The 114,715-nt window shown below is 70.9% G+C and carries 97 protein-coding genes and 5 pseudogenes (1 of these 102 cut by a window edge); 57 read left to right on the top strand and 45 right to left on the bottom strand.

Annotation, left to right across the window (positions count from 1 at the left end):
- The 5 genes in view from RKD20_RS01060 to RKD20_RS01040 are tightly spaced (at most 56 nt apart) and all read right to left on the bottom strand, a layout consistent with a single transcriptional unit that may run on beyond the window.
- Positions 1-347, bottom strand: the 5' end (the start) of a protein-coding gene (locus RKD20_RS01060; protein ID WP_424875933.1) for a response regulator transcription factor. The gene continues 400 nt to the left of window position 1, outside the view; 347 of the gene's 747 nt are visible here — the first part of the coding sequence; it begins with the start codon at positions 345-347; its stop codon lies off the left edge, out of view.
- A gap of 56 nt (positions 348-403) precedes the next feature.
- Entirely contained in the window at positions 404-3,055 is a 2,652-nt protein-coding gene (locus RKD20_RS01055; protein WP_424875932.1) for an FtsX-like permease family protein, read from the bottom strand.
- Complete coding sequence (locus tag RKD20_RS01050) at positions 3,052-3,714, bottom strand: ABC transporter ATP-binding protein (RefSeq protein WP_424875931.1); 663 nt, start codon at positions 3,712-3,714, stop codon at positions 3,052-3,054. The genes RKD20_RS01055 and RKD20_RS01050 overlap by 4 nt, the downstream gene beginning before the upstream one ends.
- A complete protein-coding gene (locus RKD20_RS01045; protein ID WP_424875930.1) occupies positions 3,701-4,441 on the bottom strand; it encodes an ABC transporter ATP-binding protein in 741 nt (246 codons plus the stop codon). Before RKD20_RS01045 ends, RKD20_RS01050 begins: the two co-directional genes overlap by 14 nt.
- 5 nt (positions 4,442-4,446) lie before the next feature.
- Entirely contained in the window at positions 4,447-5,133 is a 687-nt protein-coding gene (locus RKD20_RS01040) for a hypothetical protein (protein WP_424875929.1), read from the bottom strand.
- A 156-nt stretch (positions 5,134-5,289) separates the two neighbouring features.
- On the opposite strand from RKD20_RS01040, the gene RKD20_RS01035 reads away from it, so the two are divergent.
- The 3 genes from RKD20_RS01035 (at position 5,290) to RKD20_RS01025 (ending at position 8,473) form a co-directional block, all read left to right on the top strand.
- Positions 5,290-5,445: a hypothetical protein gene (locus tag RKD20_RS01035; protein ID WP_424875928.1), complete on the top strand. Its 156-nt coding sequence runs from the start codon at positions 5,290-5,292 to the stop codon at positions 5,443-5,445.
- The gene (locus RKD20_RS01030; protein ID WP_424875927.1) at positions 5,442-6,608 is read left to right on the top strand and encodes a HAMP domain-containing sensor histidine kinase; all 1,167 of its coding nucleotides are present in this window, start codon (positions 5,442-5,444) and stop codon (positions 6,606-6,608) included. Before RKD20_RS01035 ends, RKD20_RS01030 begins: the two co-directional genes overlap by 4 nt.
- 275 nt (positions 6,609-6,883) lie before the next feature.
- Complete coding sequence (locus RKD20_RS01025) at positions 6,884-8,473, top strand: alkaline phosphatase family protein (RefSeq protein WP_424875926.1); 1,590 nt, start codon at positions 6,884-6,886, stop codon at positions 8,471-8,473.
- An 82-nt stretch (positions 8,474-8,555) separates the two neighbouring features.
- Here RKD20_RS01025 and RKD20_RS01020 read toward each other — a convergent pair whose 3' ends face one another.
- Complete coding sequence (locus tag RKD20_RS01020; protein WP_424875925.1) at positions 8,556-10,043, bottom strand: ABC transporter permease; 1,488 nt, start codon at positions 10,041-10,043, stop codon at positions 8,556-8,558.
- A 28-nt stretch (positions 10,044-10,071) separates the two neighbouring features.
- Here RKD20_RS01020 and RKD20_RS01015 point away from each other — a divergent pair, with 28 nt between their 5' ends.
- Positions 10,072-10,566, top strand: coding sequence for a sensor histidine kinase (locus tag RKD20_RS01015; protein WP_424875924.1), 495 nt, complete (start codon positions 10,072-10,074; stop codon positions 10,564-10,566).
- Between the two features lie 63 nt (positions 10,567-10,629).
- On the opposite strand, the gene RKD20_RS01010 is transcribed toward RKD20_RS01015, so the two are convergent.
- The 3 genes from RKD20_RS01010 to RKD20_RS01000 are packed head-to-tail and all read right to left on the bottom strand — an operon-like array spanning position 10,630 to position 13,511.
- The gene (locus RKD20_RS01010) at positions 10,630-11,718 is read right to left on the bottom strand and encodes an ABC transporter substrate-binding protein (RefSeq protein ID WP_424875923.1); all 1,089 of its coding nucleotides are present in this window, start codon (positions 11,716-11,718) and stop codon (positions 10,630-10,632) included.
- Positions 11,719-11,772: 54 nt separating this feature from the next.
- The gene (locus RKD20_RS01005) at positions 11,773-12,654 is read right to left on the bottom strand and encodes an ABC transporter permease (RefSeq protein ID WP_424875922.1); all 882 of its coding nucleotides are present in this window, start codon (positions 12,652-12,654) and stop codon (positions 11,773-11,775) included.
- Positions 12,651-13,511, bottom strand: coding sequence for an ABC transporter ATP-binding protein (locus RKD20_RS01000; RefSeq protein ID WP_424875921.1), 861 nt, complete (start codon positions 13,509-13,511; stop codon positions 12,651-12,653). Before RKD20_RS01000 ends, RKD20_RS01005 begins: the two co-directional genes overlap by 4 nt.
- Positions 13,512-13,747: 236 nt before the next feature.
- Here RKD20_RS01000 and RKD20_RS00995 point away from each other — a divergent pair, with 236 nt between their 5' ends.
- On the top strand, positions 13,748-15,412 hold the full coding sequence (locus RKD20_RS00995) for an ATP-binding protein (protein ID WP_424875920.1): 1,665 nt from the start codon (positions 13,748-13,750) through the stop codon (positions 15,410-15,412).
- Positions 15,409-16,098, top strand: a complete 690-nt coding sequence (locus RKD20_RS00990; protein ID WP_424875919.1) for a response regulator — start codon at positions 15,409-15,411, stop codon at positions 16,096-16,098. Before RKD20_RS00995 ends, RKD20_RS00990 begins: the two co-directional genes overlap by 4 nt.
- 106 nt (positions 16,099-16,204) lie before the next feature.
- Here RKD20_RS00990 and RKD20_RS00985 read toward each other — a convergent pair whose 3' ends face one another.
- Positions 16,205-17,281 carry a sodium-dependent transporter gene (locus RKD20_RS00985; RefSeq protein WP_424875918.1) on the bottom strand — a complete coding sequence of 359 codons (1,077 nt, stop codon included), beginning with the start codon at positions 17,279-17,281 and terminating at the stop codon, positions 16,205-16,207.
- A gap of 203 nt (positions 17,282-17,484) precedes the next feature.
- On the opposite strand from RKD20_RS00985, the pseudogene RKD20_RS00980 reads away from it, so the two are divergent.
- Positions 17,485-18,013, top strand: a pseudogene (locus tag RKD20_RS00980) (hypothetical protein); the annotation flags it as partial.
- Positions 18,014-18,316: 303 nt separating this feature from the next.
- A complete protein-coding gene (locus RKD20_RS00975) occupies positions 18,317-18,730 on the top strand; it encodes a hypothetical protein (RefSeq protein ID WP_424883109.1) in 414 nt (137 codons plus the stop codon).
- A gap of 7 nt (positions 18,731-18,737) precedes the next feature.
- Here RKD20_RS00975 and RKD20_RS00970 read toward each other — a convergent pair whose 3' ends face one another.
- From RKD20_RS00970 to RKD20_RS00950, 5 genes are read right to left on the bottom strand one after another with little or no spacing between them, the layout of a single operon-like run.
- Positions 18,738-20,114, bottom strand: coding sequence for a sensor histidine kinase (locus RKD20_RS00970; protein WP_424875917.1), 1,377 nt, complete (start codon positions 20,112-20,114; stop codon positions 18,738-18,740).
- Positions 20,111-20,773 carry a response regulator transcription factor gene (locus RKD20_RS00965; protein ID WP_424875916.1) on the bottom strand — a complete coding sequence of 221 codons (663 nt, stop codon included), beginning with the start codon at positions 20,771-20,773 and terminating at the stop codon, positions 20,111-20,113. The genes RKD20_RS00970 and RKD20_RS00965 overlap by 4 nt, the downstream gene beginning before the upstream one ends.
- Positions 20,727-21,458 carry a phosphatase PAP2 family protein gene (locus RKD20_RS00960; protein WP_424875915.1) on the bottom strand — a complete coding sequence of 244 codons (732 nt, stop codon included), beginning with the start codon at positions 21,456-21,458 and terminating at the stop codon, positions 20,727-20,729. The genes RKD20_RS00965 and RKD20_RS00960 overlap by 47 nt, the downstream gene beginning before the upstream one ends.
- Positions 21,455-22,060: a phosphatase PAP2 family protein gene (locus tag RKD20_RS00955; protein ID WP_424875914.1), complete on the bottom strand. Its 606-nt coding sequence runs from the start codon at positions 22,058-22,060 to the stop codon at positions 21,455-21,457. The genes RKD20_RS00960 and RKD20_RS00955 overlap by 4 nt, the downstream gene beginning before the upstream one ends.
- Positions 22,057-22,725: a DedA family protein gene (locus tag RKD20_RS00950; protein WP_424875913.1), complete on the bottom strand. Its 669-nt coding sequence runs from the start codon at positions 22,723-22,725 to the stop codon at positions 22,057-22,059. The genes RKD20_RS00955 and RKD20_RS00950 overlap by 4 nt, the downstream gene beginning before the upstream one ends.
- Before the next feature lie 177 nt (positions 22,726-22,902).
- Between RKD20_RS00950 and RKD20_RS00945 the strand changes: the two genes are divergently transcribed.
- The gene (locus tag RKD20_RS00945) at positions 22,903-24,675 is read left to right on the top strand and encodes a hypothetical protein (RefSeq protein WP_424875912.1); all 1,773 of its coding nucleotides are present in this window, start codon (positions 22,903-22,905) and stop codon (positions 24,673-24,675) included.
- Between the two features lie 25 nt (positions 24,676-24,700).
- On the opposite strand, the gene RKD20_RS00940 is transcribed toward RKD20_RS00945, so the two are convergent.
- On the bottom strand, positions 24,701-25,423 hold the full coding sequence (locus tag RKD20_RS00940) for a polysaccharide deacetylase family protein (protein ID WP_424875911.1): 723 nt from the start codon (positions 25,421-25,423) through the stop codon (positions 24,701-24,703).
- Positions 25,420-26,802 (bottom strand): glycosyltransferase, encoded by a 1,383-nt coding sequence (locus tag RKD20_RS00935; protein WP_424875910.1) that lies wholly within the window; start codon positions 26,800-26,802, stop codon positions 25,420-25,422. The genes RKD20_RS00940 and RKD20_RS00935 overlap by 4 nt, the downstream gene beginning before the upstream one ends.
- Positions 26,803-26,941: 139 nt before the next feature.
- On the opposite strand from RKD20_RS00935, the gene RKD20_RS00930 reads away from it, so the two are divergent.
- The 6 genes and pseudogenes from RKD20_RS00930 to RKD20_RS00905 all read left to right on the top strand — a co-directional run bounded on the left by RKD20_RS00930 (position 26,942) and on the right by RKD20_RS00905 (position 33,137).
- Positions 26,942-27,367, top strand: a complete 426-nt coding sequence (locus tag RKD20_RS00930; RefSeq protein ID WP_424875909.1) for a BlaI/MecI/CopY family transcriptional regulator — start codon at positions 26,942-26,944, stop codon at positions 27,365-27,367.
- Positions 27,368-27,371: 4 nt separating this feature from the next.
- Positions 27,372-28,379, top strand: a complete 1,008-nt coding sequence (locus RKD20_RS00925) for a M56 family metallopeptidase (RefSeq protein WP_424875908.1) — start codon at positions 27,372-27,374, stop codon at positions 28,377-28,379.
- Positions 28,380-28,511: 132 nt separating this feature from the next.
- Positions 28,512-28,652: pseudogene (locus RKD20_RS00920) on the top strand (IS5/IS1182 family transposase); the annotation flags it as partial.
- A 442-nt stretch (positions 28,653-29,094) separates the two neighbouring features.
- Positions 29,095-31,164, top strand: coding sequence for a putative Ig domain-containing protein (locus tag RKD20_RS00915; RefSeq protein ID WP_424875907.1), 2,070 nt, complete (start codon positions 29,095-29,097; stop codon positions 31,162-31,164).
- Positions 31,165-31,392: 228 nt separating this feature from the next.
- Positions 31,393-32,412 (top strand): permease, encoded by a 1,020-nt coding sequence (locus RKD20_RS00910; RefSeq protein ID WP_424875906.1) that lies wholly within the window; start codon positions 31,393-31,395, stop codon positions 32,410-32,412.
- Positions 32,409-33,137, top strand: a complete 729-nt coding sequence (locus tag RKD20_RS00905; RefSeq protein ID WP_424875905.1) for a TIGR03943 family putative permease subunit — start codon at positions 32,409-32,411, stop codon at positions 33,135-33,137. Before RKD20_RS00910 ends, RKD20_RS00905 begins: the two co-directional genes overlap by 4 nt.
- Positions 33,138-34,134: 997 nt before the next feature.
- On the opposite strand, the gene RKD20_RS00900 is transcribed toward RKD20_RS00905, so the two are convergent.
- Positions 34,135-35,343, bottom strand: coding sequence for a PP2C family protein-serine/threonine phosphatase (locus tag RKD20_RS00900; protein ID WP_424875904.1), 1,209 nt, complete (start codon positions 35,341-35,343; stop codon positions 34,135-34,137).
- A 352-nt stretch (positions 35,344-35,695) separates the two neighbouring features.
- Between RKD20_RS00900 and RKD20_RS00895 the strand changes: the two genes are divergently transcribed.
- Positions 35,696-35,899: a transposase family protein gene (locus RKD20_RS00895; protein WP_424875903.1), complete on the top strand. Its 204-nt coding sequence runs from the start codon at positions 35,696-35,698 to the stop codon at positions 35,897-35,899.
- On the opposite strand, the pseudogene RKD20_RS00890 reads toward RKD20_RS00895, so the two are convergent.
- A pseudogene (locus RKD20_RS00890) lies at positions 35,815-36,101 on the bottom strand (IS5 family transposase); the annotation flags it as partial. The gene RKD20_RS00895 and the pseudogene RKD20_RS00890 overlap by 85 nt on opposite strands.
- A gap of 192 nt (positions 36,102-36,293) precedes the next feature.
- Between RKD20_RS00890 and RKD20_RS00885 the strand changes: the two are divergent.
- Positions 36,294-37,454 (top strand): AI-2E family transporter, encoded by a 1,161-nt coding sequence (locus RKD20_RS00885; RefSeq protein ID WP_424875902.1) that lies wholly within the window; start codon positions 36,294-36,296, stop codon positions 37,452-37,454.
- A 1,022-nt stretch (positions 37,455-38,476) separates the two neighbouring features.
- On the opposite strand, the gene RKD20_RS00880 is transcribed toward RKD20_RS00885, so the two are convergent.
- The 5 genes from RKD20_RS00880 to RKD20_RS00860 all read right to left on the bottom strand — a co-directional run bounded on the left by RKD20_RS00880 (position 38,477) and on the right by RKD20_RS00860 (position 45,260).
- On the bottom strand, positions 38,477-39,571 hold the full coding sequence (locus RKD20_RS00880) for an ABC transporter permease (RefSeq protein WP_424875901.1): 1,095 nt from the start codon (positions 39,569-39,571) through the stop codon (positions 38,477-38,479).
- Positions 39,571-41,079: a sugar ABC transporter ATP-binding protein gene (locus tag RKD20_RS00875; protein WP_424875900.1), complete on the bottom strand. Its 1,509-nt coding sequence runs from the start codon at positions 41,077-41,079 to the stop codon at positions 39,571-39,573. Before RKD20_RS00875 ends, RKD20_RS00880 begins: the two co-directional genes overlap by 1 nt.
- 17 nt (positions 41,080-41,096) lie before the next feature.
- Entirely contained in the window at positions 41,097-42,749 is a 1,653-nt protein-coding gene (locus tag RKD20_RS00870) for a GMC family oxidoreductase (protein WP_424875899.1), read from the bottom strand.
- A gap of 201 nt (positions 42,750-42,950) precedes the next feature.
- Positions 42,951-44,099 carry a substrate-binding domain-containing protein gene (locus RKD20_RS00865; protein ID WP_424875898.1) on the bottom strand — a complete coding sequence of 383 codons (1,149 nt, stop codon included), beginning with the start codon at positions 44,097-44,099 and terminating at the stop codon, positions 42,951-42,953.
- 171 nt (positions 44,100-44,270) lie between these two features.
- Positions 44,271-45,260, bottom strand: coding sequence for an NAD(P)-dependent alcohol dehydrogenase (locus RKD20_RS00860; RefSeq protein ID WP_424875897.1), 990 nt, complete (start codon positions 45,258-45,260; stop codon positions 44,271-44,273).
- A 162-nt stretch (positions 45,261-45,422) separates the two neighbouring features.
- Between RKD20_RS00860 and RKD20_RS00855 the strand changes: the two genes are divergently transcribed.
- The 8 genes and pseudogenes from RKD20_RS00855 to RKD20_RS00820 all read left to right on the top strand — a co-directional run bounded on the left by RKD20_RS00855 (position 45,423) and on the right by RKD20_RS00820 (position 56,019).
- Positions 45,423-46,223, top strand: a complete 801-nt coding sequence (locus tag RKD20_RS00855; protein WP_424875896.1) for an SDR family NAD(P)-dependent oxidoreductase — start codon at positions 45,423-45,425, stop codon at positions 46,221-46,223.
- A gap of 182 nt (positions 46,224-46,405) precedes the next feature.
- The gene (locus RKD20_RS00850; protein ID WP_424875895.1) at positions 46,406-47,275 is read left to right on the top strand and encodes a branched-chain amino acid ABC transporter permease; all 870 of its coding nucleotides are present in this window, start codon (positions 46,406-46,408) and stop codon (positions 47,273-47,275) included.
- 11 nt (positions 47,276-47,286) lie between these two features.
- A complete protein-coding gene (locus tag RKD20_RS00845; protein WP_424875894.1) occupies positions 47,287-49,836 on the top strand; it encodes an ATP-binding cassette domain-containing protein in 2,550 nt (849 codons plus the stop codon).
- Positions 49,837-49,887: 51 nt separating this feature from the next.
- Positions 49,888-51,273, top strand: a complete 1,386-nt coding sequence (locus RKD20_RS00840) for an FAD-dependent oxidoreductase (protein WP_424875893.1) — start codon at positions 49,888-49,890, stop codon at positions 51,271-51,273.
- Positions 51,270-52,838 carry an aldehyde dehydrogenase gene (locus RKD20_RS00835; RefSeq protein WP_424875892.1) on the top strand — a complete coding sequence of 523 codons (1,569 nt, stop codon included), beginning with the start codon at positions 51,270-51,272 and terminating at the stop codon, positions 52,836-52,838. The genes RKD20_RS00840 and RKD20_RS00835 overlap by 4 nt, the downstream gene beginning before the upstream one ends.
- Before the next feature lie 59 nt (positions 52,839-52,897).
- Positions 52,898-53,221: pseudogene (locus tag RKD20_RS00830) on the top strand (acyl-CoA dehydrogenase family protein); the annotation flags it as partial.
- 367 nt (positions 53,222-53,588) lie between these two features.
- Positions 53,589-54,032 (top strand): acyl-CoA dehydrogenase family protein, encoded by a 444-nt coding sequence (locus RKD20_RS00825; RefSeq protein WP_424883108.1) that lies wholly within the window; start codon positions 53,589-53,591, stop codon positions 54,030-54,032.
- A gap of 16 nt (positions 54,033-54,048) precedes the next feature.
- Positions 54,049-56,019, top strand: a complete 1,971-nt coding sequence (locus RKD20_RS00820; protein WP_424875891.1) for an FAD-dependent oxidoreductase — start codon at positions 54,049-54,051, stop codon at positions 56,017-56,019.
- A 50-nt stretch (positions 56,020-56,069) separates the two neighbouring features.
- Here the strand turns inward: RKD20_RS00820 and RKD20_RS00815 are convergent, their stop codons facing one another.
- Positions 56,070-56,933 (bottom strand): 3-hydroxybutyryl-CoA dehydrogenase, encoded by an 864-nt coding sequence (locus tag RKD20_RS00815; protein WP_424875890.1) that lies wholly within the window; start codon positions 56,931-56,933, stop codon positions 56,070-56,072.
- 140 nt (positions 56,934-57,073) lie between these two features.
- On the opposite strand from RKD20_RS00815, the gene RKD20_RS00810 reads away from it, so the two are divergent.
- The 18 genes from RKD20_RS00810 (at position 57,074) to RKD20_RS00725 (ending at position 73,790) form a co-directional block, all read left to right on the top strand.
- Positions 57,074-58,129, top strand: a complete 1,056-nt coding sequence (locus tag RKD20_RS00810; RefSeq protein WP_424875889.1) for an alcohol dehydrogenase catalytic domain-containing protein — start codon at positions 57,074-57,076, stop codon at positions 58,127-58,129.
- A gap of 110 nt (positions 58,130-58,239) precedes the next feature.
- A complete protein-coding gene (locus tag RKD20_RS00805) occupies positions 58,240-59,028 on the top strand; it encodes an enoyl-CoA hydratase/isomerase family protein (protein ID WP_424875888.1) in 789 nt (262 codons plus the stop codon).
- A 5-nt stretch (positions 59,029-59,033) separates the two neighbouring features.
- Complete coding sequence (locus RKD20_RS00800; RefSeq protein ID WP_424875887.1) at positions 59,034-59,414, top strand: Zn-ribbon domain-containing OB-fold protein; 381 nt, start codon at positions 59,034-59,036, stop codon at positions 59,412-59,414.
- The gene (locus RKD20_RS00795; RefSeq protein WP_424875886.1) at positions 59,411-60,556 is read left to right on the top strand and encodes a thiolase family protein; all 1,146 of its coding nucleotides are present in this window, start codon (positions 59,411-59,413) and stop codon (positions 60,554-60,556) included. The genes RKD20_RS00800 and RKD20_RS00795 overlap by 4 nt, the downstream gene beginning before the upstream one ends.
- 46 nt (positions 60,557-60,602) lie before the next feature.
- Positions 60,603-61,805 (top strand): acyl-CoA dehydrogenase family protein, encoded by a 1,203-nt coding sequence (locus RKD20_RS00790; RefSeq protein ID WP_424875885.1) that lies wholly within the window; start codon positions 60,603-60,605, stop codon positions 61,803-61,805.
- A complete protein-coding gene (locus RKD20_RS00785; RefSeq protein WP_424875884.1) occupies positions 61,802-62,776 on the top strand; it encodes a phosphotransferase family protein in 975 nt (324 codons plus the stop codon). The genes RKD20_RS00790 and RKD20_RS00785 overlap by 4 nt, the downstream gene beginning before the upstream one ends.
- Positions 62,777-62,815: 39 nt before the next feature.
- Positions 62,816-64,099, top strand: coding sequence for an acyl-CoA dehydrogenase family protein (locus RKD20_RS00780; protein WP_424875883.1), 1,284 nt, complete (start codon positions 62,816-62,818; stop codon positions 64,097-64,099).
- Positions 64,096-64,872 (top strand): SDR family oxidoreductase, encoded by a 777-nt coding sequence (locus RKD20_RS00775; protein WP_424875882.1) that lies wholly within the window; start codon positions 64,096-64,098, stop codon positions 64,870-64,872. The genes RKD20_RS00780 and RKD20_RS00775 overlap by 4 nt, the downstream gene beginning before the upstream one ends.
- Positions 64,869-65,645: an SDR family NAD(P)-dependent oxidoreductase gene (locus tag RKD20_RS00770; RefSeq protein WP_424875881.1), complete on the top strand. Its 777-nt coding sequence runs from the start codon at positions 64,869-64,871 to the stop codon at positions 65,643-65,645. The genes RKD20_RS00775 and RKD20_RS00770 overlap by 4 nt, the downstream gene beginning before the upstream one ends.
- Positions 65,642-66,517, top strand: a complete 876-nt coding sequence (locus tag RKD20_RS00765; RefSeq protein WP_424875880.1) for an enoyl-CoA hydratase-related protein — start codon at positions 65,642-65,644, stop codon at positions 66,515-66,517. The genes RKD20_RS00770 and RKD20_RS00765 overlap by 4 nt, the downstream gene beginning before the upstream one ends.
- 48 nt (positions 66,518-66,565) lie before the next feature.
- The gene (locus RKD20_RS00760) at positions 66,566-67,714 is read left to right on the top strand and encodes an acetyl-CoA C-acetyltransferase (protein ID WP_424875879.1); all 1,149 of its coding nucleotides are present in this window, start codon (positions 66,566-66,568) and stop codon (positions 67,712-67,714) included.
- An 81-nt stretch (positions 67,715-67,795) separates the two neighbouring features.
- A complete protein-coding gene (locus tag RKD20_RS00755; RefSeq protein ID WP_424875878.1) occupies positions 67,796-68,416 on the top strand; it encodes a TetR family transcriptional regulator in 621 nt (206 codons plus the stop codon).
- Between the two features lie 160 nt (positions 68,417-68,576).
- The gene (locus RKD20_RS00750; protein WP_424875877.1) at positions 68,577-69,764 is read left to right on the top strand and encodes an ABC transporter substrate-binding protein; all 1,188 of its coding nucleotides are present in this window, start codon (positions 68,577-68,579) and stop codon (positions 69,762-69,764) included.
- 84 nt (positions 69,765-69,848) lie between these two features.
- Positions 69,849-70,208, top strand: coding sequence for a nuclear transport factor 2 family protein (locus RKD20_RS00745; RefSeq protein WP_424875876.1), 360 nt, complete (start codon positions 69,849-69,851; stop codon positions 70,206-70,208).
- A 45-nt stretch (positions 70,209-70,253) separates the two neighbouring features.
- Entirely contained in the window at positions 70,254-70,640 is a 387-nt protein-coding gene (locus RKD20_RS00740; RefSeq protein WP_266395054.1) for a hypothetical protein, read from the top strand.
- 67 nt (positions 70,641-70,707) lie between these two features.
- A complete protein-coding gene (locus RKD20_RS00735; RefSeq protein ID WP_424875875.1) occupies positions 70,708-71,028 on the top strand; it encodes an EthD domain-containing protein in 321 nt (106 codons plus the stop codon).
- 120 nt (positions 71,029-71,148) lie between these two features.
- Positions 71,149-72,648 carry a class I adenylate-forming enzyme family protein gene (locus tag RKD20_RS00730; RefSeq protein WP_424875874.1) on the top strand — a complete coding sequence of 500 codons (1,500 nt, stop codon included), beginning with the start codon at positions 71,149-71,151 and terminating at the stop codon, positions 72,646-72,648.
- Positions 72,649-72,749: 101 nt separating this feature from the next.
- Positions 72,750-73,790 (top strand): MBL fold metallo-hydrolase, encoded by a 1,041-nt coding sequence (locus tag RKD20_RS00725; RefSeq protein WP_424875873.1) that lies wholly within the window; start codon positions 72,750-72,752, stop codon positions 73,788-73,790.
- Positions 73,791-73,870: 80 nt separating this feature from the next.
- Here RKD20_RS00725 and RKD20_RS00720 read toward each other — a convergent pair whose 3' ends face one another.
- Genes RKD20_RS00720 through RKD20_RS00710 form a run of 3 tightly spaced genes read right to left on the bottom strand, consistent with a single transcriptional unit; the run spans position 73,871 to position 76,892 of the window.
- Positions 73,871-74,629 (bottom strand): SDR family NAD(P)-dependent oxidoreductase, encoded by a 759-nt coding sequence (locus RKD20_RS00720; protein WP_424875872.1) that lies wholly within the window; start codon positions 74,627-74,629, stop codon positions 73,871-73,873.
- Between the two features lie 35 nt (positions 74,630-74,664).
- The gene (locus RKD20_RS00715; protein WP_424875871.1) at positions 74,665-75,693 is read right to left on the bottom strand and encodes a phosphotransferase family protein; all 1,029 of its coding nucleotides are present in this window, start codon (positions 75,691-75,693) and stop codon (positions 74,665-74,667) included.
- Entirely contained in the window at positions 75,690-76,892 is a 1,203-nt protein-coding gene (locus tag RKD20_RS00710; RefSeq protein WP_424875870.1) for an acyl-CoA dehydrogenase family protein, read from the bottom strand. The genes RKD20_RS00715 and RKD20_RS00710 overlap by 4 nt, the downstream gene beginning before the upstream one ends.
- Before the next feature lie 132 nt (positions 76,893-77,024).
- On the opposite strand from RKD20_RS00710, the gene RKD20_RS00705 reads away from it, so the two are divergent.
- Positions 77,025-77,741, top strand: a complete 717-nt coding sequence (locus RKD20_RS00705; protein ID WP_424875869.1) for a TetR/AcrR family transcriptional regulator — start codon at positions 77,025-77,027, stop codon at positions 77,739-77,741.
- A gap of 51 nt (positions 77,742-77,792) precedes the next feature.
- On the opposite strand, the pseudogene RKD20_RS00700 reads toward RKD20_RS00705, so the two are convergent.
- Positions 77,793-78,290 (bottom strand): annotated as a pseudogene (locus RKD20_RS00700) (ATP-binding cassette domain-containing protein); the annotation flags it as partial.
- Between the two features lie 233 nt (positions 78,291-78,523).
- Between RKD20_RS00700 and RKD20_RS00695 the strand changes: the two are divergent.
- Positions 78,524-79,093 carry a hypothetical protein gene (locus tag RKD20_RS00695; protein WP_424875868.1) on the top strand — a complete coding sequence of 190 codons (570 nt, stop codon included), beginning with the start codon at positions 78,524-78,526 and terminating at the stop codon, positions 79,091-79,093.
- On the opposite strand, the gene RKD20_RS00690 is transcribed toward RKD20_RS00695, so the two are convergent.
- Together RKD20_RS00690 and RKD20_RS00685 are read right to left on the bottom strand one after the other, a co-directional pair.
- Positions 79,057-79,980, bottom strand: a complete 924-nt coding sequence (locus RKD20_RS00690; RefSeq protein ID WP_424875867.1) for an NADP-dependent oxidoreductase — start codon at positions 79,978-79,980, stop codon at positions 79,057-79,059. The two genes, RKD20_RS00695 and RKD20_RS00690, sit on opposite strands and share 37 nt — an antisense overlap.
- A gap of 273 nt (positions 79,981-80,253) precedes the next feature.
- Positions 80,254-80,433, bottom strand: a complete 180-nt coding sequence (locus RKD20_RS00685) for a hypothetical protein (protein ID WP_424883498.1) — start codon at positions 80,431-80,433, stop codon at positions 80,254-80,256.
- Between the two features lie 448 nt (positions 80,434-80,881).
- Here RKD20_RS00685 and RKD20_RS00680 point away from each other — a divergent pair, with 448 nt between their 5' ends.
- Positions 80,882-81,394 (top strand): lamin tail domain-containing protein, encoded by a 513-nt coding sequence (locus RKD20_RS00680; RefSeq protein WP_424875866.1) that lies wholly within the window; start codon positions 80,882-80,884, stop codon positions 81,392-81,394.
- A 705-nt stretch (positions 81,395-82,099) separates the two neighbouring features.
- Here the strand turns inward: RKD20_RS00680 and RKD20_RS00675 are convergent.
- Genes RKD20_RS00675 through RKD20_RS00650 form a run of 6 tightly spaced genes read right to left on the bottom strand, consistent with a single transcriptional unit; the run spans position 82,100 to position 89,899 of the window.
- Positions 82,100-85,330 (bottom strand): MFS transporter, encoded by a 3,231-nt coding sequence (locus tag RKD20_RS00675; RefSeq protein ID WP_424875865.1) that lies wholly within the window; start codon positions 85,328-85,330, stop codon positions 82,100-82,102.
- Complete coding sequence (locus RKD20_RS00670; RefSeq protein ID WP_424875864.1) at positions 85,327-85,968, bottom strand: prolyl hydroxylase family protein; 642 nt, start codon at positions 85,966-85,968, stop codon at positions 85,327-85,329. Before RKD20_RS00670 ends, RKD20_RS00675 begins: the two co-directional genes overlap by 4 nt.
- Positions 85,969-85,978: 10 nt before the next feature.
- Complete coding sequence (locus RKD20_RS00665) at positions 85,979-86,713, bottom strand: tyrosine-protein phosphatase (RefSeq protein WP_424875863.1); 735 nt, start codon at positions 86,711-86,713, stop codon at positions 85,979-85,981.
- Entirely contained in the window at positions 86,710-87,816 is a 1,107-nt protein-coding gene (locus RKD20_RS00660) for an aminotransferase class I/II-fold pyridoxal phosphate-dependent enzyme (protein ID WP_424875862.1), read from the bottom strand. The genes RKD20_RS00665 and RKD20_RS00660 overlap by 4 nt, the downstream gene beginning before the upstream one ends.
- A gap of 14 nt (positions 87,817-87,830) precedes the next feature.
- The gene (locus RKD20_RS00655; protein ID WP_424875861.1) at positions 87,831-89,195 is read right to left on the bottom strand and encodes a B12-binding domain-containing radical SAM protein; all 1,365 of its coding nucleotides are present in this window, start codon (positions 89,193-89,195) and stop codon (positions 87,831-87,833) included.
- 47 nt (positions 89,196-89,242) lie between these two features.
- Entirely contained in the window at positions 89,243-89,899 is a 657-nt protein-coding gene (locus RKD20_RS00650) for a 2OG-Fe(II) oxygenase (RefSeq protein WP_424875860.1), read from the bottom strand.
- Between the two features lie 236 nt (positions 89,900-90,135).
- Here RKD20_RS00650 and RKD20_RS00645 point away from each other — a divergent pair, with 236 nt between their 5' ends.
- Complete coding sequence (locus tag RKD20_RS00645; protein WP_424875859.1) at positions 90,136-90,765, top strand: hypothetical protein; 630 nt, start codon at positions 90,136-90,138, stop codon at positions 90,763-90,765.
- Between the two features lie 105 nt (positions 90,766-90,870).
- Here RKD20_RS00645 and RKD20_RS00640 read toward each other — a convergent pair whose 3' ends face one another.
- From RKD20_RS00640 to RKD20_RS00610, 7 genes are read right to left on the bottom strand one after another with little or no spacing between them, the layout of a single operon-like run.
- Positions 90,871-91,065, bottom strand: a complete 195-nt coding sequence (locus tag RKD20_RS00640; protein ID WP_424875858.1) for a ferredoxin — start codon at positions 91,063-91,065, stop codon at positions 90,871-90,873.
- Positions 91,066-91,081: 16 nt separating this feature from the next.
- Complete coding sequence (locus RKD20_RS00635; RefSeq protein ID WP_424875857.1) at positions 91,082-92,314, bottom strand: cytochrome P450; 1,233 nt, start codon at positions 92,312-92,314, stop codon at positions 91,082-91,084.
- On the bottom strand, positions 92,311-93,996 hold the full coding sequence (locus RKD20_RS00630) for an AMP-binding protein (protein WP_424875856.1): 1,686 nt from the start codon (positions 93,994-93,996) through the stop codon (positions 92,311-92,313). Before RKD20_RS00630 ends, RKD20_RS00635 begins: the two co-directional genes overlap by 4 nt.
- Before the next feature lie 30 nt (positions 93,997-94,026).
- Positions 94,027-95,196, bottom strand: coding sequence for an FAD-dependent oxidoreductase (locus tag RKD20_RS00625; protein ID WP_424875855.1), 1,170 nt, complete (start codon positions 95,194-95,196; stop codon positions 94,027-94,029).
- Positions 95,193-96,473, bottom strand: a complete 1,281-nt coding sequence (locus RKD20_RS00620; protein WP_424875854.1) for a DegT/DnrJ/EryC1/StrS family aminotransferase — start codon at positions 96,471-96,473, stop codon at positions 95,193-95,195. The genes RKD20_RS00625 and RKD20_RS00620 overlap by 4 nt, the downstream gene beginning before the upstream one ends.
- Complete coding sequence (gene dmpG, locus RKD20_RS00615; protein ID WP_424875853.1) at positions 96,467-97,522, bottom strand: 4-hydroxy-2-oxovalerate aldolase; 1,056 nt, start codon at positions 97,520-97,522, stop codon at positions 96,467-96,469. The genes RKD20_RS00620 and dmpG overlap by 7 nt, the downstream gene beginning before the upstream one ends.
- A complete protein-coding gene (locus RKD20_RS00610) occupies positions 97,519-98,409 on the bottom strand; it encodes an acetaldehyde dehydrogenase (acetylating) (RefSeq protein ID WP_424875852.1) in 891 nt (296 codons plus the stop codon). The genes dmpG and RKD20_RS00610 overlap by 4 nt, the downstream gene beginning before the upstream one ends.
- 279 nt (positions 98,410-98,688) lie before the next feature.
- On the opposite strand from RKD20_RS00610, the gene RKD20_RS00605 reads away from it, so the two are divergent.
- The 9 genes from RKD20_RS00605 (at position 98,689) to RKD20_RS00565 (ending at position 111,249) form a co-directional block, all read left to right on the top strand.
- The gene (locus RKD20_RS00605) at positions 98,689-100,722 is read left to right on the top strand and encodes an amino acid adenylation domain-containing protein (protein ID WP_424875851.1); all 2,034 of its coding nucleotides are present in this window, start codon (positions 98,689-98,691) and stop codon (positions 100,720-100,722) included.
- A gap of 6 nt (positions 100,723-100,728) precedes the next feature.
- Positions 100,729-101,550: a thioesterase II family protein gene (locus RKD20_RS00600; protein WP_424875850.1), complete on the top strand. Its 822-nt coding sequence runs from the start codon at positions 100,729-100,731 to the stop codon at positions 101,548-101,550.
- Positions 101,540-102,730 carry a cytochrome P450 gene (locus RKD20_RS00595; RefSeq protein ID WP_424875849.1) on the top strand — a complete coding sequence of 397 codons (1,191 nt, stop codon included), beginning with the start codon at positions 101,540-101,542 and terminating at the stop codon, positions 102,728-102,730. The genes RKD20_RS00600 and RKD20_RS00595 overlap by 11 nt, the downstream gene beginning before the upstream one ends.
- Positions 102,731-102,743: 13 nt before the next feature.
- Positions 102,744-103,424 (top strand): uracil phosphoribosyltransferase, encoded by a 681-nt coding sequence (upp, locus tag RKD20_RS00590; protein ID WP_424875848.1) that lies wholly within the window; start codon positions 102,744-102,746, stop codon positions 103,422-103,424.
- 68 nt (positions 103,425-103,492) lie between these two features.
- Entirely contained in the window at positions 103,493-104,767 is a 1,275-nt protein-coding gene (locus RKD20_RS00585) for an ATP-grasp domain-containing protein (protein ID WP_424875847.1), read from the top strand.
- Between the two features lie 27 nt (positions 104,768-104,794).
- On the top strand, positions 104,795-106,120 hold the full coding sequence (locus tag RKD20_RS00580) for a histidinol-phosphate transaminase (protein WP_424875846.1): 1,326 nt from the start codon (positions 104,795-104,797) through the stop codon (positions 106,118-106,120).
- 35 nt (positions 106,121-106,155) lie between these two features.
- The gene (locus RKD20_RS00575) at positions 106,156-106,584 is read left to right on the top strand and encodes a cobalamin B12-binding domain-containing protein (RefSeq protein ID WP_424875845.1); all 429 of its coding nucleotides are present in this window, start codon (positions 106,156-106,158) and stop codon (positions 106,582-106,584) included.
- Positions 106,584-107,891, top strand: a complete 1,308-nt coding sequence (locus RKD20_RS00570) for a methylaspartate mutase (RefSeq protein ID WP_424875844.1) — start codon at positions 106,584-106,586, stop codon at positions 107,889-107,891. The genes RKD20_RS00575 and RKD20_RS00570 overlap by 1 nt, the downstream gene beginning before the upstream one ends.
- Before the next feature lie 154 nt (positions 107,892-108,045).
- Positions 108,046-111,249, top strand: a complete 3,204-nt coding sequence (locus RKD20_RS00565) for a BTAD domain-containing putative transcriptional regulator (RefSeq protein WP_424875843.1) — start codon at positions 108,046-108,048, stop codon at positions 111,247-111,249.
- A 123-nt stretch (positions 111,250-111,372) separates the two neighbouring features.
- On the opposite strand, the gene RKD20_RS00560 is transcribed toward RKD20_RS00565, so the two are convergent.
- Positions 111,373-114,282 carry a BTAD domain-containing putative transcriptional regulator gene (locus RKD20_RS00560; protein WP_424875842.1) on the bottom strand — a complete coding sequence of 970 codons (2,910 nt, stop codon included), beginning with the start codon at positions 114,280-114,282 and terminating at the stop codon, positions 111,373-111,375.
- Positions 114,283-114,431: 149 nt separating this feature from the next.
- Between RKD20_RS00560 and RKD20_RS00555 the strand changes: the two genes are divergently transcribed.
- A complete protein-coding gene (locus tag RKD20_RS00555) occupies positions 114,432-114,701 on the top strand; it encodes a hypothetical protein (RefSeq protein WP_424875841.1) in 270 nt (89 codons plus the stop codon).
- Positions 114,702-114,715: the final 14 nt, after the last annotated feature.

The following is a 114,715-nucleotide window of genomic DNA, read 5'->3' as shown; positions in this document are numbered from 1 at the left end:
ATGCTGAACGGTTTGACGAGATAGTCGTCGGCCCCGGCATCCAGTCCCGCGATGACGTCGATGTCCTCGGTCCGCGCGGTCAGCACGACGATCAACAGATCGGGGAGGCGGCCCCGCAGATCCCGGGCCACGTCCAGGCCGTCCATGTCGGGCAGCCCCAGGTCCAGCAGCAGCACGTCGTACGGTGCCCGCGCGGCCTCGGCCAGCGCGCCCGCCCCCGTACGGCACCAGGTCGGCGCGTAGTCGTGGCCGCGCAGGCCGGCATCCAGATGGCGGCCGATGGTGTCGTCGTCCTCGACGACGAGTACACGATGGCGGTAGCGGTCCGGTGCGGCGGGCGTGCGCATGGACCACAGCCTAGGAGTGGACAGGGTGGGGAGCCCGTCCTGCGCGCGGGGAGTGTTTACAGGTCGCGGAGCTCCTCCACGGCGGGGCGCCGGGTGCTGCGGATGCCGTTGAGGGCCGCGGCGAGGATGGCGGCGACGGCGGCAGTGCCGGTGAGTGCGAGGTAGGCGCCGGGGACCGAGAGGCCGGCGGGTGGCGGATCGAAGACGCCGGTCAGGACCTTGACCAGCATCTGTGACAGGGCCCAGCCGATCAGGGCGCCTCCGGCGAGCCCGCCGGCGGCCAGCAGCAGGGCCTCGGTGAGGACCATGCCGCGCAGGTGGCGTGCCCGCGCGCCGAGGACCATGGCGATCGCGAAGGTACGGCGGCGTTCGGCGAGCCCGAGGGCGAGGACGAGCCCGCCGGCTCCCGCGGCCAGCAGCACCGCGAAGGCGAGTTCGATGCGCGTCAGGCCCGCCAGGTCGACCGAGGTCAGGCTGGTGCCGACGGTACCGCGGCTCTGGGTGAGGTCGGTGACGGTGGCACCGGTGCCGAGCTGCTGGCGCAGCTGTGCGGCGATCTGCTTCTGGTGGCTGCCGCCGGTGTCGAGGAGGAAGGCGCCCACCGCGTCGCTGCCGGTGGCCTTGGCGACGTAGGAGGCGTTGGCGACGAAGAAGCTGTCCTTGGGGGCGGTGGGGAATTCCTTGGCGATGCCCGCGTAGTGGAAGGGGACCGTGTGCAGGGCTTTGGTGCGGGCGTCCTGGACGCGCAGGTTGACGGTGTCGCCGGGGGAGAGCTGGAAGTCGTTGACGGTCTCGACGCTGACCAGCAGGTTGTCCGGGTGCTGGGCAAGGCGTTGCATCAGCTGCCGGGCGGTGCCGCCGGCGAAGTAGGCGTCCTGGAGCGAGGTGGCCTTGGCGATGGTGTCCGGGCGGACGCCGTAGAGGTCCTGGAGGTCGGAGCCGACGTAGGCGAAGCGGTGCTGGATGGGTTCGACCTGCCGGACCCCCGAGATCTTCAGGGCCGCTCCGGAAGCGGGTGGCACCCGGGCCCCGGGCGGTTCGGTGACGGTGACGTCGGCGCCGTTGGTGAGCCGGGCGTCGACCTCGGCCTGCTGGTGGTACGTGGCGTTGAAGACGGCGGTGGACACGGCGAAGGAGACGGCCAGGGCGAGCAGCACCACCGAGCGGGCGAGTGGTCGCCGGCGCCGGGTCAGTACGGCCGCGGTGGTCCCGGCCAAGGTCGCGGTCAGCGGGCGGGCCAACCGGGTCAGCACGGGACGGCCACGGGTGAGGACCAGCAGGGTCAGGCGCCACAGCAGCAGGGCCGCGCCGATCCACAGCAGGGCGGGGCCGAGGAAGGCCCAGTACGACACGGAGATGCTGGGAACGCCCTCGGGGGCGAGGACCAGCGCGTACCGGTTGCCGGAGGAGGCACGGAAGACCAGCCACGAGCCGATCAGGAGCACGAAGTCCAGGCCGTACCGCAGCCACCAGGGCGACCGGGAGGGGCGTACGCCCTCCTGTTTGCGGGTGTCGGCGACGGTGACCGTGCGCAGGTCCCGCAGCGCGGGGACGAGAACGGCACCGGCGGCCACCGCGGCTCCCAGCACGAAGGCGATCGCGTACCAGACGACCCACTGCCCCGCGCTCGCGCCGAACGAGGCCGCACCGAACGCGAGACGGCCGGTGAGCGCGGCGACACCGAGCCCCGCGAGGCCCCCGGCGAGACCGATGAGGGCGGCTTCCAGGCCCGCGAGACCGGTGATCTGGCGGGGCCGCAGCCCGCGCAGTCGCAGCAACCCCTGTTCCTGGCGCCGCCGTTCGCCGCCGGCCGAGGCGACCGCCGCCGTCAGCGCGGCCGCCAGGACCGCGCCCGGCACGCCGAGGAAGAGGAAGAGGATCTGGGCGTACAGGGCGTCCTGGCGGGCGGAGTCGAGGGCGGCGCCGATGTTGTTGCCGACCAGGGCGGTACCTGCCGAGCGAGCCTCCAGGTTGTGGGCGGCACCGGTGACCGAGGAGAACGCGGCGGCCGGGTCGGAGGGCAGCCCGGTGTTACCGCGGGCGACGTGGATCTGGGTGGTGACGGCGGTGGCGCCGCGGGTGAGGGAGGTGAACCGGGCGGAGGGCAGCAGGACGACGTTGTCCGGGGGCGCGGTCGGCTGCGACTGGCTGGGGGCGCCGACAGTCTGGAAGAGGGAGTCGGCCTGGGGCAGGTCGACCACGCCGTCCACCTTCACCCGGTGCAGGCCGGCACCGGGAAGCTGGATGCCGACGGTGTCGCCCGGAGCGGCGTGCAGGTTGGAGGCGGTCTGCTGGGCCAGCAGGACGCCGGTGGAGGAGCCCGACAGCGCACGGACGGCGTCCGGGAAGCGGGCACGGTAGCCGTCGGGCAGTCCGAGGGCGACACCGGGGCCGGTGGTCTGGGTGCTGCCCTGCACGCGGGCCGTGAAGCCGCTGGTGTGGGCGTAGCGGACGGGCAGCGCGGTGCGGGTGCCGGGAGTCTTCTGGACGAGGGACAGGACGGCGTTCGGGTCGGCGCCGGGCTGCACCTGGACCTGCCAGTCCACGGCGACCGAGCGCAGGGCGCGCTGGGTCATGGTCGCCTTGGACGCGGTGAGGAAGGAGCCGAGCGCGGCGACGAGGGCGACCGCGAGCGTGACGCCTGCCAGGGCGGCCAGCAGCCGGCCGGTGCGGTGGCGGGCCAGCCCGTGAGCCCATGCGGTGATCACGACACCTCCTCGGGTGCGAGCAGCCGTCCGTCGTGCATGCTGCGCCGGACGGTGAGCCGGGCGGCGACGGACGGATCGTGGGTGGTGACGACGAGCGCCGCACCGGTGTGCTCGGCGGCCGTCAGCAGGGCGTCCAGGACACGGGCGCCGGTGGCGTGGTCGAGGCGGCCGGTGGGTTCGTCGGCGAGGATCAGACGAGGCGCCTGGGCCAGGACCCGGGCGGCGGCCACCCGTTGGGCCTGGCCGCCGGAGATCTCCTCGGGCAGCCGTTCGGCGAGGTCGGCGGCGTCCACCAGGGCGAGAGCGGCGAGCGCGGACCGCCTGGCCTCGTCCTCCGCGCGGTCGGTGAGGACCAGCGGCAGGGCGGTGTTCTCGACCACGTTCAGGGCGGGGATCAGGCTGTCGCCCTGGAAGACGAGACCGATGCCGTACGGCCCGAGGGAGGCGGCGCGGGTGACGGTGCCGCGGGTGGGCTGTTCGAGTCCGGCGATCAGATGGAGCAGCGAGCTCTTGCCCGATCCCGAGGGACCGACCACCACGAGCCGGTCCCCGGCCCGGATCTTCAGGTCGGCGCCGTGCACGGCCACCACCGCCTGGGGTCCCCGGCCGAAGGTCAGGGCCGCGTCCACGCAGCTGACGAGCACGTCATCCGACGACATCGTGTGCCTCCTCGCGGTCGTGCGGCGGCGGGGCACCGGTGGCCCTGCCGTCTGCCAGCGTGATCACCCGGTCCGCGACCCGGACCGCCTCCGCGCTGTGCGTGACGAGCAGCACCGCGCAGCCTTCCGTGGCGAGCTCCCGCAGCAGTGAAAGCACCAACTGTTCGGTCTCGCCGTCCAGTTCACCGGTCGGTTCGTCGGCAAGCAGAACGGCGGGCGCGTTGGCCAGGGCGACGGCGAGCCCTGCCCGCGCCAGCTCGCCGCCGGACAGCTGCCGGGGCAGGGCACGTGCCCGCCCGGCCAGCCCGACCCGCGCCAGCAGGGTCTCGGCCGGGATGGGGGCCCTGTGGCCCTGCGCCCGTTGCGGCAGGCGGACGTTGTCGCGCACGTTCAGGTGTGGCAGCAGATTGCGGGTCTGCAGCAGGACGCCGATGTGCCGGGCGCGCAGCCGGGCCCGCTCGGTCTCCGGCCGGTGGCTGATCCGTACGCCCCCCACGTGGACCTCGCCGCCGGAGGGCTCGTCGAGTCCGGCCAGGCACGCCAGCAGAGTCGACTTTCCGGCCCCGGACGGTCCCACCACCGCGACGGTCTCACCACGTCGCACCGTCAGCGACACCCCGCGCAGCGCGAGTGTCTCCTCCTCGCCGGCGCGGTAGAAGCGGTACAGCTCTCGGGCCGTCAGCACGTCGTCGGCCGAGTCGCGGGAGTCGTGCGAGTCGACTGGCATCGCGCTCACCGCCACGCGAAGGAGTCGCTGACGATGCGCCAGGGATCGACGTTGTCCGCCTTGACCGGGCCGGACAGGGTCAGGTCCACCTCGTGCCCCGCGCGATAGAAGGCATACCGTTCGAACGCGTCCCGCACGACCTTGCCCGTCACCGGGTCCTTAGCCGAGTCGCCCTGGTAGGCCAGCAGGACCACGCGGCCGGAGTGCCGCGTCACCTCCGACACCTTGGGAGCTGCGAACTTCGGTACCTGGGAGCGCAGTTGCGGTATCACCTTGGTGGTGACCGAGCCGGTCGTCGGCGCGCCGGCGGCGGAGACCGCCGTGATCTTCACGGTGTTGAGCTTGTCCGTGAACACCGTGGTGCTGCCCTGGCCGGTGCGGGCCCAGCCCTCGGGCACCTTGACCGTGAACCCGGTGAAGGAACCGCCGCTCGGCCGGTAGGCGACGAAGGCCTGGTTGTCGGGGATGTCGCCGGGAGGGTTGGACTCGGTGGGCGCCGCGTTGTTCTGGCCGCCGCCTCCTCGTCCGCCTCCGGAGGAGGAACCGGTCGTGGGAGCGGCCGGGGACGTCGTCGAACCGGAGCCCGAACCCGAACTCGAACCCGATCCCGAACTCGTCCCGGAACAGCCCGCAGTCACCGCTGCCACCAAGGCCAGTCCGACGACCGCGTACGTCCGTGTGCGTGCTGCCATGGCCACTGCCCTCCAAGGGGAGTCCTCGGACCGGACGGTCCACAGCACCGACGCTAGGGAGAGGCCGGTTAACGCCCTGCTCGCCGCGGGTTAGAGGACGGCAAAAGCGTGTGGCGCTGCAAGTCCGCCCAGGTGAACGGCCCGCATGATGGGGTCATGAGACAGCGCGTGGTGCGAGTCGCCCTGACCGCCGCTCTGGTCGCCGTCGTCCTCCTCGCGGTCCCGCTCGCCCTGGCCATCAGGTCGTCCCTGTACGCCGACCAGCGCGACACCCTTGAGCGGTCCGGGCCCTGGCCGGGGCCGTACGCGTGAGCCCGGACTACGCGACCGGCGACCCGGTGGAACTGCCCAAACCCCCGGCGGGCGGGCACCTCGGCCTGTACGACCCGCAGTCGCGGCTGCGGGCGGGCAGCGGCCCCCGTTCGGGCGACGCCCCGGTCCGTCGCGCCCTGGGCGGAGAGGCCGTACGGGGCCACTCGGGCGGCGATCTGGTGGTCACCGTGCCCGTCTCCCACGCCGAGAAGGTGATCGGCGTCGTCCGGGTCTCGTCCCCCGCGGCCTCCGTGCGCGCCCGCGTCCTCGTCGCGTGGGCGGTGCTGCTGGGGGTGTCGGCGTTGGCGCTGGCCGTCGCGGTTGTCGTGGCCCGCCGTCAGGCACGGGCCCTGGCAGTCCCGTTGGAGGACCTCTCCCGCCACTGCCGGGCCGTGACCGAGGGCGACCTGAACGCCCGTGCCGCCCCCAGCAGCATCGGCGAGATCGACCAGGTCGCCCGCACCCACAACGAGATGCTGCACAGCCTCTCCGAACTCCTTCGCCACGAACGCGACTTCACCGCCAACGCCTCCCACCAGCTGCGCACCCCGCTCACCGGTCTGCAACTCGCCCTGGAGGCGGGCCTCGCCCAGGACGACGACGCCGGGCTGCGACCCGTCCTGACCGAGGCACTGGCCACCACCCACCGCCTGCACCACACGGTGGAGGAGGTGCTGCGTCTGTCGGGTGTCAGCAAGGTGTCCCCCTCCGCCGCCGGGAAGATCGCCGTGGGGCAACTGCTGCGGGACGCCGAGGAACGCTGGCACGGCCTGTTCGCCCGGGACGGCAGACGCCTGGAGTGCGCCGCACGGGACACACCGACCGATGTCCTGGTCCCAGGCGCGCCCGTGTCGGAGGTGCTCGGCATTCTGCTGGACAACGCCCACGTGCATGGGCGCGGGACCGTACGGGTCACCGTGCGGGACCTGGAGGACGCCCTCGCCTTCGACGTGAGCGACGAGGGTGCCGTGGCGGGCGAGCCGGCCCGGCTGTTCGACCGGGGGCACACCGGGGGCGGACCGGGAGCGGGTATCGGCCTGGCTCTCGCCCGGGACCTGGCCGTCTCGCTCGGCGGCAGGATCTCCCTGGCCGGTGCCCGCCCCGCCACCTTCACCTTGCTCATTCCCGTCGACCGGGACGAGGCACAGGAGTCGTCCGGGTGAGAGGACCGTCCTGCGCCGCCCACCCGGTGGCGAACGGACCGGGCTGCTCGACGGGTCTGTGGCCGTCCTTCGGTCTTGAGGAAAAGCAGACCTGCTTGATGAACACACGACCGCTTCTTCCATGGGCGTTCACACACGCGCCGTTTCCGGTATGCAAGGCGCGACTCTGATGGGCCCGCCTCGCAAATCGCCCCAAAGAGACGGGAGATGTACAGATGTCCAGAAGTTCTGTCAGGTTCGCAGCCGTTTTCGCCGCTGCCGGAGCCCTGACCGGCGTGACTGCCGTCCAGCCCGCGGCGTTCGCCGCCTTCCACCGCCAGACCCCCGCCAAGCACGTCCTGCTGATCTCGGTCGACGGACTGCACCAGTCGGACCTGGCCTGGTACGTCTCCCGGCACCCGAACTCGGCACTGGCGCGGCTGGTCGGCGGCGGCGTGGAGTACACCCACGCCAGGACCACCACGCCGTCCGACTCCTTCCCCGGCATGGTCGCCCAGGCGACCGGTGGCGGCCCCGGCACCACCGGCGTCTACTACGACGACACCTACAACGCGGCGCTCCTGCCCCCCGGGACCACCAGCTGCAAGGCCGTCAAGCCCGGTGTCGAGGTGGACCTCACGGAGGACCTGGACAAGAACCAGGCCTCCATCGACGCCGGTCAGGGCCTCACCGGCCTGCCGGACAGCATCCTGTCGATGACGGGCCACCCGGCGAGCCTGATCAACGCCTCCAAGCTGCCGGTCGACCCCAAGACCTGCAAACCGGTCTACCCGCACTCCTACCTCAAGGTGAACACCGTCTTCGAGGTGGCCCGCAGCGCGGGTCTGCGCACCGCGTGGTCGGACAAGCACGCGGCCTACGAAATCCTCAACGGGCCCTCGGGCACCGGCATCCAGGACCTGTTCACGCCCGAGATCAACAGCGACGCCCTCGGCTACCCGGCCGGCGACGACTGGACCAAGGACAACCAGGCCACCGAGCAGTACGACGGCTACAAGGTGAAGGCCGTCCTCAACGAGATCGACGGCTACGACCACAGCCGTACCCACAAGGTCGGCACCCCGGCGATCTTCGGCCTCAACTTCCAGTCGGTCTCCACCGCGCAGAAGCTGCCCGCCTCCGACGGGCTCGAAGGCGGCTACACCGCCAAGAACGTGCCCGGACCGCTGCTGGCGAAGAACCTGGACTTCGTCAACGCGAAGATCGGCGCCCTGACCTCTGAGATCGCCAAGCGGCACCTGGCCGACAGCACCACGGTCATCCTGTCCGCCAAGCACGGTCAGTCGCCCACCGACCCCACCACGCTCACCCGGATCGACGACGGCCCGCTGCTGGACGGCCTCAACGCCGCCTGGAAGAAACTCCATCCCGCCGCCGGCGACCTCGTCGCGCACTCCGTGGACGACGACGCGATGCTGCTCTGGCTGACCGACCGCTCGCAGGCCGCCACCGAGTTCGCCAAGAAATACCTGCTCGCGCAGAGCGGCACCGGGACCGACGTCAACGCCGCACCCAGGACCTTCACGCGCGGCGGGCTCAGCAAGGTCTACGCAGGCAGGGCCGCGGCCCGCTACTTCCACGTCGAAGCCGGTGACGCCCGTGTCCCGGACATCTTCGGCCTCGCGCAGTACGGCGTCGTCTACACCGGCGGCACCAAGAAGATCGCCGAGCACGGCGGCGCCCACGCCGACGACCTCGACGTTCCGCTGGTGGTGTCGGGCGCCTCGGTTCCGGACGGCGTGCGCGACTCCGCGAGCGTGCGGACCAAGCAGATCGCACCGACGATCCTGAGCCTGCTCGGTCTGAACCCCCACTCGCTGCAGGCCGTGCGCGAGGAGCACACCCAGGTGCTGCCGGTCCGCTGACCGGCCCGGTGCGCCCCACCTGACGCGGGCGGGGCGCACCGGCCGCTTCCCTCGCTGTGCGGCTTCCCTGTTGAAGCGCGTGTCACGGCTCCCGCAGCAGTGCCGTCACCTCGATACGGCCGATGCGGCGCAGCGCCAAGCCCAGTGCGAGTGCGGAGAGGGTCACGACCAGGCCGGCCAGCAGGGCGAGGGCACCGAAGGGGACGGTGACCAGGGGCGGCGGAAGAGCGAAGAACTGGCCCAGGACACGGATGGAGAGCACACCGACGCCAAGGCCCAGGGGTATGCCGATCAGCAGGCTGCCGGCCACGGCTACGGCGCCCTCGACGACGGGGCCGGTCAGGGCCCGTCCGGTAGCTGCGCCGACCGTGCGCAGGACGGCGAACTCCCTTCTGCGTTCGAGGATCAGGAAGGCGCCGAGCAGCCCGACCCCCAGCGCGGCGACCGCGCCGGACGAGACGGTCTCGATACGGCTCAGACCGTCGAGGTTGAGCGCGGTCAGCCCGCGCTGCTGTTGCCGGACGCGTTCGGTGAGCGTGGAGACGGTGTGGCCCGCGGGCCTGCCCTCCTGCCGCATCCGGTCGGCGACCGCGCCGGGGCTGAATCCCGGGGCCACGCCCGCGAGGTAGAAGTCCGGTGGAGGCACCGGGGCGGGGACTTCAGAGACGCTCATGACCATCTCGGAGAGGGGGTCGGTGGGCGGGAAGGCACGGTAGACGCCGACCACGTGCAGGTCGATTTTCTGGGACAGGTCGAGGTCGTCCGGGAAGACGGTGACGGGGGTGGTGTCGCCGGGGGCCACGCCGAAGTCCTGGGCGATCTCCTGGGAGACCAGTACCCCGTTCGCCCGGTGGGCCAGGGTGTCGAGCCCTCCGCCCCCGGTGATCTGCGGCGCGGTGACGGCCGCCGAGCGGTACGAGGCGAGATCCACGGCCATGATCGTCTTGCGGTCGCTGCCCGCGCGGGCCGGAACGGCGCGGATCGGTGTCATCGCCCGTACTCCCGGCCCTTCGTCGGGCGGCGGCTGTGTCACCTCGGTGGCGGGCGTGAACCGTAGATCGGCGCCGAACGATGCCTGGGTGTCCCGGTGCGCGGCCGTGCGGTAGGTGGCTGCGAAGGTCGCCGTCTGCGCGGCGAACGCCACCGCGAGCACTCCGAGGGTCAACGCCACGGCCGTACGGGACGGTCGGCGGCCCAGCCAGCGCAGCATGGTCCCCGGCCAGGTGGTCAGCGGCCGCGGCCGGTCGGGCCTGCTCCAACGGGCGAGCAGCGCCAGCAGACCGCGTACGGCGAGCAGGGCCGTGCCGAGCCAGAGCAGCAGCGGTGCGAGCAGTACGTAGAAGGTCAGGGCCAGGGCAGGTCCCTGGACCGGCACCGGTTTCAGCCCGCCCGAGGCGAAGTTGCCGACGAGGATGCCCAGCCCGACCACGAGAGCTACGGCGTCCAGATGGGCGCGGCGCCACAGCGGGGGCCGTGGCGGCGGGAGCAGGCGCCGGTCGACGAGCAGCGTGGCCTTGCGTCCGGCCCGGACGAGCGGGATGAGGCGGGCGGCGTTGTCGCGGTCGGGCAACGGGAACGGCGCTGCTCCCGCCTCGTCGGTGGACCTCGACGAGCTGCTGCTGACGGAGGTGGAGGCGATCCGTGCCCGCGGTCAAGTGGACGTCGACCTGTCAGGGCTGTCGCCGGTCCGCGTTCAGGGCCACCCGCAGCAGCTGCGGGCTGTTGTACGCAACCTGCTCGACAACGCGGAGCGGCACGCGCACGCCAGGATCGCCGTACGTCTGTTCCCCGTTGGGGACGGGAGTGGGCGCGGGTACGGGAACGTCGGCCGGGTCGAGGCGGGCCCGGCGGCCGAGCTGGTCGTGGCCGGCGATGGTCCGGGGGTCGCCCCCACCCACCGCGAGCAGGTCTTCGACCGGTTCTTCCGCGTCCAGTCCGCCCGCGACCGGAACTCCGGCGGCGTCGGGCTGGGCCTTGCGATCGTGCACGACGTGGTCACCTCTCACGGCGGCCGCGTGTGGGTCGCCGGTTCTCCGACCGGCGCCGAGTTCCACGTGCGGCTGCCCGCGATTCCTCCAGGGGCGTTGCCGTGACTCATCGCTGTGGAGCCGCCCAGCCGGCTGTGCTGGTGCGGCTCCGTGAGCGATGAGTGCGGCTCAGCCGTTCGGTCCTGCCGGGGTCGTGGTGGTCTTGAAGCCCTCGGTCTTGTTGGCCTGGAGGGCGAAGTCGTTGGTGAACGTCTTGCCGAGGTCCACCGACCCCTTCACATTGCCGACCAGTTTCTCCGTCGCCAGGGAGGTCTTCGGACCGCCGGCCGGCATGAGGCCGTCGGGGAGGAACTGACCCTTGTCCTCGGTCAGGGCCGCGATGTAGTCGGCCTTGGTCACCAACTGGTTCGACACGTACGACGCGGGCAGCTTGTTCGCGATGTCGGCCGCGCTGTGGGTGTTGATCCAGTGCATGGTGGCGACGAGCGCGTCCACGACCTTCTGCACCGTGTCCTTGTGCGAGTTCACCCAGTCGGTGCGGGCGAGCACACTGGCCGCGGGAAAGGCGCCGCCCATCGCCGCCGTGGCGCCCTGCGTGGTGGCCAGGTCGATCGCGGAGGTACCGACGCCCTTCTTCTGGATCGCGGCGACCGTCGGCTGGGTCGTCATGACGCAGTCGACCTTGCCGTTCTGCAGCGCGGCGATGGCGGTGGAGCCCGCACCGACTCCGATCCGGTGGTAGTCGCTGGTCTTGACGCCCTTCTTGGCGGCCAGGAACTGGGTGAGAGTGTCGGTGCCCGACCCCAGGTCGGTGACACCGAGGGTCTTGCCCTTGAAGTCGGCACCCGAGGTGACGCCCGACTTCTTGGTGCACATCTCGCGCTCGCCCGGCGCGCCGGACAGCTGGACGACGTCCTCGACCGCCTTGCCCTTCGCCTGGAACTCGATGGTGTGGTTGTACCAGGCGCCCGCCATGTCGACCTGCCCCGAGGCCATGGCCTCCTCGGCGCCGACACCGCCGTCCTGCTCGGTGCTGAGCTCGACGTTGACGCCGTACTTCTTGTAGAAGCCCAGCTGCTGGGCGAGCTGGTACGGCAGGTAGATCTGCTTGTCGAGTCCGCCTGCCATGAGCTTGACGGTCGGCGTGGAGTCCGAACTGCCGGTTGAGGTCGAGGAGTTGCCGGAACAGGCGCTGACTCCGCCGAGGGCGAGAACGGTGAGGACGGACGCGGCGACGGCGACGGGTCGTCTGGACATGACTGATCACATTCCTTTGCTGAGGGTGTTGAAGCAGGGGGGAGGGGCGAGGTGTCAGATGGTGTTGGCGGCCTCGGACGGGGCCGGCGGGCGCCAGGACAGCAGCCGGTGTTCGAGCTTGCCGATCAGCCACTCGGCGCCGAGCACGATGACCGAGATGACGAGCATCGTGGCGAACACGCCGTTGGGATCGAAGTTGTTCTGCGCGGTCTTGATGACCAGGCCGAGGCCGCTCTGCGCGCCGAGCACCTCGCCGACCAGCGCGCCGACGATGGCGAAGCCGAAGGCGCTGTGCAGGCTGGCGATGATCCACGTGAGCGCGGAGGGCACGGTGACGTGCCGGATGATCTGCAGCTGCGAGGCGCCGAGGACCTTGGTGTTGGCGAGGATGTTGCGGTCGACCTCGCGGACGCCCTGGAAGGCGTTGAAGAAGACGATGAAGAACACCAGCACCGCGGCGAGCAGGATCTTCGGCAGCACACCGATGCCGAACGCGACGATGAAGATCGAGCCGAGGACGATACGCGGGATCGCGTTGACCATCTTGATGTAGGGGCCGAGCACGTCGGCGAGGAAGCGGCTCTGGCCGAGCGCGACGCCGAAGACCACTCCGGTGACGGCTCCGAGGGCGAAGCCGGCGAGCGCCTCCTGGATCGTGGTCCAGATGTTGGCGTAGAAGGACCCGAACTCGGTGCCCTGCCGGAAGAGGTCGACCAGCCGTTGGGCGATGCCGGACGGCTGCCCGAAGAAGAACTTGTCGACGATCCCCCAGGCGGTGAACGCCTGCCAGCCACCGAGGACGAAGGCCGCGAGACCGATGCGACCCGCCCACACCAGCGCGGTGCGCCGCCGGACGGCGCTTCTGGCGGCGGCCGCGGCCGAGGCGGGTGAGCCGTCCTTGACCGGGGCGGTGGAGACGGTGGATGTCGTACTCATGGCGTACCTCCTGCGGTGCGTGCGTAGGCGCGCTCCACCTCCTCGCGCAGCGAGTCCCAGATCTGGTGCTGAAGTTCGATGAACCGCGGCTGGAAACGGATCTCCTGGACCGCGCCGCGCGGACGGGGCAGGTCGATGTCGAAGACCGCCTTGACCGAGCCGGGGCTGGACGTCATGACGACGACCCGGTCGGCGAGCGCCACGGCCTCGTCGAGGTCGTGGGTGATGAAGATGACCGACGGGCGGATCTGCTCCCACAGGCCGAGCAGCTCGGTCGACATGATCGCCTTGGTCTGCACGTCCAGAGCGCCGAACGGCTCGTCCATGATCAGGATCTTGGGTTCGTTGATCAGTGCCGCGGCCATCGCCACGCGCTTGCGCATGCCGCCGGAGAGCTGGTGCGGGTAGCGGTCCTCGAACCCCGTCAGGCCCACTCGGCGCAACCAGTCGCGTGCCGATGCCTGGGCCTGCTGCTTGGGCACCCTGCGGAAGACCGGGCCCATCAGGACGTTGCCGAGGACCGTCTTCCAGGGCAGCAGCGCGTCGCTCTGGAACATGAAGCTGACGCCGTCGGTGACGCCGTCCACCTCACGGCCGCCGACCCTGACCGAGCCCTCACTGGGCCGGTCGAGCCCGGACACCATGCTCAGCGTCGTCGACTTGCCGCAGCCGGTCGGGCCCACCACCGCGCAGAACTGGCCCGGCTCCACGCTGAACGAGACGTCCTGCAGTGCCGTGAACACCTCACCCGCGGGAGTCAGAAACCGTTTGGTGAGTCCTGAAATCTCGACTCGTGCGCTGTCCCGGCCGGTCGTCTCGGCGCCGGGGCTCGTCGCGACATCGTTTCGTGAAGCCATCTGAGGCTGTCTCCTTCCTGACCTCGGAGGTCGAGGAAGGCAGACGCTAAAGGCCGTCCGGAGTTACGTCGCTGTTTCAGACGTATCTCGCGTTAGTCGTGTTAAGAGGGGTTCTGCGCGTTCTGCTCAGCCGGCCGGGGGGTGGGCAGAGTCGCCTCGGTGGGACACAATCACGCCACCACGGGTACGGCGAAGGGGTCGGGCCCGGCAGCACGACAAGGGCGTAGGCACCTGTGATGCCCATCCGTATCCGGATCGGCCGCGGCGGGAACGGGAGGCTCTCCGCGCGGATCCTGGCCAACCAACTGGCGATTCTGGCCCTCACCGGAGCCATCGGCTTCGTGCTGTTCGCGTTCGCCCAGCGGGGCGAGATCGACCGTGCCTACGAGCAGCGGGCACTGGACATCGCTCAGACCACAGCGGCCGAGCCGCAGATCCAGCAGGCCGTGGAGTACGGCGGTGGCGGCGATGTCGTGCAGACCGTGGCCGAACGCGTCCGGAAGGCGTCGGGAGCCTCGTACGTGGTCGTGATCGATCTGCACGGCATCCGCCATTCGCATCCCGACCCTGCGCTGATCGGGGAGCCGGTGGGCGATCCGATCGTCGTGCTGGACGGCCGCCCGCACGTGGGCTCCGACCAGGGCGCGACCGGGCGGTCCGCCAACGGCAAGGCTCCGCTGTACGGACCCACGGGCAAGCTGGTCGGCGAGGTGTCGGCCGGTATACCGGAACGCGATGTGCTCGGTGAGCTGTGGCGGGAGCTGCCCACCTTCGGCCTGTATGCCGCGATCGCCGTCGCGCTCGGCTCCGCGGCGGCGTTCCTGCTGGCCAGGCGGCTGAAGCGGTCGACCTTCGGGCTGGAGCTGGAGGAGATCGCCGGGCTGCTCCAGGATCGCGAGGCCATGCTCCACGGCATCCGGGAGGGCGTGATCGCCTTCGATCCCGACGGCCGGGTCACCGTGGTCAATGACGAGGCCCGCCACCTGCTCGGCCTCGGCACTGCGCTCGGCAGCAGGCTCGAGGAGGTGCTGCCCGACGGGCGGCTGCGCCGCGCCCTGGACGGCACCCTGACCGGCACCGACCTCAACGTGCTGACCGACGACCACTGCCTGGTGGTGAACCGGATGCCGGTGACCCTGCACGGCCGTGAACTCGGCGCGGTGGTCACCGTACGCGACCGCACCGAACTGATCGGGCTGCTGCGCGAACTGGACTCGGTGCGCGGGCTGACCGACGCCCTGCGCGCCCAGCAGCACGAGTTCACCAACCGCATGCACACCGTGGCGGGGCTGCTGGACATCGGCGACCACGACGCCGCCTACGAGTATGCCGTCGAGTCGGCCGGAGCCGACCAGGCGCTGACCGAATCCGTACGCGAACGGATCGGCAACGCGCTCCTCGTGGGGCTGATCGTCGCCAAGACCACCGTGGCCGCGGAACGCGGGGTACGGATGGTGCTCAGTGACGATTCCGCGCTCGGCGAGGATCCGCCGCATCTGCGCCGGCTGCTGACCATCGTCGGCAACCTGCTGGACAACGCGATCGACGCGGCGGCCGGCGGACCGCCTCCGGCAGGCGGCCGCGAGGTGGAGCTTGCGCTGATCGAGGCCGTCGACCTGGTGATGGTGCGGGTCGCGGACAGCGGCCCGGGGATTCCGCCGGGCGCCGCAGAGTCGATCTTCGAGGACGGCTGGTCGACCCGGCCCGACCGGGGTACCGCCCGGCGCGGGCTGGGGTTGGCCCTCGTCCACCGGCTGACACAGCTGCACGGCGGGACGATCACGGTCAGCGAGGGGCTGGGCGCGGTCTTCACCGTCATGCTGCCACTGCCGGAGGCCGCCCTCGTACCACGAGACGCACAGTTCACCACGGCCTCGCTCGCAAGAGGTGATCACGGATGATCCGGACCCTGGTCGTGGAGGACGACTTCCGCGTCAGCCACATCCACTGCGACTACGCGTCCCGTGTCGAGGGCTTCGAGGTGGTGGGCCGGGCGGCGACCGTGGCCGAGACGCTGGACGCGGTGCACTCCCTCCGTCCCGACCTGCTGCTACTCGATGTCTTCCTGCCGGACGGCAGCGGACTCGACGTGTTGCGGCAGCTCAGTGGCGACGAGGGAGGCGCCCGCCCGGACGCGATCATGATCACCGCCGACAGGGACATCACCTCGGTGCGGACCGCCATGAAGCTCGGTGCGGTGGGTTACGTGGTCAAGCCCTTCGGCTCCGCCGACCTGGCCGAGCGGCTCACCGCCTACCGCGCACTCCAGCACCGCGTGGACGCCCTCGGCCAGGCTCCCCGGACCGACCAAGCCGACGTGGACGCCCTCTTCAGTGCCGCCCGGCCACCGGCCGTTCCCCGGGTCCCGGCCAAGGGGCACTCCGCCCCGACCCTCGCCCTTCTGCACCAGGTCCTCCGCACCACCCACGGTGCCTTGTCGGCGGTCCAGGCCGCCGAACTCACCGGCGTTTCCCGCGCCACGGCCCAGCGGTACCTCTCGTACCTCGTACGGGAGGGCATGGTCCGTCTCGAACTTCGCTACGGGGCCACCGGCCGTCCCGAGCACCTCTACCGCATCGCGCACTGAGCGGGCGCTTACGTTTGCCGAGCGGGTCGAGCCGACGGCACGTGCGTAGGACGCCGTTTCGACTTCGGCCATCGGCCACGGTTGCTGCCGTCGCTGAGAGCGGAGTTCACGGTGACGCGGGGCAGGGCGGGTGCCGACGACCCGCTGTCCGCACGACCCGGCTCGCGGCTGTCTTCTGCAGCAGCCCGTAGGCGAGCACCGGCAGGAGCAGGTGCGGTTTGTCGGGCAGCGTGGTGGTGATCAGGACCGCGCTCGCGCTGCTGTTGTTCATGCCGCAGGCGAGCGTCAGCGAGGAGGAGGCGGGGGCGTCCAGGCGCAGGAGCCGGGAGGCGGTCCGGCCCAGCGCGAAGGACAGCAGGCACACGAGCGCTGCCACGACCAGTGCCGCGCCGAACAGCAGCGGGCGCGGATGCGCGAGGAAGGAGCCCAGGGCGCCGCTGGCGTTGACATAGGTCAGGACGAGCGATCCGAGCAGTGCGACGGGCACGATCACGCGCAGGGCCCGGCTGAGCCACGCCGTCGGCAGCGCGAGTCGGAACAGGATGCCGAATGCACAGGGGAGGACCACGGTGACGAGAGCGAAGCCGCCCTGGGCTGTATGGCCGGTCGTTGCCAGTGTGTCCGCGTAGCCGCCGTCCAGGAGCGGCACGAAGGCGGTGATGATCAGCGGGATGGTCAGCGGGCTGAGGAGTGTGGAGGCGAGGACGAGTCCCACCATGGTGGGTTGGTCGCCGTCACCCTTGCCGGTCCAGACGGTGGCTCCGGCGGCCACAGGCATCGCCACGATCAGGATCATCGAGCTGATCAGTCCGCTGCCGCCGTCGCTGTCCGGGGTGCGGTGCAGTCCGAACGCGACGACGGGGATGACCAGGAGCGGGATCACGAGGTGGAGGGCCATCCCGGCCAGCAGGGTGGTCGGCTTGCGGAGCAGGCGGCCCAGTTCGCGGACGGGTACCTGGAGTCCGGCGGAGAAGAGCACCAGGGACAGCAGCAGCGGGGCGGTACTCAGGGCCGGGCCGTTCACGGTGCCGACCGGCACGGTGTGGTCGCGGCGCAGCCACAGGCCGGGGTCGGGCAGGAGCAGGGCGGCGACGTAGGACAGTACGACGGCCCGCCCGAGCCGACGTCGCAGCCAGGCCGTCACCGGGTCGGCAGGCGGTGGGGAGGCAGTCGTACGGTTCAAGGCGGCCTGCTTTCATGGCGGCGGAGGGGACGGGGCGGAACGCCGCTATGCAGGAGCCGTGATCACGAGTCGCCATGTCACTCATAGTGCTCGGGTGAGGCGGATGGGGCAGCCGATGACGCACGGCGGTCAGGATGCGTTCAGGTATCCCGTGGCACGGTCGGACCTCATGACATACGAGACCTCCCGGACGCCCAGGTCTCGTCGGCGAGACCGCGGCCGACCCGCCCAATGAGGAGGCCGGTCTGGGCCTGACCGGTGTGTCGGTGCTGATGATCAGCGTCGTGGGCACGCTGATCAGCGACAACCTCACCGACGACGGTCTGGTACCGGCGCGAGCGGACCCTGTCCATCCACCGCATCGACACCACGAGCCGCGAGTCCTGCTCCTGTCTCGCCGTGCTGTTCACCTGCGCCCTGGGCATCGCGGCCGGTGACCTGGTCTCGGAGCGCAGGAACCTGGGCCACTGGCTCTCCGCGGTCCTGTTCGGCCTGGCCATCGCCGCAGTCGCCCTCGCGCACTTCATGCCCGGCCTGGACGCGGTGTGGAGCTTCTGGATCGGCTACGTCCTCACCCGTCCGCTCGGCGCGTCCATCGGCGACTACCTCTCTCAGCCCAGCGGAGCCGGCGGCCTGGGCCTGGGTACCGCCATCACCAGCGCGCTGTTCCTCACGGTCATCCTCGGCCTGGTCGGGTTTCTCCCGGTGACCCGCAAGGACGTGGCGCAGCCGCAGCACAACCCGACACGCAGCCTGAGCAGGCAAGCCGCAGGCGTTCAGGATGCGTTCGGACTGACGCTGCCAAGGCCGACTCCGGCGACTTCCCTCGCGGTCGCCTCTGCTCACAGGGTGCTCGTCCCCATCGCGGGACGGGCGCCCTGCCGTTCTTCCGGACCTCTTCGCGCAGACTCTCAAGCTCGGCTACTCCTCACCACGATCACGCTGTTCCTGATCTTCGTGGTGACCCTGGTCGTCCAGCTCGGGTCGAGCCACTGCAACCCGTTCTTCTACTGGACCGTGATCCTGTCGACCAGCATGGCCGGAACCACGATGTCCGACTTCATGAACCGTGACGCGAGCGCCAGGTACCTCTCGGGCCGCGGCACTTCCCTGGGCGACTTCCTCTCCGACAGCTCGGGCCTCGGTTACGCCGGCGGCGCGCTGCTCGTGACGGGCGCACTGGCCGTCCTCGCCTGGCTGATGAAGGTGCCGGTCGTGCCGAACGTGCTGCTGTTCCGGATCGCCTTCGTCCTCACCCGCCCCCTGGGAGCCACCGCCGGTGACCTCCTGACCAAGCCGGTCACCAAGGGCGGACTGGACCTCGGTACCGCGGGATCTTCCGCCGTGCTGCCGGCCCTTCTGGTCGGGCTGATGGCGTACGCGCAAGTGCGGGAGCGCGGAACACCGCAGATGACGGAGCGGGAGCCGGTCGCCCGGCGGGCCGACTGATATCACGTCATCCGGCGGGCAGGTCGACCAGGAAACGTGCTCCGGGAGTGTGCTCGGGGTCGTGGGAGACCTCGCCGCCGACGGCGCGGGCCAGGCGCCGCGCGAGCGGCAGTCCCAGGCCCGCCCCGTCGTGCCCGTCGCCGAAGTCCGCGCGCCGGCCGGGCTGGAAGAGATCGTCGAGGAACTCCTTCGGTACGCCGGGACCGTCGTCGGTGACGTCGATGCGGACGCCGCCGGGCAACTGCCGTGCTGACACGGTCACCGTGGAGACGGCATAGCGAACGGCGTTGGCCAGCAGCGGGCTGACGATGCGTTCGAGATGAGCGGAGGTGACGCCCGCCTCCATCTGCTGGTCCGGCACGTCGACGACGGCCTTCAGCTGTGTCCGTGCGTCGAGATCCTCGACCAGCCGCCGCAGCACGGGAGCGACAGCGGTGGCACCGACCGCCGTGGTGGTGTCCCGCGCGCCTTCGCGGGCGTCGTTCAACAGCGTGTCGCAGATGGTGCGCATGGACTGGGCGGCCTCCGCGATCACCTCGTGGGTGGCGTCCGTCTCGGCGGCCGAGCGCGGGCGTGCCCGCCACCAGTCGAGCTCGACGACGATCCGGGTGAGCGGGGTGCGCAGTTCGTGCGACAACTCCCCGGTCAGCTGCTGCTCGTGACGCAGCACGGTGCGGATGTGGTCCAGCAGTGCGTCCAACGAGGTGCCCAGGCGGGCCAGTTCGGCCGGCTGGTCCTCGGCGCCGAAACGCTGGTCGGAACCGACGGCGCTCCACTGGGTGGCCCGGTCGGTCATGGTGCGTACGGGGCGCAGCGCCCGTCCGACGGCCAGCCGCGTCAGCGCGTAGGTGCACGCGAGCATGACAGCGTCCAGGATCAGCGAGCCCGACAGCAGGGTGCCGGCGGAGTTGCGGTAGGGGGCGAGATCCACGGCCGTGACGACGGTGACGGTGCTGTGACGGCCGGAGACGGGTTGGGAGCACAGGCGGACGAAAGGGGGGTGGTCGGTCTGCACGGTCGTGCAGACCGGCCTGCCCCGTGCGGCGAGCCGGTCAGCGGCCCGGGTCAGCGCACTGTCGGTCGTGGCCGACGGTGGTTTCTCCAGCAGCCGTGTCCCGGTGTAGATCCACACGTTCGCGTCGAGCAGGCTGTCGTCGGCGGTCTCCAGGACCCGGACTCGGGGGCCGCCGGTGTCGACGGTGGTGGCGACGGCGGCGGCGCGGTTGCGTAGTTCGTCGTCGGCCTGGTGCTGGAGGTGCCGGTTCATCGCGGTGTTGAACACGACGGTCAGCACGGTCATCAGGAGCGCGGCGGTGGTCAGTGCCACGAGCGAGAGCCGACCGCGCAGCGTGCGGGGCGCCAGACGGCGCGCGAGCCGGTTCATGACAGCCGGTGCCCGATCCCGCGTGTCGTGGTGAGGGCGAGGCCGCTGCCCGCTTCGCGCAGCTTGCGGCGCAGTCGGCTCAGATACTGGTCGAGGGTGTTGTCGCTGACCTGGGCGCCGTCCGGCCAGGCGGCCCTGACCAGGTCGCGGCGGGACACGAGGGTCCCGCCTGCGGCCATGAGCGTGGCCAGCAGACGGAACTCCGTGGGGGACAGGTCGATGTGGTCGTCGCCGACGTGCGCGCTGTGCCGGGTCGCGTCCAGGACCAGGTCTCCGGCGGTGGCCACGGCCGCGGGTGCGGCCCGTTTGAGTGCGGCCCGCAGCCGGGCGACGAGTTCGGCGAGATGGAACGGTTTGGGCAGGTAGTCGTCGGCTCCGGCGGAGAACCCGGACAGCCGGTCGGTGAGGTGATGGCGGGCCGTCAGGAAGATGATCGGGGCGGCGAACCCGCCCGCGCGCAGCGCCTGGCAGACGTCCCGGCCGTCCGCGTCGGGCAGCCCGACGTCCAGGACGACGGCCGCGATGTCGCCGGTGGCCAGCCGCAGGGCGGTGGCGCCGTCGACGGCGGGCACGGGGTCGAAGTCCTCGTCGAGCAGGCCGCGGCGCAGCACGTCACGCAGGGCGTGATCGTCCTCCACGACCAGGATCTTGTGGCGCATGGCCCTCCGTTGGACTGTCCGGCGCACGGGGCGTGCCGGAGACGAACGATGCGGGCAGCCACCGGGTCATCGCGTACAGGCAGACTCCGAGCCATCCGGTGGCGAACAGCCAGCCGCCGATGACGTCGGTGAACCAGTGCACGCCGAGATAGACCCGGGACAGGCCCACCAGCACGCCCCAGCATCCGATGACGACCCGGAGCGAGGTGGCGCCGCGCGGGGCGCGCAGTGAGACCGCGACGATCAGCAGCCCGGCAGTGAGGGCCGCCGTGGTGGTGTGTCCCGAGGGGAACGCCCAACCGCCGGCGGACGCCGCCCAGTCGGCATGTGCGGGACGCGGCCGCTGGACGGCTTCCATCACCCCGTAGCGCAGCGCCTGACCGGTTCCCAGACAGGCAAGGCCCAGTGCGGCGGCCCCCATCCGTCGCCGTACGGTTCGTCCCGCGACCATGCCGGCCAACCCGGTGAGGACGTAAGGGACGGCACCGCTGCCGGTATCGGTCACCCCTCGGGCCAGAGCCTCGGCGACGTCCGGCCGATGGCCGAGCGACCATCTCAGAAAACCGTCGTCCGACCACAGTTGAGCGCCGTTCTGGCCGATCATCACGATCGTGAGGACGCCGAACGCCAGCCAAGCGCCGAGACCGACCGTCCCGGCCAGGTCGGCGGCGTCGCGCCGATTCATGAGGTGCTCAGCAGCCGGCTCAGGTGGCCGGAACCGATCCATCGGGCCACCGATCGCGACCACCGTCGCAGCAGGAGCATCGCGATCAGTGCGACGAGGCCACCGACCAGCACGCCTGCCAGGACGTCGTGCGGATAGTGCGCGCCGACCCACACCCGCGAGACCGCCATCGCCAGGGCCGCCACTGCCGCGACCGCCCCCAGCCGACGCGAGACGAAGAGCAGGGCCACGGCAGCGGCGGCCGCGATTGCCGCGTGGTTGCTCGGGAAGGACCAGTCGCCGGGCGCCGGACACGTCTCCAGGGTCTTCACTCGAAGGCTCTGGCACGGCCGGTCCTCGCGCACCGCCAGTTTCACCAGGGCATCCACGCCGTACGCGACGACCACGACCACCGGAACGGCCAGCGCCCTTGCCGCAGCCGCATCTCCACCCCGTCGAGCGAACCACCAGCCCACGACCGCGAGCACGGCGAACACCGCGAGCCCGTACGTCGACCAGAACGACACCGCTCCGTCCAGCCAGGCCGGCGCATGCCGGGCCAGACGCACCACGTCCAGATACGCGGAGCCGTCGACAGACGACCCGTCGAAAGCCATGATCACTTGCGTCCCCCCTCGGGCCGGCCGTCCCGCCGCGCCCTGTAGACCTCGGCGGCCAGGGGGATCAGCGACACGAGAACGATCAACGCCACGAGCGGGAGCAGGTAACGGTCGACGTTCGGGATCGACGAGCCGAGCGCGTACCCCGCGAGGGTGAGTCCGAGGCTCCACACGAGGCCGCCGACGATCTGCCACAACGTGAACGTGCGCACCGGAACCTCCAGAGCGCCGGCCATCGGATTGAGTACGGTCCGCACCACCGGCACGAAACGGGCCAGCGTGATCGCCTTCGCATGTCCGTATCGCTCCAGCAGTTCCTCGGCGCGTTTCGCACCCTCGCGCAGACGCTGTGAGCGGCTTCGGGCCAGCAGTGCTCCACCCGCCTTCCGGCCGAGCACATAGCCGCACTGCGCCCCGGCCAGGGCGCCTGCCGCAGCCGCGACCAGGAGCGGCCCCAGCGACAGGTGCACACTCGACTCCGCCGAGCCCGTGCACAGCAGACCGGCCGTGAAGAGCAGCGAGTCGCCCGGCAGGAAGAAGCCGACCAGCAGCCCTGTCTCGGCGAACATCACCACTCCGACGCCCAGCACGCCGAACGCCGCCAGCAGCGAATGAGCGTCCAGCACGTTCACGGCCAGCTGTGATGCCGGATGAATCGGTGTGATCATGGCAAGGCGGCCTTTCCGGCAGGTGATTCGGTGTCTGCGATTCACCCAACCGCGTGGACGTGGCCCGAGGGAACCGCACTCGCCGAGCCTACATCTACAAGATGTAGTAGATGTTCTCTGGGTGGCCGGATGCAAACGGCCACCCAAACGGAACACGAGGCGGAGGAGACGGGCGCCATGGCTGACCCCTGTCGCACAGGAACCGGTACCTGGACTCTGCGGCGTGCGGCCACGAACCCGACTGCGCCACCCCCGGCCCCGGCCCGGCAGTTCCGTGCCCCGGGCGCCGGGCCCCAGCAGTTGCACCGAGGGATGACCCTCGTGGCCACGATCAGCCTGTTCATCGGGACACGGGCCGCCTGGACCACCGCGATGGCCTCACGCCCGGCCGTCGCCGGCGTCATCTCCGTCTGCTACGCCTCGATCCTCGTCTGCGCCGCTCTCAGCCTCCTCGTACGGAGCCGTCGCGCGCTGATCAGGGTCGACGCCGTCGTACTGATGACCGCTGTCGCGCTGGTGATCTGCGGCTACCTGCTCGATCACGCGGGCACCGACGAGGGAGTGCTGACCGCCCAGGCGGCGAACGAGATCCTGCACGGCCGCCCCGTCTACGGCCAGCCGTGGCCCTGGCTGTTCGGCTCGCCGCACGTCGGGATCACCAAGACCATGTCCGGGGGTGCCGACTACACCTACGGCTACCCGCCGCTGACCGCGCTGCTCGCGGCCCCGGTGCACGCCGTCGTCCACTCGACGGCGGCCGCCACCCTGGTCACCACGGCCGCGCTGCTCGTCTCCTCGGTCCTGCTGTGGTTCCTGCTGCCGGCACCCTGGAGGTCGGCCGCCACCGCGGTCTGTCTCGGCTTCGGCCTCCTGCCCCACTACGCCTACGCCGGCTACCCGGCGATCACGGCTCTCGCCCTGCTCGTCCCCGTAGTGGTCCGCTGGCCCGCAACCGGTGAGGGTGGCCGTCTCGGCTCAGGGGGAGTGCTGCGGGCGGCGTGTCTGGGTGCCGCCTGCGCGGCCCAGCAGCTCGCCTGGTTCCTGGTCCCGTTCCTGCTGATCGGTCTGTACGCCGTCAGGCGCGGGGAACTCGGTCCGCGGCGGGCTCTGGCGGTGACCGCCCGCTACACGGCCACCGCCGCTCTCACCTGCGCGGCGGCCAACGCCTACTTCGCCGTCGAGGACTTCTCCTCCTGGCTGCAGGGCGTACTCCTGCCGCTCGAACAGAAGGCGATCCTGCACGGCCAGGGCCTGATGGGCATCTCCTACTACTTCACCGACGGCAGCGGCCGCCTCGACTACTACTCCTACGGCAGCCAGCTGCTCCTGCTCGGCCTGCTCGTCGCCACCCTGCTGTTCGTCCGGCGTCTCGGCCCCGCCCTCACCGTCCTGCCGTGGGTCGTGTTCTATCTCGCCACCCGCTCCCAGGACGGCTACTTCCTGATGATGACCCCCCTGTGGCTCGCGGCCGCCGCCACCGTCCCGGCCGCCGCGTTCGCCACCGCCTGGCAGCCGCGACTTCCCCATGTCACCGGCCGTGCGAAGGCCGTCCTCGCGGGCGGGCTGCTCGCCCCCGCCCTGGTGTGCGTCGCGATCGCCGCGGCGAGCCCGCCGCCCCTGCGCATGAGCCTCTCGCCGCGCTTCGCCACGCACCACGCGCGCGTGGGTGTCACGGCCATCGAGGTGCGGGCCGTCAACACCACCGGTACGGCGCTCACCCCGCACTTCGCGAGCCGCACCGGCCAGGGCGCCTCCAACTGGTGGACCGTCGCCTCCGGCCCCGCGGTGCTCGCCCCGCACGCCTGGGCCGAGTACCAGGTGAAACCCGCGGGAGGGTTCCGCGCCCTGCCCGGCGGCCACGGTCCCGGGACCTACCTCATCGCCGTCACCGGCACGCCGATGACGATCACCACGGCCCACATCCCGGCTGCCCCTTCCGCGATCCAGTAGCGAGGGCACCAGGCGTTCGTGCTGTTCAGCCGTGGTCGCGCAGTGGACCGACGTCGTAACCCCGTTCCTGGCAGGTGTCGAGGATCCGGGGGAGCGCGCCCAGCGCCGAGCGCCAGGCGCCGGGGGCGGAGGTGCAGTCGGAGTCGTGGAGCAGGACCGTGCCGCCACCGTCCAGGTCGGCGGTGACGGTGCGGTGGACGGAGTGCGGGGTGGCACGAGCCGTCCAGTCCTCCCCCCAACAGGTCCACAGCACCGGGGTCAGGTCGAGGCGCCGGACCGCGAGGTGGGCCGCGGTGGACATGACGCCGTACGGGGGCCGGAAGAGCGTGGGCTGCCGTCCGGTGATCGCGGCGACGGTGTCGCGGGCCCGGCGGAGGTCGTCGTAGGTGGCGCGCGGGCCACGCAGCAGCAGGGGGCGGTGCAGCCAGCCGTGGACGGCGACCTCGTGACCGGCCGCCGCGATCTCGCGGACCAGCCCGGGGGAGCGGTGTGCCTCGCTGCCGAGCAGGAAGAACGTGGCGTGCACTCCGCGCCCGGCGAGCAGTCGTAGAAAGTGCGGGGTGGAGCGGGGGTCGGGGCCGTCGTCGAAGGTCAGGGCGATGTGGTTCGTGCGACCGCGGCCCGCGAGGCGGGGCATGAGGCGGTTGCGCAGCGGTCCGAGGGTGGAGAGGACGGGTGCGGCGTGGGCGGCCGCGAGGACGGGTACGGCGGCGAGGACGGCCGTGCGCAGCGTCGGGGCGATGTTCACGAGTGGTCGTCCTCCGACGGGGAGGTGTGTTCCGGTGGGAAGCCGTCCGGGTCGAGGCGGTGGCTGATGGCATGGATGAGGTCGGGACCGTCGTACGCCGTCGCCACCCCGGTGGCGACGGCGCACACGATGGACGCGAGGACGGCCGTGGTGGCGAGTCGGGGCTTCGTCCGGTGCCGTTGGGCAACCGGGCGGAAAACCCGGCTGGGGGCTCCTGACCGGTGCACGCGCGCAATCTCGGCCGTCGGGCAGCCGCCGGGGGACTGAGCGAACAGGGCGAATCCCGTTGCCCGTTGCCGGCGTCCGAGCGGGCCGTCGATCAGGTCGCACAGCACCGCTTTGAGGTCGGCCGGGTCGCGTATCCAGACGGCCGCACCGGCCTCGTCCAAGGCGGCGGCGTTGGTCAGCCCGTGCCCGGGTATGCAGCGGTAACTGGCGACGGGCAGGCCGCAGGCGAATGCCTCCAGCGAGGTGAGCCCGCCGGCGTTCTGGACGAGGACGTCGGCGGCGTGCATCAGGGAGGGCATGTCGTCGACCCAGCCGAAGGCGTGGTCGATGCCGTCGGCGCGCAGGTGCTCGGCCAGGGCCTCGTTGCGGCCGCAGACGACGACCGGGACGGCGGCGCCGCAGTCACGCAGCTCGCGGGCCACCGTACGGAGCGGGCCCACCCCCCAGGACCCGGCGACCAGCAGAGCCAGCGGGGCGTGGGACGGCAACCCGAACCTCTCCCGCGCGCGGTCACGTCCCGGTGCGTCGCAGGGCCGGAAACGGGGGTCCGTGACCGGCCCGCGCACGCGCACGTCCCGGGCCCCGGCCGCCCGCGCCTGGGCGGCGGGCACGGCGTGAGCGGCGAGGTGGACGTCCACCCCCGGCGCGACCCACAGCGGATGCACCGAGAAGTCGGTCAGATAGGTGAGGACCGGCACGGCCAGCCGACCGTCCAGGCGCAGGTTGCCCAGGACCCGGCTGGCCCCGGGGTAGGTGGAGACGACGGCATCGGTGCCCGGCGGCAGGGCGCGCAGTACCCGGTCCTGCGCCGAGCGCAGCAGCGCCCGCGCCACCGGCCCGCCGCCCCCGGCGCGCTCGGTGCTGGAGTAGATCCGCTGGTAGGCCCAGGGGGCCCGCACCAGCAGCCGGTGATAGCCCTCCTGGACGGTGCGGCCCAGGCGGGCGGGGAGCAGGTCCAGCAGGTCGAGGCGGTCCACGGCGTAGCCCTGCGCGGCGAGACGGCGGGCGAGCTCGGCGGCGGCACCGTCGTGACCGGCCCCGACGCTCGCGGAGACGATCGCGACCCGTCCCGCGCCGGGCGTCGCGGCGGACTGCGGAGGAGGGGTGCCCGTGAGGGTGGGTCCGGGCGCCGTGCTCGCGCGATGGGGCATGGGTTTCCTCCGCAGAGACGGAAGCGGCGGAACTCTACGAGTTGTAGTAGTTCGCGGTTGAAGCCCGGAGCATACCTCCTACAACTAGTAGGAGACGGCCGGGTAGTCTGTGCGGACGGTCGGCGAACGGAGGCATCCGGTGGAGGAGCGAGAGGACGGCGGCGCCCGCGGGGCGTCCGGCAGGCGAGCCCGCGGCGAACTGGAGGGCGATGTCCTCGCCGCGCTCTGGGCCGCCGACGGCCCCCTGACCGCCGGCCAGGTCCGGGAGGCACTGCCGGGCGACCTGGCCTACACGACCGTCCTGACCATCCTGTCCCGGCTGCACGACAAGGAGATGCTCGTCCGCCACCGCGAGGGCCGCGGCTACGCGTACGAGCCCGTGCGCGACGAGGCGTCGCACACCGCCCAGCGCATGCGGTCGCTGCTCGAGGGTGGTTCCGACCGCGAGGCGGTCCTGGCCCGCTTCGTCTCGGAACTGTCCGAGCAGGACGAGCACGTGCTGCATCAGCTCCTGTCCGGGCACGACGCCCGCAGCGGGGATGATCGCTCGGGAGGGAGGGCGTAAAGCCGTGCTGATCAGCGTCTACGTCCCCTTCGCCGTCACGGCCGTGCTCGCCGTGCTCGCGCCCCGCCTGGCGCACGTGCTGCCCCCGCGCCGCGCTGCCTGGGCCCTGGCCTGCGCCGCGCTCGTGAGCGCGATCGGCTGGGCGGGGGCACTCGCCCTGCTCGCCTTCACCGGCGTGGCTCAGATCCCGGAAGTCGCGGAGGAGGGCCGCTGGTCCGTGGCCGCCCTGCAAGCCGAGGATCCGGTCTACCTCGTCGTCGCGGCAGGCAGCGCCCTCATGCTGGTCGTGGGCGTCGTCTCGCTGGGCGTGGCCGCCGTGAAGCAGGCCCGCCTCCTCGTCCGGGCGCGACGGGAGCACGCCCGGCTGCCGGAGGACACGGAGCTGGTCGTGGTCGACGACGACGTCCCGACGGCCTTCGCGCTGCCCGGGTCGCCGGGCCGGATCGTGGTCTCCCGGGGAATGCTGCGCTGTCTCACAGACCGCGAGCGCGAGGCCCTCCTCGCACACGAGCGGGCTCACCTGCGCTGCCGCCATCAGCTCTTCCAGATCCTGTGGCGGCTCACCGCGGCCTTGAACCCGCTGCTGCGGCCGCTGGCCGTCGCGGGCGGTTTCGTCCTGGAGCGCTGGGCCGACGAGGAGGCCGCGCTGCGCGTCGGCGACCGTAAGATCGTCGCGCACGCCGTCGGGCGCGCCGCACTGGCATCCGCCGGTGCCTCGTTCCCGGCCGCACTGGCCGCGACCGGCGGGGCGGTGCCGCAGCGGGTGCGGGCCCTGCTCGCCCCGCCACCCCCGCGCCGGAGCCTGCCCCTGGTGGCGGGCGGCTTCCTGCTCGCCGTGTGCTGCGCGAGCCTCGTCAACGCCGCATCCGACAGCGATCAGATGGTGGACAGTGCGCAGTGCGCGGCGTACGCCGCCACGGCGAGCGCACCGCCGACCGGGGAACACCGGCACGGGCCCGACTTCTGCTTCGGGGACCAGGATCGCCGGAAACTTCAGGAGCACCGCCCGTAACGAGGCGGCCAGACCTGTCGGCTGCGCGTATTCAGGTCGCGAGCAGTCCGCGGCCGAACCAGTCCGCGCTGTCGCGGACGCCGGCAGGGCGTCGAGGTCGGCATGGGCGCAGCGCCACCCACGTTCTTCTGACAGCCCGCGATCGCCGAGCGAGGCCAGCCTCACGACACCGGCCCGGGTACCTTCCGGTGGGTCGTCGAGCGGACGATCTCCTGGCTGCACGGCTTCCGCCGCCTGCGCATCCGCTGGGAACGACGCGACGACATGTTCGACTATCCGGCCAGGGTGAGGTTGTGGAGGCGGGCGATGCCGACGGCGGGTGTGTACCGCGAAACTCCCCGTCGCCGACGGCATGACGGATGGTCGGAGACGGGCGCGGCGGTCGGGATGAGCCACCACTGAAGAGGTCCTCGAGACGCTGCGGAGTCCGCCTCCGGGGCCGGCCGGCCTGAGTCTCTGCTCTGGGCCAAGCCCGCCCCAGATACCTCCAATGAAGTGGCCATTCTCGTCCTATGGCGGAGCAAAGAATTCCTTGCGTACCTGCCGGTTCGGCCGCCTCGGATTTACGTTCCTCTCGCACCCTGTCATGTCATGTTCATCGGCATGTCGGGTCAGTTGAATGTCATGCTCATGGCTGCGCGGTTTCGCCGCCGCTACGCGCGTCACGGGCCTGCCAATCCAGTGCGCATCCCCACGTCAACGGAGGCAGAACCCCATGCGTGAGTCACGTCTGAACAAGCGGAGACGGAGTCTGCGAAGACTTCTCGCCGTCTCCTTCCCGGCCCTCGCCCTTACCGTCGCCGGACTCGTCGCGGCACCGACGGCCGGCGCCCAGGCCGCTGCCGTCCACCCGCACGCCACCAAGGTCACGCAGAACAACAAGGCGCTGACCGACCCCGCGCGTCAGACCTTCCACTCCACCGGCAACGCGGGCCAGAAGGTACCCACAACTCATCTGTGCGCCACCGCCGAGCCGGGCCACGCGTCCTGCTTCGCCCAGCGCCGCACCGACATCAAGCAGCGCCTCGCCTCGGCGCTCGCCGCCGCGGCCCCCTCCGGCCTCTCCCCGGCCAACCTGCACAGCGCCTACAACCTGCCCACCAGCGGCGGCAGCGGCCTGACGGTCGCCGTGGTCGACGCCTACAACGACCCCAACGCGGAGTCGGACCTCGCCACTTACCGCTCCACCTACGGTCTGTCGGCCTGCACCAAGGCCAACGGCTGCTTCAAGCAGGTCAGCCAGACCGGTTCGACCACCTCGCTGCCGACCAACGACAGCGGCTGGGCCGGCGAGGAGGCCCTCGACATCGACATGGTCAGCGCCGTCTGCCCGAACTGCAACATCACCCTTGTCGAGGCCAACTCCGCCAACGACACCGACCTCGGCATCGCCGAGAACGAGGCCGTCTCGCTCGGCGCCAAGTTCGTCTCCAACAGCTGGGGCGGCGCCGAAGCCTCCTCCCAGACCAGCGAGGACACCTCGTACTTCAAGCACCCGGGTGTCGCGATCACCGTCTCCTCCGGTGACTCCGCCTACGGTGCCGAGTACCCGGCGACCTCCCAGTACGTGACCGCAGTCGGCGGCACCGCCCTGTCCACGTCCTCCAACTCCCGCGGCTGGACCGAGTCCGTGTGGAAGACCAGCTCCACCGAGGGCACCGGCTCCGGCTGCTCGGCCTACGACGCCAAGCCGACCTGGCAGACCGACACCGGGTGCACCAAGCGGATGGAAGCCGACGTCTCCGCGGTCGCCGACCCGGCGACCGGTGTGGCCGTGTACGACACCTACGGCGGCTCCGGCTGGGCGGTCTACGGCGGCACCAGCGCCTCCGCGCCGATCGTCGCCGGCGTCTACGCCCTCGCGGGCACACCGGGCTCCAGCGACTACCCGGCGAAGTACCCCTACTCCCACACCAGCAACCTGTACGACGTGACCAGCGGCAACAACGGCTCCTGCTCCCCCTCGTACTTCTGCACCGCGACCACCGGCTACGACGGCCCGACCGGCTGGGGCACCCCCAACGGCACCACCGCCTTCACCGCGGGCACCAGCACCGGCAACACCGTGACCGTCACCAACCCGGGCAGCCAGTCCACGACGACCGGCGGCTCGGTCAGCCTGCAGATCAGCGCGAGCGACAGCGCGGGCGCCACCCTCACCTACAGCGCCTCCGGGCTGCCGACCGGCCTGTCCATCAGCAGCTCGACCGGCAAGATCACGGGAACGGCGTCCACCGCGGGCACCTACCAGGTCACCGTCACCGCGAGTGACTCGACCGGCGCCTCCGGCTCGACGTCCTTCACCTGGACCGTCGGCTCCGGCAGCGGCACCTGCACCTCGACCCAGCTGCTCGGCAACGCCGGCTTCGAGTCGGGCAACACCACCTGGACCGGGTCCAGCGGGGTCATCACCAACTCCACCAGCGAGGCGGCACACGCCGGTTCCTACTACGCCTGGCTGGACGGCTACGGCTCCGCGCACACCGACACGCTCTCCCAGTCGGTGACCGTGCCGAGCGGCTGCAAGGCCACCTTCACCTTCTACCTGCACATCGACACCGCGGAGACCTCGACCAGCAGCGCGTACGACAAGCTGACGGTCACCGCGGGCTCGACCACCCTGGCCACCTACTCCAACCTCAACAAGGCCTCCGGATACGCCCAGAAGTCCTTCGACCTGTCCTCGTACGCCGGCTCCACCGTGACCCTGAAGTTCAACGGAGTGGAGGACTCCTCCCTCCAGACCAGCTTCGTCGTGGACGACACCGCCCTGACGACCAGCTGACCCTCCCGAAGGAAGCACCCGATCCCGCACGCGGAGACCGTCCGCGTGCGGGATACCCGTGATCCACTCAGGCTTTGCCCATCGGCTGCGGAGCGGGCTCCTGAAGGGGGTCTTGCCCCGTTCAAAGCATCGCCATGTGGCGGCGTGTACGCCCGGTCATATCCGTATTCAGTGCTTACCTTTGCCCACAAAGCTGACTTTCGGGGTAAATATATGAAAACGGATGAAATGGCTAGTGGGGTCATCCCGTCCGTCGAGGGGACTTCGTCGTCCGGGGCACTGCGAGGCAGGGCACTGCCCTGGCCTCTCGTGGTCGTTGTCCTGGCGGCGATCGGCCTGGCGGCGGTGCTCGCCCTCGTCGGTACCTCGTGGCTGGAGCGGCCGGCCGTCGCCGCGTGGCGGACCGTCTGCCTGGCCATCGCCGTGCAGGCGTTGCCCTTCCTGCTGCTGGGCACCGCCCTGTCCGGTGCGATCAACGCCTTTGTGCCGGCTGGCCTGTTCAGCAAGATGCTGCCTCGGCGTCCTGCCCTGGCCGTACCGGTGGCAGGTGTGGCCGGAGCGGTCCTGCCGGGCTGCGAGTGCGCGTCCGTGCCCGTCGCGAGCAGCCTCATCCGACGTGGGGTGACTCCGGCGGCGGCCTTCGCCTTTCTTCTCTCCGCGCCGGCGATCAACCCCGTGGTGCTGACCGCGACGGCGGTGGCCTTTCCGGGCAATCCGGCCATGGTCGTGGCCCGGCTGTTCGCTTCTCTGGCCACCGCCGCGGTGATGGGGTGGCTCTGGCTCTGGCTGGGCAAGGAGGAGTGGCTGCGAGCCGCGGTACGGCACACCGGGCATCAGCCCGGCGGCAGCCGATGGAGGGAGTTCCGTCTCGGCTTCCAGCACGACTTCCTGCACGCCGGTGGCTTTCTCGTACTCGGCGCGATGGCAGCCGCGACCTTCAATGTGGCCGTACCGCGCTCCGTCCTCGACACCTTCTCCGGTTCGGTCTGGCTGTCGGTCCTGTTCCTGGCCACCCTCGCTGTCGTACTCGCCGTGTGCTCGGAGGCCGACGCCTTCGTCGCAGCCTCCCTCACCGGCTTCTCGCCGACCGCCCGGCTGGCGTTCATGGTCGTCGGCCCCATGGTCGACCTGAAACTGATCGCCCTGCAGGCGGGCACCTTCGGCCGGGCCTTCGCCTGGCGCTTCTCCTCGGCCACCACCGTCGTGGCGGTTGCCGCCAGTGCCCTGATCGGAGGTGCACTGCTGTGAAACGCCACGCACAGGTGGTGCTGCTGGCCCTGATGGGCCTCGGCCTGCTGCACTCCACCCTGTTCACCGACCTCTGCCTGCGCTATGTCAAAGAGGGGCTGCGCCCCTTGCTGATCGCCTCCGGGGCGCTGCTGTTGCTCCTCGCCCTGGCGGGCGCGGCCATGGACAAGGATCACAACGAACATCACAGCCATGCTCACGGCCACCATCACCACACGGCTCCCCGTGTCGCATGGCTGCTGTTCCTGCCCGCCCTCAGTCTCGCCTTCTACGCCCCGCCGGCCCTCGGCGCGTACACCGCGGGACGTTCCAGTGGCTCAGTGGTCAAGGAGCGGAAGAAGTTCGATCCACTGCCCGCCACCTCGCCGCTACCCATGACCCTCACGGACTTCACCACCCGCGTCCAACAGGACCGCGAAACGGCCATCAAGGGCCGCACCATCCAGTTGACCGGCTTCGTCACACCGGTCGGACAGGGCGGTGCGTGGGATCTGACCCGGATCATCTTCACGTGTTGCGCAGCCGATGCACGCCCCGTCAAGGTCCGCGTGTACGGACCCACGGCTCCGCCGGCCAACACCTGGCTGGCGGTGACCGGTACCTGGCACCCCGTCGGCGTGCTCGGCACGAAGTCCGCGGCCGGCGCCCTCGATGTCCGAACCATCCGCCGCATCTCGCCGCCGGTCAACGCCTATACCGACGACCTTCCCCTCGTGCCCTCGTAGTCCCGCAATGGGTCTACCTGCCGACGCGCACGACATCCGCATTCATCCGGTGGAGGACGCCACACGCTGGCCGAACTGGGTTTCGGAGGAGAGGTGGTGTCCGGCTGAGCATCTGGGGGGGCGCAGCGACGTGAAGCGGGGCGTGGGCTGCGCCGCCGCGCGCCTCGGGGCGGAAGACGGCGAGGCTTGGCGGTGATGCAAGGGCGGGTGGCGCGGAACGCGTTGCTGGAGAGGCCTCGCAGCAGCTGGCCGCGCTCCTTCTTCGACGGCAGGTCTGGCTGGCGGCGGAGACGCGACGGTGTTCGGGGCGCCAGACCAACCGGGCCTCCCTCATGGCGGACAGACGGATAGAGGTGTCCGTGCCGGGCCCGGCGGCGCCGTGGCTGCGTTCGCCGCCCGGCCCGGGGTCCTCAGACGCCCGCCGCGAGTTCGGGATGCTCGTGCTCGCAGGTGTCGCCGATGCCGTACGTGTCCCAGGCGCCGTCAGCGCCGCATGCAGTGCCTCCGCGTCAAGACCTCAACCTTGCACCCGGCGAATCCGAATACCCCAGCACCTACTTCAGAAATCTTCCGCGGGCTACTGAAGGAGTAAACGCACCCACAAAATGGGGACCTGTTGTGGCTTTGTGACTCAACGACGTCACGCAGACTCCCGCCCTGCTCGACGGACAATGGCTAGTTAACGGCGCCAAGTTGCATCGAGCAGGCACTCACTGTCGCAAGGAGTCGCCCCCCGGCAGTCAGAGGCATTGAGCCCTTTCCAACCTGAGGAGGGAGCCGATCGGTAAATGTGTCGCACGTCGTTGCAGGCGCCGGGATACTTCCTCGGTGACTCTCACCGGCGCCATATCGTGACCTTCCCTGAGCCCGGGCCCCGGCCGCGGATTCCTGGCGGTCCACCCACGGCAGCGGGGCGCCGAGCCGGCCACGCCCCGCGACTGAGACACCAACGGCAGGCGCGGGGCGGCCCGGTGCTCCTAGATGTGGGGTGGCCGTTTCAGATGTTGGCGCCGGCGTGGGCTTGGCGTCCCCTGGCGGTGGGGCCGTGCCAGTCCAGGCACATCACGGTGGCGTCGTCCTGGAGCTTGCCGTCACAGGCGTCGGTGACGGCTGCGACCAGGGCGCGTACCACCTCGCGCGGATGCTCGGTAGTGGTGGCGGCCATGAGGGCGGGCAAGTCGACGGATTGCGCGCGGCGTTCCTGCATCCCGTCGGTGTAGAGCACCAGCCGGTCACCGGGGCGCAGGTCGATGTCCTGCAGCCGGTACCGGCCCTGCCCTTCGACCCCGAAGGGCAGATCGGCGCGCAGGAGCACTTCTTCGACGGTGCCCTCGCGCAGCCTCAGCGGGCGCGGGTGGCCGGCATTGACGAGCTGCGCTCCGCTTCCATCCAGTGGGATCCGCAGAAGCTGGCCCGTGGCCAGGACCCTGGGCCGCTGCTGGAGAAGGGAGTGGTGGGCGCAGCCGGCCTGCTCGACCAAGGGGGCTGCAACGCGGCGGGCGCCTCGGGAGGCGTTGACGAGAATGGTGGCGATGAGCGCGGCGTTGAGGTCATGACCCATGGCGTCGGTCAGGGACAGGTGCAGGGTCTCGCGGTCCAGGGCGTAGTCGTAGGTGTCTCCGGCGACGCTCTCGGCGGGCACCAGGGCGCAGGCCAGGGTGAACTGGGGGGCCTCGCAGGAGGGGGCGGTGGGCAGGAGCTGCCGTTGGATCTCGGCGGGCAGGCTGACGGGGGCGGTGCGCTGGGCCCAGTGGTAGAGGTCGGTGAAGCGGCGGTCGGTGACCACGATGTAGGCGAGGGCGTGAGCCGCCTGCTCCACCTCCTGCAGCATGTCGTCGCTGACATCACGGGTTTCGGGCAGGGAGAGTTCGAGAAAGCCGATGGCGTCGCCACGGTTGGTGACGGGGGCGATCACGCGGTGCCCGTGCCCGTCGGCGTCGTCCGGGGCGCGGACCAGCTTCTGGGTGCGCAGGACCTGGTCGTAGAGGCTGCCGGTGAGCTGGATCCGTTCGGTGCTGCGCCCGCGCAGGGTGGTGGCCTCCTCCGCCACCCGCACCACGCCCTGGCCGATCAGATCGAGGAACAGGAAGGACACGTACCGCGCGCCGAACCGCTCGCGCAGGTCGCGCGCCACCACGTCCAGGGATTCCACCGGCGCCGCGGCCGCCGCGAGCACTTCCCCCAGTACCACCCGCTCCCGCGCCACGTAAGCCTCCTCGAAAGATCCGGAACCCTCACCCTCCCGCGATGACAGCAGGGATTCCAGCCCTTCGCGCATTGGCCATGTCGATGCCGAGCCGAGAAACGGCCGTGACCCCCCGATTGCCAGCTCGGACCAAGAACACGGCATGACTTCTTCTGCGCGCGCCGGACGGCGATTCCGACTTCGATGCAGGCGCAACCAAGTGGGAAGCTTGAGCGGACTTGGCCGTTTTCGCTGCTCTGGCCGCAGTTCCGTGAATCGCCAGGTCAGCGGTAGGGACACGGGATCGTTTCGGCAGCGTACTTCCTGCCGTGGCGAGCAAGGCGGTTGAGGATGTGCTGTTCCCGGGATCGATGTGCGGGTGGAGGGGGTGAGCGACTCCTCCGGCATCCTGGTGGTGGAGGCGGTGTCGACGGCCCGTCCAGGCCGGTGCCCGAGCTGCCGCAAGCAGGCCCACCGCGTGCACAGCACGTATCAACGCTCCCTGGATGAGCGGCCGTTGGGCTCAGGCCGGGTCATCGTCCGGCTGCGGGTGCGCCGATATTTGTGCGACCGGTAGATCATGGCAGTGGAGCGAGCAGGGAGGGCTTCGTAGTCGCGTGCCAGGCGGCGGTGGAGCATCAGCCAGCCGAGTGTTCTCTCCCTGCCCACCTGCGTGGCCGCACGGTGAAGCCGCGGGTGCCCGGGGTTCGCCGGACGATTTCAAGGTCGATGCCGAGCCGGTCAGCGTGGCCGACGAGGTATTCGCGACAGCCGCGGTCTGCCAGGCCGGCGCCGTCCGGGGCAGATGGGGGATGCGTTTTTAGAAGTCGGCTGCTCTGGGGACACGTAGCTGCGTGGTTTCTATGACGTGAGGCGGTGAAGTGCAGGTGAGCGACGCCCTGCGGCGGTCGCGCCGACGTCCGGGCGCGGGCCCCGGCGGCGATAGTGGCGCCAGTCGTGGTCCGCGGCGGATGCGGTACGTCGTGCTCGGCAGCCGACCTGCGCGCGGAGTCGGGACGGTGGCGGTCGCGCGCAGGGCTGCGACGGCGGTGCGCCCGGCCGTGGACGGCGTGACCGTCAGCCACGGGCTGAAGGTGGGTGCCGCCTACGCGTGGCGGCTGCTGGTGCTCGGGGCGGCCGTGTACGCGGGTTTCGTGCTGCTGGGACGTCTGCAGCTGGTCGCTGTCGCGTTGTTCCTCGCCCTGGTCGTCACCTCCGTACTGCGTCCCCTCGCCGATCTGCTGGCGCGGTGGCTGCCGCGGACCCTGGCGGTGGTGGTGAGTGTCGTGGGAAGCCTGCTGGTGCTCCTCGGGCTGCTGGCGCTGGTCGGCGAACTGGTGGCGAGCGAGTGGGGCCGGCTGGGGCAGGAGTTCAGCGGGGGCGTCGGGCGTATCGAACGGTGGCTGCAGGGACCTCCCTTCCATGTGAGTCCCGCGGTGACGTCGAACCTTCAGGACAAGCTGAACTCCTTCGTCTCCCAGCATCGCTCCGTGCTGATCAGCAGCGCCGTGAGCGGTGCCGGACGGCTCGTGGAGGTGCTGACCGCGGGGGTGCTCGCGCTGTTCTGCTCCCTGTTCTTCGTCCATTCCGGCGACCGGTTCTGGAGCTGGTTCCAGGAGTTGCTGCCGCAGCCGGCGCGGGACCCGTTCAACCGCGCGGGCCGTGCCGCGTGGCGGACCTTCGCCGGGTACACGCGGGGCATCGTCATCGTGGCGGCCAGCAACGCGGTGCTGGTCGGCGTCGCGCTGTTCGTGCTGCGGGTGCCGTTGGCCCTGCCGCTGACGTTGCTGGAGTTCTTCGCCGCGTTCGTCCCGCTGGTGGGATCGCCCATCGCGTTGGGCGTGGCCACGGTGGTCGCCCTGGCGACGCGCGGGCCGGTCATCGCGATCGTGGTTCTCGCGCTGATCGTCATCGTCGGCCAGATCGAGGGCCACGTCCTGCATCCGCTGGTGATGAGCTGGGCGGTCCGGCTGCACCCGGTCGTCGTGGCCGTCTCCGTCATCGCCGGCGCCATCCTGGCCGGCGTGGTCGGTGCGGTCGTGGCGGTGCCCATGGTGTCGGTGGCCTGGGCGGTGCACGGCGAACTGCGCACCCCGCCGACCGTGCAGAAGCATCCGCGACCACGGCCGTGACCTGGCATTGCCCGGGTAATCAGACGGCCTCTCTGTGCTGTGCAACTGACATGCCGTCACTTTCCGCCGGCTCCCGAGCCGCATGACGGCAATCGCAAAAGCCATCCTCACCCTGGAGCGACAACGCTGAAGAGGCTCACCACTCGCCGGGTCCGGATCGGCACCGAGACGTTCGCACGGCCCACCGAGTGGTTCGGCCTGGACGACGGCGGCGCTGCAGTCCATCACTGCCTGCTGCTTGTTCTCCCTCCAGGGCCATGGTGCGCCTTTGCACCGCACCCCGCGGTAGGGCCAGGCGGTGACGGGGGGAGCATCTGCCCAACCGTCGCCTGTCCGTGAAGGATCGGCATGCCTCCTGTCCGCAGTGCCCTACCGCCCGACCTGCTCGCCTGCCTGCTGATGACGGACTGTTCGTCCGTCCAACTCGGCAACCGACACAGCCCGGGACTCAGAACCCTGCGCCCGGCGCGCCTGCCGGATCAGGGCGCCCGGCAGCGGTGGGGGCGTGCCCGCGGAAGCACTACACGGTGCGGCAGCAGCCGCCCGCCGGCTCGTGCCGCAACCGCTTGGAGCACGGCGAGCCCCCCGAAGACCCCGCCTGGGCACGCCAGGCGCCATCTCTCCGGTGGTCACGCAGGCGAACCTGAAGTCGACGATCCGCCGCACGGGCGGCTGCACCCCAGGTGTGCGTCCCTCCGCGTATGTGACGGGCAAGGAGAAGACGCGTGCTCGCCGCCCAGCTCTCGATGCTCCGGCGTGACTTCGAAGGCCCTGGTTCCCGGACACCCCCTGCCGACCTGGTTCGCCGGAGGGCTGGGAGACGGCGTGCTTCGAGCGGGCCGGTACACGGCCGCCCATGCCCTGGATGCCGGTTCGAACGGCTGAGTTGCCCGCTCTCCACCCCCCGCCCCACGGAAAGCCGCCCCGCCACACGGAAAGCCGCCCCGCCACACGGAAAGCCGCCCCGCCACACGGAAAGCCGCCCCGCCACATCGGCCGCACAGCCTGATCGCGGCGATGACTCAGGCGGCCTCCTTACGTGGCGCGCGGCGCCGGGTCAGGCGGGTGCGGAGGCCGAGCCGTCCGCCGGTGACGACGAGGGCGACGATCAGGACGAGACCGGTGAACAGGCTGGGAGCCCACTGGGCAGAGGTCGCCAGGCCGAGGCCCACCGTCCCGGTACCCAGCAGGAGGATCGCGATGACCGTGCCCCAGGAGTTGAAGCGGCCCGCGCGGAGCTGGGTGGCGCCGACGAAGGCGGCGGCGTACGACGACAGCAGATAGGGCGTGCCGGCCTCGGGGGAGCCCGAGCCGATCTGCGAGGCGAAGACGACGCCCGCGCCTCCGGCGATCCCCGAGGACGCGACGAGGGTGAGGAAACGAAGACGGTCGGTGGGTACGCCCTGCAGGCGTGCGGCGTCCGAGTTGAAGCCCGTCGCGTACAGGCGGCGCCCGCTCGCGGTGTGCTCGAGGACGAACCACAGCGCGATCGCCACCACCAGGAGGTAGAGCACGGGGATGGTGAAGCCGCCCGCGCTCTTCTGCCCGATGCTCGCGAAGGGGTCACGCAGGAGTTTGACGCCGGTGATCGACGTGCCGTCGGTGAACATCGTGATGAAGGCCTGGATGAGCGACCCGGTCGCCAGAGTCGCGATGAACGAGTCGACCCGCAGTGTCACCACAACGATTCCGTTGATCACGCCGATCACCAGGGCGGTGCCCATGGCGAGGGCGATCGCGCCTCCGGCGCCGATGTCCGTGGAAATGATCACCTTGGCGGTGATGACTCCGGTCAGTGACATCGTGTAGGCGATCGAGAGGTCGAAGACGCGCGCGGCCAGCGGCGGCACCACGCTCAACGCGACCAGGCCGGTCACCGCGTTGCTGTTGAGCACCTGCTGGAATGTCTGCCAGGTGGGGAACGTGTCCGGCGCCCAGAACGAGAACACCACGATGATCATGATCCACACGTAGACCGCGCCGATGTTCGTGAAGGACAGACCGGTCAGCGTACGGCGTCCCAGCGGGGGTCGAGTCGGCGGCGAGGCGGGTGGCGCCTCGGTCGGCTCGCCGACGGACGGGCCGGTGCCGGTGGGGCCGGCGGCGGTGGTGCTCATCATTCGGTTCCTTCCATGGCATGGACGAGCGTCGGCTCGGTGATGGCGTCGCCGGCGATCTCCCGTACGACCTGGCCGTCGCGCAGTACGAGGACCCGGGTGCACAGGGCGAGCAGGTCGCCCACGTCCGACGAGGAGACGATGACGCCGAGCCCCTGGGCCGCCTGCTCCTTGATCAGGTCGTAGAGCTGGAGCCGGGTGGCGATGTCGACACCGGCCGTCGGCTCGCACAGCACCAGCACCTCGGGTTCGAGGGCCAGACAGCGGGCCATGACGACCTTCTGCTGGTTCCCTCCGCTGAGTGTGGTGATGGGGGCGTCACGGCCGGCGGCACGGATCCCGACCCGCTCCACCCAGTCGTCGACGACTGCGGCCTCGCGTCGGCCGTCGAGGATGCGCCGCCCCGTACGGAGCCGGGACAGCAGCGGCAGCGTGAGGTTCTCGGCGACACTGAAATCGGCGATCACACCGTGGGCGGCCCGGTCGCCGGGCACCAGGGGGATGCCGAGGCGGGTGGCGCGGGAGGCGTCGGACCACTCCGGCGACCGGGCGGGACAGCGCAACTGCCCTTCTACGTCACCGGGCCAGGCGCCGGTCACGACGTACGGCAGCACGTCGTGACCGGAACCGGCGAGCCCGGTGATACCGAGCAGTTCACCGCGAGCCAGGGAGAACCCGAGCCCCCGGAGCGGACCGCCGGTCATCTCCCGGGCCTCCAAGGCGAGTTCGTCGGAACGCGGTGTCGTCGAGACCTTCGGGCGCTCGGCGGAACGCTCGGTCGCCTCGCCGGCCATGAGGGAGGCGAGACTCTGCGGCGTCAGCCCCCGCACGGGCCGGGTGGCGATGCGCCGGCCGCCCCGGATGACGGTCACCCGGTCCGCCACCTGGAAGATCTCGTCGAGGCGGTGCGAGACATACAGCACGCTCGCCCCGCCCCGCCGCACCTCCCGCACGATGTCCAGGAGCTTGCCGACCTCGCCCGGCGGGAGTACGGCGGTCGGTTCGTCCAGTACCAGCAGGCCCTGGTCGGCCTCCCAGCCCTGGAGCGCGGCGGCGACGGCCACCACCGTGCGTTGCACAGGCGTGGCGTCCACGAGAGGGCGGCGCACGTCGATGTCCAGGCCGAATCGGTGGACAAGTTCCACGGTGCGCTGCTCCTGCTCGCGCCAGCGGATGTTGCCGAGGCGGCTGCGGGCGAAGCCCCGGCTGAGCGCCAGGTTGTCCATCGCGCTCAACTCGCCCACCAGGCCCAGCTCCTGATGGACGAAGCGCAGCCGGTCGTGGTCCGAGCCGAGGTCGAAGGGCTCACCGTCCAGCCGGGCCTCGGCTCCCGCGTCGGCCTGGTGGTAACCGGCGAGGATCTTGATGAGGGTCGACTTGCCGGAGCCGTTGGGGCCGACCAGGGCGTGGATCTCGCCCTGAGCGATGTCCAGATCGACGTCGCTCAGCGCTTGGGTCCCGCCGAAACGCTTGGACAGTCCGGTGATGCTCAGTACCGGGTTTGTCATCACTTCCGCCATCCCGATCACGACCCGCCCTGTACGGCCAGGCCCTCGACGGCGGCGGTCGGGTTCGTGCGACCTGTCATGAGGTCCGCGAGCCGTTCCGCGGCGGCGATGGTCGGCAGGTTGGTGTTGGCCCTCGGCACCTCGGGGAAGACCGAGGCGTCGGCGACCCACAGCCCTTCGACGCCGAGCACGCGGCCGGCCGGGTCGACCACCGTGCGCGGGTCGTCGGGCGCTCCCATGCGGCAGGTGCCGCAGATGTGTCCGGTGTCGCCGATCGTCTCCAGCAGCCACCGGTCGATGGCGGCGTCGTCCGTGAGCGCGTCGGTGCCCGTGCCGGCGAGGTCGACGGCGATGTGCTCGAAGGCGGCGTCGAACGCACCGGAGCGGACCAGCTCCAGGCAGCGGTGGACGCCGTCCCGCATCCGTGTCAGGTCCCCGGGGTCGTTCAGCAGGTTCTGTTCGATGACGGGGTGGACGTCCGGGTCGGGTGAGGCGAGGCGCAGGGTGCCGTGGGAGAACTCCTGGTTGGCCCACAGGCACAGCAGTCCCGGACCGCCCGAGGCGTGGCCGCCGCCCGCACCGCCCCAGGTGCCGCGGGCCCCGTCGGCCACCAGGTGCGAGTCGTTCAGGTCGGGCAGGGCGAGGGTCTGGTTGATCGACACGATCATCATGTCGTTCTCGCTCGCGCCCGCGAGATCGGATGAGTAGCGCAGACAGCAGTTGGTCTGCCGTTCGTTCAGGCCGGGCCGTGCCTCGGGGCGCTGGTGGAGCCAGAACAGGGCCAGCGGGTGCTCCTGCATGCCCTCACCGACCGGCAGCGACGCCACCCGGCCGCCCGGTCCGATGCCGGAACGCAGCAGGATCGAGGGGGAGTGCACGGCCCCGGCGCAGAGCACGACCCGCGCGGCGCGGACCTGCGTCCAAGTGTCTTCCACGCGCACCCGCACCCCCACCGCGCGGCCGCCCTCGACGATCACCTGGTCGACCGTCGCGTCACCCACGATCCGCAGGTTCGGCCGCTGCCGGGCGGGCTCCAGATAGCCGTCGTTGGCGGTGACCCTGGCGCCGTCGCGGGCATTGATGCCGTAGGGCGAAACGCCGGTGCCGGTGGGCCCGTTGTGGTCGTCGCACCACGGGTGGCCGAGGCCCAGCGCGGCTTCGGCGAGCGCGTGGTCGGCCGGCCCCCACGCCTCGCGACCGAGCCGCTGTACCGGGATCGGACCGTGGGCGCCGTGGTGGGGGCGGTCGCCGAAGTCCGCGTCGCTCTCCATGCGCCGCAGGTACGGCAGCATCTCCTCGTACGACCAGCCGGGACAGCCGTAGGACGCCCAGCGGTCGTAGTCGTCGGGCAGCGCACGGATGGCGATCATTCCGTTCACCGACGACGAGCCGCCAAGACCCCGGCCGCGCACATGCGGACGGCGCTCTTGAGCGGTGCTGCGCCGCGACTCCAGACCCGGCCACTGAAACGGTGCGCACGCCGTCTCGTCCAGTGCCCGCCAGCCGTTCATGCTGCGCATCTCGGGCGGGGCCTCGGCGGACCGCCAGTCGGGTCCGGCCTCCAGGAGCACGACCTGCTGGGCGGGGTCCTCGCTGAGCCTGGCGGCCAGCACGCATCCCGCGCTGCCACCGCCGACGACCACCCAGTCGGCCTCGATCACGTCGCCCATCGCGCGGCCACCTCCACTCGCGGACGCTCGGGGACGGTCAGGTCCCTCTCCTCAGGGCGGGAACGTATGAGATGGAGCAGCTGTGTGGACATGCGGTGACTCCCATATGCGCCTTGTCGCGCGATCGGCTCGTGAGTCAAGCTGAAGTAGCTTCAGTACTGCGAAGCGTCAGTGATGTGATGGGGGCGTCCGGAAGGGACGTCAGCTCTTGCCCCACAGCTTCTTGAACTGTGCCTGGTAGTCCTCGACGAGCGGGAACTGCGTCTTCGTCGAGATCAGGTTGTCCTTGTCGATGAGCATGAACGGCAGCTGGGCGTCCTGCGTCACCTTCATCGACTGGCCGGTGAAGTGGCGTGCCAGCCCGTCGGCCTGCGCCCACGCGTTCTCGATGTTGTTGAACGCGACGGCGGCCTGTGTCTGACCCGAGTCGATGTACTGGTAGTTCGTGGACTCGCCGACGTTGACGATCGTGTGGACCTTGTTCTGCAGTCCGGCGGCCCGCAACGCGGCCGGCACGCCGACGTTGAGCAGGGCGAGGGAGAAGACGATGTGGGTGACCTTGGGGTGCGCGCGGACGTAGGAGACCACCCGGTCCGGCATGTCCTTGCCGATGGCGCTGATCGGCACGTCGACCTTGTCATAGCCGCAACCCGCGCACCACTTCTCGTAGTCGCTGCGGAAGGTGTCGGCGACCGGCTTGAGGATGCCGTACGTCGGCATGTCGAAGTAGACGGTGTCGGCGTCGCCTCCGCTGTCGGAGGTCACCCAGGAGGCCATGATCCTGCCCTCGATGTCCACGACGTCGGGCCCGTCGATGAGCATGCTGATGCCGTCGCCCGCGGTGTCGTCCGTGGAGGACTCTACGACGGGGATGTCCATGTCCTTGAGCTGCTTCAACTGCTTCGCGAACACGCTGCGCGGGAATCCGGAGGCGATGACCGCGTCGGGCTTGTCGCGCACGGCCTGCGTCCAGGCGGCCTGTACCGACTGCGGGGTGCCCTGGGTGGGGATCTTGTTGACGCTCCAGCCGAGCACCTTGGCGGCCTCGGTGAAGTAGTTCGCCAGGTCCTGGCAGGACTGCACACCGCACAGGATGAAGTCGATCTTTTTGCCGGCGGGGACCGGCTTGCCCACCGGCTGCGTGATGCCGATGCTCGTCGGGCGCTTCGAGTACTGGGCGAGGACTTGCTCGGCCGCCTTGACACCAGCGGTGTTGCCGCCGGCCGCCTTGGCCGAGGTCCCGGCGTCTGCGTTGCCGCCGCACGCCGCCAGGGCGAGGAGAGCGGCGGTGGTGAACAGGGCTGTGGTAGCGCGGGTGCGGCCCTTGGAACTGGTTCTGCGACGACTCATGGCACTTCTCCTGTCGACCGGGCTACGGCTCACGCCGCGCCTCTATGCCGTGCAACCTGAGTTCAGTTCAGGTGAATGTAAGCGTGTGGGGTCCGGCAGGCAACAGTCGTGCACACGATTGATCGCGTCTCGTCAACCGGTGTCGACGGGCAGGGAGACAGGAGGCACGTGTCAGCCGGGCAGCAGAACCGCCCGGCCTCGCACCCGCCCCTGGCGCAGCCGGTCGAACGCCTCGGGTGCCGCGGACAGGGGGAACCGCTCCGTCTCGACGTGGAGTGAGCCCGCGCGGGCCAGGGTGATGACCTCGGCGAGTTCGGGGCGGGTGCCCCAGAACGGCAGGGAGAGCCGGAAGCCCGCGGGAAGGAAGCCCGGCTTGCGGACGGTCAGTCGGCCGCCGCCGCTGCCGACCACCGCCAGTTCCCCGCCGGGGCGCAGCAGTTGGACGGCCAGGGCGAACGTCGCCTCGTTGCCGACGAAGTCGAGTACGGCGTCGACTCCCACGCCGCCGGTCTCCGCTCCGAGTGCCTTGGCCGTGTCCGCGCCCATCGGGACGCCTAGATGCGCGCCGGACCGCAGAGCGAGGTCCACCGCCTCCTCGCGGATGTCGACCGCCAGCACCCGGCTCGAGGTGGTCGCACGCACCATCTGGACGGCCAGGTGCCCCAGTCCGCCGACACCGATGACCAGCACGACGCTGCTCCCGTCGAGCGCGTGCCGCACTCCGGCGAGGGCGTGATACGACGTGAGGCCCGCGTCGGAGAGCGGCGCCGCCTGCGTGGCGGGCAGGTCGCCGATCGGCACCAGATGGCGGGCGGAGGGGACGAGGAGGTACTCGGCCATCCCGCCGTCCCGGCCGAGCCCGGCCCCGTGCCAGCCGAGGTCGCCCCGGTGGTCGCAGTAGTTGTCCCGACCGGCGGCGCAGCGGGTGCAGGTTCCGCATCCCCACGGGCCGTAGACCACCACGCGTTCACCTGCCGCCGTTCCTTCGGCGTCGGGACCGAGGGCCGCCACATGCCCCGCGACCTCGTGGCCGAGGGTGAACGGTGGCCGGTAGGGGAGTGCTCCCTCGGCCGCGTCGACGACATGGAGGTCGGACTGGCACAGTCCCGCGGCCTCGACCCGCACCAGCACCTCGGTCCCGCGCGGGATTGGGCGCTCCACCTCGGCGAGCGCCGGTTCGCGTCCCCATTCAGTAAGCCGCACCGCTTGCATGCACACCGTCCCGGGTCTTGTCAGTTGGCCGATGGTGACGGTAACAGAGGTGAAGTCAGTTCAGTAACGATTGAGTGGACGCCGCAACGCGGCCGAGAGGGAGTGCACGGGATGGACGGGAATGAGCGAGGGGCCCGGTTCGAGGGCAGCGTCGTCCTGGTGACGGGTGCCGCCTCCGGGATGGGGGCCGCGGTCGCCAGGCAGGTGGCCGCCGAGGGGGCGCGGGCCGTGGTCGTCGCGGACGTGGACCGTGAGGGGGCCGAGACCGTCGCGAAGGAGCTGGCGGCCGGCCGTGCGGCGTCGCTCGACGTGGCGGACGCCGCCGCGGTCGACGCGGTCGTCGAGGACGTACTGAGCGAGCACGGGCGGCTGGACGTCGTCGTGCACGCCGCGGGCGTAGACGACCCGCAGGCCAAGCAGCTCATCGCGGACGCCCTCGTCGAGGGGCGGCCCGTCCAGGTGACCGACCGGCTCGACGACGCGGCCTGGCGGCGCGTCACGAGCGTCAACCTGGACGGCACCTTCCATGTGCTGCGGGCCGCGGTACGGGCGATGCGGCCGGTGGGAGCGGGTGCGATCGTCGTCATCGGCTCCTCGTCGGCCTTCGACACCCCCGTCGGCTATCCCCATTACGCGGCGTCCAAGGCCGGGGTGCACGCGCTGAGCCAGGCGGTGGCCAAGGAGGTCATCGCGTCCGGGATCCGGGTGAACGTGGTCGCGCCCGGCCCGACGGAGACCGGGATGGCGGCGCGCACACCCGAGATCCTGCGCACCGGTTTCGCCGACCCCCGGGTGCGCCCCTACGCGACGCCCGCGGAGATCGCCGACATCGCCCTGTTCCTCGCGAGCGATGCCGCGGCGAACCTGGTCGGCGCGGTGCTGCTGGCCAACGGGGGCCGTTTCACGGCCTGACCGGGCCGCGGGTTGCCGACCGCGACTTTCCGTGGTCGACAGCGGTCGAATCAGCTTGTGCACGGGTATTGCCCCTCCTCGGCCTGTTGCTTACGGTTCATGAATTGAGTTCAGTTCGCAATACGCGTGGGTGTCGCTGAGTGCGTCGGGCGCGCGGGTCTGGGTGCGAGGAGACGGTCGACGTGGATCAGTTCCTGCTCATCCTGGTGAGCGGTCTCGCCAGTGGTGCGGTGTACGGCCTGATGGGCCTCGGGCTGGTGATCATTTACAGGGCGACCGACGTGGTCAATTTCGCCCTCGCCAGCCTGGCGACCGTCGGGTTGTACGCGGCGCTGGCGCTGAACGAACGCGGTCTGCCCCTGCTGCCGGCCGCCGCGGCCGCGATCGTCACGACCGCCGCGGTCGGCCTGGTCGCCCGGGAAGCGGTGATCAGACCGCTCGCACAGGGCGAACTCCTCTCGGCGCTCGTCATGACCATGGGCGTCTCGCTCATCGCGGAGAGCGCCATCAGCACGATCTGGGACGACCAGCCACGGCTCTTCCCGAGCCTGGTGGAGGGCTCCGTCTCGCTCGGGAGCGCCGCCGTACCGGCACAGAGCCTGCTGACCATCGCGGTGGCCGCCGTCGCCATGGCCCTGGTGGCGTATCTCTTCGGACGCACCAGCATCGGTACCGCGATGCGTGCCGTCGCCGAGTCCGCCGACACGGCACGGATCCTCGGCCTGGGATCCCAGCGCATCGCCCGGATCGCCTGGGCGCTCGGGCTAGGCCTCGCGGCGCTCGCCGCCCTCCTCTACGCGCCCCGGGCCGGACTGGTGCCGACCGTGCTCAGCGCGCCGCTGTTCCGTGCCTTCGCCGGGATCTTCCTCGGCGGACTGACCAGCATGTACGGGGCCGTCATCGGCGGACTGACCGTCGGTGTGCTGGACAACCTGGCCGCAGGTTATGTCTCGGCCGGCTACCGCGACACCTTCGTCTTCTCGTTCACCATCCTCGTGCTGCTGATCCGCCCGCAGGGGTTGTTCGGCGTGCGTACCTTCCAGCGGGTCTGAGGGAGCGGTACATGTCCTTCGTCAGTCGTTCCACCAACTCCCTCGCCAGCCGTTCCACCCTGTCCCTCGCCAGTCGCTCCACCGTCGCCAGGGCGGCGCTCGGGCCGCTCGCCGCGGCAGTGCTGCTCGTCGTGCTGAACACCGGGGCCATCCCGCCCTACCAGGCGTATTCGGTGGGCCTCGCGGCCGTCTACACGATCCTCGTCCTCTCGGTGAACCTGCTCGCCGGATGGGCCGGCATCTGGTCGATCGCCCACCCCGCGTTCTTCGCCCTGGGTGCCTACTTTGCGGCATACGGCAGCACGCACGGCTGGTCACTGGAGCTCGTGCTGCTCGGCGCGACCACGTGTGCCGCGGCCTTCGGGGCCTTCCTGGGGGCCGCGGGGGCCCGCTTCTCGATGCTGTACGTCGCGCTGCTCACGCTCGCCTTCACCATGGTGTCGCTGGAAGTCATGGGCCAGTGGACCGGCGTGACCGGCGGTGACCAGGGCATTCCGATGGAGAAACTGCACAGCGCCCTGGGTCTCGGCACACTGGCCAGCGCCGGAACCCAGGCGCAGTACCTGGCGGTGGGCGCTGCGGGGATCGCGCTCGCCGTGGCCGCGGTGGCCCGGCCCAGTGCCCTGCGGATGCGGTTGGTCGCCGCCAAGTCCCATCCGATGGCCGCCCGTTCGATCGGGATCGCACCGGAGGCCCAGTCGGCGCTGGCCTTCGCCGTCAGTGCCGTGTTCGCAGCTGTCGCGGGTGTGCTGCTCGCCCTGGTCGTCGGATTCGTCAGCCCCGACCCCTTCTCCCTGGCCCTGGCGATAGCGCTCATCTCCGCGTGCGTGCTCGGCGGCGCGGGCACGCTGCTGGGCGCCGTCGTCGGCGGCGCCTACCTGACCTGGGCCCCTACGGTGGCCGAAAGTGCGGGAGTGGCGCAGCCGATCCTTCAGGGGGTCGTCCTCATCGCCGCGTTGCTGTTCCTGCCGGGCGGAGTGGTGCTCTTCCTCGGACGGACGGCGCGCCGGCTGCTGCGACGTCCGTCCGCGCGCCCCGCGGCACCGGCGGAGCCGTCGCACGAGTCCCCGCAGCGTGTGCCGGCACCGGCGGCAACCGCGGACGAAGTGCTGCGACTTGAGGAGATCGCGGTCACCTTCGGCGGACTCAAGGCGCTCGAGGGCGCGTCCCTGTCCGTGCGGGCCGGCGAGACCCTCGCCGTCATCGGGCCCAACGGCGCCGGAAAGACGACCCTGTTGAACGTCCTGTCCGGACTCGTCGGGGGCGGACGGGTGACGGGCAGCGCCCACTACGCGGGCAAGGCCCTGCTCAAGAGCCGTGCCACCGCCCGCCGTCGGCTCGGCATCGGGCGTACCTTCCAGCACGCCGAGACGTTCCCCGAGCTGACCGTCCTGGAGAACGTGCTCTGCACCCGGCGCCGTGTCACCGCGCACGACCGGGACAGGGCCGCCGAACTCCTGGACCGCTTCGGTCTCGCGCACGTCGCGGACCGCTACCCGGCCGAGCTGCCGTTCGGGCTGCACAAGCGCCTCGACCTCGCCCGGGCGCTCGCCGAGGAACCCGGCCTGCTCATCCTGGACGAGCCGTTCGGAGGCCTCGACGCCACCGAGCGCACCCTGCTGACGCGGCAGATCGTGCGGCAACAGGAACACGGCACAGCGGTCGTGATCATCGACCACGTCCTCGACGACCTGTTCGCCGTCGCCCACCGGGTGGTCGCCTTCGACTTCGGCCGGCCGATCGGCGAGGGCGACCCCGGCGACATCCTGGACGACCCCCGAGTGCGCTCCTCCTACCTCGGCGAAGGCGGCACACGGGACGAACTCCCGGCCCGCGACGGCACTGAGAGCCCCGCCGTGCATCTCGACGCAGTGGACCACGCCTACGGCGGGGTCACGGCGCTGCGGGAGGTCGGCCTCACCGTCCGCCGGGGCAGCGTGCTCGGAGTCGTCGGCGCCAACGGCGCCGGCAAGAGCACCCTGGGCCGGATCCTGCACGGGACGCTGCCGCCCACCCGGGGCCGGCGCAGCGCCGCGGGCGACCTGCGCACCGCGCTGGTGCCCGAGGGCCGCGCCCTGTTCAGGACACTGTCCCTGCGCGAGAACCTGGAGGTCGCCGCCTATGCCGCCGGCGTCCGGGGGGCCGAACTGCGAGCGCGGCTCGCGGAGACCACGCAGTGGCTGCCACCACGGCTGCGCGAGCGCATGGGAATGCCTGCCGCCGGGCTCTCCGGAGGTGAGCAGCAGGTCCTGGCGATCGCCCGGGCCCTGATGGCACAGCCGGACCTGCTGATCGTCGACGAACCGGCACTCGGGCTGTCCCCCGCGATGGTCGACGAGGTCTACGCCCGCATCGGCCGCCTTGCCCGCGAGGGCATGACGATCGTCCTGCTGGAGCAGTCCCTCGGCCGCGCCGCGTCCGCCTGCCACGAGGTGGTCGTGCTGCACGAGGGCGGCGTCGCGGTCCGGGGCGAACCCGCCGACCCGGCCTTCCTCGCCCGCGCCGAACAGGCCTACTTCGGCGGAGAGGACGACGCCGCCGTACCTGTCCCACAGAGCTGACACAGCCCGGATCCCGTAGCGAGGTTTCCCTTTGCCCCTGAGGAGAGCGGCGTGCGCACAGAAGGTGTGGATCTGCTGATCATCGGTGCGGGAATGGCGGGGCTGACCGCCGGCGCCCGCGGCGTCCGGAGCGGCCTGTCCGTGGTGATCGTCGAGATCGGCACGGACGTCGGCGGTTCGGCACGCTTCGCCGGCTACGCGTGGACCGCCCCGAGTCACGAGGTCATGGACCAGCACAACCCGCGCGGAGACCGTCAGTTGAAGCGCGCGCTGGTGGACCGCTTCGCCCACGGCATCTCCTGGATCCGCTCCCTCGGCGTGGCGGCCAAGGACGCACAACGCGTTCTCGGCTTCGGCCTCGGGCACCAGTTCGACACCAACCACTACGTCGACACCTGCCGGCGGCTGATCGTCGAAGGCGGCGGCGAACTGCTGCTGGAGACCGACACCGAAAGGCTGGTGGTCGAGCGGGGCGCCGTGGTCGGAGCGGACCTGAGAGCGGCCGACGGCACACGCAGCCATGTGCGTGCCCGCACCACGCTCCTGGCGACCGGCGGCTTCCAGGGCGACCCCGCCCTCCGCGCCGCGCACGTACACCCCTGCGCCGACCGGATGCAGCTCCGTTCCAACCCGCACAGCCGCGGCGGCGGTTACCGTCTGGCCACCCAGGCCGGCGCGGCGACCGGTCACGACGACGCCGGCTTCTACGGCCACCTCATTCCCAGCGGCATCCCCTTCGCCGACCCGGCCGACTTCGTCGACATGTCGCTCTATTACAGCGAGCACGCACTGCTCCTCAACCTGCGGGGCGAGCGGTTCGCCGACGAGACGCTGGGCGACCACCTCACGGCCATGGCGCTGCTCGACCAGCCCGAAAGCCGCGGCCTCCTGATCGCCGACGCCCGCGTCTTCCGCGACTGGATCACCGGCTCGTACGTCGAGGGTGCCGTCGCCGTCGACAAGTTCGCCCTCGCGAGCAAGCGGGGGGGCCGTGTCGGGCTCGCCGAAGACCTCGACGAACTGGCCTGCCTGCCCGAGGAGTGGGGCTACCACGGTGAGACCGTCCGCGACGCCGTGAAGCTCTTCAACGAGCACGCCTCGGCAGGGTCGGTGCCCTCACCCGGCCGGGCGCTGGACCGCCTGCCGCTGGACGAACCGCCGTACTACGTCATCGAGACCGTCCCCGCCATCACCTTTCCGTTTTACGGCGTACGCATCGACGACCGGGCCCGCGTACTCGGTGAAGACAGCCGGCCGATCCCGGGCCTCCTCGCCGCCGGATCGGACACCGGCGGCCTGTGGCACCGCGCTTACGCGGGCGGCCTCGCCTCGGCCCTCGTCTTCGGCCTCACGGCCCGCGGACACCGCCGCCCAACAGACCTACCGCACTTGACCTTGTCGTTCGTCCGACATCACCCTCGCAGGAGCCAGACATGACAACGATCGATCACAAAGCCTTCTTCATCGACGGGGCGTGGAGAGCGGCCGCGGGCACGGACCGCTTCGACGTGATCTCCCCGAGGTCGGAGCAGCGCATCGGGAGCGTCCCGGCCGCATCGAAGGAGGACATCGACGCCGCGGTCGCCGCGGCCCGGCGTGCGTTCGACGAAGGGGAGTGGCCCCGGCTCACCCCCGCGGAACGAGCCGTCTACCTCTCCCGGCTGGCCGACGGAATCGAGAGGCGGCAGACCGAGCTCGCCGAGCTGATCACCGAAGAACTCGGCTGCACGCTGTTCCTGTCGCAGGTCTACCAGGCGGTGTCGCCCGTCATGAGCTTCAACTACTCCGCCGAGATCGGTCGAAGCCTGCAGACCGCCGAGGTGCGTATCAGCGACCTGTCCCCGCTCGCGGGCAAGTCGGCGGGAGGCAGCATCATCCCCATGGCGGGTGCCAGCCTGGTCGTCAAGGAACCCGTCGGCGTGGTCGCCTGCTTCCCGGCGTACAACTTCGCGCTCCCGGCGATCGGCCAGAAGGCCGGGCCGGCGCTGATCGCGGGCTGCACCGTCATCGTCAAGGTCACCGAACCCAACCCGCTGGCGACCTTCGTCATCGGAGAGATCTGCGAGGAGATCGGCCTGCCGCCCGGTGTCCTGAACATCGTCGCTGCGCGCGCCCCGGAGTCCGAGTACCTGGTGCGCCACCCCGGTGTGGACATGGTCAGCTTCACCGGCTCGGCCGAGGTCGGCGCCAAGATCGCCGCGGCCTGCGGAGAACTCGTCCGACCGTGCGTACTGGAACTCGGCGGCAAGTCCGCGGCCATCGTGCTCGAGGACGCCAAGCCGGAGGACGTACTGCCCACCCTCGTCGGAGCCACCGCCGGCACCAACGCGGGCCAGAGCTGCGTCGCCCTGTCCCGAATCCTGGTTCCCGAGTCCCAGTACCGCGCCTATGCCGAGGCCCTGGCCGACGGCTACGCGTCACTCAAAATCGGCGACCCCATGGAAGCCGACACGGTGGTCAGTCCGCTCGTCACCGCCCGCCAGCGGGAACGCGTGGAGTACTACGTGGACACAGCACGCAAGGAGGGCGCGACCATCGCCTGCGGTGGCCGCCGGCCCTCGCACCTGGAGCGCGGCTGGTACTACGAGCCGACCCTCGTCACCGACGCCCACAACGACATGAGGGTCTCCAGAGAGGAGATCTTCGGACCCGTCGCCTCGCTCATCCTCCACCGCGGGGAGGACGACGCCGTCCGCATCGCCAACGACAGCGACCTGGGGCTCTCGGGCTCCGTCTTCACGGCGGACGCGGCACACGGCTTCGACGTCGCCCGACGCGTGCGCGCGGGCACGTTCTCCGTCAACACGTTCGCCGCAGACCTGGGCTCGCCGTTCGGCGGATTCAAGAAGTCGGGGATCGGCCGCGAGCACGGTCCCTACGCCGTGGAGGAGTACCTGCAGACGAAGACGATCTCGATCGACCCCAGCCAACAGCTTCCCGAGTCGGTCACCAGGAACATTCCCTACGGCACCGGACCCGGGACGCGCGGCTCCGCCGGCTGACCTCAGCCCCCGTCCGGTCACCCACTCCCTCTCCGCCACCCGAGCACGATGGAGACCCCATGCACCACCGTCACCCCGACATCAACCCCCAGCTGCTGTCCGAGACCGAGGAACAGCGGGAACTGCGCACGGTCCTGCGGGACTTCTTCACCGAGGAGAGCGGTCCCGAGGACGTCCGCAAGCACCTGGCCACCGCGCGCGGACACGACGAGACGCTGTGGGCACGGCTCGCGGGCGAGATCGGGGTCCATGGGCTGGCGATTCCCGAGGAGTTCGGCGGGTCCGGCTACACCTTCGCCGAACTGGCCGTGGCGCTGGAGGAATCAGGGCGTGCGCTGTACTGCGCGCCACTGCTCCCCACGGTGGTCCTCGCCGCGCACGCCCTGCTCGACAGCGGGGACAAGCAGGCGTGCGAGCGCTATCTGCCGCGGATCGCGAACGGCACGCTCACCGCCACGGTGGCCGGGTTCGACGAGGCCGAGCCCGGCGTCGTCGCCGAACGGAGGGGATCGGGGTGGGTGCTGCGCGGGGCGGCCGACTTCGTCCTGGACGGAGCCGGCGCGGATCTCATCGTGGTCCGGGCCCAAACGCCCGAGGGCGCCCGGCTGTTCGCCTGCGAGCCCGCCGAGGACACCTGCCCGCGCACACCTCGCCGTGTCCTGGACGAGACACGCCGCCAGGCTCTGGTGGAGTTCCGAGGCGCACCGGCGACACCCGTGGGCGAGTCGGGTGAGGTTACGGCGGCACTCGATGCCGGCCGGGCCGCGCTCGCCGCCGAGCAGGTCGGCGGCAGCGGCCACGCGCTGGACGCCACCGTGCAATTCGTCGCCCGGCGCGAGCAGTTCGGGCGTCCCCATCGGCTCCTTCCAGGCGGTCAAGCACCGGCTGGCCGACGTGCTGGTCGCTCTCGAAGCAGCACGCTCGGCATCCGCGTACGCGACCGCCTGCGTGGTCCTTGCCTCGCCGCAACTGCCGGTGGCCGCGAGCGCCGCAGCGGCGCTCTGCTCCGAGACCTACCGCCTGGCCACGGCCGAGTACGTCCAGCTGCACGGCGGGATCGGCTTCACCTGGGAGCATCCGGCACACCTGTACGTGCGCAGGGCACGCAGCAGCGAGGTGCTGTTCGGCACCGCGGACCACCACCGCATCCGGCTCGCCGAACTCGTCGGCCTCACCACGCGACCCGCGGCCTGAACGGCACGGACAGCCCATGACGCCAACGCCAAGCACCGCCCTCACTCTCGCCACGCCGTTCACCCTCGGTGATCTCACCCTCCGCAACCGCCTGGTCGCCACCGCCCACGCCATCGCCGCCGTCACCGACGGCGCCCCCACCGACACCGACGCGACCTACTGGCGGCGCCTGGCGAGGGGCGGCGCCGGGATGGTGATCGCCGGAGGCACCGCCGTGGCCCCCGAGTCGACCCTGCCGCAGCGCTACCTGACCGAGGCCTGGCGTCCCGAGATCAAGGACGCCGTACGCCGCCGGGCCGAGGCCATCACCGACGGAGGCGCCGTCGCTGTCGCCCAGCTCGTCCACCTCGGCCGCGAGACCCTCGGCGCGGGTACCTACTATCCTCCGGTCTCCGCCGCCGCCGTCCGTTCCCCTCGCGAGGCGACCGCGCCCCACCCGCTGAGCACGGAGCAAGTGCGCCGAGTCGTCGACGCCTTCCGCGTCTCGGCGGCGAACAGCGTGCAGGCCGGCTTTCACGGCGTCGAACTGCACGCGGGCCACGGCTACTTGCTCGCCCAGTTCCTCTCCCGCGTCAACAACACCCGCGACGACGAGTACGGCGACCGTATCGCCCTGCTCGCCCAGGTGATCGACGCCATCCGCACGGAGATCGGCCGACTCCCCATCGGCGTACGGGTGTCGGTGGAACCGGGTGACAACTCCGGGCTCGGCCTGGACGACCTGACCGAGCTGCTTCCGCGCCTGTACGAGGCATCCCCCTTCGCCTACGCCAACGTCACCACCGGCGTCCGCAACACCTACGTCCCGGGCATGGCCACCACCAGTCCGCCCCTGCTGGAGTCAGTGGCCCGGCTGCGTACGGCAGTGGCGGTGCCGTTGCTGATCAGCCAGGGGTTCCGGTCGGTGGCCGACATCGAGCGGGCGCTGGACTCGGGGGCCGATCTGGTGGGCATGGCACGGCCGTTCATGGCGGACCCGGACTTCGCCCGCAAGGTGATCGCGGGCGACGGGCGCTCCGTACGTCCCTGCACGGGCTGCAACGAGGGCTGCCGGACCTTCGAGCCCACCGGATCCTGCTCGGTGAACCCGGAGCTCGGCCCGCCGGGAGCCAGGTCACGCCCTGCCGTGCCGCTGTTGCTGACCCGGCGCGCATCGCGCACCGGACCCGTCGCTGTCCTCGGCGCGGGCCCCGCGGGCATGGAGTGCGCCATGGCCCTGGCCCGTACCGGCGCCGAGGTCGTTGTCTACGACCGTGCCCGGGAGGCCGGCGGCCAGGCGCGTCTCGCCGCACTCGCCGCGAACCGCTCCGGCTGGCAGAAGCTCGTCGCGTACCAGCGCGACCAGCTCGCCGACCTCGGCGTGCGCGTGCTGCTCGGTAGGTCCGCGACCTCCGCCGAACTGGCCGAGTACGCCCAGCTCGTGCTCGCCACCGGCGCCGAGGAGAAGGTCGTCTCCGTGCAGGGCGAGCTGCGCACGCTCACCAGCACGGACTTCCTCGACCGGTGCGCCGACATCGTGCCGCGTGCGCCCAGGGTGGCCGTCCTGGACGACGGCTTCGGCTGGTGGCAGGGCATCAGCGCCGTCGAGAGCGCGCTGGCGGCGGGTGCTCGCGAGGTCACGGTCGTCACCCCCGGCACGGGGTTCGCGACGGGCCTTTCACCGGAGAACCGCACCCAGCTGATGCACCGCCTCACCGGAGCGCCGCTCCGCATCGCCGCGGTGAACACCGTGACGGCCACGACAGCCGGCGAACTGCGCCTGCGCAACGTCATGGACGGCCACGAGACGCACCTCGCCGCCGACATCCTGGTGACCGTTGGCGAACGCCTCTCGCGACGCCCGGGCTTCACGGCGGCCGACGGGCAGACCGTCCGCGCGATCGGCGACTGTGTGGTGCCGCGCCGCATCGCGCATGCCCTCGCGGAGGGGCGTGCGGCTGCGGAGGCGGTCGTGTCGGGGGCACCTCAAGCGAGTGATCGTGTGTGAGCCGCCGCTGAACTGCCGGCGGCCGGCTCGCACAAGGCAATGCCGTCTGCTCAGGCCTCGTAAACGTAGAATCCACGGCCGCTCTTACGGCCCAGGTGGCCGGCGGCGACCATCCGTTGGAGCAGCGGGGGAGCGGCGTACAGGGGCTCCTTGAACTCGTCGTACATCGAGTCGGCGACAGCCTGTGCCGTGTCCAGGCCGATCAGGTCGAGCAGCCGCAGCGGGCCCATCGGGTGGGCGCACCCCAGCTCCATGCCGCTGTCGATGTCCTCCGGCCGGGCGGCCCCCGACTCGACCATGCGGATCGCGGCGAGCAGATACGGCACCAGCAGGGCGTTGACCACGAACCCGGACCGGTCGGGTGCCTGGATGACCTCCTTGCCGAGCTGCCCGGCGACGAAGGAACGGGCGCGGTTCACGGTCTCGGTGGCGGTGGTGAGCGCGGGGATCACCTCGACCAGCTTCTGTACCGGTACCGGGTTGAAGAAGTGCAGGCCCACGACCTGGGCGGGCCGGCCGGTGGCGACGGCGAGGTCGACGACGGGGATCGAGGACGTGTTGGTGGCCAGGACGGCCGCCGGGTCGGTGACCACCTTGTCCAGCTGACGGAAGACGTCGAGCTTCACTTCCCGGTTCTCGGCGACGGCCTCGATGACGATCTGCCGGTCGGCCAGGTCTCCCAGGTCATGGGTGAACGACAGCCGGGCCAGGGCCTGGTCGCGGTCTGCAGCGCCGAACTTGCCGCGCCGCAGACCGCGGTCCAGGGACGCCGTGACACGTTCGCGGCCGGCCGCGGCCAGCTCGGGCGTCGACTCGGCGACGGTGACGTCGAGGCCGCGCAGGGCGGCGACCTCGGCGATGCCGGAGCCCATGAGTCCGCAGCCGACGATGCCGAGGCGGGAGATGTCAGGCATGGAGGTCCTTTTCTGGAGGCCGGATTGAGCCTTTCCATACTGAACCGAAGTAGGTGACGGTCTCAAGCATTCTATTGAAGTCAGTTCAGTTCAGTGTCAATCTCGGGAGTGCTGTACGGGACCGACACCGAGGAGGAAGCATGCTGGCCGCCAGGCTGTACGGAGCCAAGGATCTGCGGATCGAGGAGATGCCCGAGCCCGAGCCGGGGCCGGGCGAAGTGAAGATCCGCGTGGCGTACGCGGGGATCTGCGGCACCGATGTGCACGAGTACTTCGAGCTGCCGCGGGCGACGCACGTGCCCAACCCGCTCACCGGTGCCACGCTTCCGCAGACTCTGGGGCACGAGTTCGCCGGGACCGTGGTGGCCTGCGGGCGCGGGGCCGACCGGGTCGCGCCCGGTGCCCGGGTCTGCGTGCGGCCGATCCGCACCTGCGGAGTGTGTCCACGCTGCTCGTCGGGACTGTCCCACCTGTGCGCGGACCTGGCGGCGATCGGTGTGACGGCCCCGGGCGGCGGCCTCGCCCAGTACGTGGTCGTGGCGGCCGACTCGGTGCATCAACTGCCCGATGGCGTCCCGCTGGAGCAGGGCGCCCTCGTGGAGCCGATGGCGGTGGCCCTGAACGCCGTGGAGCGGGCCCGTGTGCCCCGCGGCGGCAGCGCGCTGGTGACGGGTGCGGGCGCGGTCGGGATGGGCGCGTTGTTCGCGTTCAAGGCGCACGGGGTCGAGGACGTGCTGATGGTGGAGCCCTCGCCGGCCCGCCGTGCGGCGGCCGAACGGCACGGGGCCCGGGTGCTCGACCCCGAAGTGGTCGACGTGGTGGCGGAGGTGATGGCCTTCACCCGGGGCCGTGGTGTTGACGCCGCCGTCGAATGCTCGGGCCGGGTCGATGCGCTGAATACCGCGATCCGCTCGCTGGCCGCCCGGGCGCCGGTGGTGATGGTGGCCCTGTACTCCGGCCCGGTGATCATCGACGCGTCCGTCGTGCGCCTGGCCGAACTCGCCCTGCTCGGCTGTGAGGCCTATCCGGACGGGGTCTTCGAGCGGGTCATCGCGCACATGGCGAGAGGTCGCTATCCGACGGACGGCTGGCTCGATCACATTCCCCTCCGCGACACCCTCGCCGGGCTGCACGACGTCCGGGACGGGCGGCGGCTCAAGGTCCTCGTGGACATTCCGGGCGGCGGCCGGAGCTGAGCCGGGCGGGCCGGCGCAAGTCCCGCGCGGCAATCTCGACCAGAGGGTTGACAGTGGATCAGCACCTCCCCAGACTCGTAGTGAATTCAGTTCAGTTTGGAGGATCTGAGATGGCAGTGGAAGACGAAATCCAGTTCGAGCGTGACGGTCATGTCGCCCGCGTCTGGCTGAACCGGCCGTGGAAGAAGAACTGCGTCACGGTGCCGATCCTGGACCGGCTCGACGAGATCATCACCGAGGTCGACGAGGACCCCGAGCTGAGGGTCCTGGTGTTCCGCGGTCGTGGGGGCACCTTCTGCTCAGGGTTCGACCTCGACAGCCTCAAGGCCGACTTCGTCGGCAAGTCGAACGCCATCGACGTCGCGGTGAAGTCCGCGAAGGTCTGCGACCGGCTCTACTCCATGAAGACCCCCTCGGTCGCGGTCCTGGAGGGCTACGTCACCGCGGGCGGCTTCGAGATCATGATCTCCTGCGACTTCGCCATCGCCGCGGACGACGCCAAGATCGGCGACTTCCACATCCGCCGCTCCCTGTTCGGCGGGGCCGGTCCGATCTACCGCGTGCCGCGCATGATCGGCATCCGCAAGACCAAGGAGCTGATGCTCACCGGCAAGCTGCTGTCCGGCATCGAGGCCGCCGACTTCGGCCTGATCAACAAGTCCGCCCCGGCCGACCAGCTGGACGAGACGGTCGAGGACTTCATCGGTGACCTCACCGACAAGAGCCCGTTCACGATGTGGCTCACCAAGATGACCATCGACCGCAGCCTGGACGCCGACACCCAGTCGCTGATGGTCATGGAGCACCTCGCCGTGGGCGTGGCGCTCAACTCCGAGGACGCCGCCGAGGGCGTCTCGGCGTTCCTGGAGAAGCGCGAGCCCAAGTGGCAGGGGCGCTGATCCACATGACCACCCATCCGCGCAGTCCGGCGACCGCACTCCAGGGCTCACGCTGCTCCGGCTGCTCGGTGTCGGTCTACCCCGCGGACGACACGTGTCCGCGCTGCGGAGGGCCGGCCGACCCGGCGGCCCTGTCCGGCGCGGGCATCCTGTGGACCTGGACGGTGCAGCGCTACGCACCCAAGTCACCGCCGTACCAGGCCCCACCCGGCGGCTTCGTACCGTTCGCCCTCGGCTACGTCGAACTGCCGGACGGCGTAAGGGTGGCCGCAGTCCTCGACGTCGATGACTTCGAGGAGGTCCGCATCGGCATGCCCCTCACGGTGACCGCGGGTGAAGGGGTCCCGCGGGCCCGCCCCACCACCTGCCACAAGGGGAACTCATGAGCGCCGACGTCCTGATCTGCGGTGCCGGGCGCACCCCGTTCGGCCGCACGGAGACAAGCGGTCGTCAACTGGCCGTCGGTGCGGTGAACAGCGCTCTGGCGGATGCCGGAATCGAGTGGTCGCGGGTGGGAGCGGCGTTCGGCGGCAGCGACAGCGCCGGGCTCGCCGACAGCCTGGTGGCCCAACTCGGCCTCACCGGGCTGCCGTTCGTCAACGTCAAGAACGGCTGCGCGACCGGCGGCAGCGCCCTGGTCTCGGCCGTGAACGCCATCCGCTCCGGCATGGCGGACGTCGTCCTCGCCGTCGGCTTCGACAAACACCCGCGCGGCGCCTTCGACCCACGCCCCGAGGACTGGGGACTGGGCGCCGAGTACGGCAGCGACGGACTGATGGTGACCACCCAGTTCTTCGGCATGAAGATCCAGCGCTACATGCACGACCACGACATCACGCCGCAGACCCTCGCCCGGGTCGCCGAGAAGGCGTACCGCAACGGAGGGCTGACCCCCGAGGCATGGCGGCGCAAGCCGGTGTCCGCCGAGGAGATCCTCGACTCCGGCATGGTCAGCGATCCCCTGACCCGCTTCATGTTCTGCTCGCCGGGAGCGGGCGCCGCCGCGCTCGTCCTGTGCTCACCCGAGGTCGCCCGCACCCTGGACGGCCCGTCGGTCACGCTGCGCTCCGCGTCCGTACGCACCCGCCGCTTCGGCTCGTTCGAGGTGTTCAGCCCCTGGATCCCCGGCGGCGAGCTCACCAGCGTCAGCCGAGATGCCTCCGCCGCCGCCTTCGAGGAGGCGGGGCTCGGTCCCGGTGACGTGGACGTGTGCCAGCTCCAGGACACCGAGAGCGGCGCCGAGATCATGCACATGGCCGAGTGCGGGTTCTGCGAGAACGGCGAACAGGAGCGGCTGATCGCCTCGGGCGCCACCGAGATCGGCGGCACGCTGCCCGTCAACACCGACGGCGGCTGCATCGCCAACGGCGAACCCATCGGTGCCTCGGGACTGCGCCAGGTCTACGAGGTCGTCCAGCAACTGCGCGGCCGGGCCGGCAAACGCCAGGTCCAGGGCGAACCGAGAGTCGGCTTCACCCATGTGTACGGAGCCCCGGGCGTGAGCGCCTGCACGGTGCTGTCCCGCTGATCCGTCTGATCCCACTGATCCGCGACGGAGGAAGGAGAGGAAGGTCATGAGCGGTATCCCGGACCCCGACGCGTTCCGCGCACAGGCCCGGCAGTGGCTCGCCACGGTCGCCCGCCCGCGCACCGCTGACGAGGCGTGGGGCAGCGGCTCCGACTCCGTCGCAGTGTTCGAGAACTGGACGGAGCAGCAGGAACGCGGGCACACCGCCCGCACCCAGGAATGGGAACGCACCCGATACGACCAGGGCTGGGGCGCCCTCAACTGGCAGCCCGCGTACGGAGGCCGCGAGCTGCCCGCGTACTACGAGCAGCTCTACCGCACCGAGGAAGCGGCCTTCGACGTGCCGCACCGCACCGAGATCTTCCCCGTGACCCAGCAGCTCGTCGCCCCCGCGATCGGCATCTGGGGCACCGACGAGCAGAAGGACCGCTGGCTGCGGCCCATGCTGCGCACGGACGAGCTGGCCTGCCAGCTCTTCTCCGAGACCGAGGCGGGATCCGACCTCGCCGCGGTGCGCACGAAGGCGGTGCGTGAAGGGGATCACTGGGTGCTGCGGGGCCACAAGGTGTGGACTTCCGGGGCCGGGGTCGCGACCTGGGGGGTCGCTGTGTGCCGCACCGACCCGGACGTCCGCAAGCACGCCGGCATCACCGTCTTCCTGGTGCGCATGGACGCGCCGGGCGTGACCGTACGGCCCATCCAGCAGATGACCGGAGGGGCCAGCTTCAACGAGGTCTACCTCGACGACGTGATCGTGCCCGACACCGACCGGCTGGGACCGGTCGGCGAGGGCTGGCGGGTCACGCTGAGTGTGCTGGCCGCCGAACGGCTCGACTCCGGAAACCTGGGCCTCGACAACGCCGACCGGGCCCTGGACCTGGCCAGGAACCTGCCCCGCCCGCTCACCGGCGGCGAACAGCGCCAGGCCGCCGACCTCTACCTCCGCGCCCTCGTGCAGCGGCTCATCGGACTGCGGGTGACCGGCGCCCTCGTCGCCGGACGCGAACCCGGAGCCGAGGCCTCGGTCGGCAAGCTGTACGCCACCGAGACCATGCGCCGCACCAGCGACCTGGTGTCCGAACTGCTCGGGCCGCGCCTCGTCGCCGACACGGGGGAGTGGGGCACCTACGCCTGGACGGAACACCTGCTCGGCGCACCCGGGTACAGCATCGCGGGCGGCACCGACGAGATCCAGCACAACATCCTCGCCGAGCGCGTGCTCGGCCTGCCCAAGGAGCCCGTCCGATGAGCACGGCCACGCAGGTGTCGGAGCTGTCCGCACGGGTCCGTGACGCCCTCGCCCGCCGCCATCCCGGGGCGCCCGTGGGCGAGTTGAGGCCCCTGCCCGGCGGCCACTCCGGGCTGACCTATTCGGTGACCGCGGGCGAGGCGGCGTACGTCATCAAGGCGGTGCCACCCGGGCAGCGGCCCGTCGGGCGCAACGACGTGCTGCGCCAGGCACGGGTGCTGGGCGCGCTCGCCGGATCTCCGGTGCCGGTGCCCGGCGTCGCCGCCGTCGACGAGGCCCAACCGGCCTGGTTCGCCATGGACTTCGCCGCGGGTGAGGCCGTCGAGCCCGTCCTCGACGAGCCCGAGGTGCCCGCCGCCACGGCCCGGGCACGCATGCTGGAGATTGCCTCCGTGCTGCGGCGGCTGCACGAGACCGACGTCGACACACCCGGTCTCGCCGCGCCCGAACCCCTCGACGCGGCGGGCGAGCTGGAGCGGTGGAGCCGCACCCTGCACGCCGTACCGTCCGAACTGCGGCCGGGAGGCGAGGAGTTGCTCAATCGCCTCGCCGACGACGTGCCCGATGACCTCCCGCCGGTGCTGCTGCACGGCGACTTCCGGCTCGGCAACGTGCTGTGCGTCGGCCGGCGTGCGACGGCGGTCGTCGACTGGGAGATCTGGAGCGTCGGCGACCCACGCATCGACCTGGGCTGGTTCCTGCTCTTCGCCGACCACCGCAACTTCCCGCAACTGGGCCGTGAGGTGCCGGGCCTGCCCACCGAGGCCGAACTCCTCGACGCCTACGGCGGTGGCGGCCCCGCGCTGCCCGCGATGGACTGGTTCCGCGCCCTGGCCCGCATGAAGATGGCCGCGATCATGGGCCACAACCTGCGCAGGCACCGCGAGGGCAAGCACCACGACCCGGACCAGGAGCGACTGCCGCCCACCATCGCCGCGATGATCCGCACGGCCCGCGACATCCTCGGCTGACCCGGACCCGCAGGCACACCCCAGCATGAGGAGCAACTCGTGGATTTCGGATTCTCGCCCCGGGCGAGTGAACTCCAGGACCGTATGCGGTCGTTCATGGCAGAGCACGTCTTCCCCGCGGAGCCCGTCTACGACCGGCAGCTGGCAGAAGCGGACGACCCGCACGCGCTGCCGCCGGTGATGACCGAGCTGAAGGAGAAGGCCCGCGCCGAGGGCCTGTGGAACCTCTTCATGGCACACGGCGACTGGGGCGCGGGACTCACCAACCTCGAATACGCGCCCCTCATGGAGCTGGCGGGCCGCTCCATCATCGGCCCCGAGGTGTTCAACTGCTCGGCGCCCGACACCGGCAACATGGAACTGCTCGCGCTGTACGGCACTCCCGCACAGCAGGAGCGCTGGCTGCGGCCCCTGCTGGAGGCCGAGATCCGGTCCTGCTTCGCGATGACCGAGCCCGAGGTCGCCAGCTCCGACGCCCGCAACATCCGCACCCGCATCACCCGCGACGGCGACAGCTACGTCGTCAACGGCCGCAAGTGGTACACCTCCGGGATCCTCGACCCCGACTGCAAGCTGATCATCCTGATGGGCAAGACCGACCCGGACGCGCCCACCTACCGCCAGCAGAGCATGCTGCTCATTCCCCGCGACACACCGGGCGTCACCGTCCTGCGCGACCTGCCGATGTTCGGCTACACCGACCGGTGCGGCCACGGCGAGGTGCTCTTCGAGAACGTCCGCGTACCCGTGGAGAACATCCTGGGCGGCGAGGGCGACGGATTCGCGATCGCCCAGGGGCGGCTCGGCCCCGGACGCATGCACTACGCGATGCGCGCCGTGGGTTTCGCCGAGCGCGCCCTGCAGCTGATGTGCGAACGGGCCACCGAGCGCGTCGCCTTCGGCGGGCCCCTCGCCGAGCGCGGGGTCGTGCGCGAGTGGATCGCCCGCAGCCGCATCGAGATCGAACAACTACGGCTGCTCGTCCTCAAGTCGGCCTGGCTGATGGACACCGTCGGGAACGCCGCCGCCCGTATGGAAGTCGCCGCGATCAAGGTGGCGGCACTGGAGGTCGCCCACAAGGTGGTCGACCGCGCGGTCCAGGCGCACGGCGCGGCCGGGGTCAGCGACGACACCGTACTGGCCCGGCTGTTCTCCATCACCCGGGCACTGAAGATCGCCGACGGGCCCGACGAGGTGCACCTGCGGACGGTCGCCCGCCAGGAACTCGCCCCCTACAGGAAAACCGACCCGACGGCCGAGCAGAAGCCGGCCGATACGAAAGCCGAGCGGCAGACGGCCGACACGAAGGCAGGGGCAGCGTGAGCGCCAACACCCTCGACGGCAAGGTGGCCGTCATCACCGGTGGATCCCGCGGCATCGGCCTCGGCATCGCCACCGCCTACCGGGCAGCCGGCGCCCACGTGGTCATAGCGGCACGGAAGGCCGCCGGACTGGCCGAGGCACGCGAGGAGTTGCTGCGCGTCAAGGGCGACGGCGACCTCCACACCGTGGTGGCCAACGCCGGCGAACCCGAACAGGCAGAGGCCTGCGTCGACGAGACCATGGCCCGCTTCGGCCGCGTCGACATCCTCGTCAACAACGCGGCGACCAACCCGTACCACGGCGACCTGCTCGACCTGGATCTGCCGCGCGCGGAGAAGACGGTCCGGGTCAACCAGTACGGGATGATCGCCTGGACCCGCTGCGCCTGGCGCGCCTGGATGGCCGAGCACGGGGGAGCGGTCGTCAACATCGCCTCGGTCGGCGGACTGATCGTCGACCCGCACATCGGCTACTACAACGCCACCAAGGCGGCCATGCTCCACATGACCCGCCAGCTCGCCTACGAACTCGGGCCGCGCGCACGGGTGAACGCCATCGCCCCGGGCCTGATCAAGACCGAACTGGCGCGTGCGGTGTGGGAGGTCCGGGAACCCGTCCTCACCGCCAAACTGCCGATGCGGCGCCTCGGCACGGTGGAGGACGTGGCGAACGCGGCACTGTTCCTCGCCTCCGACGCCTCGTCCTGGATGACCGGCCAGACCCTGGTGCTCGACGGGGGCGCGACCGCGCTGCCGATCGGGGTGGAGGAGTGAGCGCGCCGCGACCCGCCGGTGATCTCTTCTCGCTGGAGGGCAGGACGGCCATCGTCACAGGCGCGTCCTCCGGCCTCGGTGCCAGGTTCGCGAGCGTCCTCGCGCAGGCCGGCGCCACCGTGTTCGCCGCCGCCCGCCGCGTCGACCGGCTGAAGGAACTCGCCGACCGCGACGCGCGCATCCACTCGGTCGTCTGCGACGTCGTACGGGAGGCCGACCGTACGAGGCTCATCGAGACGGCGCTGGCCACCACCGGCCGTGTCGACATCCTCGTCAACAACGCGGCGAGCTCGGGCGAGACCCGTGCCGAGGACGAGTCACCGGCCGCCTTCGCAGACGTCCTCGGCGTCAACCTCACGGCGCCCTTCCATCTGGCCCGGCTGACCGCCGAGGCCCCGGCCCCCGCGAGCGGCGGCAGGAGCATCATCAACGTCTCCTCCATCCTCGGCCTGGTCTCGGCCGCACCCCTCGGCGGGGCGAGCTACTCCGCGTCCAAGGCCGGCCTGATCGGCCTGACCCGTGAGCTGGCCGGACAGTGGGGCCGTAGTGGAACTCGCGTCAACGCGCTCGCCCCGGGCTGGTTCCGCACCGAGATGACCGCGGACCTCTTCGGCGACGAGCGATCCAGCCGCTGGGTCGAACGGAACACCCTGCTGCGGCGCGGCGGCGACGGTCATGAACTCGACGGCGCGCTGCTGTTCCTGGCCTCGGACGCGTCCTCGTACTGCACCGGCCAGGTCCTTACGGTCGACGGCGGATGGACCGCGCGGTGACAGGCACCGGATCGGGTGCCCGACAGACCACGGATCGCGCTACGACGCCGCCCAGCCGGTGTGCCGCGGATCGCGCGGCGAGCGTCGGCGTCGAGATCCAGGACGACGGCCTCGCCCGTGTCACACTGCGCCGGGGCCAGGCGGGCAACGCCATCGACCTCGGGACGGCGCGCGGGCTCCTCGACGCGGCGAGGGCCTGCGAACGTGCGGCTGTACGGGCCGTGCTGCTCACCGGTGCGGGGAAGTCCTTCTGCGTCGGCGGCGACCTCAGGGAGTTCTCCCGGCTGACCGGCGAGGCTTTGGAGAAGCACCTCGTCGCGGTGACCGACGCGCTGCACGACGCCCTGCGCACGTTCGCCTCGATCGACGCGCCCATGGTGGCCGCCGTCCAGGGCGCCGTCGCCGGCGCGGGCATCGGCCTCGCCGCGGCGGCCGACGTGACGCTCGCTGCCGACAACGTCACGTTCACCGCCGCCTACACCGGCATCGGCTACTCGCCGGACGCCGGTGTGAGCTGGCAGCTGCCCCGCCTCGTCGGCCCCAAGCGGGCGATCGAGCTGCTGCTGACGAACCGCCGCGTCCCGGCGGCGGAAGCCGTCGCGATCGGTCTGGTGAGTCGTGTCGTCCCGTTCGGAGAACTGACCGCCGAGGCCGAGCGGACCGCCGAGGACCTGCGCCGCGGCCCCACCCGCGCCTTCGGCGCCACCCGCCGCCTCGTCGCCTCCGGTCAGACGGCGGATCTCGCCCGGCACCTCGACGACGAGGCCGGAGCGCTCGCCGCCGCGGCTGCCTCGGACGAGGGCCGCGAGGGCGTCGCCGCGTTCCTCGGCAAGAGGGCGCCGGACTTCACGCGCGGCCCGTCCAGGCCCTGATCAACCACGCTCACTGCACTCGTCCTTCGAACCAAGGGAGAGCCCACCGTGTCGGAAGCATTCATTGTCGGGGCCGTCCGTACGCCGGTCGGCCGCCGCAAGGGCACGCTCAGCGGGGTGCACCCGGCCGATCTCGGCGCCCATGTGCTGCGTGCCCTGCTGGAACGCACCGGAGCCGACCCGGATGCGGTCGAGGACGTGTACTTCGGCTGTGTCAGCCAGATCGGGGCCCAGAGCGCAAACATCGCCCGTACCGCCTGGCTGTCGGCGGGCCTGCCCCAGCATGTACCCGGAACCACCATCGACCGTCAGTGCGGCTCGTCCCAGCAGGCCGTGCACTTCGCCGCCCAGGCCGTCGGCTCCGGTGCGGCAGACATGGTCGTCGCGGGCGGGGTGGAGGTGATGAGCCTGGTGCCCATGGCCAGCCCCATGTTCGTCGGCGAACAGGCGGGGATGGGCAGTCCCTTCGCGGGAGACGGCTGGCGCGAACACTTCGGGGACCAGGAGGTCTCGCAGTTCCGTGGGGCCGAGCTGATCGCGGAGAAGTGGAGCGTCTCCCGCGAGGACATGGAGCGGTTCGCGCTCACCAGCCACCGGCGGGCCCTCGCCGCGCAGGCCGGCGGAGCCTTCGACGAAGAGATCGTCCCGGCCTTCGGACTCGCCGCGGACGAGGGTCCGCGCTCCGACACCACGCTCGAGAAGATGGCGGGACTGAAGACCCTCACCGAGGACGGGCGGCTGACGGCCGCCGTCGCCAGCCAGATCTCCGACGGTGCCGCCGCCCTGCTCATCGCCTCCGAGGACGCGGTCCGCCGCCACGGTCTGACTCCCCTGGCCCGCGTGCACACCATGGCGGTGGTCGGCTCCGACCCGATCCACATGCTCACGGGGCCGATCCCGGCCACCGAGAGGGTCCTGGACAGGGCGGGCCTGTCCATCGACGACGTCGACCTGGTCGAGATCAACGAGGCCTTCGCCTCCGTCGTCCTCGCCTGGCAGAAGGAGATCGGCGTCGACCAGGAGCGGGTCAACGCCTTCGGCGGGGCGATCGCGCTGGGTCACCCGCTCGGCGCCACGGGTGCCCGGCTGATGACCACGCTCGTCCACCAGCTGCGCAGGACCGGCGGGCGCTACGGTCTGCAGACGATGTGCGAGGGCGGCGGGATGGCCAACGCGACCGTGCTCGAACGCCTCTGACCGGATTCGGTTGGCAACTGAGTTCAGCTTGGGTTTACTCTCGGGTACGGACACGGTGGGTGACGGCCATGGAGAGGGTGCATGACGAGGATCGTTGAACCGGAGGCGGGGCCGCGGTCCAAGCGCGCGGCCATTCTCACGGCCGCGGTGGACTGTTTCGGTGAGTCCGGCTTCGAGGCCACCAAGTGGTCGACGGTGGCGGAGCGCGTCGGCATCGGGCAGACGGCCCTGTACCACTACTTCGAGTCGAAGACCCACTGCCTGCTCACCATCATGCGGGTGGAACTGCAACGCTCCCACGACCGGTTCGTGGAGGCGACGAAGGACGCCGCGGACCCCGTCGATGCGCTGCGGGCCGCGGTCCGCGCGGCCTACGACGTGTCCCCGCAGGAGGTCCTGCAGATGCGCATTCTGCAGAACCACATGGACCTGCTGTCCGGTTCGCGCAGGTCCAAGCGCGAGGAGGACGAACGGGTCGCGGCCCGTCAGCTGGTCCAGGTCGTCGAACGGGACTGGACGAATCTGCTCGTCAAGGGCATGTCCCAGGGCTCCTTCCCACTGCGTGACGCACAGCTGCTCGGTGCGAGTGTGCTCGGGCTGATCGTCAGTGTGTGGCGGTGGTACCGCCCGTCAGGACCGACCCCGCTGTCGGAGGTCAGCGAGCTGATCGAGGGCGCCTGCGTCCGGATGGTCGCCTCCTGACGCGCTGAGCGGTCACCGCACCTCGCGGCCCTTCGACGGACACCCTGTCGGAGGGCCGCACTGCTTTCTCGGTACGTGACGAGCCATTGCCAGGGCTGTTTCCTCGGGATTAAAATCCAAACTGAACTGAACTTAACTCAGGTTGATCTGAGGAGGGGTCTTGCGACGACGCACGACACGCTCGCTCATCGCCGCAGCCACCGCCCTGCTCGCCCTCGCGGCGAGCGCCTGCGGCACCCAAGGCCCCGCGGCCCGGGACGACGTCATCAGGATCGGCGCGTGGTACCCCCTCACGGGAGCCGTCGCCTCCTTCGGCATCCCTGAGAGAGCCGGCGCCGACGCGTACTTCAAGTCGGTCAACGCCCGTGGCGGGATCAACGGACGCAAGATCGACTGGATCGTCAAGGACAACGCCTTCGATCCCCAGCAGACCGTGCAGATCGCCCGACGGCTCGTCGACCAGGACGGAGTGGTGGCGATCGTCGCCACCAACGGCACCGCCCAGTCCCAGGCCACCTTCCCCTTCGTGCTCGAGCAGTCGAAGGTCCCCGTCCTCAACACCCTGGGCGGAGACGCGTCCTGGTACCAGCCCGCCCGCGACGGCCTGTTCGGCATGCAGACCCTCTACGAGGACCAGGCATCCGCGCTCGGACAGTGGGCGGCGCAGGACGGGGCGAAGAAGGTGCTCGTCGTGCACAGCGACCCGGCGGCGTTCGTGAACGTCGCCAAGGAGATCGGCCCGGCGGCCCGCAAGACCGATCCGTCGGTCCAGGTCAAAAGCCTCTCGGTCAAGTTCCAGACCACCGACTACAGCCCGGTGATCAGCAAGGTGAAGCGTGAAAAGCCCGACGCCGTCGTGGTGATCCTCGCCGCCGCCGAGGCCGCGTCCTACCTGAAGGAAGCCAAGCTCCAAGGGCTGTCCACCCCCGTGTACGGCTACGCTCCGGTCGCGGCACAGTCCACCCTCACCCTCGCGGGCAAGGCGGCAGAAGGCGTCAAGGCGGTGCAACTGGTGAAGTCACCCCACGACGACGACCCCGCCATCAAGGAGTTCCGCTCCGCGATGGCCACGTACGAGCGCGGACACCCGGCCGACTTCATCACCCTGTGGGGCTGGGCCGCCGCCAAGGCGTTCGTCGAGATCGCCCAGACCATCGACGGCCCGATCACCTCCCAGGCGCTGACCGATGCGTACAAGAAGGCTCGCGCGGTCGACACCGGCGTCGCACCGGTCCTGAACTTCTCCGCGCAGCACCACCTCGGCACCCGCGACGTACAGAAGGTCGTGGTCAGGGACGGCCGCTGGGAGTCCCAGGGGGACTTCTTCACCCCGCCCGCCCGCGACTGAGTCCCCGATCGCGACTGAATCCGCGAACGCGACTGATCCCGCCCGCGACTGAAATCAGCCATTCCCCGCATGGAGAGGACTCCCATGGCCGGCGTAATCCGCGACTACATGGCCCGTATGGACAGTGACGACCCCCGTCGGGCACTCGAACTCCTCGTCCCGGACTTCCGATTCCTGATCGCCCTGCCCGGCCGCGAGGCGACGGGAACGTCCAGGGACGACTTCGCCGCCTACATCGCGGGCCGCAACGCTGTCGAGAGGGGACACGAAATCCTCCGGCACAGCTCCGACGGCGACCTGGAGACCGTGTACGGAGTGGTCACCGAGTCAGGGAAGACCGTCGGCTCCTTCCTGTCGGCCGCCGTCGTCACCCCCGACGGGCGCATGGCGCGCTACCAGTCGTACTTCAGCACCACCTACGACCTCATCGACCGGCCGCACTAGCCGCGCCGCACTCCGGCAGCCACCCACCGATTCCCGGGACCCCACATGACCGACACCTCCACGGACGCCGCCCCCGCACCCTTCCTCACCGCCTGGTTCGACATCCTCGACAGTGACGAACCGACCCGGATCCTCGACCTGATCAGCGACGACTTCACTCTCTCCATCCTGTTCTCCACCGGAGACGGCAACGCGACCGACTTCGCCGGGGACCGTGCCGCCCTCGTCGGCTACCTCGAACAGCGCGAGAAGGGCACCCGCACCCACCATCTCCTGTCCGCGACCACCCTCGGCCAGGACGAACTCTTCCTCGGCGAGGTGCGGCGCGGGGGAGTGCCCGAGGCGAGCTTCGTCGCCGCCGGCCGGGTGGACGACCACGGACGTCTGCAGCGCCTGCTGATCGGCCGGTCGTCCGAGATCCGCTTCACCTGAACCCGCGCGGCCGGACGCAACTGGATTCGCCATCCTCGCCTCGACCGGACACCCACGGAGGACCGTCATGTACAACCTCGTCCTGCTGGCCGCCAGGCCCCCGGAGTGGACCCACGAGCAGTTCATCGACTGGTGGCGCGGCGACCACGCGGAACTCACCTACCGCCTGCCCGGTCTTCGCGCCTGGCGGCACACCGAAATCGACCAGGCGCTGGAGCCGCGCTCGGAGGGCTGGGACGGGATCTCCGTGCTCAGCTTCGACTCCCCGCGGGACCTGAAGAAGGCCCTCGCGAGCCAGGAGTGGGCGGACGCGCTCGCGCAGGTCGGGGACATGAAGGGCCGCCGTATCGCGGTCATGGGGCACGAGGCGCAGCTGTTCGGCGGCTGAGAACACCGCACCGAGCGCCTCCAGTTCGTGAGTTCGTCAGCACGGCATGCGTGAGGCATGCACCACAGGGTTCATCACCGAGTCCGTCACGGAGTTCGGCCGGCGTAGCGAGGAAACGGGATGCGACAGGTAGTGCGGGAGTTCCAACGAAGGGCCGGGCAGGCGGACTTCGTCGCCGTCATCGACGACGAGGGCAGCCATACGGCGCGAGAGCTGCTCGCCGAGGCCGGCCGGCTCGCCGAAGCCATGTTCCCGGGGGGCACGGGCGGCACCGTCATGCTCCAGGCCGACAACTCATGGCGTACCGTCGCCGGCTCCCTTGCCGTGGGCATGAGCGGAGGGGTCCTCGCGGTCGTCAACCGGCACACCACCGATGCCGAGTTCGCCGCAGCCTACGAGGACATCCGCCCCGACGCGGTCGCCGCCGAGACCACGGCGGCCGACGAATGGGGCCTGCCCGAACTGCTGCCGGGCCAGGTGGACGCGGTTCTCGACGGCTGGACCTGCCGTGCCGTGCCGGGTCCGCGTGATGTGTCACGGTGGAACGGAGGGGTCCTCATCGGGCTGACCTCCGGCTCGACCGGGCGTCCCAAGGGCGTGGTGCAGTCCGAGGAAGCCCTGCGCTACGCCTGCGCCAGCACCATCGCCATCAACGGCCTGGACCCCGGCGACGCGGTTGCCGCGATCGTGCCGCTGTCGTCGACGGCCGCCTACTGCTTCGGCGTGTACCTCTCCTTGCTGCTGGGCGGCCCGCTCGTCCTGACGTCGAAATGGGACCGGGCTCTCGCGCTGCGACGGATGGCCGAGGCGGAGGTCCGCTGGACCATGTGCGTACCGACGATGGCCCTGCAGATGGGCGCCGAGGCGGCCGGATCCGGTGTTCTCTCGGGAGTCCGCGCCATCACCGTGGGCGGCGGTCCCATGGACCGTGGCGCCCTGGCGCGTGCCGAACGGTCACTGGGCACGAAGATCCTGCGCGTGTTCGGCATGTCGGAGTGCCTCGGCCACACCTCGCCCCGACCCGACGACCCCGAGGAGATCAGGCTGGGCAGGGACGGCCGCCCCTTCCCGGGAACGCACCTGCGCGCGCTGACCCCCGACGGCGCCGTGGCGGAACCGGGCGTCACCGGCCGGGCACAGGTCCGCGGCCCCTCTCTGTTCGTCGGCTACGCCCGCGACGGACGGGTCGAACGGCCGGAGCTGACCGACGACGGCTTCTTCCCGACCGGCGACCTGCTGCTGACCCATGAGGACGGCACCGTCAGCATCATGGGCCGCGAGAAGGACATCATCATCCGAGGCGGCCGCAACATCGACATCACCGAGATCGAGCGGGCGGTCGCCGGGTACCCGCGGGTGGCCAGGGCCTGTGTCGCCGCGGTCCCGGACGAGGTGCTCGGCGAGCGCGTGGCGCTGCTGGTCGTCACCGAGGACGGAGACGGCATCGACCTGGCCGAGGTGACCGGGCACCTGGAGAGCGTCGGACTGTCCAAGGCCAAGTGGCCCGAGTTCGTGTACGACGTCGAGGAGTTGCCCCAGACCAAGGTCGGCAAACTCGACCGGAGCGGGGCCCGTGAACTGGTCCACCGGCTACGGACGGGCACACCCGACTCGGCCTGATCAAAGCGATCCGGCCTGATCAGAGGACAGACCCGCCGGGGTCGCACCCCCGCGCGCCACGCCGGGTCCGGCCCCCAGCGAAACACCAGCATTGGAGCGTCATGACAGCGCGGTTCGACCAGGGCCCATGGGCCGCAGCCGGAGTCCAGACCGTCCAGCCCGGAGTGCACCGCGTTCCCCTGCCACTGCCCAACGACGGCCTGCACGCCGTCAACGTCTATCTGCTGGAGAACCTCGCGGAGGACAACGGCATCGTCATGATCGACGGGGGCTGGGCGATCCCCGAAGCGCGCAAGGCACTCGAGGAGGCGCTGGCCGCCATCGGGCGCGACCTCGGCGACATCAGCCACATCCTGGTCACCCACATCCACCGTGACCACTACACCAACGCCGTCGAGCTGCGCCGACTGCTGGGCTCGCGGGTCTACCTGGGCGCGGGCGAGCGGCCTGGGCTGGAGATGCTCGACCGGCTGCGCAGCGACGAACCCGCCGGCTCGCTCGAGACGCTGCGCAGGGGAGGGGCGGGCGAACTCGCCGAGCAGATCCAGGCGATGGACCACGGCGGGTACGACCCGAGCGTGTGGGAGGCCCCCGACCAGTGGCTCGGCGCGGAAACGCTCCACTTCGGCGACCACGCACTGCGCGTCGTACCGACTCCCGGGCACACCAAGGGACATGTGGTCTTCCTGGACGAACAGCGCGGACTGCTGTTCGCCGGCGACCACGTCCTTCCGCACATCACCCCGTCCATCGGGTTCGAGCTGACCGAAGCCGGCGGGCGCCCCCTCGCCGACTACCTCGACTCGCTGCGGCTCATGACGCGGTACGCCGACACCCGTCTGCTGCCCGCGCACGGGCCGGTCACCGACAGCGCCCACACCCGCGTCGCCGAACTGCTCACCCACCACGACGACCGACTGTCCAAGAGCCTGACAGCCCTGGGCGACGACACCCTCGATGCGCACGCGGTGGCGCGCAAGCTGGGGTGGACCCGCCGAGAGGTGTCGTTCGCCGACCTCAACGCCTTCAACCAGATGCTCGCCGTGAACGAGACGGCGGCCCACCTGGACGTCCTGGTGCTGCGCGGACGCGCCACGGTGGCGCTTGTGGGCGGGGTGAACCAGTACACGCGGGTGCGCTGACACGGCACATGCACGGGGGAGGGGCTCGGTCATCGCCGCGCCCCTCCTTGCCTTTCTGGGAACCTGCGTGGACCGCTTCCTCAGCGGGCCGTCCAGCCGCCGTCCACGTACAGCTCGGAGCCCGTGATGAAGGTCGCGTCCTGGGAGGCCAGGAACGCCACCGCGCCCGCGACCTCGTCGGGCCTGCCCAACCGCCCCATCGGGGTGCCCTCGACCATGGCGGTGTGCCGTGGCGTGCCCTGCCACAGTTCCCGGGACAGGGGCGTCTCGATGAAACCGGGGTGGATCGAGTTGACGCGGACCCCGCGCGTCGCCCAGTGGAGCGCGGCGTTCTTCGTCATCAGGCGGACCGCGCCTTTCGCGGCGTGGTAGGAGAACTGGCTGCCGAAGCCACCGACGGTCCCGAAGATCGACGCGATGTTGATGACCGAGCCACCGCCGGAGCGTTCGATCGCGGGACCACCGTGCTTCATGCCGAGCCACACACCGCCCTGGGTGACCGCGATGACCTTGTCCCAGGACTCCTGGGTCTCCGTCTCGACCGTCCGCATCTCGGCGATGCCCGCGTTGTTGACCAGCACCGACAGGCCGCCCAGCTCGTCGACCACGCGCTCTACCGCGCCGCGCCACGCCTCCTCGTCGCTGACGTCCAGCACGAGGCCGAGCGCCCGCGCCCCGTCACCCGTCAGCTCTTTCGCCAGATCGTCGCAGCGGCCGGCGTCCATGTCCGTCACCACGACCGTCGCGCCCTCCGCGGCGAGCCGGTGCGAGACGGCGTGTCCGATGCCGCCGGTCGCGCCGGTGACCAGGGCGATCTGTCCGGACAGTCGGCCTCCCACGGGCTCTCCTCGGTTCGGTGTGCGCGCGGTCGCGGTCATCGCAGCAGCTCCAGCCCCGAGCGCAGCAGCGCGGGAACCGCGGATCCGACCCGCTCGAATCCGACGCCGACGGTCTGTCCCGCGAGGTAGCGGGCGTGGATGCCCTCCGCGATGACGGCGAGCTTGAAACAGGCCAGGGCCTGGTAGTAGGGCAGGGCGTCGATGTCGCGGCCGGACTTCGCGGCGTACCGCGCGGCCAGCTCGGGACCCGTGGGAAAACCGGGGTTGGCCGTCGGGACGTGCCGTGCCGCGAGGACCGGCTCGCAGGTCGGGTCCCAGTACATGAGGAGCATCCCGAGATCGGCGAGGGGATCACCGAGCGTGGCCATCTCCCAGTCGACGATCGCCGCGATCCGGTCGAAGCCGTCGGGCGCCAGGATGGTGTTGTCCAGACGGTAGTCGCCGTGCACGATCGCCGGAGCGCCACTCGCCGGCACGGCGCGAGCGAGCCTGCCGTGCAGCTCGTCGATGTCGGACAGCGACCGCGTGGCGACCTTCTCCCACTGCCCGCGCCAGCGCCGCACCTGACGCTCCAGATACCCGTCGGGCCGGCCGAAGTCGCCGAGCCCGACGTGGCAGGCGTCGACCGAGTGGAGTGCCACGAGCGCGTCCACAAGCGCGTCCGCGGCCCGTCGTGCCTTGTGCGGCGGCAGTGCGGCAGCGTCGTCGCCGTCCCGCAGCACCGTCCCTTCCACGAAGTCGACGACGCAGAACGGCGCGCCGATCACCTCCGGGTCCCGGCACGACAGCACGGCGCGCGCCACGGGCACCCCGGTGCCACCGAGCGCGGCGACGACGCGGTACTCGCGATCCATGTCGTGCGCGGTGGGGGTCAGCACCCCCAGCGGGGGCCGGCGCAGCACCCAACGGTGCGTCCCGTCGGTCACTTCGTACGTCAGATTGGAGCGCCCGCCCTGGAGCAGACGGATCCTCAACGGGCCGGCGCACTCGGGGACATGGTGGTCGAAGTACCGCTGCAGCGCGGGCACGTCGACGCCGACCACGGCAGCCTCGGACGCGGTCACTGTGCGGCCACCCGCTCGCGCGCCGCCCGTACCGCACGCTTGGCGATGGCCCACCGGTGGGTCTCGGAAGGACCGTCGTAGATCCGGAAGGGACGCACCTCCCGGTACAGCCGGGACAGCGGGGCGTCCCCCGAGATGCCGAGCGCGCCGCACACCTGCACGGACCGGTCGACCACCCGGTTGACCGCCTCGGAGACGTACGTCTTGGCGATCGAGGTGTGCTGGGCGGCCGAGCGTCCCTGGTCCAGTTCCCAGCAGGCCCGCCACAGCACCGCACGGCTGGTCTCGATGTCGATCTCGGAGTCGGCCAACAGCTGCTGCACCATGCCGAGTTCGGCCAGCGGTCTGCCGAAGGCCGAACGCTCCGTCGCGCGCTCCAAGGCGATGTCCTGCGCCCGCCGCGCCACGCCGAGCCAGCGCATGCAGTGCGTCATCCGGGCGGGCCCCAGGCGGACCTGCGCGTACGTGAATCCCTGGTCCACCTCGCCCAGGACGGCGCTGTCGGCGACCTCGCAGCCCTCGAAGACGATCTCGCTGTGCCCGCCGAACAGGCCCTGGTCCAGGGTGTCGATGTTCCGGACGATCTTCATCCCCGGGTTGTCGGCGTCGACGACGAACATCGTCGCGCCGCCCGAGTCGCCCGGTCCGCCACTGGTGCGGGCCATGCAGATGGCGAAAGCGGCCCCGTCGGCGCCGCTGATGAACCACTTGCGTCCGTCGATCCGCCAGCCGCCGTCGATCCTGGTCGCGGTGGTGGCGAGGGCGCGCGGATCGGAACCGGCGCCGGGCGCGGGCTCGGTCATCGCGAAACAGGACCGGACCTCACCCGCGGCCAGCGGCCGCAGATAGCGCTCCTTCTGCTGCTCCGTGGCGACGACTTCGAGCAGATGCGCGTTGCCTTCGTCGGGTGCCGCGCAGTTCAGCGCAAGCGGCCCGAGCAGCGAGTACCCGGCCGCCTCGAACACCACTGCCTGCCCGCACAGGTCGAGCCCGAGCCCGCCCCACTCCGTACCGACGTGGGGTGCGAACACCCCCGCGTCGCGGGCTGCCTGCTGGAGCCGTCGGCGCAGCGGCTCCGGCCCGGCGTGGACGTTCCCGTCGCAAGCCCGCTCCTCGGGTATCACCACGTCCTGTACGAACGCGGTGGTGCGCCGTGCGAGGGCGGCGACCCTCTCGTCGATCTCGAACCCGATGGGCATCGTCACTCCCGAGCTTGGCTACTGACCATTAGCCATCTCAGAGGTGTGCAGGGCGCGATGTCAAGAGTCCGGGCTATAGTGGCCACTTCAGTAGACGGAATCGGCTAATGGTCGATAGCTTCAGGAGTTCGCGTGAGCTCAGCCCACAGCGAGGGGCACGGCACGTCGCACAGCGCATCGCGCGACGGGTCGTACGAGCGGCCGCACCGGCCGGCCCGGGCCGAAGGCACCCCCGTCACCGACCGCCGGTCGGCGATCCGGCAGGCCGCGCTGCGGCTCTTCGCCGCACAGGGCTACCGGTCCACCACCATGGCCGACATCGGAGCCGCCGTGGGCATCCGGGGTCCGAGCCTCTACAAGCACGTGGCCTCCAAGCACGAACTACTGGCGGAGATCATGATCGGCACGATGGAGCGGCTCATCGCCGACAACATCGTGGCCGTCTCCGGCACCGACGACATCCGGGAACAGCTGCGCCGCTCGGTGGAGGCGCACATCCGCTACCACGCCCGCCACCGCCTGGAGGCCTTCGTCGGCAACCGCGAGATCGGCAGCCTGGACCAGCCCGACCAGGACCGGGTACTCGGCCGCCGCAGCGACTACGAGCGCCGTTTCCGCGAACTCATCGAGCAGGGCGTCGCCGAGGGCGCCTTCCACGTACAGTCGGCCCGCATCGCCTCGTACTCGATCCTCGACATGGGCATCGGCGTCGCCAGCTGGTTCCACGAGGGCGGCGAGTTCTCCGTCGATCAACTCGCCTACCAGTACGGCGACATCGCCCTGCGCATCGCGGGAGCGCGCCCGCACGGTGGCACGTCGGCGGGGGCGGAGCCGGCGTCGCTGCCCTGACGCCACCGTTTCGGGACAGCCGGTAGTAGCGCTGACGGCTCACCCCGCGAGGACCCACAACACGCCCTCGGGGTCGAGGCCGTTGACCGGCTCGTCGAGCATGACGATCGCCGGGTCACCGAGCAGGGCCGCGGCGATGCCGAGCCGCTGACCCATGCCGAGCGAGAAGGCCCCGACACGTTTGCCGGCCACACTGGTCAGTCCGGCCAGTTCGATGACCTCGTCGACCCGGCGGCGCGGTATGCCGTGGGTGTACGCGAGGGCCATCAGGTGGTTGAACGCGCTGCGGCCGGGGTGGACGGACTTGGCCTCCAGCAGGGTGCCGATCTCGTGCAGCGGTGCCGTGAGCTTCGCGTAGGACTTGCCGTTGACGGTGACCGCGCCCCTGGTGGGGGCGTCCAGGCCGACGACCATGCGCATGGTGGTGGACTTGCCGGCGCCGTTGGGGCCGAGGAAGCCGGTGACCTCGCCGGGCTTGACGGTGAAACTCAACTCGTCGACGACGGTCTTGTCGCCGTACCGCTTGGTCAGCTCGCGCGCTTCGATCACGAGTGTGGGCCTTTCGCCTCGGACGCGGTCGGGCGAGCGCCGCGACCTGTGCAACCGAGGTTAGGAGCGTGGCCGGGCCGAACCCTGGGCCCCTGGGAGACACTTCGCCGCCTGAGTGGTACCGCGGTACCACTCAGGCGGCGACCTCTGGTACGCCTCAGGTATGACGGTGGGCGTCCCCGACCGGTCGGAAAGGGCAGAGCGGGTTGTCGGACGGGAACGGGCACGGCGGCATGTCAGCGTTCGACGTGCGGTCGTACGACGTACGCCGCGGTCTGCCGATCGACACACCGCGCGAGCGGCCACCCTCGCCCCGCCAGGTCGCCCGGTGGATCACCACCACACCACCTCGGCGCGGCCTGCACGCCACCGAGGCACTCCGTCGGCTGCTTGAACACTGCCCAGAGCTCGACCAAACCCACACTCCGGTGCGGCAGTTCGCGGCCATGGTCGATGCCCGCGACGCCGTCCGGCTGCCGGCCTGGCTCGACCAACTCGTGGCCTCCGGCCTGCCTGCCTTGGCGAGCCTGGCCAACGCCATCCGCGAAGACCAACTGGCAGTCGTGCAGGGAATCACCACCCCGTTCAACTCCGGCGTCAACGAAGGCCGGATCACAGACCTGAAGCTCCGGAATGCACGAAAATCTTGTCAGGGCCAGAAAAGTGCTCAACCCCTTACAGGTGAACGTGCTCAGTGGGTGATGCGCAGACCACGGGCTCTCGTCAGTCCGCAGACGGTCGACGGCGCTGGGCGGCCGGGCACTTCTTATGCCACCTTGATGACAACCTTGCCCGCAGTGTGACCGTTCTCGACGGTGGCGAGGGCGGCCAGGGCGTCGGAGAGCGGATGGACCGCAGTGATCACGGGTGCGAGAACTCCGTCGAGGGCCAGCCGGGCGGACCGCTCCAGGCTCTCCCGGTCCAGGCGCCGCTCGATGAAGCGCCCGCCGAGATCGGGTACAGACATGTCGCCCACGGCGATGACGTTGTGGGGATCCCGGGCCAGCGGAGCGACTGTCCGCAGCGAGGTGCCTCCGACCAGGTCGACGATCCCGTCGAAGCCGTCCGGAACCAGCTTGCGTGCCGCGGCGACGACGTCCCCGGCGGTGTAGTCGATGAACTGCACCCCGATGGCTTCGACTTGCTCGCGCTTGGCGGTACTCCCGGTGCCGATCACGCGCAGTTCGCGCCCGACGGCCAGCCGGGCGACGGCGAGACCGACCCCGCCCCCGACCCCGTTGACCAGGACCGTGGCACCGGCCGGGAGGCCGAGCTGGTCGAGCACGTCCACCGCGGTCGTCCCGGTCACGGGCAGTGTTGCCGCCACGGTCGCGGACAGACCCGCCGGGATGCGTGCGGTGTTCGGCGCGGACAGCACCGTCGTCTCGGCGTAGGTGCCGCCACCAGTGAGTGCGAAGCCGAAGACCGCGTCACCCACTTCGAGCCCGTCGACGTCCTCGCCCCGGGCGAGAACGGTTCCCGCTGCCTCCATGCCCAGCACAAGGGGAAAGGGACGCCCGCCGTCGAGCCCGGGGACCAGACCCGAGCGCACCATGTGGTCGAGGGGGTTCACGCCGGCCACTTCGACCCGGATCAGTACCTCGCCGCGACCGGGGACGGGATCGGGACGATCGAAAAACTCCTGCACCTCGGGCCCGCCATACCTGCCGAAACCCCACGCCTGCCCCATCTTCCGCCGCCTCCTGTGTGACCGACCCGGTGATTCCGGACTCTGCAGCCATCCTCACCTCTCACATCAATGTCAGGGGCAACCGGCTGAGATGCAGGTCACAGCATCTGGGGCCAACTGCTGAGCCACCACCCATGCCCCGGCTGATCTCGCCCGTCGAGCCGGCCTTCTCGCACCGGCGACCGGCCCAGACCCGTCGGGGACATTCCGGTGTACGACTCGACTCCTCAAGCGGCCTCTTCAGCTGAGGTGCAGGGTGGTCAGGGCGGTGGCCTAGTCGGTGACGATGGCCTGCTGCGCGGCCGTGAGAGTGATCTGGCGCTTGCAGACTGCGGTGTGCAGTTTCGTCTCCACCGGGTCCTTCTTGGTGTTCACTCCGGCACCCTTCTTGTGGCCGGAGTCGGCCGGCTCCACCCACAGGTTGCGCGGATCGTTGGGGTCGCACGGGTGCACGGCCGCCGCGTGCGCGGCCCTTGACCCACGACTCGTGCGGGAGCCCGTACGTGATGAGCGCGCGACCGGAGATTTGGGTGACGAACTGCGCCAGCGCGTCAGGAGGGGTTGTTACGCACTTTCGGGTGACGGCTTGTTGGGGGGTGGGGTGGCGCGCTCTGGCGGCGGGAGGTGACGGGTCAAGGCGCGCACCGGTTGGGGATCTGGCGTGGCGTCAACTTGGTGTGTTCGCCGCATAAATGGACGATGCATCCAACAGTCACAGCAATGTGGGCGAAACGTAATGGAGTGCGCATATGGCGTTCACGATCTGCACACGGGGGTCATGGTGTGGGTGTGCGGCCAAGCCGGCCGCCACCCGCACACCGCACCAACCCGTTCCGCCACCCCGCAGGGGTTCGGGGCGGGCGGGTGCCCGTACAGCCCTGGGGGCTTTGTGTCTTCTTCCATGGTGACCGCTCGTCGTCTGTCCGCCGCCGCTCTCGCGGCCGCCGCGATCGTCGGGGCGGTGGCGCTGCCGGCGTCGGCGGCCGATCACGCCCGGCCCGAGCGGGCGAAGGTGGAGATCAGCGCGGTGCAGTACGACTCGCCCGGCCCCGAGGACCGCTCGCGGCGTTCGCTGAACAAGGAGTGGGTGGAGCTCACCAACACCACGCGTCGCGACGTCAACCTCGACGGCTGGACCCTGACGAACGAGGACGGCCGCACCTACACCTTCGACCACTACCGCCTGGAGGGCCGCGCCACCGTCCGCATCCACACCGGCGAGGGCCGCGACAGTGACAGCGACCTGTACATGGACCGCCACAACTACGTGTGGGACAACTACTCCGACACCGCCACCCTGCGCAACGACCACGGCCGCTTCATCGACGACGCCTCCTGGGGCGGGCGCCACCACCGCGACGGCGGCCACCACCACGACGGTGGCCACGACCGCGACGGCGGCCACCACCACTAACCCCCTTTCCCGCACGTGCGGTATGACGTGATGCCGCAGATGTAGGGGTGTGGCCCCGGCCGGTCTGTCCGGCCGGGGCCACGTCTTGAAGCCCGCAGGCCTTCGGCCCGCGCTGGCGACCGCCCTTCTCACCGGTGGCTGTGGCCCTGACCGACTTGCGGTCAGGGCCACACCTGGTTGTTGGCATGTCCTGAGATGCCTTCGACAAGGAGCAGGCCCAAACGTCGTCCCCAGTGGTGCTGCTCGGTGGGCGGTCGTCCGCGAGCGGTCTTGGCCTGGCGCCAGATGTCCACCGCGGCGACGAGGTCCTCGCCGCGTGCGATGCGTGCTATGACCGGGCGCCGAGATACAGACCGCAGGACCAGTCGAGAGCTTTCTCGGGGGTGCCGACCGGGTGACCTGTCGGCAGCATGGTGTCCTCGTAGCGGCCGGTGTTGTCGGTGTAGAGGGCGAAGCCCCACCGGTCGGGGTCGCCGGTGTCGTGCAGGCGGCACAGCGGGAGTTCGACGTCCTTGATCTCAACAGTCAGATCACCGCAGGTGGGGGCACCCTGCTTCTGTCGAGGCGTCAGGTCGCATCCGTAGCTGAATTTGTGAGGCTGAAGCTCCTGGACGCGCTCGCTCGGACCGTCGCTGGTGGCAAGCGCGCCCAGGACCTCCTTACTGTTCCCCGTCGCGAGCGGGCACGACCGATCCGTCCCGGTGGTCAGGCCGCCGGGTCGGCACCGGCCCCCGCCGTGAGCTTCGGCCGGACGTCCGGCGCCGTGGTGTGCCGGATGTCGGCGCCCAGCTTCACCAGGTCCGCGACGAGGTCGCGGTAGCCGCGCGCCAGGTGGTGGTGGTTGCGCAGCGTGGTCCGGCCCGGTACCGCGAGCGCGGCGAGCAGCAGGACCGCGGCGGCCCGCAGGTCGGTGGCGTGGAGGTCGGTGCCGGGCTGGTACGGCGCGCAGGGGCCGTCGACGCGCAGGACCGTGTCGTCGACCGCCGTCCGTATGCCGAGCGCCTCCAGCTCCGGAGCGAAGCCGAAACGGTGCTCCCAGACGGCCTCCCTGATGTAGGTGGGGCCTTCGGCGTACGCCGCCAGCAGGGCCAGGAAGGGCTGGTTGTCGCTGAACACGCCGCGCGACATGGCGGTGAACTCCACCGGCCGCAACGGCTTCGTCAGCGGGTGCGCGGTCACCTCGTCGGCGCTGACGTCGACACGCACCCCCATGCGGTCCAGCAGGTCGAACTCGGGCGCGAGCGCGTGGACCGCGCGGTCGATGCCCGGGCCGGTGATCCGCAGCGGCTCGTCCGCCAGCAGGACGCCGGCGCAGATCCAGGTGACCACCTCGATCAGGTCGGGGATCAGCGTGACGTCGGCGGGCCGGTCCAGCGACTCGGGGCCGTGCCCGTGGATCACCCACGTCTCGGGCCCCGCGAACTCGATGTCGGCGCCCAGGTGGCGGAGCACGGTGACCATGTCGGTCACGTCGGGCTTGAGGTACGGGTGATGCAGCGTGGTCGTCCCGTGCGTGACCACGCCCATCAGCAGCGCGGTCTTGACCGCACCGCTGTAGCACGGCCCGCTCATGAGCGCCTTGTTGCGCGTGTAGTCGACCATGTCGATGGTGCACGGTGTGAGCCGCTGCGCCGTGAGGTCCACGGAGCCGTCCGCCGTGAGCCGGGTGGTGACGCCGAACCGCCCCATCACGTCCAGCAGGTGCTCGACGGGCCTCCCGCGAGGGCCTTCGCCGATCGTGCAGCCGCCGCTCGCGGGCAGCCGGGCCACACCGTTGCGGGAGACGAGGGCCGGGAGCAGGTAGAGCGAACCGTGGATGCGGCCGACGAGATCGGCCGGCAGCTCCGCGCGGTCCCAGGCGGACGCGTCGACGGTGAACGTCTCGGCCGCCCCGTCGTAGTGCGCGTACGCGCCCGCGGCGCGGAAGATCTCGCCCAGCACCGTGGTCTCGACGATGTCCGGGCAGTTCTCCATGCGCACCGGCGCGCTCGCGGTGGCCGCGGCGGCCACGGTGGTGACCAGGGAGTGCTTGAACCCGGAGGTGCGGACGGACCCGGAGATCCGGTTCCCGCCGTGGATCTCCAGCAGTGGCTCGCCCGGGGGAGCGGGTTCTCGCCGACGGTCCTGCATGGGGGTACCTCCTGCGCTGAGTGGTGAGGGGTCGGGCGTGAGGGTCCGGTGCGGAATCGAACGCAGCCACTGCCGCGCTTCCCTCGCACTGGTCAGATGGACGACGGTGAGGCCGGGGTGCAGGCCGAGGAAAGCGGCTGTCTCGGCCCGCCGCGTGGCGTGCTGGGACCAGGCCCAGCGCAGCGGGTGGCGCGGGTTGCGCAGCATCGACCGCCAGGTCTCCCGGTTGCCGTGCCACAGCTCGCGGCCGGTGGCGGCCCGGACCACCGAGCGCCGCAGCACGCGGCTCATGACGGTCCGGCGGGGCAGGTCGAGCCAGACGAACGTGTCGGCGCGCTCGCCGAGCAGGTCGCCGACGACCCAGTGGTACTGGGCGTCGCAGACCCACGCCGGTGTCCGCGTGGCGCGCTCCACGTCGTCCGCGAACTCCGCCCGGTGGGTCCAGCCGGGCCCGTGGTAGAGCGCGTCCATCTCGATGTGCCGGATGCCCAGGGCCCCGGCGAGGGCGGCGGCCAGCGTGGTCTTGCCCGCGCCGGAGATCCCGCCGACGACGATCCGCCGCAGCGGCGCGGATGCGGGTGCCGCCACCGGCTGGGTGGGCCGCGTGAGGAACCCGACCGACAGGGCCGTCCCCGCGCAGACGACGGCCAGGCCGAGCCACAGGGCGGTGTTCCCGTGGGCCAGCAGCGCCGTCCCGGCCGCCGGGGCGACCGCGCCCGCGATCCCGAAGGACGTCTGGAAGGTCGCGTTGTAGCGGCCCTCCAGACCGGGCGGCGCGGCGGCGTTCGCCGTCGTCGTGACGACGGGGGCGAACAGCGCGTCGCCGAGTGTGCCGATCAGCGCGGCGCCCAGGACGACCGCGGTGGTGGCCGGCCCCGCCCAGCCGGACGGCGCCATGACGAGGACCGCCAGGGTGAAGAAGCAGGCCGCCAGGCGCAGCGCCCGCGGGGCGGGGACACGCCGCGCGTAGGCGACCGCGGGCCGCCGGGCCACGGCCATCGACACGCAGGCGACGGCGATAACCACCCCCGGCACCCACGACGGCTGCCCGAGCACCACAATGGCGACCACCGGGAGCATGGCGGTCAGGCAGTCGGAGACGAACGCCAGCAACAGCGTCAGCAGGCACAGCCGAAGGAAGCCGGGGTCGTCACGCAGGTCGCGCCACCGCCACGCCCGCCCGTCGGCCGGAGGCTCGGCCGCGGGGGAGGGCCGGACGTGCCGGCGCACCGTGAGCACCAGGCCCATGGCCGCCGCGTAGGTGAGGCCGTTGGCGTACGCGACCAGGTGCAGTCCCGTACCGCTGTCGATCAGCAGGCCCCCGGCGGTCGCGCCGATCGCGCCGCCCACCGCCCACCCGCTGACCTTCAGCACGCTTGCCGTGCTCAGCACGCCGATGAGCGCCTCGGCCGGGACCAGCCGGGCCAGCAGCGGTGTGCTGGCCGTCCAGAACAGCCGGTCCGCGGCGGCCGCGACCACGGCGAGTGCGCCGACCTGCCACGGGGCGGAGACGAGGGGGAACAGCGCGAACACCCCGGTGCGCACCGCGTAGCTCAGGGCCGCCCCGTTCGCCGGACCCCACCGGTCCACCAGCAGGCCGTTCACCGGTCCCGCCAGCAGGCCGAGGAGCCCGCCGACCGTCAGCGCGGCACCGACGTGCGCCAGGGGGAGGTGCTGCCCGCGGGTGAAGAAGATCAGCGCGACAGGCGTCCACAGGCCGTTGCCCACGCAGTCGACGGTCAGCGCCACCAGGTAGGTGCGTTTCCCGGGCGTGTCCCGCCCCCGGCCGATCACGGACGGGGTCACGTGCGGACGAAGTGCACGAGCAGTGCCCGCCGGTCCACGGGGCAGGTGTCGGCGACCGGCGGGACTCCGTGCCAGGACCGGTCCGAGCGGACGAGCACGACGGACGTCCCGGTGGTCGGCGCCACTCGCTTCGCGCAGTCGTCCATATTGGCGCTGCGCAGCAGCCGCAGGTCACCGCTCCACTCCGGGTCCCATCCGTCGTTGAAGTAGAAGAGGTGGGTCACCGCCTTGTCCGGGCGGTCGGTGTGCGGCTCGATCCAGCAGCCCCGGGCGTAGCGGGTCATGCGGGCTTCGACCAGGCACCGCTCCAGGTCCACGCCGGTGAGCGCGGACAGCGCCTCCCGGTAGGGCTGGGAGACGACGTCCGCGACGAGCTGCCGCCAGTTCGCGGGGAGCGTGCGCACCTGGTCCTCGTCGACCGCGCCGGCGGTGACGAGGTTGCGGTTGAACATCCGGTACTGCTTGTCGGACCGGTTCAGGTCCGTGCGCTCGGACTCCTCGAAGCCGGCGTCGCTGAACTCGCCGCGCAGGTTCTCGGCGACGGTGTCCGTGACGAACGAGCGGGGGATCACGGCGTGGCCGAACGGGTCCTGCTCCAGCTCGGCCCGGCTGATGGTGTCGATGTCGACGAGGGACACGTCTTCTTCCTCACAGGTGGACGGGGTGGGTGAACGCGCCGGCGACCGTGCGCAGCCGGGTCTCCTCCCGGAGGCCGTGGAGCGTGAGCAGCCGGGCGACGCTGCCGTGTTCGGCTTCGATCCCGGCGATCAGCGAGCGCATCGTCGTCGCCGGCGTGGAGGTCCGCAGCCGCAGCTGCGCGAGGGTGTCCTCGCGGGTCCAGCCCGGGCGGGCGTCACCGCTGCGCAGGGCGCGGTAGGCGCGGGCGGTCATGGCGTAGTCCCGGGCGACGTCCGCCGTCCGCACCCCGAGCGCCCGCAGGACCAGGGCGCTGACGACGCCGGTGCGGTCCTTGCCCATCGCACAGCAGATGTAGACGGGGACCTCCGCCCCGTCGGCGAGCAGGCCCACGATCTCCGCCGCGACCGGCGCCGCCCTGGCCAGCATGTCGCGGTAGTTCGCGAGGTAGTCGCTGGGCAGGGGCCGCGCATTGCCCCGGATGCGGCTCATGTCGCCGGCCACGGGCCGGGGCAGCACGGTCGCGCCGGTGCACTCGGGCCCCCGGTACTGCCGGCGTTCGTCCTCCAGGCGCAGGTCGACGACGGTACGGATGCCCAAGTCGCCGAGCGCCGGCGCCGTCTCCGGCGACGGCGCCGGCCCCCGGACGAGGAGCCCCCGCCGCAGGTACCCCCCGCCCGGACCGCGCAGCCCGCCCAGATCGCGCACGTTGGGCAGGCCCGGAACCATGATCCTCCGGGTGTTCATGCCACCCCCTCGCGGTACCGGTCGCCCAGGGCGGCGACGACCTGACGGACGACGGCCTCGTTCGCGACCGCGATACGGACGGCGGCCGGCAGTCCCGGCGCGCCGGACAGGTCCCGTACGACGATCCCCCGCTCCAGGAGGTGCCGGCTCGCGCCCCCGGCGGCCGCCTGGTCGGGGACGTCCCAGGTGACGAAGTTCGCGCCGCTCGGCCGGGCGTGCCAGCCCGGCACCGCGCGCTCGACCTCGGCCGCGAACCGCTCCCGCAGCCGCCGCACGTCGGCCCAGATCCCGGTGAAGACGGCCTGTTCCTCCAGCGAACGCCGCAGCAGCGCGACCGCCGGAGCGGAGACCGAGCCCTCCGGATCGAGGTCGAACAGGTGGCGGGCGGTCGCCGGGTGCGCGACCGTCACCGCGATCCGGGCGCCCGACAGACCGTAGGACTTGGAGAACGTGTTGACGCGGACGACGTGCCGCAGACCGGCGAGCCCGCGCACCAGCTCCTCGCCGCCCTCGGTGAACGCCAGGTAGGCGGTGTCCACGACCAGGAGACTGCCGTGCTCCGCCACCACGTCGGCCAGCTCGGCCAGCTCCTCCCTTCCGTGCACCTGCCCGGTGAAGCTGTGCGGGGTGGTGACGACGACGAACGCCGGCGCACCCGCGCGCAGTTGCCGCGCGAGGTCACGGAGGTCGAACAGCCCGGTCTCGGGGTCCGGGGCCACGGGGTCGAGGACACAGCCCGAGATCGCCGCGAACTTCGCCCAGCCGTCGAAGTTCGGCTGGTGCAGGACGATCCGCGACACCTCCGGGAACGCCCGGGTCAGCAGGTTCAGCCCGGGATCGCTGCCCGCGGTCAGGACGAGGGAGTCGGTGTCCACCCCGAACCGGTCGGCCAGCATGCCGTAGACCGGCTGGAGGATGGGGTAGGTCAGCACGTCGTTCGGGTCGAACTCCGCCAGCGTGGCCCGGTGCACCGCCGCCGCCCGGCTGTCCAGCAGCCCGCAGTTCTTGAGGTTGATCTCGTCGGGGACCCGGACACGCCGGTTGCGGAACCGGCCGGCGCTCTCCCGCAGGAAGGGGGAAGGCGCGCCTTCCCGCGCGGTCACGAGCGTCTCGTCCCTCATACCGGACGCAGGGCCGGGTCGGCGGCGCGGGCGGGGACGTTCTCGAACACCTGCGTGACGTCCGGCTGGCTGCCGAAGACGATGTCGTAGCCCCGGGCCAGCTCGTCGTCGGTCAGCGCGTGGGTGCCCGGCACGAACAGCTGCCGGTTGAACGCGGCCATCTCGTGGTCGAGGAGGTCCGGGCCCGCGAGCTCCCAGGGGGCGTACACGGTCGGCCGGGCCCGGCCCCCGCGTTCCTGGACGGCCTCGATGGTCCGCTCGGCACCCTCGATCGTGGTGCCGGGCAGTCCGACGATGACGAAGCAGTTCAGCTCGATGCCCGATTCCTTGCACCAGGCCGAGAGCCGGTCGAGGTCCATCGCGGACTTCTGCTTCGCCCGGGGCAGCAACGCTCCCTCCTGCGGGTCGAGCGTCTCCAGACCGACGCTGATCCGGACGCAGCCGGCCGCCCCCATCGACCGGATCATCCCCTCGCTGAGATGGTGGACCGTCGTCGCGCACTTCCACGGGTACGGGGACCCCCGGCCGGTCAGCTCCCGGCAGAGCTCCTCCATCCACTTCTTGTCCAGCGTGAACGTCGGCGCGTAGAACGCCACGTACTCGAACGGCGCCGCGGCGAACGACTCCTCGATGTACTGGAGCGTCCGCTCGACCGTGAGCCGCCGTTCCTTCCGCGTGTAGATCAGCGGCACCTCGCAGTAGGAGCAGCCGACCGGGCACCCGCGAGCCGCCGGTACGACCAGTTCGCGGCGGCGCGGGATGCCGCAGAACTTGTTCGCGTCGTCGAAGTAGAGGGCGTCGTAGTGCCCGTACGGGATCTCGTCGGGCGTCGGCAGGTACCAGTCCTGCGCCGGGAGCAGGTCACCGCGGCGCTTCGGAGCGGTCCAGGAGCCGTCGCGGCGCAGGTGCACCCCCGCAGCGTCCGACGCACGGCCCCGGAAGGTCTCGATCGCGGCGCCGACGCCGGACTCGAAGTCGCCGTTCTCCACGATCGCGTCGATGTCGAAGCGCTCGAAGAAGCGGGGGTTGACCCCGGACAGCCTGCCGAACGTGACGATCGGGGCGTCCGGGTTCAGCGCCCTGGCGTAGGAGACGAGCCGGCGGAATCCGTCGATGCCGTCGAACTCGTTCATCACGGCGATCACGTCGTACCGCTCCTGGAAGAGCCTGCTGCCGAGGTCCTTCCACGTCAGCCGCTCGACACTGGCGTCGATCGCGGTCACCTGCGCGCCCGGGTAGGCGGCGCGCAGATGACCGGCGACCTGGTAGAGCGCGAGGTGGTGCCCCGCGTTGAAGTAGCTGAGCACCTGCGGGGGCCAGATCACGAGGATCTTCCCGGGCTCGTCCACGATCTTTCCCATAGGGGGTCCTTTCGGTTCCGGCACGGTGGGCGCCGGGCGCCGGACGGTCAGTTCTGCGGCCGGTACGCGGAGCCCGCGAGCCCGGTGGTCAGCCAGTACTCGATCTGGACCGTGATCCGCTCGGTCCCCTCCGGGTGCTCGATCTTCGAGACCGCGTGCCACGACTTGTCGGTGGGCGGGAAGGCGAGCAGCTGGCCGCCGACCGGGCTGATCTCCTCGGTCGGGCCCGCCTTGGGGGAGGCGAAGATCTGGAACTGCCCGCCCGCCTCGACCGGCCAGTCACGGTTCAGGTAGAGGATCACGGTGATCGCCTTGGTCGGCTTGTCCTTGTGCACCGACAGGTAGTCGCCGTTGCGGTGGGTGTAGAGGCCGATGCTGCGCTCCAGGCCGGCCAGTTCGATCCCGGTCGACTTCTCCAGCCAGGCGGTGAACTCGGCGCCGCGCAGGTCCTCCACGAGCTCGCGCCAGATCGCGGGCAGGCGAGGGAAGACGGGAGCTTCCTTTTCGAGGACGATGAGGTCCACGAGGTTCATCCGGTACTGCTTCTCGTGCTTCGGGTCCTCGACCGCGATCTTCTCGACGTCGCCGGTCGGCATGGTGGCGAGCAACTCCTTCAGTTGCCCGTCGTCGAGCAGGTCACGGCCACGGAAGAGCTGGAACGGCTGGGTACGTTCCTCCAGCGCCGAGTCGAGCGTCAGCACCACGGGTGCCTCCTTGGGATCGATGCGGGGGTCCCGGGACGGCCCGGACCCGACCTGGCCACAGCCTGTCCGCGGGCCCCTGCCGACCCCTTGTCGGTTCGCTGCCCGGCCGCTGCCGGGGATCGGCAAGGTCTTCGCAAACCGGCGCGCCATCGCACGGCAAGCGGGACGGTGACACTGGCGGGGCAGCCCTGATACCCGAACCGGTGCGCACGCCCGTCCGCTGAGAGGTGCGAGTCTTGATCAACCTGGACGTCCGGCTCGAAACGTGGGACCACCCCTTCCGGCACTTCCGCGGCGCCGGTCTGCTCTCCGCGCGCGACCTGGCCGACCTCGGCGCCACCGCGCCGGACGCGGGCCTGTTCCAGCGGATCGACACCTCGACCGGTGATGACGTACGGCGCCGCTACCGTTCGTCCGTCCTGCCGTTCTCCGACAACAAGACCGGCCTCACCCCCGACGACATCCCCCTGGCGGCGCCCTGGCGCGAGCTGGTCACCGACCTGCTGTCCGACGAGTTCACCGGCTGGCTCCGCCGCGAGACCGGGGTGGACACCACCGGGCTCCACCGCCGGGCCGAGATCTACCACCAGTACGACGGCGACTTCGAGGACCTCAGCACCGGCAAACAGCACAAGAGACTCGCTCTGGAACTGCACACCAACGAGCACTGGCCGGCCGACGGCGGCGGAGAACAGGAGTACTGGTCCGGTCCGGACAGGTCGGCCGGCCCCGCCTCGATCATGCTTCCGACGGGAGGCACCGCCTGGTTCTACTCGGCATCGCCCTCGTCCTGGCACCAGATGGCGCCGGTCAGCGAGGGGCGGGGCCTGGTGCGGCGGTCGGTCGCCCTGAGCTTCTTCGAGTAGCCGGCGAACCCCGGCCGGACACCGACGGCCGGACACCGACGGAAGCCGCCGCCCGAGCTGTCTCGGACGGCGGCTTCCGCCGGTGGATCCTCTCGCTCCTCCCGGTCACTCCCCGTCGATCCGGATGGCCGACGACGGGCACAGGCGGACCGCCTGACGGACGGCCGGCCGGTCCGCCCCGGCCGGATCCACCGTCAGCGGTGCGACCAGCCCCTCCTCGTCCTGGTCGAAGACGGCGGGCGCCGCCAGGACGCACTGGGCGGCGCCGACGCACCGCTCCCTGTCCGCGGTGATGTGCACGGGCGGGCCCCTCTCCTCAGCAGTTCACCGGCACCCGGTAGATGCCGTAGATCCCGGCGTCGTCCTTGTACGGCAGCTCCTCGGCCGGCACGGCCAGCGACAGGGCCGGCACCCGGCGCAGCAGCGTCTCGAAGACGACCTCCAGCTCCACCCGGGCCAGGTTCTGGCCGAGGCACTGGTGCACGCCGTACCCGAAGGCGACGTGGTGGCGCGCGCCGCGCTCGAAGTCGAGCCGGTCCGGGTGCTCGAAGACCTCGTCGTCCCAGTCGGCGGCCAGCCCGGACACGACGATGCCCTCGTCCTTGCGGATGGTCACGCCGCCGATCTCGATGTCCTCGGTGGCGACCCGGGCGGGCGCGTTCTCCACGACGCTGAAGTAGCGCAGCATCTCCTCGATCGCCGGGGGCAGCAGCGACGGGTCGGCCGCGATCCGCGCCTTGTGCTCCGGGTTCTCCAGCAGCGCCACCACGCCCAGCGAGATCATGTTCGCGGTCGTCTGGTGCCCGGCGATCAGCAGCATGACGGCGGTGCCCACGATCTCGTCGTGCGTCATCACCGGTGTCTGCCGGTTGCGCGCGATGAGCCGGCCGATCAGGTCGTCGGTGGGCTCACCCCGCTCCTTCTCGGTGACGAGGTCCTCCAGGAAGTCGTTGAGCGCGTCGGAGGCCGCGGCGCGCTCCCGTATCGAGACGGACCGGCTGACCAGCATGCCCGCCCACTCGTGGAAGTCGCGGCGCTGCTCGTGGGGCACGCCAAGCAGCTCGCAGATCACCAGTGACGGCACCGCCTGCGACACGTGCTCGACGAGGTCGGCCGGCTGCGGCGCGGCCAGCATCTCGTCGATGCTCCGGTCGACGATCTCCTGGACGCGCGGGCGCAGCGCGGCGATCCGGCGCAGCGAGAACTCGCCGGTCAGGATCTTGCGATGGGCCCCGTGCTCGGCCCCGTCCAGGTGGATCATGGACCGCCGGGTGCTGAGGCGGCGGACGCGCTCGGCCGCCGCGCGCTGCTCGGCGGTCAGCCGTCCCGGGAACGCCGGGTGCAGGCGGTCGGCGCTGACCCGCGGGTCGGCGAGCAGCTTGCGGGCCAGTTCGTGCTTGGTGACCAGCCAGGCCACCTGCCCGTCGGGCATCCGGACCCGGCTGACCGGCTCCTGCCCGCGCAGCTCCCGGTACTCGGCCGGCGGGTGCATGGGGCACTCGCGGGCCATCGGGAACGACGGAATGTCGTGGTCGAGCGTCTCGGTCATGGGATGGGTTCCCGTTCCTCTCGGGCCTGCCGGTCCGCTGCCGCCGCACGCAGGGCGACCCGGTTGATCTTGCCGACGCCGATCATCGGGAGGGCGTCGACAACCCTCAATTGCTCGGGCAGTTTGTACGTGGCGACACCGTGCTCGGTGAGGAAGCGGCGCAGGCCGAGCAGCGTCGGCTGCTTCTCCGGGTCGCAGGGGACGGCGAAGACGCAGACCGTCTGCCCCCACACCGGGTGCGGCATCGCGACCGCCGCGACCGCCCGCAGCAAGGGGTGCTCGGCGAGCAGCGATTCGATCTCCCCGGCGGAGATCTTCTCCCCGCCGCGGTTGATGACGTCACCGATCCGGCCCTCCACCACCAGAGCGCCCGACGGGTGGAGGCGTGCCAGGTCGCCGGTGCGGTAGAAGCCGTCGTCGGTGAAGGCGCGCGCGTCGGCCTCCGGCGCCGCGTAGTACCCGGCGACCGTGTACGGGCCCCTGGTCAGCACTTCTCCCACCTGGCCGGGCGCCACCTCGGTGGCGTCCTCGTCCACGATGCGGATCTCGTCGCCGGGGGAGGCGGGCCGCCCCTGCGTGTCGGCGATGACGTCACCGGGATCGTCCAGCGCGGTGTAGGTCAGCAGCCCCTCGCTCATGCCGTAGCACTGCTGCACCGTGCAGCCGAGCAGCTTGTGCGCCTCGGCCGCCGGGGCAGGTTCCAGACGGGCGCCGCCGGCCTGCATCACGCGCAGCGACGTCGGCCCGCGGCCCCGTTGCCGGACCTCGTTCAGCCACTGGGTGACCAGCGCGGGCACCAGCGTCGTATGCGTCACCCCCTCCCGGTCGACGAGGTCGAGCGCCGCCCCGGGGTCTCCCGGCGAGCCCAGGACCACCCGGCCGCCGAAGGCCAGGACGCCGAACATGCCGGGGCAGTTGAGGACGAACCCGTGCGCCCCCGACATGACGGCGAGGTACACCGTGTCCGGCGACAGCCCGGCCCAGCGGGCGGCCGTCCGGATCATGTAGCCGTAGCCCTCGTGGGCGCGCGCGATCGCCTTCGGTGGCCCGGTGGTCCCGCTGGACAGCAGGAAGACGGCGGGCTCGTCGGCCAGCGGCGGCCCCAGATCGGGCAGGGGCCCGGCCCCGGGGTCCGGACGGCACAGCTCGACCAGGTCCTCGGTGCCTTCGGTAACGGCGTCCGACGTACGGTCGGCGACCAGGATGTGCCGGATGCCCGGGCAGCTCTCCCGGAGTTCCCTCGCCAGCGCGACATGGTCGAAGCGTTGCCAGCGGCGCGGTACGGCCACGGCCGTGGGCCGGGTGGCCGCCACGACCGCCAGCAGCTCGCGGCGGCGCAGCGTGGGCACCGCCATGACCGGGTGGGCGCCCAGCCGCATCAGAGCCAGCGGGAGGACGACCAGCTCCAGGTCGTTCGGGAGCTGGACCAGGACACGGTCCCCGCGCGCGATCCCGAGGCCGGCCAGCCGGGCGGCGGCGCCGGCGACCGCGTCCGCCAGCTCGCGCCGGGTCAGCCGGCCGCCGGGGCCGCGGACGGCCTCCTTCTCGGGATCCTCGTCCACGTGCCGCAGCACCAGCCGGTCGACCCGCTCGGGACGCCACCACCCGCGGTCGCGGTACTCCCGCGCGCGATCCGGCGGAATCCTCGGGAGGCCGGGATCCTCGGGACGGAATGAACTCACGCCCTGTCACCTTCCTTTCTCGCGGCCACGTCAGACAGCCGACTGCAGGGCGAGCCGCGAGATGTCGTACGCGGTGGAGTCCTCCACGGCCAGGTCGGCGCAGATCCGGCCGAACAGCGGGACGAACTTGAACGCCCAGCCCGCCCCGTAGACGACGAGCTTGTCCCCGTGCGTCATCAGGTCCCGCGCGGTGCCGAGGAAGAACTGCCGTTCGGGGTCCGTGGGCAGCACGGCCAGGCAGGTCGAGGTCCGCGCCGGGGCGGGGTCGACCGTGGGCAGATGGTCGCCCAGCCAGCCCGAGAGCCGGTCCATCTGGCGCCGGTCGGCGACGCCGGTGGCCGCCGACGGGTGGTCGAGCGGGTCCACCTCGAAGATCGGCCCGCAGCGCACGAACTCCCCGGGTGCCCACGGGTTGTGGCCGAACCCGTAGAACAGGTTGGTGTCCTCCCGTGTCGGCTGCTGGAAGGCGAACCAGAACGGCGCCTCGTCCACCTGCGCGGCCTGCCGGTAGGCCGCGATGGCCATCTCGTACACCGAGTACGCGAGGCGTGCGCCCAGGGGCTCCAGCAGGTCGTTGGTGTAGGGGCCGCACGCCAGCACGACCTTGCCGGCCCGGTAGGTGCCCCGGTCGGTGGTGACGCTCACCCCGTCCGCGTCCGGCACGAGTTCCGTCACCGTCTCCCCGGCGCGCAGGGTACTGCCGGCCGCCTGGGCGAGGGTGAAGAGCGCCGCCAGCGTCCCCCTGACGTCGATGGTCCCGCCGTCGGGCTGGAGGAACCCCTCGTAGTCCCGGGGCAGACCGCGGAACCCGAACCGCCGCTCGATGTCGGTGGCCTTGAGCCACTCGTAGCGCACCGAGAGCTTGTCCATCATCGCGGCGGTCCCCGAGATCTGGCCCTCGTTGGTGACGACGTCGGGGTCCCCGAACCAGAGGCTGCCGATCTCGTGGATGAGGCGGCGCTCGCAGCGGCTCTCCAGCGCACGCCACAGCGGAAGGGTCTCCAGCGTCAGGCGGAACAGGTCCTCCTGCGTGTACTGAAGCCGCCAGTGCCGCTCGGCGCCGCTGGTGCCCACGCTCTCGTTGAAGAACGTGTGCCGCTCCAGGACCAGGACCCGGTGGCCGCGCTCGGCGACCTGCCAGGCGGTGGCCAGGCCGACGGGCCCGCCTCCCACGACCACCACGTCATAGGACTCCGTCATGCCCGGGCCTCCTCGTAACTCGACGTGCCGCCCTTGCCGGTGTCCCGCCGTCCGGTGAGCGCGGACTTCAGGGCCAGCACCAGGTGCTCGACCTGGCCGTCCGTCATCGACGGGTAGCAGGGCAGGTTGACCTGTTCGTGGAACCAGATCCGCTCGGTGACCGGACACTCGCCGAGCCGGTGGCCGCGCCCCCGCCACTCGGGGCGCAGGTGCAGGGGGAAGTAGCGCACCTGTACCTGGACCCCGGCGTCTTCGAGGGCGTGGATCACCTCGTCGCGGCTCACCCCTTGCCCCGGCCGGACGAAGAAGGTGAACAGGTGGTAGGGGTGGTGGATGTCCTCGGGCACGTCGGCCGGCCGCACCTGCGGGAACTCCGCCAGCGTCTGGGCGAGGCGCCCGGCGATCCACCGCCGCCGCCCGGCCAGTTCCCCGAGACGCTCCAGCTGGACGAGCCCGACGGCCGCCCCGGCCTCGCTGAGCGTGGCGTTGCTCCCGGGGTGCCGGATACGCAGGCACTCCTTCTCGTAAGAGTCCCCCACCCACATCATCCAGGGCTCCGAGCGGTCGTACGGCCCGGCCGGCAGCGGTGACGGCACGAGGACCCCGTCGGCGGCGTTGGAGCGGATGCGGTCGACGCGCTCGGCCCACTCGGGGTCGTCGAAGGTGAGCATCCCGCCCTCGCCGAGCGTCGTGATGTTCTTGCTGGAGTGGAAGCTGAAGCACCCGATGTCGCCGAGCGCACCGGGCCGCCGGCCGCGGTAGAGAGCGCCCAGCGCGTGCGCGCAGTCCTCGATCACCCGGACGCCGTGCCGGCGGGCCACCCGCATGATCTCGTCCATGCGGGCCGGCCGGCCGCCGTAGTGGACCAGGATCAGGGCCCGGGTCCGCGGGGTGATCAGCGACTCGAACGAGTCGACGTCCACGTTCAGGGTGTCCGGCTCCACGTCGCAGAAACGGACCGTCACGTCGTGGGCCAGCAAGGGGTCGGCGGTGGCCTTGAAGGTCTGCGGGGTCACGATGACCTCGTCACCGGGGGCGAGGTCCAGCAGGTGCACGGCAAGGGCGACGGCGACGGTTCCGCTGGTGACGGTCATCGCGTACCGGCTGCCGACGTGCTCGCGCATCGCCTGCTCGAACGCGTCCCGCCACCGCCCCTGCGAGAGGCTCTCGCCGGAGCGGACGACCTCGCCCAGCGCGGCCAGCTCGGCGTCCCCGAGGATGCTTCCCACAGCGGGGGCCGGCACGAAGTACGGGGAGTTCTCGTTCACGGTCAGCATGAGCCGGTCCCACTGCCCCCCGGGCTTCCCCCGTCCCGGGCGGCGCGCAGGGCCAGCGCCACCTCCACGATCAGGTCCTCCTGGCCCGCGACCACCTGACGCCTGCCGAGTTCGAAGAAGACGTCGCGTGGGTCGATCCCTTCCCGCGCTGCGATGTCGAGCACCGGTTTCTTGAACCCGGAGAACACGCCGGCCAGCCCACTGACGATGGAGACGGAGTCGATGGTGGGCGGCGCCGGCATCAGCTCCCGCCCGGCGATGTCCGCGGCGTCCAGGAGCCGGTACAGGTCGATGCCCGTCCGGAACCCCAGCCGTTCCAGCACCGGCACCAGGACCTCCAGCTGGGTGTTGCCGGCGCCGGCGCCGAAGCCCCGGGCGCACGCGTCGAGGATGCCGGCCCCCGCCTGAGCCGCCGCGATCGAGTTCGCCACGGCCATACCGAGGTTGTTGTGCCCGTGGAACATCACCGGCACGTCGACGGCTGCGCAGATGGCCCCGATGCGGGCCGTGACGTCCGAGGGCAGGAAGTGCCCCGAGGAGTCGAGGATGCCCACACCGGTGGCGCCGTACCCGACCAGGCGCGCGCACTCCTCGGCGAGCTGGTCGGGGCTCGCCATGTGCGTCATCAGGAGGATGCCGTGCGCCTCCACGCCCTCGTCGCGCAGGAAGCCGAGGTGCCGCTCGGCGACGCTGGCCTCGGTGCAGTGCGTCGCGATGCGCACCAGGTCGACTTCGTACGCGAGGGCGTTCTTGATGTCCTGGGTGGTGGCCCAGCCCGGGAACATGAGAACCCCGAGCTTGCTGGTCGTCAGGGTCTCCCGGGCGATCGACATCATCTCGTCGTCGCTCAGCCGGGCCCGGCCGACCTGGAGGGACGAGGCGGCCAGCCCGTTGCCGTGGCCGACCTCGACGACCGGGACGGCCGCGGCGTCCGCTGCCTTCAGATAGGCGCGGAACTGCTCCGCGCCGAGGCTGTGCCGCACGGCGTGCTGGCCGTCGCGCAGCGTCGGGTCGTGGATCTGGACCGGCCTGCCCGCTTCCTGGCTCATGCCGTCTCCCTGCCTGCCAGTGCGAGCCGGTCCGCCGCGTAATACTCGGCGGCCTGGATCGCGGCGGAATTGATGATGTCGAGATTCCCGGCGTAGTGCGGCAGCCGGTCGCCGGACGAGGTGACCTCCACGGAGACGAAGGCCGTGGAGTCGTTGACGGTGCACACGCTGACGCCGAATCCCTTGACGTACGTGCGGATCTCGTCAGCCGCTTTCGTCACCAGCGCGCGCACCGAGTCGGTGGTGAGGTCCCGGCCCCGCAGGTACATGGCGACCCGGAAGGTGGCCGCGGGCCGGGCCGGGCTGATGTTGACGAGCGCCTTCACGTCCTCGACGCCGGTGAACCAGCGGATCGCGTCCTGCGTGGTCTGCACGTACTCGTCGAGGTTCAGGCGCGAGGCGCGGCCCACGCTCAGGGTGGCGGCCGTGGTCACGACCTCGACGCAGTCGATCTCGTGCGCCCTCGCGATCGCGTGCAGGATCGGTACGCACGCCTGCCCGCCGCAGGTCACCATGCTGATGTCGCGGTGGGAGCCGATGTCCGCCCGGTTGACGGTCGGGACGATCATCTGCCCGACTCTGCTGGGCGTCAGGTCGACGAGCATCGCCCCGGACGCCGCGAGCTTCTCCGCGTGCTCGGCGTGGAACGACGCGTTGGTGGCGTCGAACACCACGTCGAAGTCCTCCTCGGCGTCGACGAGGGACTGGATGCCCCCGGTCGCCACCGGCAGACCGCGCCGAGCCGCCCGCCGCAGCTCGGCGGCGTCGTGCCGCCCCGCGACGAGCCGCAGGTCGAGACAGTCTGAGCGCATGATCTTGGTCGCCAGGTCCATACCGATGAGTCCGGCGCCGAGGACCGATACGGACAGCCGTCCAGTTGCTTGCATGTACGGTCGCCTTTCCTTCAAGGTGCGGCGTGATCCGCCCTGGGGCCGCCCGCGGAGGCCGGCCGCGGTGGTCCCTACGCGGCTCAGCCTGGGACCGGGGCCTTGCCGACGGCTCGCCGTAGCGCTGACCGGTCGCCGCCGCGGGCGGGGCAAGCGAGGCGGCGAGGTCCTTGCAGGGACGCGGCGACATGCTGTTGCGGGTACCGACCCGGGGGGCTTCCCCCGGTACAACGCCAGTCCGTACGCCGCACCATTAGCATCCGAAGGGGACTGCGAGCCGTGGTCAACCCGATTCATGACGACAACGGTGTCTCTCTGGTCCTGGTGAACAGCGAGAACCGGCACGCTCTGTGGGCCGGCGGCCTCGACGTACCACCGGGCTGGCGCGTCGCGCACCGGGCGGCGAGCCGCCGGGAGTGCCTGGAGTACATCGGCGCCCACTGGCCGGACATCCGGCCCGCCGGACTCCCGGATGACGGGAAGGACGCGGGCGCCTGCCTGCACGACCTGTTCGCCGCCCAGGCCGCGCGCACCCCCGGGGCGCTGGCCCTGATCTGGCGGGACCAGCCGTTGACGTACCGTCAACTCGACGACGATTCCAGCAAGTTGGCCGGGTATTTACGGCAGCGCGGCGTCGGGCCCGGCGCGTTCGTGGGCCTGTGCGTCGAGCGGTCGCCGCAGATGATCACGGCCCTGCTCGGCGTCCTGAAGACCGGCGCCGCCTACGTGCCCCTCGACCCCGAGTACCCGGTCGAGCGGCTGCGGTACGTCCTGGCCGACACGGGCGCACGCCTGCTCCTGACCCAGGAGCCGCTGAGGCCGCTCTTCCCGGAGTACGACGGCGAGATCGTCTGCCTCGACCAGCACCGGCAGGACATCGACGCCCTGCCCACCGCGCCCGCGCCGGACAGCCCCCTCCCGCTGCCGTCGGACGCCGCCTACGTCATCCACACCTCCGGCTCCACGGGCCGTCCCAAGGGCGTCCTGGTGACGCACCGCTCACTGGCGAACCACAGCTCCGCCGTGAACCGGCACTTCGCGTTCGCCCCCGGCGACCGCGTCCTGCAGTGCAGGCCGCTGAGCTTTGACGCCGCCGCCGAGGAGATCTTCCCGCCGCTCCTGCACGGCGCGGCCCTGGTCCTCGGCAGCGACCCCCTGCGCCAGACGTTCCGGGCCCTGACCCAGCAGGTCATCGACACCGGCACGACCTTCCTGAGCGTGCCCACGGCCTTCTGGCACAGCTGGGTCGCGGAGGAGGACTGCCTGCTGCGGCTGGCCACGGAGTCCTCGCTGCGCACGATGATCGTGGCCGGTGAGAAGGCGGCCCGCCAGGCCCTGCTGACCTGGAAGAAACGGGTCGGCGAGGACATCCGCTGGTTCAACGTCTACGGTCCCACCGAGGGCACCATCACCACGACGGTCCACGAGCCGGGCGCCGACTGGGAGGCCGGCGAGTACGCCTCCGTCCCGATCGGCCGCCCCATCGACAACGTCCGTACGTATGTCCTCGACGACGCCCTGCGGCCGGTTCCGGCGGGAACGCCGGGCGAGCTGTTCATCGGCGGGGCGGGCGTGGCCGTCGGCTATCTCAACGCGCCGCAGACCACCGCCGAGCGGTTCCTGCCCGACCCCTTCTCCGGTGTGCCCGGCAGCCGGCTCTACCGCACCGGGGACCTGGTGCGCGCGGACGCCGACGGTTGCCTGGAGTTCCTCGGCCGCCGGGACCACCAGGTGAAACTGCGCGGCTACCGCATCGAACTCGGCGAGATCGAGACCGTGCTCGCCGAGCACCCGGACGTCCGGGCGTGCGCCGCGCAGGTGACGGGCGACGGCCCCGACAGCAGCCTCGTGTGCTTCGTGACCGCCGACGAGCGGGCCGAGCCGCCGGCCGCCGAACTGATCGCCCACCTGAGGGGCCGACTGCCCTGGTACATGATCCCGACGGCCGTCCACGTCCTGGACGCCTTCCCCATGACCCCGAACGGGAAGATCGACCGGACCGCCCTGCTCGCCCTGGAACCCGACGACGACGGCGAGGTCGCCCACATCGCGCCGCGCACCCCCGTGGAAGCGGTCCTGGCGGACATCTGGGAGGACGTCCTCGGCCGCCGCGGCATCAGCGTCGACGCCGACTTCTTCCAGGTGGGTGGCCACTCCCTGCTCGCCGCGGGCCTGATATCCCGCATCCGTGCCCGGTTCGACGTCGGCATGACGGCCCGCGTGCTGTTCGAGTCACCGACCATCGCCGGGCTCGCCGAAGCCGTCACCCGGGCGAACGGCGACGGCGCGGCGGACCGCGCCGGACGGAGCTGACCGGCGGTGGCACCGCGACAGACCGCCACCGCGCGGCCCGACAGCCCGTGGCTGCGCACCTTCGGGCCGCCGGAGCCTTCGGCCCCGGTCCGGCTCGTGTGCTTCCCGCACGCCGGGGGCGCGGCCAGCTACTTCCGGGACTGGGGTGGCAGTGCCCTCACCGGGGCCGAGGTGTGGGCCGTGCAGTACCCGGGCCGCGAGAACCGGATTCGGGAGGAGTTCCCGCCCGACCTGCACACCCTTGCCGACCAGGTCACCGAGGAGCTGCGCGGACTCCTCGACCGGCCCGCCGTCTTCTTCGGGCACAGCATGGGCGCCGTCGTCGGCTACGAGGTCCTGCGCCGCCTCACGGCCGGCGGGCGGGGCGGCGCCGTACGCCACCTCGTGGTCTCGGGGTGCGGCGCCCCCCACCGGGTGCGCCCCTTCCCCGGACAGGAAGGCGCCCGTCTCCTGGACGACGACCGGCTCGTGGCCCTCCTCAAGGAGCTGGGCTCCGGCAACGCGGACCTGCTGGACGACCCGGACATGCGCTCGGCCTTCCTGCCGGCGATCCGCGACGACTACCGCATCGTCCAGTCCTACGTCCCGCGCACCGGCGGCCCGCCCCTGCGGACCGACGTCACCGCGTTCGTGGGCCGCCAGGACGAGGCGGTCGGCCTCGGCGACGCGGGCGCCTGGGCCGGCGCGACCCGGGGCCGCTTCACGCTCCGCACCTTCCCCGGCGGCCACTTCTACCTGGGCGAACACCCGGACGACGTCCTGCATGCCCTGCGCGAGGTCCTCCGTCCCGCCACCACGATCGACACCGGGAGAGCTGATGAACGTTGACCTGTCGGACCCGCTCCTGTACCGGGACTCCGATCCCGGACCGGTCTGGTCGCGGCTGCGCGCCGAACACCCTGTCTACCGCAACCAGCGGGCCAACGGGGAGCACTTCTGGGCGGTGATGACCCACGGCCTGTGCACGGACATGCTGACCGACCCCCGCGTGTTCAGCTCCCAGAACGGGATGCGCCTCGACTCCGACCCCCAGGTCCTCGCCGCGGCGGCCGGCAAGATGCTCAACATCACCGACCCGCCCCGGCACGACAAGATCCGCAAGGTCGTCAGCTCGGCGTTCACACCGCGCATGGTGAGCCGGCTGGAGACCACCATGCGCAAGACGGCCGCCAAGGCCATCGACGAGGCGCTGGCCGCGGGGGAGTGCGAGTTCACGCGCGTCGCCCAGAAACTGCCGGTCTCGGTCATCTGCGACATGCTCGGCGTCGCGCCCGCCGACTGGGACTTCATGGTCGAGCGCACCCGCTTCGCCTGGAGCTCCACCGCCCTAGACGAGGCGGAGGAGGCGCGCAAGATCCAGGCCCACACCGAGATCCTGCTCCACTTCCAGGACCTCGCCGCGGAGCGCAGGCGGGAGCCGAAGGACGACCTCATGAGCGCCCTGGTGTGCGGCGAGATCGACGGCGCCCCGCTGACCGACCAGGAGATCCTCTACAACTGCGACGCCCTGGTCTCCGGCGGCAACGAGACGACCCGGCACGCCACCGTGGGCGGACTGCTCGCCCTCATCGACAACCCGGACCAGTGGCACCGGCTGCGCGACGAGCCCGCCCTCATGCCCACGGCGATCCAGGAGATCGTGCGCTACACCTCGCCCGTCATGCACGCGCTGCGCACCGCGACCGAGGACGTCGAGTTCGGCGGGGAGCGGATCAGCGCCGGGGACCACGTCGTCGCGTGGCTGCCCTCGGCCAACCGCGACGAGAAGGTCTTCGACGACCCGGACCGCTTCGACATCGAGCGCGAACCCAACCGCCACCTGGGCTTCATCCAGGGCAACCACTACTGCGTCGGCTCCTCGCTCGCCAAGCTCGAACTCACGGTGATGTTCGAGGAACTCCTGGCGCGGGTCGAGGTCGCCGAACTCGCAGGCCAGGTCCGCCGCCTGCGCTCGAACCTGCTGTGGGGGTTCGACTCGCTTCCCGTGAAATTCGTTCCCAGGGCCTGAGGAGAGCTGCCCCATGACCGCGCCGACCGTCCCCTCGATCGACCAGTACCTCGGCACCAGCGTCCGTCTGCTGCCCCAGACCGACCAACTGCGCGCCCTGCACACCGCGATCCGCGACCGGGACGCCCGCAGCGAGGACTTCGTCCGCTACTCGCGCCGGATCATCCGCCTGCTGATCGAGGCCGGCATGGACCTGCTGCCCTTCGAGCCGCACGAGGTCCGCACCCCGACCGGCGCGGCCTACCAGGGGCTGCGCTTCGCCTCCGGTCTGTGCGGGGTCACCGTGGTGCGTGCCGGGGAGAGCATGGAGGGCGAACTGCGGGACGTCTGCCCGGGGATCAGGATCGGCAAGATCCTCATCCAGCGGGACGAGACGACCAAAGAGGCCCGCCTCTACTACACCGCCCTGCCCGCCGACATCGCCCGGCGGCACGTCCTGCTCCTCGATCCGGTCATGGCGACCGGCGGGACCGCGCTGGCGGCGCTTCGGGTGCTGACGGACCTCGGCGTGCCCGAGGAGAACATCGTCTTCGTCAACTTCATCACCGTCCCCGAGGGCATCACCGCCGTCTGCGAGCAGTACCCGCGGGTGCGGATGGTGACCTCCGCCATCGAGGAGCGGCTGACCGAGGACGCGTGGATGCTGCCCGGCATCGGGGACTTCGGGGACCGCTACTTCGGCACGGAAGCCTGACGCGTGCGCGGCAGGCTTCCCCGGCCGGCCCGGATGCCCGTGAAACGACGACTGATCGAAGGATGCACATGAAGGCCGAACAGGGGCCGTTTCTCCTGCTGAACACCAAGGAGATCGTCTCGCGCCTGCACGAGTGGTTCCCGGACGCCGCGCGAGAGCTGGTCGTGGTGACCACGAAAGCAGACATCCCCGACGCCGACATCGCCGCGTACGCACAGCGCTTCCTCCACCTGGAGGTGGTGCCCAACCTCTGGGAGATTCCGGACGACGAACTCCTGGACCTCGCCCGGCGGTTCGGCGTACGCCGGATCCTTTCGCTCGGTGAGCGCGAGGTGCTGCGCGCGGCGCGCATGCGGGCCGAACTCGGCCTGCCCGGCCAGAGCCTCGCCTCGGCCACGGCGTACCGGGACAAGCACGTCATGAAGTCGACCCTGGCGGCGGCGGGCATCGACGTCGCCCCCATGCGCAAGTTCCGGACCGATGACGAACTCGCCGAGTTCACGTGGAAGGTCGGCTTCCCGGTCGTCGTCAAGGAACTCGACTCCGGTGCGTCGAACGGCACCGTGGTCCTGATGCACGAAGAGGACCTGCGCGCCCTCCCGGAGCGTGCCACCGGAACCCCCCGGCTGGCCGAAGCCTGGATCGAGGGCGACTTCTACCACGTCAACGGCCTCATGAAGGACGGCGAGGTGGTGCTGGCGGTGCCCTCCCGCAACCTGTACTCCGACTGGTTCTCGGTCGCCTTCGACGCCCCGACCATGACGGGGATGATGCCCGACGAGCACCCCCTGTCCGAGAGGCTGCGCAGCACCGCGCGGCAGGTCGTGGCCGCGCTGCCCGCCGTACCCGACCTGTGCGCCTTCCACCTCGAACTGTTCCACACCGCAGACGACCGGGTGGTCGTCTGCGAGATCGCCTGCCGGGCGGGCGCGGCCCTCGTCACCGACGTCCACGAAGCCGTGCTGGGCATGAACTTCTACGGCGCGAGCCTGCTCGGCCAGGCCGGACGTGGTGACCAGGTCGAGATCCACCCGACCGGCGAACGGCTCGGCTTCGTCTGGTTCCCGCCGGCCAAGGGAGTCCTGCGCGCGCTGCCCGACGCGTGCCCGCTGCCGGGGACGGTGAGCTACCGGCCCTGCGGCGACGTCGGACGCCTCTACGGCAGCTCCCCAGGACTCGGCCGGCCCGTCGCCGAGATGGTCTTCCGGCTCACCGAGCCGGACACCGGCGCGGAGCTGCGGCGGATCGAGGAGTGGTGGGACGACAACGTCGTCTGGGAGCACCGGACCAACGCGGTGCCCGACCGCTGGAAGACGCCCCGAAGGAAGCCGGCCGACGCGTAGCGGCCCGGCGATCGGACCGGAGGACCCGTGTACGAACTGCTGAAGACGATCATGATCGAGGAGCTGGAGGTGGAGGCCGACCAGGTGTCCCCGGACGCGAGCCGCGAGGACGCGGGCCTGGACTCCCTCGCCACCTTCGAGCTCTCCCTGGCGCTCAGCCAGCGCCTCGGCGTCACCATCGCCGACGAGGACCTGTTCGGCCTCAAGACGCTGGCGGACATCGCCGAGTTCATCGAGAAGCGCACCGCCGGCCTGCCGGGTTCCCCGGGAGAAACCGGATCTCGGGCGGCCGACCGAGCCGAGACCCCGCAGGACGCCGGGCTCGCCCGGCTGCTCGGTGGCGGGGACAGCTTCCACCCCGACCGCCCCGGCGGCCCCGCCCACCAACTCGCCCGCAACGAGAACCCGTTCCAGCCCCCCGAGTCCGTGCTGGACGCGATCACCCGCGCCGCCGCCGAGGCCAACCGGTACCCGGACCCGGCCTGCGGAGCGCTGCGCGCCGCACTCGCCCGGCACTACGACCTCTCCCCGGACCGCGTCGCGGTGGGCGCCGGATCGATCACGCTCCTCCAGGCACTGCTCACGGTGACCGCCGAACCGGGAGCAGCCGTCGCCTACTCGTGGCCGTCGTTCGACGGCTACGAGGTGCTCGCGGACCTCGCCGGGTTCCGCACGGTACGGGTCCCGCTGGCCAGGGAGGGGCACGACCTCGACGCTCTGGCCGCGGTGGTCGACGAGCACACGCGTCTGGTGCTGCTCTGCAACCCGAACAACCCCACCGGCACCGCGTCGGGCGAGGCCGACCTCCTGCGGTTCCTCGACGCCGTCCCGCGCACGTGCCTCGTCGTGCTCGATGAGGCGTACGGCGAATACGCGCGCGACCCCGGCCTCGGCGCCCGGCTCCTCACCTCGTGGCCGAACCTGATCGTCGCCCGCACCTTCTCCAAGGCGTACGGCCTGGCCGGCCTGCGCGTCGGCTATCTGCTCGCGGAGCCCGGCCTGATCTCCCGCGTCCAGCGCATGGTCATGCCGTTGAGCGTCAGCGACGTCGCCCAGGCCGCCGCCGTCGCGTCGCTGGCGGCGGAGAAGGAACTCCTCAGCCGCGTCCAGGACACGGCCGCCGAACGGGACCGGGTCCGCGCCGCGCTCCTCGCCCTGGGATTCGACGTGCCGCCCTCAGAGGCGAACTTCGTCTGGCTGCCGCTCGGCGCTCGTGCCGAGGAGTTCGCCGCCGCGTGCGCGTCGGCGGGAGTCGACGTACGGCCCTACCCGGAGGACGGTGTGCGCGTGACGACAGGAACCGCGGAGGCCAACAACGCGTTCCTGGCAGCGGCCGAGATGAACCGCCCGTGAATTCTGTTTCCCGTGGAAACGGAAGGACGTTCGTCGTGACCAGCCTTTCCTCGGATTCCCACATGTGGAACCTCGTTTTTCTCCAGTTACTGCTTGAGGAGAACGGCGGACAGGTGGTCAACCTCGGCGCGTGCACTCCGGACGAACTCATCATGTCCGAATGCCTCCGAGTCCGGCCGGACGCCTTGGTCATCAGCACGGTCAACGGGCACGGCCATATCGACGGACTACGGCTGATCAGGAAGATCCGCCAGAATTCGGGGCTCGCCTCCATGAAAGTCGTCATCGGCGGAAAGCTGGGCGTCCACGGTTCCCGGCACGCGGGATCCCGGGCGGAACTGGTCGCGAACGGCTTCGACGCGGTGTTCGAGGCCGACGCCGATCTCGACCGGTTCCTCGACTGCCTCGGACTGCGCACGCCCGCGCCGAAGCGCGTCCCCTCCACGGAAATCCGGAGTACCTGATGGCACCTCCCACCGGACCCGGACGCTTTACCCGGTTCGTCCGGCAAGCGTCGAGCGAAGGGAAACTGGTCGTCCAGCCGCGCATGGGATTCGGCACGGTCGATCAGATGCGCGCGGGACTCAAGGCGGTCGGCGACGTCAGCGCACCCACTGTAGGTACCATCACCGTTGACAGTTACACCCGGGTGAACGACCACGCCTCAGCGCTCCTCGCTTTGGAGAGAGGCGAGGACCTCAATGGATTCCCGCTGGTGACGCATGGCGCGGCGGTGACTCGCCAGATGCTTGCCGGAATCGCGGGAGACGACTTTCCGGTGCAGGTAAGGCATGGATCGGCGTTGCCCGGCGAGTTGTTCGCGAACCTGACGACGGCCGGCATCGATGCCACCGAAGGCGGTCCCGTCTCCTACTGCCTGCCCTATAGTCGCGTCCCTCTGGCGCAAGCCGTCGCCGCATGGGCGGAATGCTGTGAGACGCTCGCGAGAAGCAGTGAACAGGTGCATCTGGAGACCTTCGGCGGATGCATGCTGGGGCAGTTGTGCCCGCCGAGCCTGCTGATCGCCCTGAGCATCCTGGAAGGCATGTTCTTCCGCGAACACGGCCTGCACGATATTTCCGTCAGCTACGCTCAGCAGACTGATACGCAGCAGGACATCGAGGCACTTTCCGTCCTGCGCGCGCTGGCGAGCGACTGGCTCGGCGATACCGACTGGCACTCTGTCCTGTACACCTACATGGGTGTTTATCCACGCAGTCGACGGGGAGCACTCAGGCTGCTCGAGGCGAGCGCGAGGCTCGCTGTCCGCTCCGGGACCGAGCGACTGATCGTCAAGACTGCGGCGGAATCCAGCAGAATCCCGTCCATTGCGGAGAATGTCCACGCCCTGGAATTCGCAGCGTCGGTGGCCCAGCGGGAAACGGTGGTCGAACCGGCCGCAATTCCAGATTCCGGGATCTATGAAGAGGCTCAGGCCATCATCACCCACACGCTGACTCTGGGAAGCGACGTGGGATCAGCGCTCATACGCGCATTCGAACTCGGGCACCTCGACGTTCCGTTCTGCCTGCATCAGGACAATGCGAACCGCTGCCGGGCCCAGATCGACGGCCGCGGCCGGCTGACCTGGGTCAACCCTGGAGGAGTGCCGATCCCTCAGGGCCGCAGCCTGAGCGAAAACCAGCAACGGGTCACCGCCCGGGGCCTCATCGACATGCTCACCTACATCGAACGGCGTTATGACCGGGGAGAACTGACAGGACAACAGCGTCCCGCTCCACAGGACTGGAGCGGCGCCGCCGCGCCATGACCGGGCACCGGGCACCGCCCGGCAAGTGGCTCGTACCCGTACGTGTCGTGGCGTGTTCTGTGCGTCACTTCATCGGCACTCTTTCAGCACCTGCCTCGCCATACGATCGACCGTCCGTCAAGTGCGTGACCGTCGAAAGGCAAGTGCCCCCGGCATGCCGTACACAGAGCAAGAGCAGCAATCCGCGTCCCTGGCAGATCTGTCGTTCGAAGCCTTCGGAGTGATGACGGCTCGGCGCGGGGCCGAGCGAGTACCCCTCGGTCCTCCACGGCACCGGGCCGTCCTGGGACTGCTTCTGATACGGCTGGGTCAGGTGGTGCCCGCCGATCAGCTCGTCGACGAACTGTGGGGTGACCGCCTCCCCAGGCGCCCGCAGGCCACCTTGCAGACGTACCTGTCCCACCTTCGGCGCGTGTTGACAGGACAGCACGGCTCGACCGCCCTGCTGCGCTACCAGGCTCCCGGATACGTCCTGACAGCGGAGCCGGAGAGCTTCGACCTGTCCCGGTTCGAAGGTCTCGTCTCCCGCGGGCAGCGCCTTGCGGCCGACAGCGGTCTCCAGGCCGCTCGCGCAGTGTTCGACAAAGCGCTGCGATTATGGCGGGCTGATCCCTTCCTGGATCTCGCGGCCTACGCTCCGCTCGCGGAGGAGAGCGCACGCCTGAGCCTTCTGCGGACCACCGCCGTGGCGGCACAGGCCGACGCGCTGCTCGCTCTCGGCCAAGCCGGTGACGCCGTCGCGCTGTTGCGCCGTGAAGTATCCCTGCACCCCACCGACGAACGCCTGGTCGGCAGCCTCATGACGGGCCTGTACCGCCTGGGACGGCAGGCCGAGGCGCTCCAGCTGTACGACCGGACGCGCGCCCACCTTTCCGAGGAACTCGGGGTCGCTCCGGCCCGCGAACTGCAGCGCGTCCACCTGGCTCTGCTGCGTCACGAACTCGACGACCAGGCGCCTGTTCCGGCCCCCATCGAGGTGCGGGACCGGCCCGGCGGCGCGGGCGCGGCCGACGCCCCGGCCGAGCGGGAGGCGGACGGCGCGACCGTGCCCGAGGGCGAACAGCGGCGTGCGACACCGACGGTGTGCTCGGCTTTCCCCTGCCGCGACGACGCCCTCGACGCACTGCGGTCGTCCATCACCGGTGCCCTGCGTGGCAGTGGACACATCACCGCCGTCGTCGGCGAGGCGGGCGTCGGCAAGACCGAACTGGTGGCACGGGCCACGGCGGAATCGGAGCCGCAGTCACCCGAAGCGGAGGTGATCCGTGTCAACTGCCGCAGCACCGAGGGCATGCCCATCGGCTGGGTGTGGCAGCAGGTGCTGCGCCGGCTCGAGATCCCGTACGGGGTGTCGTTCGACGGCCTGCGCGGGCAGCACGTCCTCTACCCGATGACAACGCTGTCCGGACACAGCACCGACTTCACCGGACATCATTCGAACGAGATGCACTTCCTCGCTCAGGATGCGCTGTGCGAGGCGATTCTCCGACGTGCCGAGGACAACCGGCTGCTGCTCGTCCTCGAAGACGTGCACTGGGCGGACCGTCTCACACTCGACGTGCTGGGACTGCTCAGCAGCCGCATTCAGGGGCGGCCCGTCAGCGTGGTGATCACGGTCCGTGAACCCGGTCTCGGGGCCGGGCTCGACTCCGACGGTCCGCTCGTGGACCTCCTGGCCGACTCCCGCACCAAAGTGGTGCATCTGGACGACCTCGCCGAGGAACACGTCCAGGCCGCGGTCACGGCCCAGGCCGGACCCGGCGTCGACGCATCCGTCGTGCGCGCACTGTACGAACGCAGCGGCGGCAACCCCTATCTCCTCAACCAGTTGCTGGCCGACGCCGGCGGAGCACGGCGCCTGCACGATCCCCGCGTGGCCGACATCGTCCGCGCCGGGATCCCGACGGGGCTCCGCAGCATGGTGCGCAGGCGATTCGCCGGGCTGCCCCCGCGCGTCCTGCAGATCCTGAAGTGCTGCGCCGTACTCGGCACCGAGGCGACGCTGACCTCGCTCACCGGCATGCTGGACCACGGCGAGGCCGACCACGAGGTTGTGGAAGAGGTCCTGCGGACCGGACTCGTGCACAGCGACCTCGACCACCCACACCGGCTCGTCTTCCGCTACGACCTCATCCGCGACGTCCTCCTGGCGGAGATGCCCTGCCAGGAGCGGGCGGCATTGCACGCCCGCGCCGTCGGCGTGCTCAGCGCCCGCCACGGGTGCTCCGCCGAGGCGAGCGAACAGGTGGCTCAGCACGCCTGGCAGGCCGCCCTGACCCTGCCTACGGAGGACGTGGTGCCGCACCTCAGGCGTGCCGGCGAACAGGCCATCGGCGACGGCGACTACCAACGCGCGCAGACATGGTTCGAGCACGCGCACACCTTGCTCTCCGCCTTACCGCGGAACGGCGATACGGCATCGGAGCAGACGCTGGAGCTGCGCACCAGGCTCCTGTACACGACGGTCATCACCCGTGGTTACGCCGACCGCGAGGTGGAGGTGGAGGCCGGGCGCATCCGGAAGCTGTCCGCCGCCACGGCGGGCCGTACCACCGAACAGGCCGCGCTGTTGCTGCAGCAGTGCGTGGCCGAACTGGTCACCGGCCGGCACGCCGAGGGTGCCTGGCACGTGGAACAACTGCGTGCTCTCGCGGAGCAGTTCGGCGACCCGGAGATCCGGTTCTACGAAAGGATCGCCCGCGGGTTGCTGCAGTTGCCCAGTGAGACCGCCGACGCGCTCGCAGCCCTGACCGAGGCGGAGCGGACGGCCGAGGAGCTGAGCCCCGAACGGCGGATCGCCATGACCCATCAGACGCAGCACGACCCACGGTTCCTGGCCATGAACCATCGAGTCCTCACCCTGTGGTTGCTCGGCGCCACCGACGAGGCGCTTGCGCTGTGCGACGACCTGCTCGTGGCCACCGGCCGGGACGGCACACCGGTCGACCAGGCGAGCGCACACTACTTCCACGCCCTGGTGGCGGCGCTGGGCGAGGATCCCCACAGGGCGGCGACCTCCAGCGGCCGGGGTCTCGACATCGCCCGCGCCCACGGGCTGAGCTACTGGACCGCCATGCTCCAGGTGTGCCAGAGCTGGGCGCAGCAGCAGACCGGCAAGCCCGGCGCGCTCGACCGCCTGGAGTCGGCGGTCGCCGAGTTGCGCGAACGGCGTCTCCTCATCCGTCTGCCGCTCCATGTGGGCCTGTTGGCCCAGGCACAGCACAGCAGCGGAGCGATCGAGGACGCCAGGAAGACGTTGCGGTCGTCGGCTGCGGAGATCGAGTCCCGCGGAGAATTCGCCTACGCCGGCCGCAACCTGCCGTTCACCCGCCTGCGCCCCCGGACTTCCGTGTCGTAGCGGCCGGATCGAGCCGCCCGCAAGGATTCGGCAAGCGACGGCAAACGGAAGGCAAGCTCTCGGGAGAGGCATCCTGGCATGCTCTGTCCCGCAGTCCGGCGCCGCGACCTGCGAGGCCGCTCCTCAGCCGTACGTGGGTTCATCTCTCAGCCGGTCGCGCGCCTGTTCGGCCTCGGGATGACCGAGTTCGTCGAGGATCCGCACCGCCTTCCGCCACAGGGGCACGGAGGCGGCGCGGCTTCCCCGGGCCTCGTGGGTGTCCCCCATGTGCAGGAGCGTGTCCGCCTCCAGGTAGCGGTCGTTCATGCGCTGGTAGAGCTTCAGGGCGCGCTCGTAGCAACGGAGGGCTTCTTGGTGGTGACCCATGTGATGGTGGGCGTACCCGAGGCTGTCCCAGGCCGCGGCCTCGCCGTTGGTGTCGCCGATCTTCTGGTGCAGGGCCACCGCCTGGGTGCACTCGGTAACGGCCTGCAGGTAGGCACCGTGGAGGATGTAGGTCCATCCCGTCTCGTTGAGGACGAGCGCCTGCCCGGTGAGGTCGTCCGCGGACCGGTACAGGTCCAGGGCCTGCGCATAGTGGCGCAGGGCCGCGTCGTGTTCGTCGCGGCAGTTGGCCAGGAAGGCCAGCGAACGATGCACGCGGGCCCGGCCGTTGGGGTTGCCGAGCGTGGTGAACAGTGCCATCGCCTCATGGAGCTCGGTGTGGGCCCGGTCGTACTGGGCGAGGCGCCCGTACGCGAATCCCAGCGACCGACGGGCCTGTGCCTCACGGAGCTGGTCCTGGAGCAGCAGGGCGGACTCCACGGCGATGGACTGAATGTCGATCTGATCCTGCCAGCGGCCCCTGCGGTCCAGATACAGCTCCAGGGCCTGTGCCAGCAGCCATGCCTGGGCCGGGTGGCCCATGCTCTTGGCCTGGCCCACGGTCGACAACAGCACGGGCAGTTCCCGCTCCAGCCAAGCCGCGGCCGAGTCTGGGTCCGTCAGCGGCTCGAGTGCGACGCCCGGCTCCGCGGGGGCATCGGGGGCATCGTCGATGCGGTGCGGCGTCAGCGCGGTCGCGGCGGTGTGAGCGCCGTGAACATAGTGGTCGAGCAGGCGCCGTACGGCCGACCCGCGCGCGTCGTCATCCTCGTGAGCCTGGATCTGTTCGGACGCGTAGATCTTGATCATGTCATGGAACGCGAAACGGTTCGGCACCGGTCGGATCATCAGGTGGGCATCGGCCAGCTTGGCCAGGAGGGTCGTGGTCCGGCGCACCGGCAGCGCGGCGAGACTTGCCGCGGCCGTGGCGGACATGTCCGGTCCGGGGTGCAGGGACAGCAGCCGCAGGAGCCTTGCCGCCTCGCGCTCGAGGCCGTCGAGGGACCAGGAGAAGACGGTGCGCAGGTCGGTGTAGGGGTCCTCGTCGGCGAAGGCGTCGAGGCTGCAGCGGTCGGCTTGGAGCTCGGCGGCTATGGACGCGAGGGAGAAGCCGGGCAGGGTGGCTGCGCGCGCCGCGATGATCGCCAGGGCGAGCGGCAGCCGATGGCAGAACTCGACGATCGCGTCGACGGCTTCGGGTTCGGCGGTGGTCCGCTCCTGGCCCAGGTGACGCGCGAGGACTTCACGGGACTCCGCCTCGGTCAGCGGCCCGAGGATCAGCGGGGCGGCCCCATGGGTGGCGACGAGGCCACGCAGCTGGGTGCGGCTGGTGATGACGACCAGGCAGGTGGAGCTGCCCGGCAACAGGGGCCGCACATGCTGCGAGTCGCGCGCGTTGTCGAGAACGACCAGAACCCGACGGTCCGCGAGGAGGCTTCGGTAGAGGGCGACCTGGGAGTCGACGTCGGGGGGCAGGTGTCGTGCGGACACGCCCAGCGCGATCAGGAACGAACGCAGGGCTTCGGCGGCGGTTACGGAGGGCCCGCTCGCGTCGAAACCGCGGAGATTGACGTAGAGCTGGCCATCGGGGAAAAGGTGCGCGAGACGGTGTGCGAGATGCACTGCGAGGGTGGTCTTGCCAACGCCGGCCATTCCCTCAATGGTGTTGATCACCGCCGAGATTCCGCATTCTTCGTCGATTTTCTCGAGAGCGCTGGTGATCTGGGCCAGTTCGTCTCGGCGGCCGACGAAGGTGCGTAAGTCCAGAGGAAGTTGTGTGGGGCGGATTGTGGTCGGCAGATTCGGCCGCCCAGGCGGTGACTGGGGCGCCGGGGGACCGGAGGCGTCCTTCGGGGGGACCTCGTGGCGCCTGTCCTGGGGAATTGTGGCTCGTTTCGATTGGCTTAGCAGACTGGCGTGGGCGACGCGGAGTTCCGGGCTCGGCTCGATACCGAGCTCGTTTTTCAACCGCAAGCGCATCTCCTGAAACAGCCCGACCGCTTCCGCTTGACGGCCCGTCTGGGCGAGCGCCTGGATCAGCCGGGCGTACAGCGACTCGTCCAACGAATACTGCGCGATCGCCCGCTGCAGCAACGGCAGAACCGGATCGGGCATGCCCAGTGTCAGCATCAGGTCGGCGCCCTCGCGCAGGGCCGCCAGGTGTTCGCTGTCCACGGCGGAGAACAGTGGGTGCACCCGGATGTCCTGCGGAACTCCCTGTGCTGCCTCTCCGCGCCAGAGGGAGAGTGCCTCGGTGTACAGTTCCGCGGCGCTGCTCGCCTCGCCACCGTCGGCGGCATCGCGGGCATGGGCGACAAGGTCACGGAAGTGCAGCAAGTCGAGAGTGCGGGTGTCGACATTGATGCCGTACCCACCGGCACGGCGCACCAAGAGGTTGCCCGGGGCGCGGGGAGGAAGTCCGGGCTCCAGCAGTTTCCGTAACGAGCCGATATGACGGTGGACGACGTTCACGGCGCTGTTCGGCGGATCGCCGTGCCACAGAACGTCGACGATCTGGCTCAGACCGATGGTCTGCCCGGCGTGTAACAGAAGTAATGCCAGTAAGGCGCGCTGCTTTGGCGGTCCCAGGGGTAACTCGGCGCCTCTTCGCCACACTTTAACCGATCCCAGGACCGCAAACCGCACGTGATGATTCTCGTCGTCTTTCATTTTCACAAGTCCCGGTAGAAGGATCCTGACCCCAGGCGGAGCTCAACCGACTCACACGACACCAAGAGTGACTCGCGAGGGGCTTGAGATCAAAACAGGGGCTTTGCCGAGATGGCTGAAGGGCGCCGTGTCTGTCGGGTGCCAGGGAGGTGTCTCCCTCCGCCGTCGGGAAGATCGCGGTGGGGCAGCTGCTGCGGGACGCCGAGGACCGCCGGCACGGCCTGTTCGCCCGGGACGGCAGACGCCTGGAGTGCGCCGCACGGGACACACCGACCGATGTCCTGGTCCCAGGCACGCCCGTCCGCACCAAGCGCCTCTCAGCCGACCCGGTCACCGCACCCCCGCCCTCACCCCGCACGGTCGCCGGCTGGATCCTCCGGCACCCGAGTCCCTCTCCGAGGGCGAACAGCCCCGGATGAAGGCCGTCCTGGCC

The sequence above is a fragment of the Streptomyces sp. SLBN-8D4 genome (assembly GCF_049739545.1).
Lineage (GTDB): Bacteria > Actinomycetota > Actinomycetes > Streptomycetales > Streptomycetaceae > Streptomyces > Streptomyces canus_C.
This window is presented reverse-complemented; position numbering and strand designations above follow the sequence as displayed.

Bases quoted from the DNA above. Each gene is read 5' to 3' on its own strand.
- RKD20_RS01050 (WP_424875931.1), bottom strand. From the start codon at position 3,714: ATGTCGTCGGATGACGTGCTCGTCAGCTGCGTGGACGCGGCCCTGACC.
- RKD20_RS01045 (WP_424875930.1), bottom strand. From the start codon at position 4,441: ATGCCAGTCGACTCGCACGACTCCCGCGACTCGGCCGACGACGTGCTG.
- RKD20_RS01040 (WP_424875929.1), bottom strand. From the start codon at position 5,133: ATGGCAGCACGCACACGGACGTACGCGGTCGTCGGACTGGCCTTGGTG.
- RKD20_RS01035 (WP_424875928.1), top strand. From the start codon at position 5,290: ATGAGACAGCGCGTGGTGCGAGTCGCCCTGACCGCCGCTCTGGTCGCC.
- RKD20_RS01010 (WP_424875923.1), bottom strand. From the start codon at position 11,718: ATGTCCAGACGACCCGTCGCCGTCGCCGCGTCCGTCCTCACCGTTCTC.
- RKD20_RS01005 (WP_424875922.1), bottom strand. From the start codon at position 12,654: ATGAGTACGACATCCACCGTCTCCACCGCCCCGGTCAAGGACGGCTCA.
- RKD20_RS01000 (WP_424875921.1), bottom strand. From the start codon at position 13,511: ATGGCTTCACGAAACGATGTCGCGACGAGCCCCGGCGCCGAGACGACC.
- RKD20_RS00995 (WP_424875920.1), top strand. From the start codon at position 13,748: ATGCCCATCCGTATCCGGATCGGCCGCGGCGGGAACGGGAGGCTCTCC.
- RKD20_RS00990 (WP_424875919.1), top strand. From the start codon at position 15,409: ATGATCCGGACCCTGGTCGTGGAGGACGACTTCCGCGTCAGCCACATC.
- RKD20_RS00975 (WP_424883109.1), top strand. From the start codon at position 18,317: ATGGCCGGAACCACGATGTCCGACTTCATGAACCGTGACGCGAGCGCC.
- RKD20_RS00970 (WP_424875917.1), bottom strand. From the start codon at position 20,114: ATGAACCGGCTCGCGCGCCGTCTGGCGCCCCGCACGCTGCGCGGTCGG.
- RKD20_RS00965 (WP_424875916.1), bottom strand. From the start codon at position 20,773: ATGCGCCACAAGATCCTGGTCGTGGAGGACGATCACGCCCTGCGTGAC.
- RKD20_RS00960 (WP_424875915.1), bottom strand. From the start codon at position 21,458: ATGAATCGGCGCGACGCCGCCGACCTGGCCGGGACGGTCGGTCTCGGC.
- RKD20_RS00950 (WP_424875913.1), bottom strand. From the start codon at position 22,725: ATGATCACACCGATTCATCCGGCATCACAGCTGGCCGTGAACGTGCTG.
- RKD20_RS00945 (WP_424875912.1), top strand. From the start codon at position 22,903: ATGGCTGACCCCTGTCGCACAGGAACCGGTACCTGGACTCTGCGGCGT.
- RKD20_RS00935 (WP_424875910.1), bottom strand. From the start codon at position 26,802: ATGCCCCATCGCGCGAGCACGGCGCCCGGACCCACCCTCACGGGCACC.
- RKD20_RS00915 (WP_424875907.1), top strand. From the start codon at position 29,095: ATGCGTGAGTCACGTCTGAACAAGCGGAGACGGAGTCTGCGAAGACTT.
- RKD20_RS00910 (WP_424875906.1), top strand. From the start codon at position 31,393: ATGGCTAGTGGGGTCATCCCGTCCGTCGAGGGGACTTCGTCGTCCGGG.
- RKD20_RS00885 (WP_424875902.1), top strand. From the start codon at position 36,294: ATGCGGTACGTCGTGCTCGGCAGCCGACCTGCGCGCGGAGTCGGGACG.
- RKD20_RS00880 (WP_424875901.1), bottom strand. From the start codon at position 39,571: ATGAGCACCACCGCCGCCGGCCCCACCGGCACCGGCCCGTCCGTCGGC.
- RKD20_RS00875 (WP_424875900.1), bottom strand. From the start codon at position 41,079: ATGACAAACCCGGTACTGAGCATCACCGGACTGTCCAAGCGTTTCGGC.
- RKD20_RS00870 (WP_424875899.1), bottom strand. From the start codon at position 42,749: ATGGGCGACGTGATCGAGGCCGACTGGGTGGTCGTCGGCGGTGGCAGC.
- RKD20_RS00865 (WP_424875898.1), bottom strand. From the start codon at position 44,099: ATGAGTCGTCGCAGAACCAGTTCCAAGGGCCGCACCCGCGCTACCACA.
- RKD20_RS00855 (WP_424875896.1), top strand. From the start codon at position 45,423: ATGGACGGGAATGAGCGAGGGGCCCGGTTCGAGGGCAGCGTCGTCCTG.
- RKD20_RS00845 (WP_424875894.1), top strand. From the start codon at position 47,287: ATGTCCTTCGTCAGTCGTTCCACCAACTCCCTCGCCAGCCGTTCCACC.
- RKD20_RS00835 (WP_424875892.1), top strand. From the start codon at position 51,270: ATGACAACGATCGATCACAAAGCCTTCTTCATCGACGGGGCGTGGAGA.
- RKD20_RS00825 (WP_424883108.1), top strand. From the start codon at position 53,589: ATGCCGGCCGGGCCGCGCTCGCCGCCGAGCAGGTCGGCGGCAGCGGCC.
- RKD20_RS00820 (WP_424875891.1), top strand. From the start codon at position 54,049: ATGACGCCAACGCCAAGCACCGCCCTCACTCTCGCCACGCCGTTCACC.
- RKD20_RS00815 (WP_424875890.1), bottom strand. From the start codon at position 56,933: ATGCCTGACATCTCCCGCCTCGGCATCGTCGGCTGCGGACTCATGGGC.
- RKD20_RS00810 (WP_424875889.1), top strand. From the start codon at position 57,074: ATGCTGGCCGCCAGGCTGTACGGAGCCAAGGATCTGCGGATCGAGGAG.
- RKD20_RS00805 (WP_424875888.1), top strand. From the start codon at position 58,240: ATGGCAGTGGAAGACGAAATCCAGTTCGAGCGTGACGGTCATGTCGCC.
- RKD20_RS00800 (WP_424875887.1), top strand. From the start codon at position 59,034: ATGACCACCCATCCGCGCAGTCCGGCGACCGCACTCCAGGGCTCACGC.
- RKD20_RS00795 (WP_424875886.1), top strand. From the start codon at position 59,411: ATGAGCGCCGACGTCCTGATCTGCGGTGCCGGGCGCACCCCGTTCGGC.
- RKD20_RS00790 (WP_424875885.1), top strand. From the start codon at position 60,603: ATGAGCGGTATCCCGGACCCCGACGCGTTCCGCGCACAGGCCCGGCAG.
- RKD20_RS00785 (WP_424875884.1), top strand. From the start codon at position 61,802: ATGAGCACGGCCACGCAGGTGTCGGAGCTGTCCGCACGGGTCCGTGAC.
- RKD20_RS00755 (WP_424875878.1), top strand. From the start codon at position 67,796: ATGACGAGGATCGTTGAACCGGAGGCGGGGCCGCGGTCCAAGCGCGCG.
- RKD20_RS00745 (WP_424875876.1), top strand. From the start codon at position 69,849: ATGGCCGGCGTAATCCGCGACTACATGGCCCGTATGGACAGTGACGAC.
- RKD20_RS00740 (WP_266395054.1), top strand. From the start codon at position 70,254: ATGACCGACACCTCCACGGACGCCGCCCCCGCACCCTTCCTCACCGCC.
- RKD20_RS00735 (WP_424875875.1), top strand. From the start codon at position 70,708: ATGTACAACCTCGTCCTGCTGGCCGCCAGGCCCCCGGAGTGGACCCAC.
- RKD20_RS00730 (WP_424875874.1), top strand. From the start codon at position 71,149: ATGCGACAGGTAGTGCGGGAGTTCCAACGAAGGGCCGGGCAGGCGGAC.
- RKD20_RS00725 (WP_424875873.1), top strand. From the start codon at position 72,750: ATGACAGCGCGGTTCGACCAGGGCCCATGGGCCGCAGCCGGAGTCCAG.
- RKD20_RS00710 (WP_424875870.1), bottom strand. From the start codon at position 76,892: ATGCCCATCGGGTTCGAGATCGACGAGAGGGTCGCCGCCCTCGCACGG.
- RKD20_RS00695 (WP_424875868.1), top strand. From the start codon at position 78,524: ATGTCAGCGTTCGACGTGCGGTCGTACGACGTACGCCGCGGTCTGCCG.
- RKD20_RS00690 (WP_424875867.1), bottom strand. From the start codon at position 79,980: ATGGGGCAGGCGTGGGGTTTCGGCAGGTATGGCGGGCCCGAGGTGCAG.
- RKD20_RS00680 (WP_424875866.1), top strand. From the start codon at position 80,882: ATGGTGACCGCTCGTCGTCTGTCCGCCGCCGCTCTCGCGGCCGCCGCG.
- RKD20_RS00665 (WP_424875863.1), bottom strand. From the start codon at position 86,713: ATGAACACCCGGAGGATCATGGTTCCGGGCCTGCCCAACGTGCGCGAT.
- RKD20_RS00655 (WP_424875861.1), bottom strand. From the start codon at position 89,195: ATGGGAAAGATCGTGGACGAGCCCGGGAAGATCCTCGTGATCTGGCCC.
- RKD20_RS00635 (WP_424875857.1), bottom strand. From the start codon at position 92,314: ATGACCGAGACGCTCGACCACGACATTCCGTCGTTCCCGATGGCCCGC.
- RKD20_RS00625 (WP_424875855.1), bottom strand. From the start codon at position 95,196: ATGACGGAGTCCTATGACGTGGTGGTCGTGGGAGGCGGGCCCGTCGGC.
- RKD20_RS00620 (WP_424875854.1), bottom strand. From the start codon at position 96,473: ATGCTGACCGTGAACGAGAACTCCCCGTACTTCGTGCCGGCCCCCGCT.
- dmpG (WP_424875853.1), bottom strand. From the start codon at position 97,522: ATGAGCCAGGAAGCGGGCAGGCCGGTCCAGATCCACGACCCGACGCTG.
- RKD20_RS00610 (WP_424875852.1), bottom strand. From the start codon at position 98,409: ATGCAAGCAACTGGACGGCTGTCCGTATCGGTCCTCGGCGCCGGACTC.
- RKD20_RS00595 (WP_424875849.1), top strand. From the start codon at position 101,540: ATGAACGTTGACCTGTCGGACCCGCTCCTGTACCGGGACTCCGATCCC.
- upp (WP_424875848.1), top strand. From the start codon at position 102,744: ATGACCGCGCCGACCGTCCCCTCGATCGACCAGTACCTCGGCACCAGC.
- RKD20_RS00585 (WP_424875847.1), top strand. From the start codon at position 103,493: ATGAAGGCCGAACAGGGGCCGTTTCTCCTGCTGAACACCAAGGAGATC.
- RKD20_RS00570 (WP_424875844.1), top strand. From the start codon at position 106,584: ATGGCACCTCCCACCGGACCCGGACGCTTTACCCGGTTCGTCCGGCAA.
- RKD20_RS00565 (WP_424875843.1), top strand. From the start codon at position 108,046: ATGCCGTACACAGAGCAAGAGCAGCAATCCGCGTCCCTGGCAGATCTG.
- RKD20_RS00560 (WP_424875842.1), bottom strand. From the start codon at position 114,282: ATGAAAGACGACGAGAATCATCACGTGCGGTTTGCGGTCCTGGGATCG.